The 109,256-nt window shown below is 64.9% G+C and carries 117 protein-coding genes, 1 tRNA gene and 2 pseudogenes (1 of these 120 cut by a window edge); 58 read left to right on the forward strand and 62 right to left on the reverse strand.

Annotated features, from left to right (window positions below; all coding sequences use genetic code 11):
* The 4 genes from sdhA to ACFPFW_RS17650 form a co-directional block, all read right to left on the reverse strand.
* On the reverse strand, positions 1 to 1,546 hold the 5' portion of the coding sequence (gene sdhA / locus ACFPFW_RS17635; protein ID WP_114957840.1) for a succinate dehydrogenase flavoprotein subunit. The gene continues 284 nt to the left of window position 1, outside the view; only the first 1,546 of its 1,830 coding nucleotides appear in the window; the start codon lies at positions 1,544 to 1,546; its stop codon lies off the left edge, out of view.
* A 4-nt stretch (positions 1,547 to 1,550) separates the two neighbouring features.
* On the reverse strand, positions 1,551 to 1,931 hold the full coding sequence (gene sdhD, locus ACFPFW_RS17640; protein WP_114957839.1) for a succinate dehydrogenase, hydrophobic membrane anchor protein: 381 nt from the start codon (positions 1,929 to 1,931) through the stop codon (positions 1,551 to 1,553).
* A gap of 1 nt (position 1,932) precedes the next feature.
* Complete coding sequence (sdhC, locus tag ACFPFW_RS17645; protein WP_114957838.1) at positions 1,933 to 2,340, reverse strand: succinate dehydrogenase, cytochrome b556 subunit; 408 nt, start codon at positions 2,338 to 2,340, stop codon at positions 1,933 to 1,935.
* 108 nt (positions 2,341 to 2,448) lie between these two features.
* A complete protein-coding gene (locus ACFPFW_RS17650; protein WP_114957837.1) occupies positions 2,449 to 3,357 on the reverse strand; it encodes an HpcH/HpaI aldolase/citrate lyase family protein in 909 nt (302 codons plus the stop codon).
* A 128-nt stretch (positions 3,358 to 3,485) separates the two neighbouring features.
* Between ACFPFW_RS17650 and ACFPFW_RS17655 the strand changes: the two genes are divergently transcribed.
* On the forward strand, positions 3,486 to 4,127 hold the full coding sequence (locus tag ACFPFW_RS17655) for a carbonic anhydrase (protein ID WP_114957836.1): 642 nt from the start codon (positions 3,486 to 3,488) through the stop codon (positions 4,125 to 4,127).
* A 7-nt stretch (positions 4,128 to 4,134) separates the two neighbouring features.
* Here ACFPFW_RS17655 and ACFPFW_RS17660 read toward each other — a convergent pair whose 3' ends face one another.
* Together ACFPFW_RS17660 and ACFPFW_RS17665 are read right to left on the reverse strand one after the other, a co-directional pair.
* Positions 4,135 to 4,350, reverse strand: coding sequence for a hypothetical protein (locus ACFPFW_RS17660; protein ID WP_114957835.1), 216 nt, complete (start codon positions 4,348 to 4,350; stop codon positions 4,135 to 4,137).
* Between the two features lie 60 nt (positions 4,351 to 4,410).
* Positions 4,411 to 5,436: an aspartate-semialdehyde dehydrogenase gene (locus tag ACFPFW_RS17665; protein ID WP_114957893.1), complete on the reverse strand. Its 1,026-nt coding sequence runs from the start codon at positions 5,434 to 5,436 to the stop codon at positions 4,411 to 4,413.
* A gap of 198 nt (positions 5,437 to 5,634) precedes the next feature.
* Here ACFPFW_RS17665 and ACFPFW_RS17670 point away from each other — a divergent pair, with 198 nt between their 5' ends.
* Positions 5,635 to 5,937 (forward strand): hypothetical protein, encoded by a 303-nt coding sequence (locus tag ACFPFW_RS17670; RefSeq protein WP_114957834.1) that lies wholly within the window; start codon positions 5,635 to 5,637, stop codon positions 5,935 to 5,937.
* A gap of 92 nt (positions 5,938 to 6,029) precedes the next feature.
* Here ACFPFW_RS17670 and leuB read toward each other — a convergent pair whose 3' ends face one another.
* Both leuB and ACFPFW_RS17680 read right to left on the reverse strand, forming a co-directional pair.
* On the reverse strand, positions 6,030 to 7,142 hold the full coding sequence (gene leuB, locus ACFPFW_RS17675) for a 3-isopropylmalate dehydrogenase (protein ID WP_114957833.1): 1,113 nt from the start codon (positions 7,140 to 7,142) through the stop codon (positions 6,030 to 6,032).
* Positions 7,143 to 7,239: 97 nt separating this feature from the next.
* Positions 7,240 to 7,626 (reverse strand): RidA family protein, encoded by a 387-nt coding sequence (locus ACFPFW_RS17680; protein ID WP_114957832.1) that lies wholly within the window; start codon positions 7,624 to 7,626, stop codon positions 7,240 to 7,242.
* A 34-nt stretch (positions 7,627 to 7,660) separates the two neighbouring features.
* On the opposite strand from ACFPFW_RS17680, the gene ACFPFW_RS17685 reads away from it, so the two are divergent.
* Positions 7,661 to 8,302 (forward strand): GNAT family N-acetyltransferase, encoded by a 642-nt coding sequence (locus ACFPFW_RS17685; RefSeq protein ID WP_114957831.1) that lies wholly within the window; start codon positions 7,661 to 7,663, stop codon positions 8,300 to 8,302.
* A 138-nt stretch (positions 8,303 to 8,440) separates the two neighbouring features.
* Here ACFPFW_RS17685 and leuD read toward each other — a convergent pair whose 3' ends face one another.
* Positions 8,441 to 9,046 carry a 3-isopropylmalate dehydratase small subunit gene (gene leuD, locus ACFPFW_RS17690; protein WP_114957892.1) on the reverse strand — a complete coding sequence of 202 codons (606 nt, stop codon included), beginning with the start codon at positions 9,044 to 9,046 and terminating at the stop codon, positions 8,441 to 8,443.
* A gap of 114 nt (positions 9,047 to 9,160) precedes the next feature.
* Positions 9,161 to 9,586, reverse strand: coding sequence for a metallopeptidase family protein (locus ACFPFW_RS17695; protein WP_114957891.1), 426 nt, complete (start codon positions 9,584 to 9,586; stop codon positions 9,161 to 9,163).
* 113 nt (positions 9,587 to 9,699) lie between these two features.
* On the opposite strand from ACFPFW_RS17695, the gene ACFPFW_RS17700 reads away from it, so the two are divergent.
* The gene (locus tag ACFPFW_RS17700; protein ID WP_162799738.1) at positions 9,700 to 9,981 is read left to right on the forward strand and encodes a hypothetical protein; all 282 of its coding nucleotides are present in this window, start codon (positions 9,700 to 9,702) and stop codon (positions 9,979 to 9,981) included.
* A gap of 60 nt (positions 9,982 to 10,041) precedes the next feature.
* Here the strand turns inward: ACFPFW_RS17700 and leuC are convergent, their stop codons facing one another.
* Entirely contained in the window at positions 10,042 to 11,463 is a 1,422-nt protein-coding gene (leuC, locus tag ACFPFW_RS17705) for a 3-isopropylmalate dehydratase large subunit (RefSeq protein ID WP_114957830.1), read from the reverse strand.
* 78 nt (positions 11,464 to 11,541) lie between these two features.
* Complete coding sequence (locus ACFPFW_RS17710; protein ID WP_162799737.1) at positions 11,542 to 11,712, reverse strand: hypothetical protein; 171 nt, start codon at positions 11,710 to 11,712, stop codon at positions 11,542 to 11,544.
* Positions 11,713 to 11,970: 258 nt separating this feature from the next.
* On the opposite strand from ACFPFW_RS17710, the gene ACFPFW_RS17715 reads away from it, so the two are divergent.
* On the forward strand, positions 11,971 to 12,285 hold the full coding sequence (locus ACFPFW_RS17715) for a hypothetical protein (RefSeq protein WP_114957829.1): 315 nt from the start codon (positions 11,971 to 11,973) through the stop codon (positions 12,283 to 12,285).
* A 216-nt stretch (positions 12,286 to 12,501) separates the two neighbouring features.
* On the opposite strand, the gene rplS is transcribed toward ACFPFW_RS17715, so the two are convergent.
* The 6 genes from rplS to ACFPFW_RS17745 form a co-directional block, all read right to left on the reverse strand.
* On the reverse strand, positions 12,502 to 12,903 hold the full coding sequence (rplS, locus tag ACFPFW_RS17720; RefSeq protein ID WP_114957828.1) for a 50S ribosomal protein L19: 402 nt from the start codon (positions 12,901 to 12,903) through the stop codon (positions 12,502 to 12,504).
* A 78-nt stretch (positions 12,904 to 12,981) separates the two neighbouring features.
* Entirely contained in the window at positions 12,982 to 13,701 is a 720-nt protein-coding gene (gene trmD / locus ACFPFW_RS17725) for a tRNA (guanosine(37)-N1)-methyltransferase TrmD (RefSeq protein ID WP_114957827.1), read from the reverse strand.
* Entirely contained in the window at positions 13,698 to 14,231 is a 534-nt protein-coding gene (gene rimM / locus ACFPFW_RS17730; protein WP_114957826.1) for a ribosome maturation factor RimM, read from the reverse strand. The genes trmD and rimM overlap by 4 nt, the downstream gene beginning before the upstream one ends.
* Before the next feature lie 137 nt (positions 14,232 to 14,368).
* Positions 14,369 to 14,824 carry a 30S ribosomal protein S16 gene (gene rpsP, locus ACFPFW_RS17735; protein WP_114957825.1) on the reverse strand — a complete coding sequence of 152 codons (456 nt, stop codon included), beginning with the start codon at positions 14,822 to 14,824 and terminating at the stop codon, positions 14,369 to 14,371.
* Positions 14,825 to 14,865: 41 nt separating this feature from the next.
* Complete coding sequence (ffh, locus tag ACFPFW_RS17740; protein ID WP_114957824.1) at positions 14,866 to 16,407, reverse strand: signal recognition particle protein; 1,542 nt, start codon at positions 16,405 to 16,407, stop codon at positions 14,866 to 14,868.
* A 5-nt stretch (positions 16,408 to 16,412) separates the two neighbouring features.
* Positions 16,413 to 16,613 (reverse strand): glutathione S-transferase, encoded by a 201-nt coding sequence (locus ACFPFW_RS17745; protein ID WP_114957823.1) that lies wholly within the window; start codon positions 16,611 to 16,613, stop codon positions 16,413 to 16,415.
* Positions 16,614 to 16,983: 370 nt separating this feature from the next.
* Between ACFPFW_RS17745 and ACFPFW_RS17750 the strand changes: the two genes are divergently transcribed.
* The 6 genes from ACFPFW_RS17750 to ACFPFW_RS17775 are packed head-to-tail and all read left to right on the forward strand — an operon-like array spanning position 16,984 to position 22,702.
* Entirely contained in the window at positions 16,984 to 17,697 is a 714-nt protein-coding gene (locus ACFPFW_RS17750) for an alpha/beta hydrolase (RefSeq protein WP_114957890.1), read from the forward strand.
* Positions 17,694 to 18,758: an MBL fold metallo-hydrolase gene (locus tag ACFPFW_RS17755; protein WP_114957822.1), complete on the forward strand. Its 1,065-nt coding sequence runs from the start codon at positions 17,694 to 17,696 to the stop codon at positions 18,756 to 18,758. Before ACFPFW_RS17750 ends, ACFPFW_RS17755 begins: the two co-directional genes overlap by 4 nt.
* A gap of 34 nt (positions 18,759 to 18,792) precedes the next feature.
* Positions 18,793 to 19,659, forward strand: coding sequence for a diaminopimelate epimerase (dapF, locus tag ACFPFW_RS17760; protein WP_114957821.1), 867 nt, complete (start codon positions 18,793 to 18,795; stop codon positions 19,657 to 19,659).
* Complete coding sequence (mtaB, locus tag ACFPFW_RS17765) at positions 19,656 to 20,903, forward strand: tRNA (N(6)-L-threonylcarbamoyladenosine(37)-C(2))-methylthiotransferase MtaB (protein ID WP_114957820.1); 1,248 nt, start codon at positions 19,656 to 19,658, stop codon at positions 20,901 to 20,903. Before dapF ends, mtaB begins: the two co-directional genes overlap by 4 nt.
* Entirely contained in the window at positions 20,903 to 22,105 is a 1,203-nt protein-coding gene (ftsY, locus tag ACFPFW_RS17770) for a signal recognition particle-docking protein FtsY (protein WP_114957819.1), read from the forward strand. Before mtaB ends, ftsY begins: the two co-directional genes overlap by 1 nt.
* Positions 22,106 to 22,108: 3 nt before the next feature.
* Positions 22,109 to 22,702 carry a septation protein A gene (locus ACFPFW_RS17775; protein ID WP_114957818.1) on the forward strand — a complete coding sequence of 198 codons (594 nt, stop codon included), beginning with the start codon at positions 22,109 to 22,111 and terminating at the stop codon, positions 22,700 to 22,702.
* A gap of 103 nt (positions 22,703 to 22,805) precedes the next feature.
* Here ACFPFW_RS17775 and ACFPFW_RS17780 read toward each other — a convergent pair whose 3' ends face one another.
* The 6 genes from ACFPFW_RS17780 to ccmA form a co-directional block, all read right to left on the reverse strand.
* Positions 22,806 to 23,513, reverse strand: a complete 708-nt coding sequence (locus ACFPFW_RS17780; RefSeq protein ID WP_114957817.1) for a cyclic nucleotide-binding domain-containing protein — start codon at positions 23,511 to 23,513, stop codon at positions 22,806 to 22,808.
* 33 nt (positions 23,514 to 23,546) lie between these two features.
* On the reverse strand, positions 23,547 to 24,158 hold the full coding sequence (locus ACFPFW_RS17785) for a DsbE family thiol:disulfide interchange protein (RefSeq protein WP_114957816.1): 612 nt from the start codon (positions 24,156 to 24,158) through the stop codon (positions 23,547 to 23,549).
* Entirely contained in the window at positions 24,155 to 24,325 is a 171-nt protein-coding gene (ccmD, locus tag ACFPFW_RS17790) for a heme exporter protein CcmD (protein ID WP_114957815.1), read from the reverse strand. The genes ACFPFW_RS17785 and ccmD overlap by 4 nt, the downstream gene beginning before the upstream one ends.
* A complete protein-coding gene (locus tag ACFPFW_RS17795; protein WP_114957814.1) occupies positions 24,322 to 25,047 on the reverse strand; it encodes a heme ABC transporter permease in 726 nt (241 codons plus the stop codon). The genes ccmD and ACFPFW_RS17795 overlap by 4 nt, the downstream gene beginning before the upstream one ends.
* Positions 25,048 to 25,094: 47 nt before the next feature.
* Positions 25,095 to 25,760, reverse strand: coding sequence for a heme exporter protein CcmB (gene ccmB / locus ACFPFW_RS17800; protein WP_114957813.1), 666 nt, complete (start codon positions 25,758 to 25,760; stop codon positions 25,095 to 25,097).
* A 142-nt stretch (positions 25,761 to 25,902) separates the two neighbouring features.
* Positions 25,903 to 26,502: a heme ABC exporter ATP-binding protein CcmA gene (gene ccmA, locus ACFPFW_RS17805; protein WP_379771741.1), complete on the reverse strand. Its 600-nt coding sequence runs from the start codon at positions 26,500 to 26,502 to the stop codon at positions 25,903 to 25,905.
* Between the two features lie 203 nt (positions 26,503 to 26,705).
* On the opposite strand from ccmA, the gene acnA reads away from it, so the two are divergent.
* From acnA to bla, 4 genes are all read left to right on the forward strand, one after another.
* A complete protein-coding gene (gene acnA / locus ACFPFW_RS17810; RefSeq protein WP_114957811.1) occupies positions 26,706 to 29,396 on the forward strand; it encodes an aconitate hydratase AcnA in 2,691 nt (896 codons plus the stop codon).
* A gap of 53 nt (positions 29,397 to 29,449) precedes the next feature.
* Positions 29,450 to 30,157: a DUF1223 domain-containing protein gene (locus tag ACFPFW_RS17815; protein ID WP_114957810.1), complete on the forward strand. Its 708-nt coding sequence runs from the start codon at positions 29,450 to 29,452 to the stop codon at positions 30,155 to 30,157.
* Positions 30,158 to 30,467: 310 nt separating this feature from the next.
* A complete protein-coding gene (locus ACFPFW_RS17820) occupies positions 30,468 to 30,845 on the forward strand; it encodes a DUF2794 domain-containing protein (protein ID WP_114957809.1) in 378 nt (125 codons plus the stop codon).
* Positions 30,846 to 30,856: 11 nt separating this feature from the next.
* Positions 30,857 to 31,726, forward strand: a complete 870-nt coding sequence (bla, locus tag ACFPFW_RS17825) for a class A beta-lactamase (RefSeq protein WP_114957808.1) — start codon at positions 30,857 to 30,859, stop codon at positions 31,724 to 31,726.
* Here bla and ACFPFW_RS17830 read toward each other — a convergent pair whose 3' ends face one another.
* The 4 genes from ACFPFW_RS17830 to ACFPFW_RS17845 all read right to left on the reverse strand — a co-directional run bounded on the left by ACFPFW_RS17830 (position 31,727) and on the right by ACFPFW_RS17845 (position 36,454).
* Positions 31,727 to 32,269 (reverse strand): GNAT family N-acetyltransferase, encoded by a 543-nt coding sequence (locus tag ACFPFW_RS17830; protein WP_114957807.1) that lies wholly within the window; start codon positions 32,267 to 32,269, stop codon positions 31,727 to 31,729.
* A 49-nt stretch (positions 32,270 to 32,318) separates the two neighbouring features.
* The gene (locus tag ACFPFW_RS17835; RefSeq protein ID WP_114957806.1) at positions 32,319 to 33,083 is read right to left on the reverse strand and encodes a Bax inhibitor-1/YccA family protein; all 765 of its coding nucleotides are present in this window, start codon (positions 33,081 to 33,083) and stop codon (positions 32,319 to 32,321) included.
* Between the two features lie 126 nt (positions 33,084 to 33,209).
* A complete protein-coding gene (locus ACFPFW_RS17840) occupies positions 33,210 to 35,774 on the reverse strand; it encodes an ABC transporter permease (protein WP_379771744.1) in 2,565 nt (854 codons plus the stop codon).
* Positions 35,771 to 36,454 carry an ABC transporter ATP-binding protein gene (locus ACFPFW_RS17845; RefSeq protein ID WP_114957804.1) on the reverse strand — a complete coding sequence of 228 codons (684 nt, stop codon included), beginning with the start codon at positions 36,452 to 36,454 and terminating at the stop codon, positions 35,771 to 35,773. Before ACFPFW_RS17845 ends, ACFPFW_RS17840 begins: the two co-directional genes overlap by 4 nt.
* A 25-nt stretch (positions 36,455 to 36,479) precedes the next feature.
* Here ACFPFW_RS17845 and ACFPFW_RS17850 point away from each other — a divergent pair, with 25 nt between their 5' ends.
* The 12 genes from ACFPFW_RS17850 to ACFPFW_RS17905 all read left to right on the forward strand — a co-directional run bounded on the left by ACFPFW_RS17850 (position 36,480) and on the right by ACFPFW_RS17905 (position 44,776).
* The gene (locus ACFPFW_RS17850; RefSeq protein ID WP_114957803.1) at positions 36,480 to 37,151 is read left to right on the forward strand and encodes an arylesterase; all 672 of its coding nucleotides are present in this window, start codon (positions 36,480 to 36,482) and stop codon (positions 37,149 to 37,151) included.
* Positions 37,152 to 37,166: 15 nt separating this feature from the next.
* Positions 37,167 to 37,739: an RNA 2',3'-cyclic phosphodiesterase gene (gene thpR / locus ACFPFW_RS17855; protein WP_114957802.1), complete on the forward strand. Its 573-nt coding sequence runs from the start codon at positions 37,167 to 37,169 to the stop codon at positions 37,737 to 37,739.
* Positions 37,720 to 38,010, forward strand: a complete 291-nt coding sequence (locus ACFPFW_RS17860) for a 4a-hydroxytetrahydrobiopterin dehydratase (RefSeq protein ID WP_114957801.1) — start codon at positions 37,720 to 37,722, stop codon at positions 38,008 to 38,010. The genes thpR and ACFPFW_RS17860 overlap by 20 nt, the downstream gene beginning before the upstream one ends.
* Positions 38,011 to 38,047: 37 nt before the next feature.
* Positions 38,048 to 38,416 (forward strand): YkvA family protein, encoded by a 369-nt coding sequence (locus ACFPFW_RS17865; RefSeq protein WP_114957800.1) that lies wholly within the window; start codon positions 38,048 to 38,050, stop codon positions 38,414 to 38,416.
* Between the two features lie 169 nt (positions 38,417 to 38,585).
* Positions 38,586 to 39,092, forward strand: a complete 507-nt coding sequence (locus ACFPFW_RS17870) for an invasion associated locus B family protein (RefSeq protein WP_114957799.1) — start codon at positions 38,586 to 38,588, stop codon at positions 39,090 to 39,092.
* 102 nt (positions 39,093 to 39,194) lie between these two features.
* Complete coding sequence (locus ACFPFW_RS17875; RefSeq protein WP_379771747.1) at positions 39,195 to 39,527, forward strand: hypothetical protein; 333 nt, start codon at positions 39,195 to 39,197, stop codon at positions 39,525 to 39,527.
* 104 nt (positions 39,528 to 39,631) lie between these two features.
* Positions 39,632 to 40,798 carry a dual-specificity RNA methyltransferase RlmN gene (gene rlmN / locus ACFPFW_RS17880; protein WP_379771749.1) on the forward strand — a complete coding sequence of 389 codons (1,167 nt, stop codon included), beginning with the start codon at positions 39,632 to 39,634 and terminating at the stop codon, positions 40,796 to 40,798.
* Positions 40,795 to 41,244 (forward strand): hypothetical protein, encoded by a 450-nt coding sequence (locus ACFPFW_RS17885; RefSeq protein WP_114957797.1) that lies wholly within the window; start codon positions 40,795 to 40,797, stop codon positions 41,242 to 41,244. The genes rlmN and ACFPFW_RS17885 overlap by 4 nt, the downstream gene beginning before the upstream one ends.
* 64 nt (positions 41,245 to 41,308) lie before the next feature.
* Positions 41,309 to 41,902 (forward strand): LemA family protein, encoded by a 594-nt coding sequence (locus ACFPFW_RS17890; protein ID WP_114957796.1) that lies wholly within the window; start codon positions 41,309 to 41,311, stop codon positions 41,900 to 41,902.
* 77 nt (positions 41,903 to 41,979) lie between these two features.
* The gene (locus tag ACFPFW_RS17895) at positions 41,980 to 42,777 is read left to right on the forward strand and encodes a TPM domain-containing protein (protein ID WP_114957795.1); all 798 of its coding nucleotides are present in this window, start codon (positions 41,980 to 41,982) and stop codon (positions 42,775 to 42,777) included.
* 4 nt (positions 42,778 to 42,781) lie between these two features.
* The gene (locus ACFPFW_RS17900; RefSeq protein ID WP_114957794.1) at positions 42,782 to 43,399 is read left to right on the forward strand and encodes a TPM domain-containing protein; all 618 of its coding nucleotides are present in this window, start codon (positions 42,782 to 42,784) and stop codon (positions 43,397 to 43,399) included.
* A gap of 15 nt (positions 43,400 to 43,414) precedes the next feature.
* Positions 43,415 to 44,776: an MFS transporter gene (locus ACFPFW_RS17905; RefSeq protein WP_114957793.1), complete on the forward strand. Its 1,362-nt coding sequence runs from the start codon at positions 43,415 to 43,417 to the stop codon at positions 44,774 to 44,776.
* A gap of 14 nt (positions 44,777 to 44,790) precedes the next feature.
* Here the strand turns inward: ACFPFW_RS17905 and ACFPFW_RS17910 are convergent, their stop codons facing one another.
* From ACFPFW_RS17910 to htpX, 5 genes are all read right to left on the reverse strand, one after another.
* Positions 44,791 to 44,988 (reverse strand): hypothetical protein, encoded by a 198-nt coding sequence (locus tag ACFPFW_RS17910; protein ID WP_114957792.1) that lies wholly within the window; start codon positions 44,986 to 44,988, stop codon positions 44,791 to 44,793.
* A gap of 108 nt (positions 44,989 to 45,096) precedes the next feature.
* Positions 45,097 to 46,683: a bifunctional phosphoribosylaminoimidazolecarboxamide formyltransferase/IMP cyclohydrolase gene (purH, locus tag ACFPFW_RS17915; protein WP_114957791.1), complete on the reverse strand. Its 1,587-nt coding sequence runs from the start codon at positions 46,681 to 46,683 to the stop codon at positions 45,097 to 45,099.
* A gap of 48 nt (positions 46,684 to 46,731) precedes the next feature.
* Positions 46,732 to 48,450, reverse strand: a complete 1,719-nt coding sequence (locus ACFPFW_RS17920) for a heparinase II/III family protein (protein WP_162799736.1) — start codon at positions 48,448 to 48,450, stop codon at positions 46,732 to 46,734.
* Between the two features lie 61 nt (positions 48,451 to 48,511).
* Positions 48,512 to 49,828 (reverse strand): 16S rRNA (cytosine(967)-C(5))-methyltransferase RsmB, encoded by a 1,317-nt coding sequence (rsmB, locus tag ACFPFW_RS17925; RefSeq protein ID WP_114957789.1) that lies wholly within the window; start codon positions 49,826 to 49,828, stop codon positions 48,512 to 48,514.
* Between the two features lie 31 nt (positions 49,829 to 49,859).
* Positions 49,860 to 50,795, reverse strand: a complete 936-nt coding sequence (gene htpX / locus ACFPFW_RS17930) for a zinc metalloprotease HtpX (RefSeq protein ID WP_114957788.1) — start codon at positions 50,793 to 50,795, stop codon at positions 49,860 to 49,862.
* A gap of 88 nt (positions 50,796 to 50,883) precedes the next feature.
* On the opposite strand from htpX, the gene ACFPFW_RS17935 reads away from it, so the two are divergent.
* From ACFPFW_RS17935 to ACFPFW_RS17945, 3 genes are all read left to right on the forward strand, one after another.
* The gene (locus ACFPFW_RS17935; protein ID WP_114957787.1) at positions 50,884 to 51,078 is read left to right on the forward strand and encodes a DUF1674 domain-containing protein; all 195 of its coding nucleotides are present in this window, start codon (positions 50,884 to 50,886) and stop codon (positions 51,076 to 51,078) included.
* Positions 51,079 to 51,322: 244 nt separating this feature from the next.
* Entirely contained in the window at positions 51,323 to 53,116 is a 1,794-nt protein-coding gene (locus ACFPFW_RS17940; protein WP_114957786.1) for an ABC transporter ATP-binding protein, read from the forward strand.
* Between the two features lie 37 nt (positions 53,117 to 53,153).
* The gene (locus ACFPFW_RS17945) at positions 53,154 to 53,885 is read left to right on the forward strand and encodes an extensin-like domain-containing protein (RefSeq protein WP_114957785.1); all 732 of its coding nucleotides are present in this window, start codon (positions 53,154 to 53,156) and stop codon (positions 53,883 to 53,885) included.
* Here the strand turns inward: ACFPFW_RS17945 and msrA are convergent, their stop codons facing one another.
* The 10 genes from msrA to tsaD all read right to left on the reverse strand — a co-directional run bounded on the left by msrA (position 53,886) and on the right by tsaD (position 63,068).
* On the reverse strand, positions 53,886 to 54,521 hold the full coding sequence (msrA, locus tag ACFPFW_RS17950; RefSeq protein WP_379771754.1) for a peptide-methionine (S)-S-oxide reductase MsrA: 636 nt from the start codon (positions 54,519 to 54,521) through the stop codon (positions 53,886 to 53,888).
* A gap of 99 nt (positions 54,522 to 54,620) precedes the next feature.
* The gene (locus ACFPFW_RS17955) at positions 54,621 to 55,001 is read right to left on the reverse strand and encodes a YkvA family protein (protein ID WP_114957784.1); all 381 of its coding nucleotides are present in this window, start codon (positions 54,999 to 55,001) and stop codon (positions 54,621 to 54,623) included.
* Positions 55,002 to 56,954 (reverse strand): acetate--CoA ligase, encoded by a 1,953-nt coding sequence (gene acs / locus ACFPFW_RS17960; protein WP_114957783.1) that lies wholly within the window; start codon positions 56,952 to 56,954, stop codon positions 55,002 to 55,004.
* Positions 56,955 to 57,119: 165 nt separating this feature from the next.
* The gene (locus ACFPFW_RS17965; protein WP_162799735.1) at positions 57,120 to 57,374 is read right to left on the reverse strand and encodes a hypothetical protein; all 255 of its coding nucleotides are present in this window, start codon (positions 57,372 to 57,374) and stop codon (positions 57,120 to 57,122) included.
* Positions 57,375 to 57,546: 172 nt separating this feature from the next.
* Positions 57,547 to 58,779: an HlyD family secretion protein gene (locus ACFPFW_RS17970; RefSeq protein ID WP_114957781.1), complete on the reverse strand. Its 1,233-nt coding sequence runs from the start codon at positions 58,777 to 58,779 to the stop codon at positions 57,547 to 57,549.
* Positions 58,780 to 58,782: 3 nt separating this feature from the next.
* The gene (locus ACFPFW_RS17975; RefSeq protein ID WP_379771757.1) at positions 58,783 to 59,235 is read right to left on the reverse strand and encodes a hypothetical protein; all 453 of its coding nucleotides are present in this window, start codon (positions 59,233 to 59,235) and stop codon (positions 58,783 to 58,785) included.
* Between the two features lie 826 nt (positions 59,236 to 60,061).
* Positions 60,062 to 60,298 carry an Lrp/AsnC ligand binding domain-containing protein gene (locus ACFPFW_RS17980; protein WP_114958527.1) on the reverse strand — a complete coding sequence of 79 codons (237 nt, stop codon included), beginning with the start codon at positions 60,296 to 60,298 and terminating at the stop codon, positions 60,062 to 60,064.
* Positions 60,299 to 60,616: 318 nt separating this feature from the next.
* On the reverse strand, positions 60,617 to 61,036 hold the full coding sequence (locus ACFPFW_RS17985; RefSeq protein WP_114958526.1) for an EVE domain-containing protein: 420 nt from the start codon (positions 61,034 to 61,036) through the stop codon (positions 60,617 to 60,619).
* A complete protein-coding gene (locus tag ACFPFW_RS17990) occupies positions 61,036 to 62,016 on the reverse strand; it encodes an NAD(P)H-dependent glycerol-3-phosphate dehydrogenase (protein ID WP_114958525.1) in 981 nt (326 codons plus the stop codon). Before ACFPFW_RS17990 ends, ACFPFW_RS17985 begins: the two co-directional genes overlap by 1 nt.
* On the reverse strand, positions 62,013 to 63,068 hold the full coding sequence (gene tsaD, locus ACFPFW_RS17995) for a tRNA (adenosine(37)-N6)-threonylcarbamoyltransferase complex transferase subunit TsaD (RefSeq protein WP_114958524.1): 1,056 nt from the start codon (positions 63,066 to 63,068) through the stop codon (positions 62,013 to 62,015). Before tsaD ends, ACFPFW_RS17990 begins: the two co-directional genes overlap by 4 nt.
* Before the next feature lie 91 nt (positions 63,069 to 63,159).
* Between tsaD and hemC the strand changes: the two genes are divergently transcribed.
* The 4 genes from hemC (at position 63,160) to ACFPFW_RS18015 (ending at position 67,952) form a co-directional block, all read left to right on the forward strand.
* Positions 63,160 to 64,092: a hydroxymethylbilane synthase gene (gene hemC / locus ACFPFW_RS18000; RefSeq protein WP_114958533.1), complete on the forward strand. Its 933-nt coding sequence runs from the start codon at positions 63,160 to 63,162 to the stop codon at positions 64,090 to 64,092.
* A gap of 2 nt (positions 64,093 to 64,094) precedes the next feature.
* A complete protein-coding gene (locus tag ACFPFW_RS18005) occupies positions 64,095 to 66,134 on the forward strand; it encodes a uroporphyrinogen-III synthase (protein WP_114958523.1) in 2,040 nt (679 codons plus the stop codon).
* A gap of 3 nt (positions 66,135 to 66,137) precedes the next feature.
* Complete coding sequence (locus ACFPFW_RS18010; RefSeq protein WP_114958522.1) at positions 66,138 to 67,745, forward strand: heme biosynthesis protein HemY; 1,608 nt, start codon at positions 66,138 to 66,140, stop codon at positions 67,743 to 67,745.
* Positions 67,746 to 67,876: 131 nt separating this feature from the next.
* Positions 67,877 to 67,952, forward strand: a tRNA-Thr gene (locus tag ACFPFW_RS18015).
* Between the two features lie 76 nt (positions 67,953 to 68,028).
* On the opposite strand, the gene ACFPFW_RS18020 is transcribed toward ACFPFW_RS18015, so the two are convergent.
* The 3 genes from ACFPFW_RS18020 to ACFPFW_RS18030 all read right to left on the reverse strand — a co-directional run bounded on the left by ACFPFW_RS18020 (position 68,029) and on the right by ACFPFW_RS18030 (position 70,309).
* Positions 68,029 to 68,727 carry an aspartate/glutamate racemase family protein gene (locus ACFPFW_RS18020; protein ID WP_162799792.1) on the reverse strand — a complete coding sequence of 233 codons (699 nt, stop codon included), beginning with the start codon at positions 68,725 to 68,727 and terminating at the stop codon, positions 68,029 to 68,031.
* Between the two features lie 5 nt (positions 68,728 to 68,732).
* Complete coding sequence (locus ACFPFW_RS18025) at positions 68,733 to 69,506, reverse strand: aspartate/glutamate racemase family protein (protein WP_114958520.1); 774 nt, start codon at positions 69,504 to 69,506, stop codon at positions 68,733 to 68,735.
* 80 nt (positions 69,507 to 69,586) lie between these two features.
* On the reverse strand, positions 69,587 to 70,309 hold the full coding sequence (locus ACFPFW_RS18030; RefSeq protein ID WP_379771761.1) for a GntR family transcriptional regulator: 723 nt from the start codon (positions 70,307 to 70,309) through the stop codon (positions 69,587 to 69,589).
* Between the two features lie 324 nt (positions 70,310 to 70,633).
* Between ACFPFW_RS18030 and ACFPFW_RS18035 the strand changes: the two genes are divergently transcribed.
* From ACFPFW_RS18035 to ACFPFW_RS18110, 16 genes and pseudogenes are all read left to right on the forward strand, one after another.
* Positions 70,634 to 71,686, forward strand: coding sequence for an ABC transporter substrate-binding protein (locus tag ACFPFW_RS18035; protein WP_114958519.1), 1,053 nt, complete (start codon positions 70,634 to 70,636; stop codon positions 71,684 to 71,686).
* 74 nt (positions 71,687 to 71,760) lie between these two features.
* The gene (locus ACFPFW_RS18040; protein ID WP_114958518.1) at positions 71,761 to 72,651 is read left to right on the forward strand and encodes an ABC transporter permease; all 891 of its coding nucleotides are present in this window, start codon (positions 71,761 to 71,763) and stop codon (positions 72,649 to 72,651) included.
* A complete protein-coding gene (locus ACFPFW_RS18045) occupies positions 72,651 to 73,439 on the forward strand; it encodes an ABC transporter ATP-binding protein (protein ID WP_114958517.1) in 789 nt (262 codons plus the stop codon). Before ACFPFW_RS18040 ends, ACFPFW_RS18045 begins: the two co-directional genes overlap by 1 nt.
* Before the next feature lie 2 nt (positions 73,440 to 73,441).
* A complete protein-coding gene (locus ACFPFW_RS18050; protein ID WP_162799791.1) occupies positions 73,442 to 74,284 on the forward strand; it encodes a carbon-nitrogen hydrolase family protein in 843 nt (280 codons plus the stop codon).
* A 17-nt stretch (positions 74,285 to 74,301) separates the two neighbouring features.
* Positions 74,302 to 75,843, forward strand: coding sequence for an amidohydrolase family protein (locus ACFPFW_RS18055; RefSeq protein ID WP_114958515.1), 1,542 nt, complete (start codon positions 74,302 to 74,304; stop codon positions 75,841 to 75,843).
* A gap of 29 nt (positions 75,844 to 75,872) precedes the next feature.
* On the forward strand, positions 75,873 to 76,250 hold the full coding sequence (locus tag ACFPFW_RS18060; protein ID WP_114958531.1) for a RidA family protein: 378 nt from the start codon (positions 75,873 to 75,875) through the stop codon (positions 76,248 to 76,250).
* Between the two features lie 7 nt (positions 76,251 to 76,257).
* Entirely contained in the window at positions 76,258 to 77,487 is a 1,230-nt protein-coding gene (locus ACFPFW_RS18065; protein WP_162799790.1) for a YlbE family protein, read from the forward strand.
* Positions 77,484 to 78,920 (forward strand): FAD/NAD(P)-binding protein, encoded by a 1,437-nt coding sequence (locus ACFPFW_RS18070; protein WP_162799789.1) that lies wholly within the window; start codon positions 77,484 to 77,486, stop codon positions 78,918 to 78,920. The genes ACFPFW_RS18065 and ACFPFW_RS18070 overlap by 4 nt, the downstream gene beginning before the upstream one ends.
* A gap of 2 nt (positions 78,921 to 78,922) precedes the next feature.
* Complete coding sequence (locus tag ACFPFW_RS18075; protein ID WP_114958512.1) at positions 78,923 to 79,324, forward strand: RidA family protein; 402 nt, start codon at positions 78,923 to 78,925, stop codon at positions 79,322 to 79,324.
* A 131-nt stretch (positions 79,325 to 79,455) separates the two neighbouring features.
* Positions 79,456 to 80,301, forward strand: coding sequence for a transporter substrate-binding domain-containing protein (locus tag ACFPFW_RS18080; RefSeq protein WP_114958511.1), 846 nt, complete (start codon positions 79,456 to 79,458; stop codon positions 80,299 to 80,301).
* A 49-nt stretch (positions 80,302 to 80,350) separates the two neighbouring features.
* Positions 80,351 to 80,998: an amino acid ABC transporter permease gene (locus ACFPFW_RS18085; protein ID WP_114958530.1), complete on the forward strand. Its 648-nt coding sequence runs from the start codon at positions 80,351 to 80,353 to the stop codon at positions 80,996 to 80,998.
* Positions 80,995 to 81,651, forward strand: coding sequence for an amino acid ABC transporter permease (locus ACFPFW_RS18090; RefSeq protein ID WP_114958510.1), 657 nt, complete (start codon positions 80,995 to 80,997; stop codon positions 81,649 to 81,651). The genes ACFPFW_RS18085 and ACFPFW_RS18090 overlap by 4 nt, the downstream gene beginning before the upstream one ends.
* Positions 81,651 to 82,439 carry an amino acid ABC transporter ATP-binding protein gene (locus tag ACFPFW_RS18095; protein ID WP_114958509.1) on the forward strand — a complete coding sequence of 263 codons (789 nt, stop codon included), beginning with the start codon at positions 81,651 to 81,653 and terminating at the stop codon, positions 82,437 to 82,439. The genes ACFPFW_RS18090 and ACFPFW_RS18095 overlap by 1 nt, the downstream gene beginning before the upstream one ends.
* A 27-nt stretch (positions 82,440 to 82,466) precedes the next feature.
* Positions 82,467 to 83,108 (forward strand): DUF1989 domain-containing protein, encoded by a 642-nt coding sequence (locus ACFPFW_RS18100; RefSeq protein WP_114958508.1) that lies wholly within the window; start codon positions 82,467 to 82,469, stop codon positions 83,106 to 83,108.
* A 407-nt stretch (positions 83,109 to 83,515) separates the two neighbouring features.
* Positions 83,516 to 84,137, forward strand: a pseudogene (locus ACFPFW_RS18105) (NAD(P)-dependent oxidoreductase).
* A 55-nt stretch (positions 84,138 to 84,192) separates the two neighbouring features.
* On the forward strand, positions 84,193 to 84,321 hold the full coding sequence (locus tag ACFPFW_RS18110; RefSeq protein WP_379771767.1) for a hypothetical protein: 129 nt from the start codon (positions 84,193 to 84,195) through the stop codon (positions 84,319 to 84,321).
* Between the two features lie 9 nt (positions 84,322 to 84,330).
* On the opposite strand, the gene ACFPFW_RS18115 is transcribed toward ACFPFW_RS18110, so the two are convergent.
* Positions 84,331 to 85,017 carry a GntR family transcriptional regulator gene (locus tag ACFPFW_RS18115; protein ID WP_114958506.1) on the reverse strand — a complete coding sequence of 229 codons (687 nt, stop codon included), beginning with the start codon at positions 85,015 to 85,017 and terminating at the stop codon, positions 84,331 to 84,333.
* A 319-nt stretch (positions 85,018 to 85,336) separates the two neighbouring features.
* Here ACFPFW_RS18115 and ACFPFW_RS18120 point away from each other — a divergent pair, with 319 nt between their 5' ends.
* The 3 genes from ACFPFW_RS18120 to ACFPFW_RS18130 are packed head-to-tail and all read left to right on the forward strand — an operon-like array spanning position 85,337 to position 88,279.
* The gene (locus tag ACFPFW_RS18120; RefSeq protein ID WP_114958505.1) at positions 85,337 to 86,062 is read left to right on the forward strand and encodes a maleate cis-trans isomerase family protein; all 726 of its coding nucleotides are present in this window, start codon (positions 85,337 to 85,339) and stop codon (positions 86,060 to 86,062) included.
* Positions 86,062 to 87,489, forward strand: a complete 1,428-nt coding sequence (gene hydA, locus ACFPFW_RS18125) for a dihydropyrimidinase (protein ID WP_114958504.1) — start codon at positions 86,062 to 86,064, stop codon at positions 87,487 to 87,489. The genes ACFPFW_RS18120 and hydA overlap by 1 nt, the downstream gene beginning before the upstream one ends.
* Before the next feature lie 40 nt (positions 87,490 to 87,529).
* Positions 87,530 to 88,279, forward strand: a complete 750-nt coding sequence (locus ACFPFW_RS18130) for an SDR family NAD(P)-dependent oxidoreductase (protein WP_162799788.1) — start codon at positions 87,530 to 87,532, stop codon at positions 88,277 to 88,279.
* A 38-nt stretch (positions 88,280 to 88,317) separates the two neighbouring features.
* On the opposite strand, the gene ACFPFW_RS18135 is transcribed toward ACFPFW_RS18130, so the two are convergent.
* Genes ACFPFW_RS18135 through ACFPFW_RS18165 form a run of 7 tightly spaced genes read right to left on the reverse strand, consistent with a single transcriptional unit; the run spans position 88,318 to position 94,801 of the window.
* A complete protein-coding gene (locus tag ACFPFW_RS18135; RefSeq protein ID WP_114958502.1) occupies positions 88,318 to 88,671 on the reverse strand; it encodes a cupin domain-containing protein in 354 nt (117 codons plus the stop codon).
* On the reverse strand, positions 88,668 to 89,351 hold the full coding sequence (locus tag ACFPFW_RS18140) for a cysteine hydrolase family protein (RefSeq protein ID WP_114958501.1): 684 nt from the start codon (positions 89,349 to 89,351) through the stop codon (positions 88,668 to 88,670). The genes ACFPFW_RS18135 and ACFPFW_RS18140 overlap by 4 nt, the downstream gene beginning before the upstream one ends.
* Positions 89,351 to 90,901 (reverse strand): ABC transporter ATP-binding protein, encoded by a 1,551-nt coding sequence (locus tag ACFPFW_RS18145; protein WP_114958500.1) that lies wholly within the window; start codon positions 90,899 to 90,901, stop codon positions 89,351 to 89,353. Before ACFPFW_RS18145 ends, ACFPFW_RS18140 begins: the two co-directional genes overlap by 1 nt.
* Positions 90,898 to 91,626, reverse strand: a complete 729-nt coding sequence (gene biuH, locus ACFPFW_RS18150) for a biuret amidohydrolase (RefSeq protein WP_114958529.1) — start codon at positions 91,624 to 91,626, stop codon at positions 90,898 to 90,900. The genes ACFPFW_RS18145 and biuH overlap by 4 nt, the downstream gene beginning before the upstream one ends.
* Positions 91,627 to 91,634: 8 nt before the next feature.
* Positions 91,635 to 92,549, reverse strand: a complete 915-nt coding sequence (locus ACFPFW_RS18155) for an ABC transporter permease (RefSeq protein ID WP_114958499.1) — start codon at positions 92,547 to 92,549, stop codon at positions 91,635 to 91,637.
* Positions 92,549 to 93,658: an ABC transporter permease gene (locus ACFPFW_RS18160; RefSeq protein WP_114958528.1), complete on the reverse strand. Its 1,110-nt coding sequence runs from the start codon at positions 93,656 to 93,658 to the stop codon at positions 92,549 to 92,551. Before ACFPFW_RS18160 ends, ACFPFW_RS18155 begins: the two co-directional genes overlap by 1 nt.
* 15 nt (positions 93,659 to 93,673) lie before the next feature.
* The gene (locus tag ACFPFW_RS18165) at positions 93,674 to 94,801 is read right to left on the reverse strand and encodes a BMP family ABC transporter substrate-binding protein (protein ID WP_114958498.1); all 1,128 of its coding nucleotides are present in this window, start codon (positions 94,799 to 94,801) and stop codon (positions 93,674 to 93,676) included.
* A 118-nt stretch (positions 94,802 to 94,919) separates the two neighbouring features.
* Between ACFPFW_RS18165 and ACFPFW_RS18170 the strand changes: the two genes are divergently transcribed.
* Positions 94,920 to 95,816 carry a LysR family transcriptional regulator gene (locus ACFPFW_RS18170; protein ID WP_114958497.1) on the forward strand — a complete coding sequence of 299 codons (897 nt, stop codon included), beginning with the start codon at positions 94,920 to 94,922 and terminating at the stop codon, positions 95,814 to 95,816.
* Here the strand turns inward: ACFPFW_RS18170 and ACFPFW_RS18175 are convergent.
* Positions 95,813 to 97,252 (reverse strand): FecR family protein, encoded by a 1,440-nt coding sequence (locus ACFPFW_RS18175; RefSeq protein WP_114958496.1) that lies wholly within the window; start codon positions 97,250 to 97,252, stop codon positions 95,813 to 95,815. The two genes, ACFPFW_RS18170 and ACFPFW_RS18175, sit on opposite strands and share 4 nt — an antisense overlap.
* Positions 97,253 to 97,261: 9 nt before the next feature.
* Positions 97,262 to 98,572, reverse strand: a complete 1,311-nt coding sequence (locus tag ACFPFW_RS18180; protein ID WP_162799787.1) for a tetratricopeptide repeat protein — start codon at positions 98,570 to 98,572, stop codon at positions 97,262 to 97,264.
* A gap of 209 nt (positions 98,573 to 98,781) precedes the next feature.
* Between ACFPFW_RS18180 and ACFPFW_RS18185 the strand changes: the two genes are divergently transcribed.
* Positions 98,782 to 100,047, forward strand: coding sequence for a Glu/Leu/Phe/Val family dehydrogenase (locus tag ACFPFW_RS18185; RefSeq protein ID WP_114958494.1), 1,266 nt, complete (start codon positions 98,782 to 98,784; stop codon positions 100,045 to 100,047).
* Between the two features lie 204 nt (positions 100,048 to 100,251).
* Here ACFPFW_RS18185 and ACFPFW_RS18190 read toward each other — a convergent pair whose 3' ends face one another.
* Both ACFPFW_RS18190 and ACFPFW_RS18195 read right to left on the reverse strand, forming a co-directional pair.
* Positions 100,252 to 100,827 carry an HPF/RaiA family ribosome-associated protein gene (locus ACFPFW_RS18190; protein ID WP_114958493.1) on the reverse strand — a complete coding sequence of 192 codons (576 nt, stop codon included), beginning with the start codon at positions 100,825 to 100,827 and terminating at the stop codon, positions 100,252 to 100,254.
* Between the two features lie 139 nt (positions 100,828 to 100,966).
* On the reverse strand, positions 100,967 to 102,427 hold the full coding sequence (locus ACFPFW_RS18195) for an OmpA family protein (RefSeq protein WP_114958492.1): 1,461 nt from the start codon (positions 102,425 to 102,427) through the stop codon (positions 100,967 to 100,969).
* 183 nt (positions 102,428 to 102,610) lie between these two features.
* On the opposite strand from ACFPFW_RS18195, the gene ACFPFW_RS18200 reads away from it, so the two are divergent.
* Positions 102,611 to 103,021: a hypothetical protein gene (locus ACFPFW_RS18200; RefSeq protein ID WP_114958491.1), complete on the forward strand. Its 411-nt coding sequence runs from the start codon at positions 102,611 to 102,613 to the stop codon at positions 103,019 to 103,021.
* Positions 103,022 to 103,270: 249 nt separating this feature from the next.
* On the opposite strand, the gene ACFPFW_RS18205 is transcribed toward ACFPFW_RS18200, so the two are convergent.
* The 4 genes from ACFPFW_RS18205 to gcl all read right to left on the reverse strand — a co-directional run bounded on the left by ACFPFW_RS18205 (position 103,271) and on the right by gcl (position 107,906).
* A complete protein-coding gene (locus ACFPFW_RS18205; protein ID WP_114958490.1) occupies positions 103,271 to 104,245 on the reverse strand; it encodes a 2-dehydropantoate 2-reductase in 975 nt (324 codons plus the stop codon).
* A 147-nt stretch (positions 104,246 to 104,392) separates the two neighbouring features.
* Positions 104,393 to 105,277 (reverse strand): 2-hydroxy-3-oxopropionate reductase, encoded by an 885-nt coding sequence (locus ACFPFW_RS18210; RefSeq protein ID WP_114958489.1) that lies wholly within the window; start codon positions 105,275 to 105,277, stop codon positions 104,393 to 104,395.
* A gap of 43 nt (positions 105,278 to 105,320) precedes the next feature.
* The gene (gene hyi / locus ACFPFW_RS18215; protein WP_114958488.1) at positions 105,321 to 106,088 is read right to left on the reverse strand and encodes a hydroxypyruvate isomerase; all 768 of its coding nucleotides are present in this window, start codon (positions 106,086 to 106,088) and stop codon (positions 105,321 to 105,323) included.
* A 48-nt stretch (positions 106,089 to 106,136) separates the two neighbouring features.
* Positions 106,137 to 107,906 (reverse strand): glyoxylate carboligase, encoded by a 1,770-nt coding sequence (gcl, locus tag ACFPFW_RS18220; protein ID WP_114958487.1) that lies wholly within the window; start codon positions 107,904 to 107,906, stop codon positions 106,137 to 106,139.
* 176 nt (positions 107,907 to 108,082) lie between these two features.
* Between gcl and ACFPFW_RS18225 the strand changes: the two genes are divergently transcribed.
* Entirely contained in the window at positions 108,083 to 108,907 is an 825-nt protein-coding gene (locus ACFPFW_RS18225) for an IclR family transcriptional regulator (RefSeq protein ID WP_379771778.1), read from the forward strand.
* Positions 108,908 to 109,076: 169 nt separating this feature from the next.
* A pseudogene (locus ACFPFW_RS18230) lies at positions 109,077 to 109,256 on the forward strand (hypothetical protein); the annotation flags it as partial.

Genomic DNA, 109,256 nt, shown 5'->3' on the forward strand with positions numbered 1-109,256 from the left:
CGGAGACGCCGATGTGGTCCATCGACTGCCAGACCTTATTGATCAGCTCCTTGCCCTCTTCCAGAATCTCGCCGGTGCGGAACACCGCGCAGTTCGACTGCATGGTGCGCTGCATCGCGAGGCGGATGTCGGCGGTCCGGGTGCCGCCGTCGGCGTAGCGGAAGCGGTCGAGGCGATCGAGCGCCTTTTCCGTCTGGCTGTCCGGGAGTACGGGCTGCGGCGCGCCGGGCTTCAGGATCTCGGCGCAGCGCTGGCCGGCGGCGCGTCCGAAGACGATGAGGTCGGTCAGCGAGTTCGAGCCGAGCCGGTTCGCGCCATGCACCGAGACGCAGGCGCCCTCGCCGAGCGCCATCAGGCCGGGCACCACATAGTCCGGGTCGCCGTGCTTCTTGGTCAGCACCTCGCCGTGATAGTTCGTCGGGATGCCGCCCATATTGTAGTGGACGGTCGGCAGCACCGGGATCGGCTCGCGGGTCACGTCGACGCCGGCGAAGATCTTGGCGCTCTCGGAAATGCCCGGCAGCCGCTCATGCAGGATGTCCGGGTCGAGATGTTCGAGATGCAGAAGGATGTGGTCCTTCAGCTTGCCGGTGCCGCGCCCCTCGCGGATTTCCATCGTCATCGCGCGTGAGACGACGTCGCGTGAGGCGAGGTCCTTGGCGTGCGGGGCATAGCGCTCCATGAAGCGCTCGTCCTGGGAATTGGTGAGGTAGCCGCCTTCGCCGCGCGCGCCCTCCGTGATGAGGCAGCCGGCGCCATAGATGCCCGACGGATGGAACTGCACGAACTCCATATCCTGCAGCGGCAGGCCGGCACGCAGCACCATGGCCGAGCCGTCGCCCGTACAGGTATGCGCCGAGGTGCAGGAGAAATAGGCGCGGCCGTAGCCGCCGGTCGCCAGCACCACCATCTGGGCGCGGAAGCGGTGGATCGAACCGTCGTCCATCTTCAGCGCGATGACGCCGCGGCAGCGGCCTTCGTCATCCATGATGAGGTCGAGCGCGAAATACTCGATGAAGAATTCGGATGCCGCCTTCACGCACTGGCCGTAGAGGGTGTGCAGGATCGCGTGGCCGGTGCGGTCGGCGGCGGCACAGGTGCGCTGGGCGGCTCCGCCCTCGCCGAACTCGGTCGTCATGCCGCCGAACGGCCGCTGGTAGATCAGGCCGGCCTCGGTGCGCGAGAACGGCACGCCCCAGTGCTCCAGCTCGTAAACGGCGGTCGGGGCGTTGCGGCAGAGATATTCGATCGCGTCCTGGTCGCCGAGCCAGTCCGAACCCTTCACGGTATCGAACATGTGCCAACGCCAGTCGTCGGCCGACATATTGCCGAGCGCGGCCGACATCCCGCCCTGTGCGGCGACCGTATGCGAGCGGGTGGGAAACACCTTCGTCAGGCAGGCGGTGCGGAGGCCGGCCTGGCTGGAGCCGAGCACCGCGCGAAGACCCGCGCCGCCCGCGCCGACGACCACGACGTCGTAGGTATGGTCCTGGATTTCATAGGCGCGGCCACCGGGGGCTGCCGCGCGCACGCCGAGATCGATCATCCGGTCAGACTCCGATGCTCAGCTTCAGCAGGGCGAAGGCCGCCGCCGCGGCGGTGGCATAGGAGAAGAAGATGTTTCCGGCCACGGCCGCCGTCTTCCAGAGCTTGGAATGCACGTAGTCCTCGATTATCTCGCTCATCCCCAGCCGCATATGGACGGCGTTGACGAACACGAAGAAGAACAGCGGCAGCGCCACGTAGGGCTGGCCGAGCGTCGCGGCGATGGTCGGATGCTCCTCGCCCGCCAATGCGACGACAAGGCCGATCAGGAACAGGGTCAGCGGCAGAAGCGCATAGGAGGTCAGCTTCATCCGCCAGTGTTCGGCGGCGCCCGAACGGGCGGAGCCGTGTCCGCGGACTTGGGCGAAGCGGGAACGGACGACCATCTCAGCTCCAGATCAGGACGGCGAGCCAGACGAGCGCGGTCAGGAGGACCGAGCCGGCGAGGGTGCCCTGGGCCCAGAGCGTGCGGGACCTTCTGTCCATCCCGATCGTCGCGTCCCACACCATGTGGCGCACGCCGCCGATCGAGTGATGGATCACGGCCCAGCTCACGCCGATCAGGACGATGATGCCGAACCAGGAGCCGTAGATGCCGGAGAGGGTGGCATAGGCTTCCGGGCCCTGGGCTGCCGCAAGAAGCCAGAGAACGAGAAGAGGCGCGGCGAAATAGGCCGCGGCACCGCTGACGCGGTGGGCGATCGACATCGCCATGGTCCAGGTGAAACGGTAGATTTGCAGGTGCGGCGAGAGCGGCCGCTCCGGCAACCGTCTCGCAAAGCGGGCGTCAGCCATTGGCTTGATCCACGAGGGGGTCCTGGAGCTTGGTTAGCCCATGCCTATCAATGTGGCAATGTCACGCAGCGCAGGTCCGACCCCCAGCCGGCGCCTAGGCAAAGCGCCTCATATTGGAGCAGGTTCCGGCGTCATGCTCTGTGCGCGTATCTGCCCTGCAATATCGAGGGTCCGTTTGGCCATTTCGATATGCATCCGCTCGATCATCCGGCCGTTCAGCGCCAGCACGCCCTTGTCGTGATTCTCTGGCTTCTCGAACGCCGCGATCACCGCCTTCGCGTCGGCGATCTCTTCCGGGCTCGGCCCGTAGAGACGGTTGGCGATCTCGACCTGACAGGGATGGATGACCGTCTTGCCGTCGATGCCGAACGCGCGCCCCTGGGCGCATTCCGCCTCGAAGCCCTCGAGATCGGTGAACTCGTTGTAGACGCCGTCGAGGATGAACAGACCCGAAGCGCGGGCCGCGAGCACGGCGCGGCTGACCCAGGCGAGGACCGGGAGCCGGTCCGGACCGGGCTTCACCCGCGTCTCGCGGATGATGTCGTTGGTGCCGAGAACGAGCCCGCGCAGGCGGTGGCCTTCCGGCTTCTTCACCGAGGCTGCGATCTCGTCGATGTCGATCAGCCCGCGCGCGGTCTCGACCATGGCCCAGAGCGAGATGCCCTGCGTCTCCGGCCGGCCGCGCAGATGGCGCTCGGCGGCGTAGATCTCGGCGGTTGATTCGACCTTGCTGAGCAGTACCGCGTCCGGGCGGGCGGCAACGGCGGCCGTCATGTCCTCCTCGAAGAAGGCGGTGCGCGCAGCATTCACCCGCATCACCACTTCGCGATGGCCGAAACCGCGTTTGCGAATCGTCTCCACCACCTGGTCCCGCGCCTTTTCCTTCACCTCGTCGGCGACGGAATCCTCGAGATCGAAGATCAGGGTGTCGACCGGGAGGGTCTTGCCCTTTTCGAGTGCCCTGCTGTTCGAACCGGGCATGTAGAGGGCGCTGCGGCGGGGACGGGTATCTTGCATGATGCCGCGGACCTAACCACGCTGTCTCAACCCTGCCAAGGGATGATTTGAATTCGATTTGCATTCACGCGGCCGGGTCTGGACCGCGCCGCATTCCTTGTTCTAGGACGGCGCAGGAGATTTTTCGGATGCTTCCAAGAACGCTTGCCGACGGCTACCGAATCTGGCGCGCCTCGGCCCTGCCCGAGACCCGTGGACGTCTTGCCCAGCTCGCCGCCCTAGGCCAGGCGCCGTCGGCGCTGATCGTCGGCTGCTGCGACAGCCGCGTGTCACCCGAGACGATCTTCTCGGCCGGCCTTGGCGAATTGTTCGTCGTCCGCAACGTCGCGAACGTTATTCCGCCGTTCCGGCCGGACGGCAAGCAACACGGCACGTCGGCGGCGATCGAATTCGCTCTGCACGGCCTGTCGGTGCCCCACATCGTCGTCATGGGCCATTCGCAGTGTGGCGGCGTGAAGGCCTATCTGAACGCCAGCGAGGGCTCGCGCGGCGAGTTCATCGGCCCCTGGATGGATCTGATCGAGGGAACCAAGGAAGACGCGCTCGCCCGCAATCCGGGCCTGACCGGCAGGGCACTCGAGCAGGCGGTCGAGGAGGCAGCGATCCGGATGTCGATCCGCAACCTGCGCACCTTCCCTGAAATCCAGCGGCGCGAGACGGAGGGAATGCTGTCGATCCACGGCGCGCATCTCGATATCTCGAACGGCAACCTGAATATCCTGGACGAAGAGACCGGGAGTTTCGGTCCGGCGCTGGCGGCGGCGGAGTGAGGCGCACTTATTTTCCGCGCAGGTCGTCCAAATCCGGATGCTCGGAATAGATCTTGCCGACAAGCAGGGCGTCGACACGGGCTATGAGGTCGCCCAAGGACCTTTTGATCGAGAGGACTTCGGCTGCTGAGCCGACTTCGCTCGCGACGGCTATCGCCGCTGACAATTGCTTGATCGCCTCGTCGAGATGCGCCTTGAGGCGCGAAGCCTCACTCGCGTCCATGGTGTCTCCGGAACAGGCAAATCCTCCCCCCAGTGAGCGGGGAGAGGATACGAGTGGCCCTTAAGCCGCCTTCTTCAGGAAGCCGCGATTGATCAGGCTTTCGGCGATCTGAACCGCATTCAGTGCCGCGCCCTTGCGGAGATTGTCCGAGACGACCCACAGCGACAGGCCATTCTCGACCGTGAAGTCCTCGCGGATGCGGGACACGAAGGTCGCGTAATCGCCGACGCACTCTATCGGCGTCACGTAACCGCCCGGCTCGCGCTTGTCGACGACGAGAATTCCCGGCGCCTCGCGGAGGATGTCACGCGCTTCGTCGGCGGAGATCGGACGCTCGAACTCGATGTTCACCGCTTCCGAATGGCCGACGAAGACCGGCACGCGCACGGCGGTGCAGGTCAGCTTGATCTTCGGATCGAGGATCTTCTTGGTCTCGACCATCACCTTCCACTCTTCCTTGGTGTAGCCGTCGTCCATGAAGACGTCGATGTGCGGAATGACGTTGAAGGCGATCTGCTTCGAGAACTTCTTCGCCTCGGCGGCGTCGTTCACGTAGATGCCCTTGGTCTGGTTCCACAGTTCGTCCATGCCTTCCTTGCCGGCGCCCGACACCGACTGGTAGGTCGAGACGACGACGCGAAGGATCTTGGCCGCGTCGTGCAGCGGCTTCAGCGCGACGACGAGCTGCGCGGTCGAGCAGTTCGGATTGGCGATGATGCCCTTCTTGGTGTAGCCGGAAATCGCGTCGGCGTTCACTTCAGGCACGATCAGCGGAACGTCCTGGTCGTAACGGAAGGCCGACGAATTATCGATGACGACCGCGCCCTGCGCGGCGATCCTCGGCGACCATTCCTTGGAGACGTCTCCGCCGGCCGACATCAGGCAGATGTCGGTCTTGGAGAAGTCGAACGTGTCGAGTGTCTGGCATTTGAGCGTCTTGTCGCCGAAGGACACCTCGGTGCCCTGCGACCGGCGCGAGGCGAGGGGGATCAACTCGTCGACCGGGAATTCCCGCTCGTCGAGGATGTTCAGCATTTCGCGGCCCACATTACCCGTGGCGCCGACGACGGCGACTCGATAACCCATGGTTTGCTCCAGAAAGCTCAGGCCGGCGTCATAGGCCGGTGGAAACGTCGACGGTCCCTGAGCGACCGTGACGGTCATTTAAGCGAATCTTCCGAAAACGCAATTCAGGAACTCTGTTGCAGTTTGGCTCTTGCGGAACCTTCTTGTCGGGTGGACATTGAAGGCCAAGAGAATCCGCTTCGTGCCGGAGGCACCCCAATGCGTTTGTTCATCCTCGCCGCCGTGGCCGCCGCCACGGTCGCAGCACCCGCCTTCGCTCAGGAAGATCCGAACCTGCCGGGCGTCCGCGTGACCATCACGCCGCGCTCCTATCTCGATCCGGGCAACAAGGTCCGTCCGCAGACGTTGCGCGATATGGCAGTGTCGCCGCTCAACACGACCTACGGCTCGCCGAACTATTCGGGCGTCGAAGGCTTCCAGACCTTCCCGCTGCCGGACCCGTTCTACCTGCCGGACAGCCGCGGCCAGTACGTTCTGCGCGCGCCCGACCGCATCAAGTAATCTCCGTTCCGGACTTCGGTCCGAAACCATCGAGACAATAAAAAAACCCGGATCGGCGTGGCCGTCCGGGTTTTTGTTTTATCGGCGAAGGCTCAGGCCAGTTCGCGGTCCAGCGCGGCGATGATCGCGTCGCCCATTTCGGTCGTGCTGATCGTCTTTTCGCCGAGCGCCGCGATGTCGGCCGTGCGGTGACCCTGCTGGAGGACGCGGGCGATCGAACGCTCAATCGCGTCGGCAACTTCGACCAGACCGAGCGAATAGCGCAGCGCCATCCCGAACGAGCCGATCTGCGCGATCGGATTGGCGAGGCCCTTGCCGGTGATGTCCGGGGCCGAGCCGTGGACCGGTTCGTACATCGCCTTGCGCTTGCCGGTAGCCCGGTCCTCGGCGCCGAGTGAGGCGGAGGGCAGCATTCCGAGCGAACCCGTCAGCATCGAGGCTGCGTCCGACAGGATGTCGCCGAAAAGATTGTCGGTGACGAGAACGTCGAACTGCTTCGGGTTACGGACGAGCTGCATCGCGCAGTTGTCGGCCAAGATGTGCTCGAGCTTCACGTCCGGGAACTTCGCGGCGTGGGTGCGGGTCACGACCTGATTCCACAGGAGTCCCGACTTCATCACGTTGCGCTTCTCGGCCGAGTGGACGAGGTTCTTACGGACGCGCGCCAGTTCGAAGGCGACGCTCGCGATGCGTTCGATTTCGCTCGTCGTATAGACCTGCGTGTCCACCGCGCGCTGCTGGCCGTTCTCCAGCGTCACGATTTCCTTGGGCTCGCCGAAATAGGTGCCGCCCGTCAGCTCGCGGACGATCAGGATGTCGAGACCTTCGACGATCTCACGCTTGAGCGAGGACGAGTCGGCCAGCGCTGGATAAACGATCGCCGGACGCAGATTGGCGAACAGATCGAGTTCCTTGCGCAGGCGCAACAGGCCGGCCTCGGGCCGCTGTTCATAGACGACATTGTCCCATTTCGGGCCGCCGACGGCGCCGAAGATGATCGCGTCTGCCGCGTTCGCGCGCGCCATCGCGGCGTCGGTGATCGACACTTTGTGCGCATCGTAGGCCGCACCGCCGACGAGGTCCTCTTCGAGGGCGAAGCTCGCAACGCCGCGCTTTTCGAGCCAGGCGATGAGCTTCTTCACTTCCTGCATGACTTCGACGCCGATGCCGTCGCCCGGCAAAAGGAGAAGCTTGTGCGTGGCCATATGTTCGTGTCCCCGGAAAGTGCTTGGGAAAAGAAGGAATTTCGCGTTCCCCGTAGCGAAACGGGGGGCGGTTTTCAAGGAATCCGTTTGACCTGGATCAGGCGCGCTTCAGCGCGGTCAGCTCGATCTCGATCTTCATCTCGGGACGATAAAGACCCGAGACGACATAGATGCCGGCGGCGGGGCGGATGTCGCCGAGGAATTCGCCGATCACCGGAAACGCCTTCTCGGCATCCTCGCGGCTCGTCACGAAATATTGGGTACGGACGGCGTCGGCGAGGCTCGACCCCGCCTCTCTCAGCGCCTTATCGATCGTCGCGAAGCAATTGCGGACCTGTTCCTCAACGCTCTCCGGCATCGCCTTGGTCACCGGGTCGTAACCGGTCGTGCCGGCGACGAACACCCAATCGCCCTGGACGACGGCGCGGGAATAGCCGGCGATCTTCTCGAAATCGGAACCGGAGGAGATGAGGCGGCGGGTCATTGCAAGCTCGCTGTCACGTTAAGTCGCGCGCACCATGCGCATTCCGGTCGCGGAGGCAAGCACTGTCCGCCGCCGCGTGACGGTGGTACGACGCCGCATGCCCGCGTCAGACCTGCCCGCCGCCGTCCCGCTCGAGGGACAGACGATCCGCCTTGAACCGCTGGACGACAGCCACATCCCCGGCCTCACCGAGGCCGCGAGCGATGAGCGCATCTGGGGTTATTCGGTGCGCGGCGACACCGCGACCTATTTGGATACCGCCCGGAAAGCAATGGCGGATGGCGAGGCCGTCTCGTTCGTCGTCATCGAGAAGGCGACCTGCCGCGTGCTCGGCATGTCCCGCCTGTTCGAGATCGACGCCACGCATAAGCGGCTTGAGCTCGGCTACACCTGGTACATCCCGGAGGTCTGGGGAACGCGGGTTAATCCGGAGGCGAAGCTGCTCCTCCTGACCCACGCCTTCGAGGACTGGGGCGCTCGCCGCGTCCAGTTCAAGATCCACCACGCGAATCTGCGCAGCCAGGCGGCGGTGAAGAAACTCGGCGCGGTGCAGGAAGGCGTGCTCCGCGCCCATATGATCCAGCCGGACGGGTCGCGCCGCGACTCCGTCGTGCTGTCGATCATCAGAGACGAATGGCCGGCCGTGAAGGCGCGGCTGGAGGAGAGACTCGGCTAATGCCTCCCCCATTCATGGGAGAGGCCGACTCGCGCAGCGAGCGGGTGAGGGCGTGAGGGCGACAACGAGCATCGTGCTTGCCCTCACCCCGGTTGCCTGACGGCAACTCGCCCCTCTCCCGCTTCGCAGGAGAGGGGATTACGCCCAGGGCCGCTCCGCGCCGACCTTCGTCTCGTAGCTCGAGATCGTCTCGCCCTTTTGCATGGTCAGGCCGATCGAATCGAGGCCGTTCAGCAGGCAGTGCTTGCGGAAGGGATCGAGGTCGAACTTGATCGAGCCGCCGTCCGGGCCGCGGATTTCCTGCGCTTCCAGATCGACGGTCAGAGTCGCGTTGGCGCCGCGCTCGGCGTCGTCCATGAGCTTCTCCAGCTCTTCGGGCGAGACCCTGATCGGCAGAATGCCGTTCTGGAAGCAATTATTGTAGAAAATGTCCGCGAAAGACGTGGAGATCACGCAGCGGATGCCGAAGTCGAGCAGCGCCCACGGAGCATGCTCGCGGGAAGAACCGCAGCCGAAGTTCTCGCCCGTCACCAGGATCTCGGCTTTGCGATAGGCTGGCTTGTTCAGCACGAAATCCGGGTTTTCATTGCCCTGCTGATCGAAGCGCATCTCGGCGAACAGGCCCTTGCCGAGGCCGGTCCGTTTGATCGTCTTCAGATATTCCTTCGGGATGATCATGTCGGTGTCGATATTGATCAGCGGCAGGGGCGCCGCGACACCGGTCAGGGTCTTGAAGGGTTCCATCTCGCTCTCTCCGTCGTCATCCGTCTCTATATATCCGTCATCCTCCGGCTTGACCGGAGGATCCATATCCGGGTCGCATGGGTCCTCCGGTCGAGCCGGAGGACGGCGGCCTTTTCATCCAGCCGCCGCTTCAATCTCTTCCATGTCCTCGTCGGACAATCCGAAATGATGACCAATCTCGTGCACCAGCACATGGGTGACGATCTGGCCGAGTGTCTCCTCGTGCTCCGCCCAATAATCCAGGATCGGGCGGCGGTAGAGGAAGACCATGTTCGGCATCCGCCCGGTCTGCGGCGCGGCGCTGTCATGCGCCAGCCCCACGCCCTGGAACAGGCCGAGCAGGTCGAACTCGCTCTCGATCTTCAACTCGTCGAGAACGTCCTGCGTCGCGAAGTCCTCGACGCGGATCACGACGCCCAGCGTCAGTCGGCGGAATTCGTCCGGCAACTCCGCATAGGCGCGGTTCGCGAGGTCCTCGATATCCGTCAGTGATGGCGCCAGCCGCTCATCCCATTCGGTGGCCCTCTTGGTGGACGTCATGGTCATTCTTTTGAAGTCATTCCACGGTCAGTCGATTTACAATCTGGAGCTCATCACGAAACCAGAAACGTATACGCACGTTGTTCAATCATGGATTTACCGGAGAGGGAACCATGACCAAATATCTCATAACCGCCGCCTTTGCGGGTCTTGTCGGTGTCGCCGCGTTTACTGGCCCTGCCGCCGCACAAGTTAGCTTCGGGATAGGTGTCGGGCCGGATTACCGGGATCGTTATTACGACGACCGTTACTATGGCGACCGGTATTATCGTCGTGGTCCCGGTGTCACCGTCTACTCGGGCCGCAGCGCCTATCGTGACGATTGCCGCACCCGCCGCACGACCCGTTGGGTGGACGGCCGCAGGGTCACCCGTACGGTTCGCGTCTGCGACTGATCGTAAACCGTCCCAGTCCGAAGCGGCCGCCCATCTGGGCGGCCGTTTCCGTTTGGACGGTCAGTGACCCCATTCGCGGATGTCGACGAAGCGCCCGGCAATCGCCGCGGCCGCTGCCATCTGCGGCGAGACGAGATGCGTGCGACCCTTATATCCCTGCCGCCCCTCGAAATTGCGGTTTGAGGTCGAGGCACAGCGCTCCTCGGGACGCAGCTTGTCGGGGTTCATCGCCAGGCACATCGAGCAGCCCGGCTCGCGCCAGTCGAAACCCGCCGCCTTGAAGATCTTGTCGAGACCTTCCGCCTCCGCCTGCATCTTCACCAGGCCGGAGCCTGGAACGATCATCGCGCTGAGATTGGCGTTGACCGTCTTGCCCTCGACCACCTTGGCGACCGCGCGCAGGTCCTCGATGCGGCCGTTCGTGCACGAGCCGATGAAGATGCGGTCGAGCGCGATGTCGGTGATCTTCGTGCCCGGGTTGAGGCCCATATACTTCAGCGCCCGCCACTTCGCAGCGCGCGTGTTCTCGTCCTCGATGTCATCGGGGTTCGGAACCACGCCCGCGATCGAAGCCACGTCCTCGGGGCTCGTGCCCCAGGAGACGATCGGCGGCAGCTTGGCGCCGTCGAGCCGGACCTCGCGGTCGAAATGGGCGCCCTCGTCGGAGACCAGGGTCTCCCAGTAGCGGCGAGCCGCATCCCATTCGGCACCCTTCGGCGCTCGCGGGCGGTCCTTCATATAGGCGAAGGTCGTCTCGTCCGGCGCGATCAGGCCGGCGCGCGCGCCGCCCTCGATCGACATGTTGCAGATCGTCATCCGGCCTTCCATCGAGAGCGCCCGGACGGCCTCGCCGGCATATTCGAGCACGGAACCCGTGCCGCCCGCGGTGCCGATCTCGCCGATAATGGCGAGGATGATGTCCTTCGCGGTCACGCCGTCCGGCAGCTTGCCGTCGACCGTCACGCGCATGTTCTTCGCCTTCTTCTGCAGGAGTGTCTGGGTCGCCAGCACGTGCTCGACCTCGGACGTGCCGATGCCGTGCGCCAGCGCGCCGAACGCGCCATGCGTCGAGGTGTGACTGTCGCCGCAGACGATCGTCGTGCCGGGCAGCGTGAAGCCCTGCTCGGGGCCGACGATGTGGACGATGCCCTGCCGCTTGTCGAACTCGTTGTAGTACTCGATGCCGAATTCGCGGGTGTTCTCCGCCAGAGCCGCGATCTGGATCGTGCTCTCCGGGTCCGGGTTCGGCAGGTTGCGGTCGGACGTCGGGACGTTGTGGTCGACGACGGCGAGCGTCTTGTGCGGCGCGCGGACCTTGCGGCCGGTCATGCGCAGGCCCTCGAAGGCCTGCGGGCTCGTCACCTCATGGACGAGGTGGCGGTCGATATACAGGAGGCATGTGCCGTCCTCCTGGCGTTCGACGATGTGGTCGTCGAAGATCTTGTCATACAGGGTTTTCGGCGGGTTCGAATGGGCAGTCATCGGTTCTCGTCCGGTCGTCAAATTCGCTGATGGAATCCGCGCGCAGGCGCGGCATGCACGGGCTCAGGCCCGAAAACGTCAGAGCGAACGAAGGTCCGCCGCGCGAGCGGCGATCAGCCGGCCGAAGAAGCGGGCTGGCATCCGGGTGTGATCGTGCAACCCGGCGAAATCCAGCGTCGAGCGGGCGTGCGGAACCGCGCCTTCGGGCGGCCTCACGCAGGTATCGTGCTCGCGGTTCGTCTGGACCATGACGCCTTATAACACTTCCAATGCGGCCGGACAAAGCCCTCGCCTCATGGTGAGCCGCGATGACGCTCGCGTGTCGAACCATGGCCGCACATTCAGACCGTGACCATCCTTCGACACGGGCATGCCGCCCGGCTCAGGATGAGGATCGCATATAGGTGCTCTTGCCCGCTCCGTAACCCCTGCTTGCGGACGGATTCCCGCTGTGGTCTGATTTCGCAAAACCGGCAAAGACCGGGTCTTAGGGAGAGGACGGGCCATATGCCCGCTCGTGCGTCCATTGCCTCAGTGGCGGCGGCGATCGTTTTTGCCGTGATCTTGCTGCGCATGCCCGACACCATGCCTGGACGGGCGATCGAAACGGCTGCCCTGACCCATCTCTCCTACGAAGAGATGGCGGTACGCGGCATGGCGCTGAGGGTCCAGACAGTTTCCGGCTCCGGCAACGACCTCATCCTCGATCTCCTGACTTCCTCGCCGATTCCGACGCTCGATCTCGACCCGCTCTGGTCGTTCCTCGGCTGGTGGCTGCAGGAGGCCTCGAAGGCGATCATGATCCGGTATTCGATCCAATAGGTTCTCTCTCCCCGACGAGGGAGCGGACTCGGCCGGGACGGCCGAGTCGAGTGAGGGGGACGCCGAAGGCGTTCCGAAACACGGCACAATCTGGCCGCGATGTCCCCCCATCCCGCTCGCTGCGGTACCGCAGCGAGTCGGCCTTCTCCCTCGTTGGGAGAAGGCAAAAAAAACGCGGCCGAAGCCGCGCTTTTCGAATTCCGAAGTCCGGGAGCCTCAGCGCGCCGCAGCAGTCGAGGACTGGCTTGCCGTGCCGGTGGTCTTCTCGGCGATACGGGCCTTCTTGCCGCGCAGTTCGCGCAGGTAATAGAGCTTGGCGCGACGGACCTTGCCGCGGCGCAGCACCTTCACCGAGTCGATGATCGGCGAATAGAACGGGAAGACGCGCTCGACGCCCTCGCCGTAGGAAATCTTGCGGACCGTGAAGGTCTCGTTGAGGCCGCCGCCGGACTTGGAGATCACGACGCCTTCGTAGGCCTGGACGCGGGTGCGCTCGCCTTCACGAACCTTGACGTTGACCTGGACGGTATCGCCGGGAGCGAAGTCCGGGATCGTGCGGACCGCCGCGACGATGTCCATCTGCTCGCGGTCGAGCTGCTCGATGATGTTAACGGCCATAATCTTGATCTCCGCGGCACCGCGCCCGAACGCTCGGGGGCGCCTTAAACCGTGCGAATAGCGATTGAGGGGCGGCTATTACTCGATCTTTGGCGGCTTGTCGACGCCCGATGACAGCTTCGCGACATATTTCGCCAGCAGGTCGGGCCGGCGGGCCCTCGTCGCCTTGATCGCCTCGAGTTTTCGCCAGCGCGCGACCGCCTTGTGATCGCCGGAGGTCAGCACCTCGGGAACACCCATTCCGCGCCATTCTGCCGGCTTGGTGAACTGCGGATATTCCAGGAGATCGGCTTCGAAGCTCTCGTCCGATCCGGACTGATCGTGCCCCATCACGCCGGGCAGGAGCCTGACGCAGGCATCGAGCAGAAGTAGTGCCGCGGGCTCTCCACCCGACAGCACCACATCGCCGACCGAGACCTCTTCAAGCCCGCATGCCGAGGTAAGGCGGTCATCGATACCCTCGAACCGGCCGCAGACGACGACCACGCCGGGTCCGGCGGCGAGCTCGCGCACCAGATCCTGCGTCACCGGTCGTCCGCGCGGCGTCATCAGCAGGCGTCGCCGCTCGCCCGCGCTCTCGATGGCGGCCGCCAGCACGTCCGGCCGCATCACCATGCCAGGTCCGCCACCGAAGGGCGTGTCGTCGACCGAACGGTGCTTGTCGGTCGCAAAATCGCGGGGATTGAGGGTGTCGAGCGTCCAGGTGCCGCTTTCCAGCGCCCGTCCCGCAAGGCTCACGCCCAGCGTGCCGGGAAACATCTCCGGAAACAGCGTGACGATCGTCGCCCGCCAGCTCACGGCTTCGGTTCCTCGCCGCCTTCGTCGTCGAAGATGCCGGCCGGGGGTTCGGCGACGACGCGGCCGGCCTTCACGTCTACGGTCGGCACGAAGGTGCGGGTGAAGGGAAGGTGGACCGAGGGCAGGTTGTCCCGGGATATCTCAAGCACGTCGCCCGCGCCGAAATCCTCGACCGCGATGATCTTGCCGAGCACGGTGCCCGAGGAATCCTCGACCCGGAGCCCGATCAGGTCGGACTGGTAGAATTCGTCCTCCTCCGTGTCCGGCAGCCGGTCGCGGGGAACGAAGAGGCGGGTATGGGTGAGGGAGGCCGCGACATCGCGGTCAGTGATGCCCTCGAACCGCGCGATCACCATGTCGCCCTGGAGCCGGGCGGCCGCGATCTTGAACACCCGCGATCCGTCCTCAGTCTCCAGCGGTCCGTAGTCCTTCATCGCGAGCGGGTCGTCGGTGAAGGGCTTCACGCGAAGCTCCCCCCGCACGCCATGAGGCGCGCCGATCACGCCAATCAGGATGCGGGCGGGAGGCATGGAGGTCTCGTATCCCGGACAAGCTCCGCTAAGCGGAGCGCCGATCCGGGATCCATAACCCCGGTATCGGCAAGAGAAGCAAGGCCGTGGTTATGGGTTCCGGACAGACGCTGCGCGTCTTCCGGAACACGCACAAATCACTCCTGCTCGGCGGGAGCGGCTTCCGCGGCGGCCGGCTCTTCAGCCGGAGCCTCTTCGACCGGAGCGTTCTTGGCGGCTTCTGCCTCGGCCTTCGCGGCGGCGGCAGCAGCGGCCTTGTCTTCCTCGGCAGCCTTGATGGCGTCGAGACGCTCCTGAGCCTTCTTGCCCGGCAGAGCCTTGGTCGGGTTGCTGCGGGCCGGACGGGTGGCAACGCCCTTGTCGGCGAGGAAGCGGAGCACGCGGTCGGTCGGGGTCGCGCCCTTCTTGATCCATTCCTGCGCCTTCTCGACGTCGAGCTCGACGCGCTCGGCATCCTTGCCCAGCATCGGGTTATAGGTGCCGATCTTGTCGATGAACCGGCCGTCGCGCGGGGAGCGCGAGTCGGCGATGACGATGCGGTAGAACGGACGCTTCTTGGCGCCGCCACGGGCGAGACGGATCTTCAGGGACATTCACTTCACTCCATTCGAATTGTTGGCCGCTTGGGCCGGGATCACTTCTTTTTTCCAAAACCGGGGAAGCCGCCGAGGCCCGGCAGCTTGGGTCCGAGGCCGGGAACTCCGCCGGGCGCACCCGGGAAATTCGGCGGCAGGCCGGGCATTCCACCCGGCGGCAATTGAGGCGGCGCGCCCTTGGCGAGCTGCTTCAGCGCATTGGGATCCATGCCCGGCGGCATCCCGCCAGGCGGCATTCCCATTCCGAGCTTGCTGGCGAGGCCGGCGAGACCGCCGCGTCCGCCCTTGCCCATCATCTTCATCATGTCGGCCATCTGCCGGTGCATCTTGAGCAGCCGGTTGATGTCCTCGACCTTCGTCCCGGAGCCTGCCGCGATGCGCTTCTTGCGGGAGTTCTTGAGGATGTCGGGGTTCTTGCGCTCGGCGGCGGTCATCGAGCCGATGATCGCGGTCTGGCGCTTGAGGATGCGGTCGTCGAGATTGGCGTTCTCGAGCTGGGCCTTCATCTTGCCCATGCCGGGCAGCAGGCCCATCACGCCGGACATTCCGCCCATGCGCTGCATCTGCTGGAGCTGGTCACGCAAATCGTTCAGGTCGAACTGACCCTTGCGCATCCGCTCGGCGGCCTTGGCGGCCTTTTCGGCGTCGATCTCGGCGGCGGCCTTCTCGACCAGAGAGACGATGTCGCCCATGCCGAGGATGCGGCCGGCGATGCGCTCGGGATCGAAATCCTCCAGCGCGTCCATCTTCTCACCGACGCCGATCAGCTTGATCGGCTTGCCGGTGACGGCGCGCATCGACAGCGCCGCGCCGCCACGGCCATCGCCGTCGACACGGGTCAGCACGATGCCGGTGATGCCGAGCGCGCCGTCGAAGGCGCGGGCGGTGTTGACCGCGTCCTGGCCGGTCAGCGCGTCGGCGACGAGAATGACCTCGTGCGGCTTGGCGACCCGCTTCACCTCGGCCGCTTCCGCCATCAGGCTCTCGTCGACCGTGGTGCGGCCGGCGGTGTCGAGCATCACGACATCGTAGCCGCCGAGACGGCCCGCCTGCATCGCGCGTTCGGCGATCTGCACCGCCGACTGGCCGGCGACGATCGGCAGCGTCGCGACGCCGACCTGCTGGCCCAGCACCGCGAGCTGTTCCATCGCGGCCGGGCGGCGGGTGTCGAGCGAGGCCATCAGGACCTTGCGCTTGTCGCGGTCCTGCAGGCGCTTGGCGATCTTCGCCGTCGAGGTCGTCTTGCCCGAGCCCTGCAGGCCGACCATCAGGATCGGCACCGGCGCGGCGGCGGCGAGCGAGATCGGCTGCGCATCGGAGCCAAGGGTCGCGACAAGTTCGTCATGGACGATCTTGATGACCATCTGACCCGGCTTGACCGTCTTCAGCAGTTCGGCGCCGACGGCGCGTTCGCGCACCCTGTCGGTGAAGCTGCGGACGACATCGAGCGCGACGTCCGCCTCCAGCAGCGCACGCCGCACTTCGCGCATGGCTTCGCCGACGTCGCTCTCAGAGAGGGCGCCGCGACCGCGAAGCTTGTCGAATATGCCGCCGAGGCGGTCCTGAAGCGTGTCGAACACTCGACCTAGCCTTTGTTTCTCTCTGCGAGAGCCGTCTCGAAATGCGAGACGGCGCTCTCAAACTTGTCGCGGCATCCTGTATTGCAGAAGCCGACGACCTCACCCTTGTAGACGGTCAGCGAGTCTTCCGAGATCGGCTTCCCCGACCACGGGCAGGTCTCGTTGACCGCGTCCTCGATCCTCAATCCGGCATTGGCTACGCTCATTGCTCGCCTCCGAAATCGGCATCTGACCATCCAACGCAAAACGCGCCCGAGGGCGCATCGCGCTGTCGGGCGTTGACCTCCAGCCTCATGGGCCGGTCGGTGGCTCAGGCGTTGGACGCGTGAGAACAGCGAGGCGAATACGCGCGCAGTGTGGCGGAGTCAAGGAAATGGGTGTTGGAGAGCGTTCCCCCGACCGCGCACGGCAAAGCCGTGTCGCGTGATCCGGGGCCCAGCGTATAGGCGCGCCGCAGGCGCTCTTTAGCTAAGGAGCTTCGCGAGTATGCGCTGGGTCCCGGTTCTCGGGATGCGCTTCGCGCACACGGACCGGGAGACGCTTGCCGCCTGCTCCTCGCGGTGCCAAAACCCCGCAATGTTCGATCCTTCCCTCGCCGGCCGCCTCACCTTCCAGCATCAGGCGCCGACCAAGCCGCCGCTTCCGCCGGGGCAGCACAATCTCGGCCTGTTCGAGCCGCGCGACTACGTCCTCGTCGTCCCGGAAGGGATCGACGCGACCGGGCCGACCCCGCTGATGATCATGTTCCACGGCGGCGGCGGCAGCGCCGAGAAGATCATGCCGGTCATGAAGACCCACGCGGAGAACAACAAGTTCCTCCTGCTCGTGCCGCAATCCTTCATGCCGACCTGGGACATCGTCATCGCCGGCAACGGCCCCGACCGCGAGCGCCTCGATATCGCGCTGAACGAAGTGGCGTCGCGCTTCGCGCTCGATCCGACCCATTTCGCCTTCGCCGGTCATTCCGACGGCGGCAGCTATTCGCTGTCGAACGGCCTCTGCAACGGCGATCTCGTCACCCACATCCTCGCCTTCTCGGCCGGGTTCATGACGCCGCTGCATCAGGAGGGCGCGCCGCACATCTTCATCGCGCACGGCTCGAAGGATGAGCAGACGCCGGTCGAGACGGCGGGCAGGGCGCATGCGACGCGCCTGAAAAATGCCGGTTATGACGTGACCTATATTGAGTATGATGGTCCCCATAAGTCCCAGCCGCACATCGTCGCCGTGGCCGTGAAGTACTTTCTGAACTATCCGCCCGCGAACCGGCAGCAGCCGGAAGCGTCGTGAATCGTCGCGCGGTGCTGACCCTTCTCGCCTCCCCCATCCTGGCCCTCACCGCCGGGACCGGCTGGGTTCGCGGGCAGTCCGGTCGCAATCCCTACTATTCCGGCCCGGTCAGCGATCATTTCGACGGGCAGAGATTCTTCAATCCGAACACAAACGTCGACAAGACCGCCTCGGAACTTGCTCGTTTCCTGCTCGGCACGCCGCGCGAGGACTGGCCCAAAGCCTGGCCAAGCCCGTTCCCGCAGGACAAGCCGCCGGCCGAAGTCCGTGACGGCGTCCGCGTCACCCTGATCGGCCATGCCAGCTATTTGATCCAGACCGGCGGCGTGAACATTCTGTGCGACCCGATCTTCTCCGAGCGCGCCTCGCCCTTCACCTTCGCCGGACCAAAGCGCGTCAACGCGCCGGGCATCGCCTTCGCCGACCTGCCGAAGATCCACGCGGTCCTGGTCAGCCATAACCATTACGATCACATGGACACCGCGACCCTCGCCCGGCTCGTGAGGCGCGACAATCCGCGGGTCATCGCGCCGCTTGGCAACGACACGATCCTGAAGGCTGCTATCCCGAACATCTCGGTCGAAGCCCATGATTGGGGCGACCGCGTCGAATTCGCGCCCGGCGTCGTGGTCACGCTCGTCGCCACCGCCCACTGGTCCGCCCGCGGTCTCGGCGACCGTCGCAAGGCGCTCTGGGCGAGCTTCGTCATCGAGACGCCGAAGGGCCGCATCTATCATGTCGGCGACACCGGCTATGCCGAGGATGCGAACTTCACCGCGCACGGCAAGACATATGGTCCGTTCCGCCTCGCGCTTCTGCCGATCGGCGCCTACGAGCCGCGCTGGTTCATGCAGACCAACCACATGAATCCCGAGGAAGCGGTGATGGCGTTCCAGCGCCTCGGCGCCGAACAGGCCATCGGCCACCATTGGGGCACCTTCCGCCTGACCGCCGAGGCGGTCGACGCGCCGGAGAAGGCCCTTGCCGATGCGCGCGCCAAATACGGTCTCGCGGAAACGCAATTCCAGGCCTTCCGCCCCGGTCAGGTGCTGGAAATCTAGCTTCCCTTCACCGGTTCGCCATATAAGCCTCCTGATGAGCGCGCTCGCGAACCATGCTTTTGTGAAGATGAACGGACTCGGCAACGAGATTCTGGTCGTCGATCTGCGCGACGGCGCGGCCGCTCCCACGGGCGAGGAAGCCCGCGCCATCCACGAATCCGGGCTCCGCTTCGACCAGTTGATGACGATCGAGCCCGCGCGCACCGCCGATATCGCGACGCGCATCTACAATAATGACGGCTCGCTCTCCTCGGCCTGCGGCAACGGCACCCGCTGCATCGCCTGGCTGGTCATGCAGGAGACGGGAAAGAACCGCCTCGTCATCAATTCCGACGCCGGCCCGCTGATCGCGACCGCCGGCGCCGCGCCACAGACGATCACCGTCGATATGGGCGTGCCGCGCTTCGGCTGGAACGAGATTCCGCTGGCTGAGGAGTTCCGCGACACCCGGGCGATCGAGCTCCAGATCGGCCCGATCGACGCGCCGGTCCTCCATTCGCCCTCGGTCGCCAATGTCGGCAACCCGCATGCGATCTTCTGGGTCGACGATGTCGAGGTCTACGATCTCGGCCGCTTCGGGCCGCTGCTCGAAAACCATCCGATCTTCCCCGAGCGCGCCAATATCTCGCTCGCCCATGTCACCGCGCCCGACGCGCTGACGCTGAAGGTGTGGGAGCGCGGCGCGGGCCTGACGCGCGCTTGCGGCACCGCCGCCTGCGCCGCCGCCGTTTCGGCTGCCCGCACCCGCCGCACCGATCGCTCCGTTACGGTCACGCTTCCCGGTGGTCCGCTGCACATCCTCTGGCGCGAGGAGGACGACCACATCCTGATGACCGGACCGGTCGAGACCGAATTCGAGGGGCGGTTCGATCCCGCGATCTTCGCCGGTAGCGCTGCGTGAGCGTCGAGGTCGTCACGTTCGGTTGCCGCCTCAACGCCAATGAGAGCGAGGCGATCCGCCTCGCCGCCATCGCCGCCGGTCGCGAGAATCTGATCGTCGTCAACACCTGCGCGGTGACGGCCGAGGCGACCGCCCAGGCCCGCCAGACCATCCGCAAGCTCCGCCGCCTCAACCCGCAATCCGACATCGTCGTCACCGGCTGCGCGGCGCAGGTAGAACCGGAAATGTTCGCCGCGATGGGCGAGGTCACGCAGGTCGTCGGCAACGGCGCCAAGACCCGCACCGAGACCTGGACCCCGAGCTTCGGGATGGAATCGAGCGAACGGGTCAAGGTCGACGACATCATGTCGGTGCGCGAGACCGCTCTGCATCTGATCGACGGCATGGAGGGCCTCGCGCGCGCCTTCGTGCAGGTCCAGAACGGCTGCGATCACCGCTGCACCTTCTGCATCATCCCATTCGGCCGCGGTCCCTCGCGCTCGGTGCCGATGGGCGCCGTGGTCGATCAGGTCAGGCGCCTCGTCGACAAGGGTTGCCGCGAGATCGTCCTCACCGGCGTCGACCTCACCAGCTACGGCCCCGATCTGCCGGGTGGACCGACGCTCGGCAAGCTCGTTCGCACCATCCTGAAAGCGGTCCCCGATCTGCCGCGCCTGCGCATCTCGTCCATCGACGCTGTCGAGGCCGACGACGACCTCCTGATCGCCATCGCCGAGGAAGAGCGGCTGATGCCGCACCTGCATATCTCGTTGCAAGCGGGCGACGATCTCATCCTCAAGCGCATGAAGCGCCGGCACCTGCGCGCCGATGCCATTCGTTTTTGTAATGACATTAGACACACCCGCCCCGATGTCGTCTTCGGCGCGGATTTCATCACCGGCTTCCCGACGGAAACCGAAACCCAGTTCCGAAATACCCAGACGCTCGTCGCCGAATGCGGGTTGACGCATCTCCACGTCTTCCCGTTCTCGCCGCGACCCGGAACGCCGGCCGCGCGCATGCCGCAGATCCCGCGAGAGATCGCCAAGGAGCGGGCAGCCCGCCTGCGCGCGACTGGACAGGACGCGCTGCACCGCCACCTTTCCGGAGAGATCGGCCGCCGCCGGTCGATCCTGGTCGAAAATCCTGCGACCGGCCGCACGGAGGGCTTCGCGCTGGTGAAGCTTGCACGCCCGGCCGAGACGGGCAGTGTGGTTCCGGTCACCATCGCCGGGCATGACGGCGCGAGACTGCTGGCAGCATAATGGCAGAAGAAAAGAAACCCGGCCTGTTCGGTCGTCTGTTCGGCAGCAAGCCCGCGCTCCAGCCCGAGCCGGATGTGCCTCGGCCTGAACCCGACATACCGGCACCCAGGCCCGATGAGCCGGAAATACCCGAGCCGGATTTTCCGACGCCGGATCCCGACATACCCGAACCCGGGCCGGAAGAGCCTGAACCCGAACCGGAGACGCCGGACGAGCCGCTGATCATGCGGCCTGCCATGGACGACGCTGATGCGCTTGCGCCAGAGGTCGAGGCGCCGCGCGACGGGCCGAGCTGGTTCACCCGTCTCCGCGAAGGCCTCGCGCGCACGTCCGGTCGCCTCGGCTCCGGCATCGCCGACCTGTTTACCAAAGCCAAGTTCGACGCCGCGACCCTCGATGAGCTCGAAGACCTGCTGATCCAGGCCGATCTCGGCGTCGACACCGCCCAGCGCATCACTCAGGAAGTCGGCCGCCAGCGCCACGAGCGCGGACTCGATGCGGCAGGCGTTCGTGGAGTGGTCGCGACCGAGGTCGAAAAGGCGCTCGCCGACGTCGCGAAGCCGCTCGTCGTCGACAATGCGCCGAAGCCCTTCGTCATCCTCATGGTCGGCGTCAACGGCTCTGGCAAGACGACGACCATCGGCAAGCTCGCCCAGAAATTCCGCTCCGAAGGAAAGTCCGTCTGGCTCGCCGCCGGCGATACCTTCCGCGCGGCGGCCGTCGAGCAATTGGCGGTCTGGGCCGGCCGCATCGGCGTGCCGATCGTCAAGAAGGACATCGGCGCGGACGCGTCGGGCCTCGCCTTCGAGGCGTTGGAAAAAGCCAAGGCCGCGAATGCCGACGTGCTGATGATCGACACCGCCGGCCGCCTGCAGAACCGCTCCGAACTGATGCAGGAGCTGGAGAAGATCGCCCGCGTCATCAAGAAGCTCGACGCGGACGCACCGCACGCGGTCCTGCTCGTCCTCGACGCGACCGTCGGCCAGAACGCGCTCGGCCAGGTCGAGGCGTTCCAGAAGACGGCGGGCGTCACCGGGCTCGTGATGACCAAGCTCGACGGCACGGCGCGTGGCGGCATCCTCGTCGCAGTGGCCGAGAAGTTCGGCCTGCCGATCCATTTCATCGGCGTCGGCGAAGGGGTCGTCGATCTCGAACCCTTCGACGCTCGCGATTTTGCCCGCGCACTCGTGGGCCTGGATTAGAAAATGACCATCAAGACCACAGCCGACGATACTTCGAAGAAACTCAATCCGCTGCTGAAGCTTGCATTGGAGCTCGGCCCGCTCGGCATCTTCTTCGTTTCGAATTCGAAAGCCGGCGTGTTCTGGGCGACCGGCCTGTTCATGGTCGCAACCGTTGTCTCGCTGGTCGCGTCATGGCTTCTGATCCGCCGCGTGCCGATCATGCCGCTCGTCACCGGCGTCGTCGTGCTGATCTTCGGTGGGCTGACGCTCTACCTGCAGGACGAGCACTTCATCAAGCTGAAGCCGACCATCGTGAACCTGCTCTTCGCCGGCACGCTGCTCGGTGGGCTGTTCTTCAGAAAGTCGTTTCTGGAGATCGTCTTCGATTCGGCGTTCGACCTGACCGATGAGGGATGGATGAAGCTCACCTTCCGCTGGGGCCTGTTCTTCCTGTTCCTCGCCGTCCTGAACGAGGTCGTCTGGCGAAATTTCTCGACCGACTTCTGGGTGGCATTCAAGGTCTGGGGCGTCTTCCCGCTGACCTTCCTGTTCGCGCTCTGCCAGTTCCCGCTGATCCAGCGCTACGACGCGGCAAAGGTCGACGCGGCCTCCTGAGCCGTCGTCCTCCGGCTCGACCGGAGGACCCATCGAGACTTCGCCGTATGGCATGGGATCTCCGGTCAAGCCGGAGGATGACGACCCGATCTAATTGCCCCCATCAGGAACGGTTTTCCGCCGCGACCAGCGCTTCGTTGGCGCTGGCCAGCTTCTGCCTCAGTCCCCAGCGGACGCTGCGATTCAGCGCCTGTTCGATATCGCGGTCGGATTCCATGATCTGGAGCAGCGAGCTCTTCTCGAAGGCGAGCGCGCGGATGCTGGTCTTCGCGGTCGCTGTCGCGGTGGCCGGCGTCTCGGTCATGATGCTGATCTCGCCGACGAGACTGCCGCGATCGCAGAACCCGACCGCCACGCCGTCGACCGTGATCTCGACCTCGCCGCTCGCCACGAAGAACATGTGGCTGACGAGATCGCCCTGCGTGACGAGCACCTTCTCCGGTGGCACATCGAGCCAGGCACCGGCACGGGTCAGCCGATGTGCCTGCTCCGGGCTTAGCCCGGGCACGACGTAATCGCGGAAGAGCTGCTCCTCGGCCGAGAAATGGAACGAGCGCGTCTTGTACGCCGCCAGCGCCATCTGGCCGACATTGACGGCGATCAGCGCTGCGAGCCAGGCGGCAGCGGCCTGGTTTCCGGTGCCGATCAGATGGCCGAAAATGCCGATCGCCGCCGCGGCGATGACCATCAGGCGCAACGGCACCATGCGCGTCGACAGCATGGACATGACGAGGAGCGCGTAAAAGGCGTGCTCCATCATCGTCATCGGGGCTGGCAGCGCGATTTCCTGCATGGCGCGCACACTGCCCATAGTGGGCGCGCGGGCGCAAGCCGGGAGAGTGCGCTAAAGGCCGGCCGAAGCGGTGCCGCGTTCGGCCTTGTCGATCTCGGGCAGGATGATGTCAGTGATCGCCGCTTCGGTCAGAGGGCCGATATGCTTGTAGGCGATGGTGCCGTCCTTGCCGACGATGAAGGTCTCCGGAACGCCATAGACGCCCCAGTCGATCGCCGCGCGACCCTTCTCGTCCACGCCGATCGCCGCGAAGGGATTGCCGAGGTCGCCGAGGAATTTCAGCGAGTTCGCCGGTTCGTCCTTGTAGGCGATGCCGACGAGCCGGGCCCGGCCGAGCTGCGACAGACGCAACAGCAGCGGGTGTTCGTCGCGGCACGGCGCGCACCACGACGCCCAGACATTGACGATCGTGACATGGCCCTGGGTGAGATCGGCCTTGGACAGGCCAGGCACCGGCGAGCCGTCGGCCGTCTTCAACCCGTCGAGCGGCGGCAGCGTGAACTCCGGTGCCGGCCGGCCGATCAGGGCTGAGGGGATCGTAGACGGATCGCCGGAATAGAGGCGGAAATAGAACAGCGCGACGAGCGCCGCGAACAGGACGAGGGGGATCACGACGGCCCAGCGGGCCGATCTCCTTGCGGGCTGCGACACGGGATCGGTCACTTTTTGCCTCGGTTCGGCTTGGCCGCTTCGGGTCCGAGACGCGCTTCGAGATCGGCAAGGGCCCGCCGCTGCGCCCGGTGGTCAAGCAGGCTCCAGACGATCAGGCTGATCACGGTGACGGCCGCGAACGCATAGGCCGCAATAATATAGCCGGTGTGAGGGGTCACGCGCCGCTCTCCGCCGCGCGCAGGCGCAGGCCGCGCAACCGCCGCCGCATCAGTTCCGTCCGCATCAGCAGAAGATGCAGCGTCAGGAACAAGAGCGTGAACGCGAGCGCGTTGATCAGCAGCGGAACGAGGATCGCCGGGTGGATCGTCGGTCCGTCGACACGGAACACCGAAGCGCCCTGATGCAGCGTGTTCCACCAGTCGACCGAGAACTTCACGATCGGGATGTTGACGAAGCCGACCAGCGTAAGGATCGCCACGAGCTTCGCCGCGCGGCTCGGCTCGTCGAGCGCGGCGCGCAGCGCCATGACGCCGAGATACATCAGGAAGAGGACGAGGACCGAGGTCAGCCGCGCGTCCCAGACCCACCACGTACCCCACATCGGCCGACCCCAGAGCGAGCCGGTCACGAGCGCGATCAGGGTGAACGCCGCGCCCAAAGGAGCCGCGGCCTGCGCCGCCACGTCGGCGAGCGGGTGACGCCAGACGAGGACGCCGAGGCTCGCGATCGACATCATCGTCCAGCCGAACATCGACAACCAGGCCGACGGGACGTGGATGAACATGATCCGCACCGTCTCGCCCTGCTGGTAGTCGGCGGGCGCAACGAAGAAGCCTTGCCAGAGACCGATGGCAAAGAGCACGGCCGTTGCCCCGGCGAGCCAGGGCAGGATCTTTTCCGCGATCGCGGAAAAGCGGGCGGGGTTCGCGAGAGCGATCATCGGGCGCGATGTAGACCCGCCGTCCACGGGAGGCAATGCGGCACGGTTCACGCCTGCGATGCCTTCAATGCGGCCGCGGCGGCCAGCGGGCCAAGGACGAGGCTGCCGAGCATCACCGCCAGCAGCAGCGTGAACGAAGGTCCGAACCCGCCGCCGCCCGCAATGCCCGCGGTCGCGCCGACGCCGAAGATCAGCACCGGGACGGTGAGCGGCAGGACGAGGACCGGCAGCAGTAGTCCGCCACGCTTCAGTCCCACCGTCAGCGCCGCACCGACGGCGCCAAGCAATGTCAGGGTCGGTGTGCCGACGAGGAGCGTCAGCGCGACCGTGCCGAGCGTTTCAGGGGGCAGATTGAGCATCAGGCCCAGCAGGGGCGCCGCGACCGCAAGCGGAAGTCCGGTCGCGATCCAGTGCGCGGCGGCCTTTGCCAATACGATCAGCGCGAGCGGCGACGGCGTGGTCAGCAGAAGATCGAGGCTTCCGTCCTCGGCATCCTGTCCGAACAGGCGGTCGAGGCCGATCAGCGTCGATAACAGCGCCGCGATCCAGAGCAGCGCAGGGCCGATACGCGATAGCAATACCAGGTCCGGGCCGATCGCGAACGGCGCGACCGCGATCACGCTGACGAAGAAGACGAGCGGCAGTCCGAACCCGCCGCCGGCCCGGATCGCAAGGGTGAAGTCGCGCCGCATCACGGCGATAAGCGTGCCCATCAGTGATGACGCCTGTCTCCCTCTCCCCGGTGGGGAGAGGGTCGGGGTGAGGGGAGCCTGTCGTTGCAACGACCCTCACCCGCTCGCCTGCGGCGAGTCGACTTCTCCCCGATGGGGAGAGGAAAACGCGGCGCCGTCCGCCTCATACCGCGCGCCCCAGCACCATGCGCTTCAGCTTCGGCCAGCCGAGATCGGCATGGGTCGCCGCCACGACGATGCCGCCTGCCTTCCTGTGATCGCGGACGAGATCGCCGAGCCGCGCCACGCCGTCGGTGTCGAGAGCCGTCGCCGGTTCGTCGAGTAGCCAGATCGGCCGGCCGACGCTGACCAGCCGCGCCATCGCAAGGCGCCGCCGCTGGCCGGCTGACAGGATCGAGGCGGGGAGGTCCGCGGTATGTGCGAGCCCGACAGCTTCGAGCGCATCGCCGATGGTCGCGGCCGTCCCGCCGAGCGCCTGTGTCCAGAACGAGAGGTTCTCGAGGACGGTCAAGGACCCCTTGGTTCCCTCCGAATGCCCAAGCAGGTGCACTTGCTCGGAAAGCTGGGCTTCGGGATTGCCGCCCTTGAGTTCTATCGTTCCACTCGCCGCTGGAAGCAATCCCGCCAAAGTCCGCAGCAGTGTCGACTTGCCGGCGCCGTTCGGGCCGGTGACCACAAGCGCGTCACCTGCCGACAGATTGAGCGAAATCCCAGTCAGGATAATGCGTTCGCCGCGCTCGACGACTAGGCCGGACGCGCTCAAACTGAATGCAGTTGACGATTTTTCTGCCTGTTTTGCGGTCGCCAACGCGTCCCCACTCTGGAAGGATTCGAAAGGGCTCATTATAGTCCGGTCAGGCTCGACGAATCCCGATCAAGGGGCGACCTGGTGTGTGTCATCCTCTGGCACCATCGTCGTGGAGTGCACACGCTCCCGCCGAGTGTCTGGTAAAAGGATCAGCACTCGTGTCCAAGTCATCCCTCGACAGCTTCAAATGCCGCACAACTCTGTCCGCTGGCGGCAAGACCTACACCTATTACAGCCTCGCCGCCGCTGAGAAAAATGGTCTCGACGGCATCTCGGCGCTGCCCTTCTCGATGAAGGTGCTGCTTGAGAACCTCCTGCGCATGGAAGACGGCCGCTCCGTCTCCAAGTCCGACATCGTCTCGATCAAGGACTGGCTGGTGAACCGCGGCAAGGAAGAGCGCGAGATCGCCTATCGTCCCGCGCGCGTCCTGATGCAGGACTTCACCGGCGTCCCGGCCGTCGTCGACCTCGCTGCCATGCGCGATGCGATGGTCAATCTCGGCGGCGATCCGAAGCGCATCAACCCGCTGGTGCCGGTCGATCTCGTCATCGATCATTCGGTCATCGTCAACTTCTTCGGCAACAATGCGGCCTTCGGCAAGAACGTTGAGGAGGAGTACAAGCAGAACCAGGAGCGCTACCGCTTCCTGAAATGGGGCCAGAACGCGTTCGACAATTTCCGCGTCGTCCCTCCGGGCACCGGTATCTGCCACCAGGTAAACCTCGAATATCTCTCGCAGACGGTCTGGACCAGGACGGAAGGCGGCGAGACGATCGCCTATCCCGACACATGCGTCGGCACCGACAGCCACACGACCATGGTCAACGGCCTCGGCGTGCTGGCCTGGGGCGTCGGCGGCATCGAGGCGGAGGCGGCAATGCTCGGCCAGCCGGTTTCGATGCTCATCCCCGAAGTCATCGGCTTCAAGCTGACCGGCAAGATGAACGAGGGCATCACCGCGACTGACCTCGTGCTCACGGTCACGCAGATGCTCCGCAAGAAGGGCGTCGTCGGCAAGTTCGTCGAGTTCTTCGGCCCCGGCCTCGACCATCTCTCGCTCGCCGACCGCGCGACCATCGGCAACATGGCGCCGGAATACGGCGCCACCTGCGGCTTCTTCCCGGTCGATTCCGAGACCATCGCCTATCTCGACGAGACCGGCCGTACGCCGGATCGCATCGCGCTGGTCGAGGAATACTCGAAGGCGCAGGGCATGTGGCGTCATGCCGGCACTGCCGATCCGGTGTTCACCGACGTGCTCGAACTTGACATCAGCACGGTCCTGCCGTCGCTGGCAGGCCCGAAGCGCCCGCAGGATCGTGTTCTGCTTTCCGACACCAAGTCCGGCTTCCTCACCGCGCTGGAAGGCGAGTTCAAGAAGCCGGGCGAAGCCAGGAAGCGCGTTCCGGTCGAGAACTCCTCCTTCGATCTCGGCCACGGCGACGTCACCATCGCCGCCATCACCTCGTGCACCAATACCTCAAATCCGAGCGTGCTGATCGCGGCGGGCCTGCTCGCCCGCAATGCGGTGAAGAAGGGCTTGACCTCGAAGCCGTGGGTGAAGACCTCGCTCGCGCCGGGATCGCAGGTGGTCGAAGGCTATCTCAAGGCCGCCGATCTGCAGAAGGACCTCGACGCGCTCGGCTTCAATCTCGTCGGCTTCGGCTGCACGACCTGCATCGGCAATTCCGGTCCGCTGCAGGAAGACATCTCCGAGGCGATCAACAAGAACGACCTCGTCGCGGGCGCCGTCATTTCCGGCAACCGCAACTTCGAGGGTCGCGTGAACCCGGACGTCAAGGCGAACTACCTCGCTTCGCCTCCGCTCGTCGTCGCCTATGCGATCGCCGGCTCGCTGCAGATCGACCTGACCACCGAGCCGCTCGGCACGGGATCCGATGGCCGGCCGGTCTATCTCAAGGACATCTGGCCGTCGAACCAGGAGATCGCGACCTTCATTCGCGAGAACGTCACCAAGAAGATGTTCCAGGAGAAATACGCCGACGTCTTCAAGGGTGACGAGAACTGGCAGAAGATCGCGGTGCCGGCCGGCGAGACCTATGCCTGGGACGACCGGTCGACCTACGTCCAGAACCCGCCTTACTTCGTCGGCATGGAGCGCGAGCCCTCGCCGATCACCGACATCGAGAAGGCGCGTATCCTCGGCCTCTTCCTCGATTCGATCACGACGGACCACATCTCGCCCGCCGGTTCCATCAAGGAAGCGAGCCCGGCCGGTTTCTATCTGCGCGACCATCAGGTCCGCCCGGCCGACTTCAACCAGTACGGCACGCGTCGCGGCAATCACCAGGTCATGATGCGCGGCACCTTCGCCAATATCCGCATCAAGAACCAGATGATTCCGGGCATCGAGGGCGGCGTGACGATCCACGAGCCATCGGGCGAGCAGATGCCGATGTACGACGCGGCCATGCGCTACAAGGACGAAGGGGTCCCGCTCGTCGTCTTCGCCGGCAAGGAATACGGCACCGGCTCTTCGCGCGACTGGGCGGCGAAGGGCACCGCGCTGCTCGGCATCCGCGCCGTCATCGCCGAGAGCTTCGAGCGCATCCATCGCTCGAACCTGGTCGGCATGGGCGTCGTCCCGCTCGTCTTCGGCGAAGGCGTATCGTGGAAATCGCTAGGCCTGACCGGCAAGGAGATCGTGACGATTCAGGGTCTCGCCGAGGGGCTCCAGCCGCGTCAGATCCTGACAGCCGAGATCACATGTGCGAACGGCGACGTTACCGAAGTACCGCTCGTGTGCCGCATCGATACGTTGGAAGAATTGGAATACTTCCGAAACGGCGGCATCCTTCAGTACGTGCTCAGGGGCTTGGCGGCCTGACGGTCGCGTGCTCGTGACTGGCCCGCTTCGGCGGGCCAGTTCAGAAAGATGGAATGGTACGCATCCTTGCTTGTGCCGCGACCTTTCTGCTCTTCCTGATCGCGCCGGCCAGTTCACAACCCAGGGCAGTTCTTGAACTCTTTACGAGCCAGGGCTGCCCGTCCTCGCCGAAGGCGGACGATCTCGCCAAGCGGCTCGTGCAGGACCCAAACGTTCTGGTCCTGACCTACTCGCTCGACTACTGGGATTATCTCGGCTGGAAGGACACGCTCGCTTTGCCGGGCAACAGCGCGCGCTGGCGGGCCTATGGTTTGGCGCGCGGCGACAGGCAGGTCTTCACCCCGCAGATGATCGTCAACGGCACGACGTCCACGATGGGCAGCGACAAGGCGGGGATCGAATCCGCCGTGCTCGAGGCCGAAGACCATCCGGATATGCCGATAGACATCAGGGAGCAGTCCGCGCGCATCGAGGTCAAGTTAAGCGCGCCGCCGCGTGCGGCCGAAGTCTGGATTATTGCCTATTCCTCGCAGCGGACCGTGGAGATCGCCAAGGGCGACAATGCGGGCCGCACGATCACCTATAACAATGTCGTGCGTCGCATGACGCGGCTGGGTGCGGTCAACGGCAAGCCGGCGCGCTTCCTGATCACGCGGGGCGAGGCCGTGCCCGCGGATGCCGACCGCTATCTGGTCATGGTTCAGGCGGGAACGAGCGGCATGCCGGGGCCGATCCTCGCCGCCCAGGTCGCCAGTCGCTGAATTAAGATATTGCAAAAAAGAAGGGCCGGCGAACCGGCCCTTTCAAGATCCGCATCGGATAACATCCGAGCGTTACGGTCGACCCGGTCGTCTCCGCCCCGTGGGGCTGGGGGGCTGGAAAGGGGCTTTGACGACCGGGCCCCGAGGCAACAGTGGAATCCTCTCTCCGGCGTTAGGCGCTCGCACGGCTGGAACTGGGCGAAACTGTGAAATCGAGGGGTGATTTCATGATCGCTCAAATTGTCGATTCCTCGCTCTTGCGCCCGGTGCCGGGCAGCGCAATCATATTGTCACACAGTAAGAGGTGCTGATGGGTGAAGTGATCGAACCCTCGCGTCCATTCCGGACCGCCGGAGCCCCCGTTCCGGATGTCCGGCCTTCCCACGGTTCATTCATCTCCTTCGACCGGTCCGAACTCCGCGAGATCCTGAACGTCTACGGCCGTATGGTCGCCGCCGGCGAATGGCGGGACTACGCGATCGACCAGCTGAAGGAGAAGGCGGTTTTCTCGATCTTCCGCCATATGGGCGAGGTGCCGCTGTATCGGGTGGAGAAAGACCCGAAACTCCGTACCCGCCAGGGCGCCTACTCCGTCGTCACGGCGACCGGGCTCATTCTCAAACGCGGTCATGATCTTGCTCGGGTTCTGGCGGTACTGGACAGGCGTCTGAAGCTCGTCCGGAACTAAAGGGGCCTCCAATGTCTCGCCTCTTGACACGCCGCCAGGCTCTGGCTGGCGCGCTCAGCCTGCCGTTCGTCTCCAGGGCTCTCGCAGCCGCTCCATCTCCGGAAGCCGAACTCGCCGATCTCGAAAGGCGATCAGGTGGACGCCTCGGCGTGTCCGTGCTCGATCTCGGCTCGATACGCAGGTTCGGCTACCGCCCCGATGAGCGCTTTGCGATGTGCAGCACGTTCAAGCTGCTGGCCGCCGGCTACGTGCTCGCGCGGGTTGATCGCGGCGAGGAAAGGCTGGATCGCCGCATCGTCGTCCGAGAGAGCGATCTCGTCCCTTATGCACCGGCTGTCGAGAAGCGGCTGGGCGGCGACGGCATGACGATGTCCGAGCTCTGCGACGCGGCGATCACCCTCAGCGACAATGCCGCGGCCAATCTGATTCTCGCTTCCTATGGCGGCCCGGCCGGGCTGACGGCCTATCTCCGCTCGATCGGCGACGACGTCACCCGGCTCGACCGCAATGAGCCGACGCTCAACGAGGCCACGCCCGGCGATCCCCGCGACACAACTTCACCCGCCGCCATCCTCGATACGACCCGGAAACTGGTGCTCGGCGACGCCCTATCCGCCTCATCGCGCGAGCAGCTCAAGGCCTGGCTGATCGCCAACACGACCGGCGGCGCGCGCATCCGGGCGGGCGTTCCGAAGGACTGGATCGTCGGCGACAAGACCGGGACGGGCGACAAGGCCACGTCGAACGACGTCGCCGTACTCTGGCCGCCGGGTCGCGAGCCCGTCCTGCTCACGGTCTATTTCACCGGCTCGGCGCTTTCTCGCGACACGCAGAGCAAGGTCATCGCCGACGCAGCATCGATCGTCGTGCGCGGCCTTTGATCACGTGCCCGGCTCGCGTGCCGGCGGCTCGCCGTCACCCGACCCGAGCGCGCGCTGCATCAGGACCGTATCGAGCCAGCGGCCGTGCTTGCGGCCGACCGAGCGGAACGTGCCGGTCATCTCGAACCCGGCTGCCGCGTGGACCTTGATCGACGGCGTGTTATCGCTGTCGCCGATCACCGCGATCATCTGACGGAAGCCCTTCGCCTCGGCGTCGGCGATGAGCGCGTCGAGCAAAGCGCGACCGAGGCCGCGCCCGCGAAACGGGGCGTTCAGGTAGATCGAGTTTTCGACCGTGTATCCGTAGGCCGGGCGCGGCCGATACGGGCCGGCATAGGCATAGCCGGCCACGACGCCTTCTTCTTCAGCGACGATGTAGGGAAAGCCCCCGCCGGCAATGATGTCGAAGCGACGCCTCATTTCGTCGAGGCTCGGCGGTTCGAGTTCGAAGCTTGCCGTGCCGGTGCGGACGGCCTCGGCGTAGATTTCGGTGATGGCGGGGAGGTCGTCGGGGCGGGCGTCTCGGATCATGCGCGGCACCATACAAAAAGCCCCGGACAATGCCGGGGCTTTCGTTGTTCTTTGCGTCAGATCAACGGCGGTCGCCGAAGAACTGCAGCAGCATGGTGAACAGGTTGATGAAGTCGAGGTAGAGCGACAGAGCGCCCGAAATCGCCTTCTTGCCCATCACAGTGCCGTCGTCGCCGACGAAGTACATTTCCTTGATGCGCTGCGTGTCATACGCCGTCAGGCCCGAGAAGATCAGGACGCCGACCGACGAGATGACGAACTGCATCATCGAGCTCGCCAGGAAAATGTTGACGAGCGACGCGATGATGAGGCCGATCAGGCCCATCACAAGGAACGTGCCCATCGGTCCGAGGTCACGCTTCGTGGTGTAGCCGTAGAGGCTCAGCGCGCCGAAGGCCGCGGCCGTGATGAAGAACACCCGCGCGACCGACGTCCCCGTGTAGACGAGGAAGATCGTCGAGAGCGAGAGGCCCATCAGGGCCGAGAACACCCAGAACGCGATCTGCGCACCGGACATCGACATCGAATTCAGGCGCGCACTCAGATAGAATACGGCGCCCAGCGGAGCCAGCATGACCACCCACTTCAGCGGGCTCTGGTAGAGAGCGCGGCCGAGGTCGGTGAGCGCCAGCGCGCCACCGGCATCCTGCGTCACGGCGAGCTTGAACGCTCCGATCGCCACAAGGCCGGTGATGGCCAGGCCGATCGCCATGTAGTTGTAGACGGACAGCATGTAGGACCGGAGGCCCTGGTCAATCACTCCGGCCTCGGCCCGGGCCGTACCGGCACCATACCGGGCCGTACCGTAGCGGTCGAAGTCAGCCATTGCTTTAATCCCTCATAATATCCCGCATTCTCGGCGCGGGACCTCGACGGAGAATATGGGAGGGAGAGCCGTCACAGGCAAGCGTAAGTCTACAGTATTACAGAGAGTTCATCATCCGCGTGCGGCTCAGAGCTCGCGCAGCACCGAGGCGGGCTTCAGCCCGACGAGCCGCCACGTCCCGATCAAGCCCAGGACGATCGTCAGCCCCAGAGCGAAAAGAGCCGCCGAGGCAGCGCCCGGACCGTCGAAGCTGAAGGGGACGTCCATCACCTGCACGACGACGACCCAGGCGGAGATCGTTCCGGCGATGAGGCCGAAAACGGCGGTCGCTAACCCTATGAGGAGATATTCGAGCGCGAAGGCTCCGACGATCCGCCTGCGGGTCGCGCCTAGCGTCTTCAAGATCATCGCATCGTAAACGCGGTAGCGATGGCCGGCCGCGAGCGCACCCGCGAGGACGAGCACGCTCGCGACGAGGGTGATGCCGCTGGCGACCCGGATCGCCAGCGAAAGCTTGCCGACAAGATCGCCGATCGTCTCCAGAGCGTCCTTCACCCGCACCGCGCTGACCGACGGGAAGCGGCCGGCGGAAGCCTTCAGGAGGTTCGTTTCGGTCTCCGCGCCGGTATCGTCCGGCAGGGTCAAAGTCGCGAGGAACTGATAGGGCGCTCCCGCGAATGTGTTCGGCGAGAACACCATCACGAAATTGATGCCGAGGTTTTCCCACTCGACCGTGCGGAAGTTGGCGATCTTGGCGTTGATCTGCCTGCCGAGCACGTTGACCGAGATCATGTCGCCGACCTTGAGGTCGAGTTCCGCGCCGAGCTTGTTCTCGAACGAGACGAGGTTCTCGCCCGTGTAGTCGGCCGGCCACCAGGTTCCGCCGGTAATCACGGAGTCCTTCGGCAGGGTCGCCGAAAAGGTCAGCCCCCGGTCCCCGCGCAGCACCCAGGCGGCGTCGCCTGCCGGATAGTTTTCGGTTGATTGCCCCTTCAGCCCGGTAACCCGGCCTCGCAGCATCGGCACCTGCTCGATCGTGGCGCCAGGCGCGTTCATCTGCAGGAAGGCGTTGAAGTCCTGCGCTTCCGAATTCGGGATATCGATGAAGAAGAAGGTCGGCGCTCTCTCGGGCAGATTGGCCGTCAGCTGATTGCGGATCGAGGAATCGATCAATGTCAGCGCGACGAGAAGCGCCAATCCGAGGCCGAGCGACAGCACGACCGACGGCGTCAGAGCGCCGGGGCGATGGATGTTCGCCAGCGCAAGACGCAGTTCCGCCGAGCGCGGGCGCGGCAGCCGCCGGGCGATCGCCATGATGCCGGTCGCCACGACGCGCAAAAGGGCGAAGATTGCCACCGCCGCCCCAAGGAAGATCAGCGCCACCTTCTTGTCCGCGGCCGTCACGACCATGACCGCGACGAGCGCGCCGAGCGCCAGTGCGATGAGGACCAGATAGCCGATGCGCGGCCATGACGGCTTTTCCGACAAATGATCGCGGAAAAGCGCCGTGACCGGCATGTCGTGCGCGCGGGCGAGCGGCCATAGCGCGAAGACGAAGGCGATCAGCATGCCGAACAGCGCCGCCATCGCCAGCTGTTGCGGCTGCAATTGTGCCTCGAACGGCAGCGGCAGGATCGCCCCGGCCAGCCACTGGACGAGGAACGGCATCGCGGCGCCCAGCAGCAGGCCGGCTGCCACGCCCAATCCGGCGATCATCAGGATCTGCGCGAGATAGATCTGGAAGATACGGCTGCCGGGTGCCCCAAGCGCTTTGAGGACGGCGATCGACTCCCGCCGCTTCTCGACATAGGCCGCGACCGAGTTCGCCACACCGACACCACCGACGAGGAGTGCGGTCAGGCCGACCAGCGTGAGGAACTGCGTGAAGCGGCCGATATTCTGCTCGAGCCGGTCGCTCGCCTTGTCGCGCGTCTGGATACGCCAGCCAGCGTCCGGGAACGCAGTCTTGGCATCCTCGGTGAGCTTGATCACGTCCGCATTCGAAGCGCCGTTCGGAAGCGCCACGCGATAGCTCCAGCGCACCAGGCTGCCGGGCTGGATCAGTCCGCTTGCCATCAGCGCCTCGCGGGAAACAATCAGGCGCGGCCCGAGACCGATCCCGTCGGAGAGTGCGTCCGGCTCGGTGACGAGCGCCGCGCGGACCTCGATCGTCGCCGTGCCGAGCTGCAGCCGTCCACCTGTGGTAATGCCGAGGCGGCCGAGAAGCGTGGGATCGGCGACGGCGCCGAACGCACCGTCTCGACTGGCGAGAAGCCCGCTCAGGTCTCCGCCCGGATCGGTGACGAGCTTGCCCGCAAGCGGGTATGCGCCATCGACCGCCTTCAATTCGCTCAACGCCGCGGTGCCTTCCGCGGTCCGCGCCATCGCCCGCAGCGTGGCGACCGTCGACACGGTTCCCCGGGATGCAAGCAATCCGTACTCGTCCGGGCTCGCCTCGCGGTGGACCAGCGAAAACGCCGCGTCACCGCCCAGAATGGCGCGCCCCTCACGCTCCAGCCCGTCCTGCAGTCCCTGAGCGATCGAACCGACGCCGGCGATCGAGGCGACGCCGAGTGCGAGGCACGCCACGAAGATGCGAAAGCCCGAAAGCCCATTGCGCAGCTCGCGGAGTGCGAGCTTCAGCGAAAGCAGCAGCCCCGGCGCGCGCGGGGCATCGACGAAGGCGCTCACGCGTACAAGGTCTCCTGCGCATGCTGGATTTCGCCGGACCGCATTGCGATCACCCGGTCGCATCGTTTCGCGAGCACGGGATCGTGGGTCACCAGGACGAGCGTCATGCCGCGCTCGCGCGCCTTGCGGAATATGAGGTCGGAGACGGAGGAGCCGGTCGCTCCGTCGAGATTGCCGGTCGGCTCGTCGGCGAACAGGACTTTCGGATCGGTCGACAGTGCGCGTGCGAGCGCCACGCGCTGCTGTTCGCCGCCGGAAAGCTCGGCCGGATAATGCCCTTCGCGGGCGGCGAGCCCGACATCCGCCAGTTCGGCCCGTGCCCGGTCGAAGGCGTCGGGGCGCCCCGCGAGTTCGAGCGGCACCGCTACGTTCTCGAGCGCGGTCATGGTCGGAATCAGGTGGAAGCTCTGGAAGACGACACCGATATTCCGGCCGCGAAAGCGCGCCAGCGCGTCCTCGTCGAGTGTCGTGATATCCTGCCCGAGAATGGATACTTTCCCTCGGTCCGGGCGTTCCAGACCTGCCATGACCATCAGCAGCGACGATTTCCCCGAGCCGGAAGGCCCGGTCAGCGACACCTGTTCGCCGGATTCGATCAGGAGGGATATGGTCTTGAGAATGTGGACCCGGGCAGCGCCCCGTCCGAGGCTAAGGTCAATGTCCGTCAGTCTGATCGTCATGCCATCCGCTCCGAGAGCCAAGCATATGGAGGTCCAGAAGGTGCCGCGCCAGTCGTACCGTTCCCGCGCCGTTGCGGCATTTTTGAGCGTTATCCTGCTCGCGACAGGTTTTGCCGCGCCCGCTTCCGCGAAGACGATCAAGCTCGTGGCCCTCGGAGACAGCCTGACGGCGGGCTATCAATTGCCGCCGAACGACGCATTCCCGGTGGTGCTCGAAGCCGCCCTGAAGGCGAAGGGTTGGGATGTCTCGATCGCTAATGCCGGCGTTTCCGGAGACACCGCTGCCGCCGGCGCCGCCCGCGTCGATTGGTCGATTCCGGACGACACGCAGGGCGTCATCCTCGAACTGGGCGCCAACGACGCCCTGCGGGGCCTCGATCCGGAAACGACCCGCGCCGCACTCGACGGCATCCTCGCGCGGCTGAAGGAGCGCAAGATCCCGGTCCTGCTCGCGGGGATGTATGCGCCGCGCAATATGGGCGCCGCCTATTACGAAAAGTTCGATGCGCTCTATCCAGCGCTTGCCGAGAAATACGGGCTCATGCTCTATCCGTTCTTCCTCGACGGCGTCGCCGGTCAGACCTCCCTCAATCTCGGAGATGGAATGCACCCGACGCCGGAAGGCGTGCGGGTGATCGTCGAGAAGATGCTGCCCGTCGCCGAAGATTTCCTCCGCCGGATCCAAGCCGGCACCTAACCCGAGCCCTGTCCGATGCCGCGTCTTTTCACAGCGCTCGAAGTTCCGCCCGACATCGGCGAGAGGCTCTCGTTCCTGCGCGGCGGATTGCCCGGCGCGCGCTGGATCGATGTCGAGAACTATCACATCACCTTGCGCTTTCTCGGCGACGTCGACGACCGCACGGCGCGCGATGCCGCCCAGCTCCTCGGCGGCGTGCAGCGTGATCCGATCAGCGTCACGCTCGGCGATCTCGATGCGTTCGGCGGCTCGCGTCCGCGCGCCATCATCGTCAAGGCACAGGCGACGACCGCGCTGATCGAGCTTCAGGCCGAGCACGAACGTCTCCTGCGCCGCGTCGGTCTGGCCCCGGAAAGCCGGAAATATACCCCGCACGTCACCTTGGCGCGCCTGCGCGACGTCTCGCCGCGGGCGACGGCCGACTGGCTGGCGACGCGTGGCGGCGCGCCCCGCCTGCATTTCGAGGCGAGCCGTTTCGTCCTGTTCTCCTCGCGCGCCTCGACCGGCGGCGGTCCCTATATCGTCGAGGAGAGCTATCCGCTCGGTGAAGTCGTGGAGGAGGACGAGGATGGCGATTCTCGCTGGTGACGAGCGCCGCGAGGCGCTGAGCAAGCTGCCCGACTGGAAGCCCGTCGACGGCCGGGATGCTATCGAGCGTTCGTTCCAGTTCAAGAACTTCTCGCAGGCCTTCGGCTTCATGACCCGCGTCGCGCTGGCGGCCGAGAAGATGGACCATCATCCGGAATGGTCGAACGTCTACAACAAGGTCGACATCCTGCTGACGAGCCACGATGTGAAGGGCCTGAGCGAGCGGGACATCAAGCTCGCTGGCATTATCGATCGCCTGGCCGGGACCTAAATCCCGGGTCGGCGTTTAGGGAGACACGGAGGCGCGCATGGCTCGGAAGAGGAAGGACGACGAACTGACGCGGATCGAGCAGGAGCGGGAAGTCCGCGAGGGCTTCTGGCCCAAGCTGCAGAAGTTCGCCGCGAATTTGCCCTTCGCCGAGCAGGCGCTGTCCGCCTATTACTGCGCTTTCGACCGCGAGACGCCCAACAGCGTCCGCTTCACGCTGATTGGCGCGCTCGCCTATTTCGTCCTGCCGATGGACGCCATTCCGGACATCTTGCCGCTGCTCGGATTCGCCGACGATGCCGGCGTCCTGTCGGCCGCCCTGGTCGCCGTCGGCTCGAACATCAAGGAAAGCCACCGGGTCGCCGCGAGGGCGTCGCTTGAGCGCCTTCGCACAGGGGAAACGGCGTAGCCGGAAGCTCCTGGGGACACGTCCAAAGGTTAGCAACCGGTTTCCAAATTCCGCCAATTTTTACCATTTCTTCGTAATTGCGGTCGCATGCTCGCGCCGCGGGGCACTGATTCCTCCGCCGCTTTTCACGCCTGCCGGCTCCGGCCGGCCTGATTGGATATTGCGACCCATGATCGCTCGCCGCCTGTTCCTTTCGCTGTTCCTCACGGCGCTCGCCCCCGACGTGTCGGGCGCGCAGGGAGCGCAACAACTGCTCGGCCAGTTCACCGACTGGGCCGCCTATTCGGCCACCGCCGGCAACGGCAAGGTCTGCTTCGTCATCTCGCAGCCCAAGAGCCGCGCGCCGGAAGGCCTGAACCGCGACCCGGCCTATTTCTTCATTTCGCACCGCCCCGCCGAACGCGTCCGTAACGAAGTCAGCGTCCAGATCGGCTTTCCGCTTCGCGCCGGTTCGACAATGGACCTCACGGTTGGTTCCGACACGTTCTCTCTTGTGACCCAGGACCAGCGCGGCTGGTCCAACGGCCAGGACGATTCCCGCATCGTCGAGGCGATGCGCGGCGGTTCGGACATGACCGTGAAAGGCACGTCGGGACGCGGCAATGTCACGACCGACACCTATTCCCTCAGGGGAATCTCGGCCGCGATGGACCGCATCAACTCAGAGTGCCGCTGAGCCTTCCACCGAGGAGTAAAGTCCTAGATTTTTAGGGGCTTTTCGGAACCTCGATTAGTGTGACGGGTTCTCCCGAGGGTTGGAAGACCAGGGAGAGTCTCGATGACAAACAAGATTTTCGCGACAACTTTTGCTGCCGCTATGCTGCTCGGATCGGCAGCGTTCGCCCAGACGAATAATCAGAACATCGATCCAGCGAACCCGCGGGCCAATATACCGGAAACCGATTGCCCGGCCGGCACGAACTGCCGCAACGCCTCTCCGGAGATGAAGGGATCCAGCGATGCGCCGGGTGAGCAGGGTCGCAGCTCGACGACCGGTACGCCAGGCACAGGCACCGGCACGGGCGCGGGCGCAGGCGCCGGTGGCGGAGCAGGTGCCGGGGCCGGCGGTGGCGCTGGTGGTTCCGGCGGAGCCGGTGGCGGAAACAACTAATTTCTGACGCGCCATTTCGGGGCCGTTGCCTGTCCGGGCGGCGGCCTCGTGCTTTTTGGGCCGCGATGGGCTATATGACGCCCATGCTTGCCGTCGCAGAACCCATGCCCGCAATTGCGGAGAAGCCCTCGCTTGTCGGGCTGAGCCGTTTGGAACTTTCCGAAGCCCTCGGTCTCGCCGGAGTGCCCGAGCGCGAACGACGCATGCGCACGACCCAGATCTGGCACTGGATCTACCATCGCGGCGCCAGCGATTTCTCGGCGATGACGAACATGTCGAAGGCGCTGCGCACGGCGCTGGAAGAGGTCTTCACGCTGACCCGTCCGGAAGTCGTTTCGGAGCAGATTTCCGTCGACGGCACTCGCAAATGGCTGATCCTCCTGCCGGCTCGTCCGGACGACCGCCGTCCGCATGAGGTCGAGGCCGTCTACATTCCCGAGGCCGACCGCGGCACGCTCTGCGTCTCCAGCCAGGTCGGCTGCACGCTCGCCTGCACCTTCTGCCATACCGGCACGCAAACGCTCGTCCGTAACCTGACCGCCGCCGAGATCGTCGCGCAGCTCATCGTTGCCCGCGACCGCATCGGCGACTGGCCGGGACAGACGCGCGCGACGGACGGCCTGATCCCGGATGCCGAGCGCGCGGTGACGAACATCGTCTTCATGGGCATGGGCGAGCCGCTCTACAATTTCGACGCCGTGAAGCAGGCGATCGAGGTGATGTCGGACGGCGAGGGACTCAGCCTGTCGCGCCGCCGGATCACGGTGTCGACCTCCGGCGTTGTGCCGATGATCGAGAAGCTCGGCGCCGAAAGCGGCCCGATGCTGGCGATTTCACTGCACGCGACGAACGACCCGCTCCGCAACGAGCTTGTTCCACTGAACAAGAAATATCCGATCGCCGAACTGCTTGAGGCCTGCCGGACCTATCCCGGCGTCTCCAACGCCCGCCGCATCACCTTTGAATACGTGATGCTGAAGGGCATCAACGACTCTGACGCCGAGGCTCGCAAGCTCGTCTCGCTGCTGAAGGGCATTCCGGCGAAGATCAACCTGATCCCGTTCAATCCCTGGCCCGGCACGCGCTATGAATGCTCGGACTGGGAGCGGATCGAGGCCTTCTCGGAGATCGTCTTCCGCGCGGGCTATGCCTCGCCGGTCCGCACGCCGCGTGGCCGCGACATCCTCGCCGCTTGCGGCCAGCTGAAATCGGCCACGGAACGGCTCCGGGCAAAGGATCGCATGGCGGCGGCTGCGGTCGCGGCCGAGTGACCATCCTTCTCCGCCTGTTTCTGATCCCCGTCGGCTATTTCGGGGCGGTGTTCATGTCCGCGTCGCTTATCGCGGCCATCGAGTGGATTCGCGCCTACGGTCCGGTGGCCGACGACGCGGCGGCCCTGGCGGCGACTACGATCGTCGTCGTCACCGACTGGATATTCCTCTTCGCGATCATCGGGTATGCGGCGGCGCTGCCGAGCCTCGTCGTCGTGGCTCTCGCCGAGATCACCGCGCAGCGCAGCGCTCTGTTCTTCTGCGGCGCGGGTCTCGCCGTCGCATTTGCCGTGAGTCGCATCATGGATGTGGGCGGCGACAATCCAGCCGTTCCGCACGAGCCCTCGATCATCGCCGCTGCCGGTCTCGCGGGCGGGCTGGCCTATTGGGTTTCCTCGGGACGCTGGTCCGGGTTTCGCCGTCCGGTGGAACCGGTCAAAGGCTGATCTCGTTTTCAGCGTCATGCTTCCGGTGTAGAGGAAGCGTTGGATTACCTCGGGAGGGTTCACGATGGCCTTGTCATTCGCTCGTCTGCGCGCGCTCGCCGCCGCGGTCATCCTCGGTGGCATGGTCGCCGGCTGCGGCGTCAACACCATCCCGACGCTCGAAGAGCAGGCCAAGGCCCAGTGGAGCGAGGTTCAGAATCAGTACCAGCGTCGCGCCGAATTGATCCCGAACCTCGTCGAGACGGTTAAGGGCTTCGCCGCCCAGGAGCGCGAGACGCTGACGGCCGTCATCGAGGCGCGCGCGAAGGCGACCCAGATCACCGTGAATACCGATCAGTTGACCGACCCGGCCGCCCTCCAGCGCTTCCAGGATGCGCAGGCCCAGCTCTCGGGGGCGCTCGGTCGCCTGCTCGCCGTCAGCGAGAACTATCCCGAGCTCAAGTCGAACCAGAACTTTCTCGCTTTGCAGTCGCAGCTCGAAGGCACCGAGAACCGCATCGCCGTCTCCCGCCGCGACTACATCCAGGCGGTCCAGGCCTACAACACCGAGGTCCGCACCTTCCCCGGCCGCCTCTGGGCGCTCGTCTACAGCGCGCAGCCGATGGCGACGTTCGCGACAAGTGAGCAGAACCAGACCGCGCCGACGGTGAAGTTTTAATGATCCGGCCGTCGTCCTCCGGCTTGACCGGAGGACCCAAGCAGCGCTTCGGGTGGATCCTCCGGTCAAGCCGGAGGATGGCGGCCTCGATTATTCTCGCCTTTGTCGTTCTGGGTGGCTCACCTCTCCAGGCCGCCGAGCCGACCTTTCCCGCCCTGACCAGTCGCGTTGTCGACGACGCCGGCATCCTCGACATCCAGACCGAGGCCGAGCTCGACACCAAGCTCGCCGAGCTCGAGAAGAAGACGACGATCCAGCTCGTCGTCGCGACCCTCAAATCCCTGCAGGACTACGACATCGCCGATTATGGCTATCGTCTCGGTCGTGCCTGGGGCGTCGGCCAGAAGAAGGACAACAGCGGCGCGATCCTGATCGTCGCGCCGAACGAGCGGAAGGTCCGCATCGAAGTCGGCTACGGCCTCGAAGGCATTCTGACCGATGCGATGACTAAGCTCGTCATTGAGAACGCCATCCTGCCCCGCTTCCGCGCCAACGACTTCGCGGGTGGCGTCACGCGTGGCGTGGACGATCTCGTCCAGGTTCTGGAGGGCGATCCTGACTATGCCCGCCGCGCCGAGGAGGTGAAGGAGGGCGAGCGCGCCACCGACGATGCCGATTTCGGCTTCAACATCTTCATGGCGCTGCTGATCTGCTTCTTCGTCTTCCAGCTTCTGTATGGCAGCCGCCGCAGGCGGCGCCGTCGCGGTTCGCTGCCCTGGATCATCGGCGGCGGCAGCGGCTCGTCAGGAGGCTGGTCGTCTGGAGGCGGCTGGTCCTCCGGCGGCTTTGGTGGCGGAGGCTTCGGTGGCGGCGGTGGTGGTTTCAGCGGTGGCGGCGGCTCGTTCGGCGGAGGCGGCTCCTCGGGGAGCTGGTGATCAGATGACGCCGAGCCTCAACGCGGAAGAAGCGGGCCGCATCTCGCAGGCCATCGAACAGGCCGAGACCAACACATCCGGCGAGCTCTTCGTCGTCGTTGCGCGGCAGGCCGACGATTATCGCCTGGTGCCTGTCCTATGGGCGGCGCTGGCTGCCCTGATCGTCGCCTGGCCGCTCCATCTGTTCACGACTTGGGGCATGGGCCTGATCCTGACCATCCAGGGGTTCGTCTTCGTCCTTCTGGCCGCTGCTCTCTATCCCCTGAAAGCCAGATTGCGTGTCATCCCGCCGGCCTTGGCCGAGGATGAGGTCGAGCGCGCAGCCTATGAGCAATTCCTGTCCCACGGGATCCATCTCACCGAAGCCCGAACCGGCGTCCTGATCTACGTCGCTCTCGCCGAACACCGCGTCGAGATCGTCGCCGACACCGGCATTGCCGCGAAGGTCGAGCAGCCCGAATGGGACGCGATCGCCGCCGAGATCGTGACGGCCGCGAAATCGCGCGACCTCGCCTCCGGTCTGGTGCAGGCCGTAAAGCATTCCGGCGAACTCCTCGCCCGCCATTTCCCGCCCTCGGCTGGCGACCGCAACGAGCTTCCGAATAAGCTCGTCCAGATCTGAGTCGGAGTGGGTTTGATGAGAGCAGGGCGCGCGGGGATCCTTGGCTGGATCCTGTTCGATTTCGCCGCCCAGCCTGTCTTCACCCTGATCACCACCTTCATCTTCGCGCCGTTCTTCGCCTCGCGCGTGGCCGCCAATGCGGTCGAAGGGCAGGCGCTCTGGGGCTGGGCGACGGCCGTGGCGGGCCTGATCATTGCGGTCCTGTCGCCCGTGCTCGGCGCGGTGGCGGACGCGGCTGGGCATCGCAAGCCCTGGATATTCATTTTCTCCGTCCTGCTCTTCGTTGGTGCGTTCACGCTTTGGTGGGCGGAACCCGGCATGCCCTATGCGGTGCCGCTCGCGATGTTCGCCTTCGCGCTGACGACGATCGGCGCTGAATTCGCGACCGTTTTCACCAATGCGATGATGCCGAGCCTCGTGCCGCAGCAGGAACTCGGCCGCCTGTCCGGCACCGGCTGGGCAATGGGCTATGTCGGCGGCTTGCTCAGTCTGGTATTAATGCTGGCGCTGATCGTCGGAAGCCCCGAGACCGGCAGGACACTCGCCGGGCTGATGCCGCTCTTCGGCCTCGACCCGCAGACGGGCGAGGGTGATCGCGCTTCCGGCCCGCTGTCCGCCCTCTGGTATCTGATCTTCGTCCTGCCGCTCTTCCTGTTCACGCCGGACCTGCCGAAAGGCCTGCCGATCTCGACGGCGGTCCATGCCGGTCTAGCCAATCTTCGCGCCACGATCCTCGCCGTCCGGGAGCACCGGAACACGCTGATCTATCTAATCGCCCACATGATCTATGCCGATGGGCTGGTCGGCCTGTTCGCCTTCGGCGGCATCTATGCGTCGGGCATTTTCGGCTGGGCGACGACCGAGATCGGCGCGTTCGGCATTCTCCTGACCATCACTGGAGCAATCGGCGCGTTCACCGGTGGCAGGCTCGACGACCGCTTCGGACCGCGCCCCGTGGTGCTCTGTTCGCTCGCGGTTCTGATGGTCGCCAGTCTCGGCATCCTCTCGACGACATCAAGCAGCGTGCTCTTCGGCATACCGGTTGCGCCGCCCGTAGCCGGTGACGGATTGTTCGCATCCGCGGCGGAGCGGTTCTATCTGTTCTGTGGCGTGCTGATCGGCATGGTCGCGGGCCCGTTGCAGGCGGCGTCGCGCACGCTTCTCGTCCGCGTGTCCCCGCCGGACAACATCACCCAGTTCTTCGGGCTTTATGCCCTGGCAGGCAGGGTGACGAGCTTCCTCTGTCCGGCTCTCGTCGGTACGGTCACCGCGCTCGCGGCAAGCCAGCGCGCCGGTGTCAGCGTCATTATGCTGTTCTTTGCAGTGGGAGCTTTGGTGCTGACCGCCGTGAAAGTGCCCGGCGCGAAGCGGGCCTGATCAGCAGATCGTGATTAGCGGAAGTCTTTGACGACGACAACGACGGAATCGACCGGAGCGGTCTTGGTCAGGTCGTGAGCGGTGTCGATGCGATGGGGAATACGGGGTTCAGCGACCACCGAACCGGTGTCGGGCGAAAGCGGCGCCAGAGCGGCTCCGAGAAGCAGCGCGAATACAAAGCCGCGCGTCATACGCACCGGAACGATTCGCATTCGACCCCCTCTTCACGTCCCATCCCCAGATGGGAAGCCCCCAAGCCCGGCGAACTTTGTAGACAGGCAGTCCCAGCCTGTCACCCCCGTAAATTCACTTGTTCACTTCTAGTGACGAAAATGACGCACCCCCATGAGAATCATGGCGATTCCGTGTTCGTCGGCCACATTTACCACTTCATTATCGCGCACTGAACCGCCCGGTTGTATGGCGGCTGTCGCACCCGCCTGGATGGCCGTCAGCAGCCCGTCGGCGAACGGAAAGAACGCGTCGGAAGCGACCACGCTTCCCTTGGTCGGTGAATCCGTCCGGCCGGCCTCGCGGGCGATTTCTTCCGCCTTGGTGACAGCGATCCGCGCCGAGTCGACGCGGCTCATCTGTCCAGCGCCGATGCCGACCGTCGCGCCCCCCTTGGCATAGACGATGGCATTCGACTTCACGTGCTTGACGACGCGCATCGCGAACAGGAGATCGGCGAGTTCCGCACTGGTCGGCGTGCGTTTGGTGACGACCTTCAGTTCCAGATCGTCGACAACCACATTGTCCCGGCTCTGCATCAAGAGGCCGCCGGCGACCGATTTCACGATCAGTCCGCCCGCGCGGGTGTCCGGCAGCCCGCCGGTCAGCAGCAGGCGCAGGTTCTTCTTCGCGCCGATGATCTGGATCGCCTCGTCGCTCGCATCGGGCGCGATGATGACCTCGGTGAAGATTTTCACCATCTCGGCGGCGGCTTCGGCATCGAGCGTGCGGTTGACCGCGACGATGCCGCCGAAGGCCGAGACCGGGTCCGCCGCGAGCGCACGTCGATAGGCCTCCGCGACATCGCCCGCTTCCGCAACGCCGCAGGGATTGGCGTGCTTGATGATCGCGCATGCGGCCGTGTTGGCCGGATCGAACTCGGCGACGAGCTCGAACGCGGCGTCGGTGTCGTTGATATTGTTGTAGGAGAGCTCTTTGCCCTGCACCTGCCGGGCGGTGGCGACGCCGGGGCGCTGGTCCTGCGTCAGCCAGAGGCTTCCGGTCTGGTGCGGGTTTTCGCCGTAGCGCAGCGTCTGGCCGAGGCTCGCCGACATCGCGCCGAACGACATTGCGCTCTCGCCGATATGCCGGGAGAGATAGCTCGCGATCGCCGCGTCATAGGCCGAAGCCCGCGCGAACGCCTTCGCCGCCAGCGCCTCGCGGAACTTCTGGGTGGTCGCGCCGCCGTTCGCGTCCATAGCGCCCAGCACCGCCGCGTAATCCTTAGTATCGACGACGACCGTCACATCGGCATGGTTCTTCGCAGCACCGCGGATCATCGCCGGGCCGCCGACATCGATGTTCTCGATCATGTCGTCATGCGGCGCGTTCTTCTTCAGCGTCTCCTCGAACGGGTAGAGATTGACGACGAGAAGATCGATCGGCGCGATGCCGTGGTCGGCGGCCGACTTCTCGTGCTCCTCATTGCCGCGGATCATCAGGAGGCCGCCATGCACCGACGGGTGCAGCGTCTTCACGCGGCCGTCCATCATCTCCGGGAAGCCGGTCACATCCGAGACGTCCGAAACGGCGAGGCCTGCATCCTTCAGCGCCTTCGCGGTGCCGCCGGTCGAGATCAGGGCCACGCCGCGTTCACTGAGCGCCCTCGCGAAGTCGACCAGACCTGTCTTGTCGGAAACGGAGAGAAGCGCGCGGCGGATCGGGCGGTCGGTCATGGCAAGGTCCGGTGAGGGCAGGGCGGCGCGATAGCACGCCAGGGCACGCTAGAACAGAGCCGGTGCCCCAGGTCCGGCTCCATTGCCGGTATGGGTCAGGCTCCAGGCGACGCGTGTCCCGGCCTTGCGACCGAGTCGAACCACGATCTGCTCGGCCCGGCGCGGGCCGCTGTCGCCGGCGAAGAACACGCTCTCCTCGACATGGGCCTCCTGCTGGTCCACGGCGAACGTCCAGCAATCGCCGGAGGGGAGCGTCAGCAGGACGCTGTTGCCGCGTCCGAGCCGCGCGGCACGGACACCGGGATGCAGATGGAAGCGCAGCACGGTGTCGGCGGTCGTGCGCTGACGCACGGGGCGGATGACGTCCATGCCCTCGACCCGGTTCCCGTCGGCGTGGACGCGAAACGTCCGCTCGTGGACGAGGCCGAGCGGCTTGGCATAGCCGTCATGGATCGCGCGGAGCACCGTCCCGCCGCGTCCGTCGTCGCGCTTCACGTCGACTTCGTTCGGCCCCTCGCGGACCAGGCGTCCGACAAGCGCGGTGACGAGACGGCCGCGCACGAAACGGCAGGACGAGCGGTCGTCGAGCGTCACGGTGGAGTGCGCCGCGGTCTTCCGCGCTGCATCCCGCCAAGGCGCGTGCGAGGGGCCGGGCGCGCCGCAATTGACCACGAGGCGCTCGGCGCCGACAGACATTTCGAACGACAGCGTCCCGGCATGGGCGGTTTCGCTCAGGCCGAGCGGCGGCGGACGGCCGGTGTCGGCGACGAGGACGGTACGGCCTGCCTCGATGCGCTGATAGCCGGAATAGCCGGCATTCATCACCGGCCGGCCCTGGGTGTCGTCGATCGTCAGGATGCTGTCGAGCAACAGGCGATCGGTCGGCCCCGCGCCGTTGAAGAGTGCGAGATTGCCGTCCGCATGCCGGAAGAAGCGCAGCATCGGCAGCATACGGTCGAGCAACTGCATCATGCCCTTCGGCGGTTCCATCGAGCGGCGCGCGAAATTCTCCTTCAGCATCAGGAGATCGACGGTCATCGCCAGCAGGTCGTCGGGATTGCGCGTCGCTGGCCCGCCGTCGAGCAGGACCAGCGCCTTGAGATCCGAGGCAAGAAAGTCGCTGCCCATTCGCAGCGCGCGCGTCGCATCAGGAAGGCAAAGCCCGGCCTGGGTCAGTGCCACGGCGGCGGTCAGTCGCGGCATTCCCGGAGAAAGGCTGCGGAGATCGCGCTTCAGCCGCTGCTCGTGCCGGACAAGGGAACGAAAGAAGTTCTTGCGGAAACCGGCGTCCGCCCCGTTCAGCAGGAATGGCGCATGTGTCAGCCAGGAGATCAGCCTGCGCGCTGTGATCGAAGGTCCGCGTCCCGCCTTTCCCAACCTTTTGGTCGAGATCCATTCGTCGAGCGAAGTGCGCGCGAAGGCGCGTGTCAGTGCCGTGTCGGCGGCGGCAAGATCGGCGAGCCAGCCGAAGCAATGGAGCGCTTTCGCCCATTCTTCGGAGGGGGGCGCGATACCGAAAACCGGATTTCCCTTCGTCTCGACCGAATGGCCGGCAAATGCGAAACGGCCGCCATAGAGTTCGGCGCCGCGCCGGGCGTCTCCCAGAGCAACCGGCAGAGGCGATAGCAGAAGGTGGTCCGGTTCGGAAAAGGGCGGGCTGAAGCGGAGCAGCCTCTGGGGCTTCAGCCGCGCGAATGCGCCTCCCGCGAGCAGCGCCGCGAGGCGTGCATTGCTTCTGGTTCGGTCCGCTATCGCCTCAACCGACACGCGTAGCCCTCTGGCCGATTCGCGAAGAGTAGATGACATCTGCGGCGGAGGTTAGACGAATCTAGCGGCGCACGAGCCGCGCGGCGAAGAATCCGTCGAGCCCGGCGAGACGGGGTTCTGGATTGGGTAGGTGCGAGGGCAAAGTACGCAATTCGCCCTTGTCGTTGATCGCACTTTCGAGCCCCGGCACCTCCTCCGGACGAACCGCGTCGCGCTCCAGATCCGGATTGCGGGTCAGCAGGGCCTCGATCTGATTCTCGCCTTCTTCCGGCTCCAGCGAACAGGTCGAATAGACCAATATGCCGCCGGGTTTCAGCAGACGTACCGCGCCGTCCAGAAGGCGTGTCTGCAGGTCGGCCAACGAAGCGATGTCCTTTTCCGATTTGAGCCAGGCGACGTCCGGATGGCGGCGGATCGTGCCGGTCGCCGAGCAGGGCGCGTCGAGCAGGATGGCGTCGAACGGGGCCGTATGGAGGGCGGCGGCGTCCGCCGCGATGGTCTGTGCCTCCAGTCCGAGCCGCTTGAGATTCTCGGTCAGGCGCCGCAAGCGAGGCGCCGAGCGATCCACGGCGGTTACGTCGGCTCCGGCTGCCGCAAGCTGGGCGGTCTTTCCGCCCGGCGCGGCGCAGAGATCGGCGATCCGCATGCCGGGTTTTGCGTGAAGCAGTTGCGCCGGCAAAGCGGCGGCGGCGTCCTGTACCCACCATTCGCCGTCGGAAAATCCGGGAAGCTCCATCACCGGGCCGTGCGGGACGAGCCGGACCGTTCCGGTCGGCAGCGCCCTGCCGCCGAATTTCTCGGCCCAGCCGGCAGGATCGGTCTTCACGGTGATGTCGAGCGGCGGTTCGTTGCGCTCGCCTTCCGCGATCGCCTTCGCGCCCTCGGCGCCCCACGCCTTCACGCGACGAGCCTGAAGCCATTCGGGAACGTCCCGGGACGTGTCGGCGATGAAGGTCGAAAGCTCCTCCCGCTCACGGGCGATGTTCCGCAGCACCGCGTTCACCAGTCCCGCGAACGGCCGCGCCTGCCGGTCGGCATTGGCCTGGTCGACCGCGACGCCGACGGCGGCGTGGTCCGGAACGTCCATCAGAAGGAGTTGCGCCGCGCCGGTCAGGAGAATGCTTTCGAGGCTGCCGCGCGGATCGAGCGGCTTCCTGAGATAGCGCGCGACGACCGCGCGCAGATTGCCGAGCCGCCGGAGCGTCGTTCCCGCGATGGCGCGAGCCAACGCGCGGTCGCGCTGGTCGAGCGCGGCGAACGGGCTTTTCGGATCGTCGAGAGCTTCGTCGAGAGGGCGGCCACGCTGCAGGACGCCATGGACCAGCTGCGTGGCGGCGCGCCGGGCGGCGAAGCCCGGCGCGTTCATGTTTTCGTTCATCGGGGCCTTATGCCCGCTTTTGCGCGATCAATCAGCCCCAGGGGCCGCGCCGTCCCGTATTCCAGGGACTGGCGGGTGCCGCCTGCGGCGCCTGCGCGAAGCCGCCGCGACCGGTCGCGCCCATGCGCGCGGCCAGATCCTGAAGCGCGGCAATGCGGTTGCCGGTGTCGGGATGGGTCGAGAACAGATTGTCCATCCGCTGGCCGGACAACGGGTTGATGATGAACATGTGCGCGGTCGCGGGATTGCGCTCCGCCTCCATGTTCGGGACCTGATGGGCATAGTTCGAGATCTTCGCCAGCGCGGAGGCCAGCGAAAGCGGTTGACCGCAGATCTCGGCGCCCATTCGGTCGGCTTCATATTCGCGCGACCGCGAGATCGCCATCTGCACGATCATCGCCGCGATCGGCGCGAGGATCATGATCGCGATCGAACCGATGATGCCGATACCGCCATTGTTGGAGTCGCGGTTGCCCGAGAACATGAAGGCGAAGTTCGCCAGCATGCCGATCGCGCCAGCAAGCGTCGCGGTCACCGTCATGGTCAGCGTGTCGTAGTTCTTCACATGCGCGAGTTCGTGCGCCATCACGCCCGCCACCTCGTCGCGGCTGAGCGCGTTGAGCAGTCCGGTCGAGGCCGCGACCGCCGCGTGTTCCGGGTTGCGGCCGGTGGCGAACGCGTTCGGCTGCGCGCTTTCGATGATGTAGACCTTCGGCATCGGCAGCCCGGCGCGCTGCGCCAGTTCCTGGACGAGGCCGTAATATTCGGGGGCGCTGCGGGCATCGACCTCCTTGGCGCCGTACATGTGCAGCACCATCGAGCCCGAATTCCAGTAGCTGAAGGCGTTCATGGCCAGCGCGACCATGAAGGCAATCATCATGCCGCCGCCACCACCGATGAGGTAGCCGACACCCATGAAGAGGGCCGTCATGCCGGCAAGCAGGATGGCGGTCCGTGCGTAGTTCATCAATTCCTCCAGGCAGCGTTTCCAGACGCCGCGTCGGGACTATATGTTGGCCCGGCGAAACTTGCTGCAAGAACGGGACACTACGGTAATGGCGGACCGGAAAGACAATCTCGCGAACGAGCGCTCGCTCAGCGATGCAGCAAAGCGCGCGCTCGCCGAGGCCGAGCAGCGCCGCGCCGCCGCCGCGCCGGCGGACAAGCCCGTTGAACATCGCGGCCCGAAAGGGCCGGAGCCCATCCGCTACGGCGATTGGGAGATCAAGGGCATCGCGAGCGACTTCTAGCGTAGGCCTGCTATTGCCCAAGGCTGCCGGCGCGGATAACCTCCCCGCCGTCTTCGTGCCAACAACAAGGGAGGGAGCGCATGGCATCATCGTTCGCAGTTCTCATCCCCGGCACGGTCCTCGGCTAGGTCCGAACCCGACCGCTTCGGTCGTCTTTTTCGACATTTTCGATCATTTGGCGCTGCATTCCCGACGGATTCGCGCGCCTGAGCACAGGCCGGCATTCGCGTGCCGGAAGCATGTCATGACCGCTCGTCAGAAAGGCCAGCGGACGGACGCAATCCGTTCCGTCCTCGGCTTTACGTTCCGCCATTGGCGGCATCAACCGGGCCAGCTCGCGCTGATCGCCTCGACGATCATGCTCGCGACTCTTGCCGATATCCTGCTGCCGCTTTTCGCCGGCCGTCTCATCGACGCGCTGTCGGACACCGCGCGCCCGCGTGAGGCCGCGCTCGTCGATGCCCTGTGGGCGTTCGGCGCCATGGCCGTTCTCGGAATTGTGCTGATAGTGTTCCGCCACATCGCGTGGAGCGGCATCATCCCGTTCACGCTGAAGATCATGTCGGCGGTCGCGCAGGATGCGTTCCACCGCGTCCAGCGCTTCTCGTCGGACTGGCATGCCAACACCTTCGCCGGGTCGACGGTGCGGCAGGTCACGCGCGGCATGTGGGCACTCGACACGCTGCACGACACGCTTCTGCTCGCGCTCTGGCCCTCGCTCGTCGTGCTGGTCGGGACGATGCTCCTCCTTGGCTTCCACTGGCCGGTGATGGGGATCGTCATGGCCGTCGGCAGCATTGGCTATGTCGCGCTGACGGTGCTGCTCGCGACCCGCTACATCGCTCCGGCGTCCCGCCTGTCGAATGCCTGGGACACCCGCATCGGCGGCACTCTGGCCGACGCCATGAGCTGCAACGCCGTGGTGAAGAGCTTCGGCGCGGAAGCGCGCGAGGATCAGCGCCTTGGCGGCGTCATCGCCAAATGGACGCGCCGTACCGCGCGGACCTGGACACGCCATACCCGCAGCTCAACCTGGCAGATCATGGTTCTGCAGACCCTCCGGCTCGGCGTGATCGCGCTCGCGATCTGGCTCTGGTGGCAGGGCCGCGCGACGCCGGGCGAGGTCGTCTACGTCATGACCACCTATTTCGTGGTCAACGGCTATCTCCGCGAGATCGGCCAGCACGTGAACCATCTCCAGCGTTCTGTGAACGACATGGAGGAACTGGTCGGCCTGCACGACACCGCGCTGGGCGTCGAGGACGTGCCGGACGCGAAGCCGATCCGCATCTCGGGCGGGTTGATCCGCTTCGAGGACGTGTCGTTCCACTATGCGGGTCACGCCACCCCGCTCTACGAGCACCTCGACGTCACGATCCGCGCGGGTGAGCGCGTCGGCCTGGTCGGCCATTCCGGCTCGGGCAAGACGACCTTCGTCAAGCTGATCCAGCGGCTCTACGACGTCACCGGCGGCCAGGTGCTGATCGATGGGCAGGACGTCTCGCAGGCAACCCAGAGTTCGCTCCGCGCGCAGATCGCCATCGTCCAGCAGGAGCCGGTCCTGTTCCACCGCACGCTGGCGGAGAACATCGCCTATGCGCGTCCGGGGGCATCCATGGCCGAGATCGAGGAGGCGGCACGGCTCGCCAATGCCGACGGCTTCATCGAGCGGCTGCCGAAGGGCTACCAGACTTTGGTTGGCGAGCGCGGCGTCAAGCTGTCTGGCGGCGAGCGCCAGCGCGTCGCCCTCGCGCGAGCTTTCCTCGCCAATGCGCCGATCCTGATCCTCGACGAGGCAACGTCGAGCCTCGACTCGGAATCGGAGGCCTTGATCCAGCAGGCGATGAACCGGCTGATGCGCGGCCGTACCGCGATCGTCATCGCCCACCGTCTGTCGACGGTGCGCACGCTCGACCGAATCCTCGTCTTCGAGCAAGGCAGGATCGTCGAGCAGGGCAAGCACGATACGCTTCGCGCCATGCCAGGCGGCCACTATCGCCGTCTGTTCGAGACGCAGGTCGAGGCGGCTTTGGTGTGACGGATCGCGGCGCGCGCTTCCGGCGTTATGGGTCGCGATGAGCGACCAGGCCAAGCCAACAATACAGAGACCGCCTCCGAAACGGTGGCGGTCTCCCAATCCGGGCTCGATCGTCCTCCGCCTCCTGACAGCATTGTTCCTCATAGTGGTTGTCGGCTTCGTCTATATCGACCGCCACGCGCCGCTGAACCCCTCCGCGCCGCCGAACATCGTCACCGGGCTCCAGCTCCAATTGATGCGCGCCTTTCCCGAGCGCTGCGTGGCCGCGCTCGCCCGCGCCGACAATCTTTCTTTCGCCCTCTCGCCGCGTCCGATCGACAACGGCTGCGGCTATCCCGACGGCATATCCATTTCCCGCTCCGGCGTGTCCTATGGCGGGGCCGTCGTGCTGCGCTGTCCGGCAGCGGTCGCGCTCGTGATGTGGGAGCGGCACGTCCTGCAACCGGAAGCGCAGCGCGTCTTCGGCAAGCGCGTCGCCTCGGTCGAGACCTACGGCACCTATTCCTGCCGCAACGTCTACAATCGCGAGGACGCCCGCCGCAGCCAGCACGCGACGGCCAACGCCATCGACGTCGCGGGGATCACGCTGCAGGGAGGTCCGGCGATTACCGTCAGGCGCGGCTGGGAGTCAGGCGAGCAGGGGCGCTTTCTCAGGGCGATACGCGATGGCGCCTGCGGCTTGTTCCGCGTGGTTCTCTCGCCCGATTACAACAGGGCGCACGCCGATCATTTGCATCTCGACATGGGGCGCTGGATGGCCTGCCGCTGATCAGAGCCCGGCATGGGCCTTCTCGCCCCAGACCGCGCGAAGCCGCGCCTCGCGCTGGCAGCCGATCAGATAGGCTTGGTAATGGCCGGGATTGGTCTTGGCGAAATCCTGATGTTCCGGGCCGGCGGGCGTGAAGAGGCTCGCCGGGCGGATTTCGGTCGTCACCGTCTGGTTCAGGTCCTTGCCGACTTCGATCTTCGACGTTTCCGCCAATCGCTTCTGCGCGTCGCCCTCGACGAACACCGCCGTGCGGTACTGGTCGCCGAAATCGCAGAACTGCCCGTAATCATTGGTCGGGTCGATGTCGTGCCAATAGATGTCGAGCAGCTTGTCGTACGTGATCTTCTTCGGGTCGTATGTCACCTGCACGGCTTCGAGATGGCCCGTCTTGCCGCGCACGACCTCGTTGTAGGTCGGGTTCTCGGTCTTCCCGCCCATGAAGCCCGACACCGCCGAAATGACGCCCGGCTGTCCGTCGAACGCTTTCTCGATTGACCAGAAGCAGCCACCCGCGAAGGTGGCGACCGCTGGTCGTCCGTCATCGTCGGGGTCTTCCGCGCGAGCCTGGAACAGGCTCGCCCCTCCTGCGATTGAAAGTGCACTCAGGACGGCGCCGACGATCAAGTGGATGTGCATGGGCATCACTCCGGACGCGATGTGCGCGGGACGCATGAGATACGCCTGATTATGGCGTTTGGACGCCGGAACCCTCCAGCGCGCGTCAACTCGGCGTGATCAATTTTGAAATGCTTTCCAGAGCATAGCGCTTAGTGCGACGGCCACCAGCGTCCAGATGCCGGCGATCATGGCTGCCCCGGCGAAGCTGACGGGCCGGGTCGCGAGCGTCTCGGCGGTCGCGCGATGCTCGGCCATGATCGCGGGATCGATCAGCCGCGACAGACCGGCAATCGCGATCGGCAGTAGGATAACCTCGTCGAGATAGCCGAGGACCGGGATGAAGTCGGGGATCAGGTCGATCGGCGACAGCGCATAGGCGGCGACCAGTGCCGCCAGTGCCTTCACCGAGAACGGCACGCGAGGATCGCGCGCCGCGAGCCAGAGCGCCGTCGCATCGCGGCGGAGAAGACGCGCCCAGTTCTTGAGGCGCGCCCACATTTATTCCGCCGCCTGTTTCTTGTTCTGGCGGTTGTCGACGAGGTCGGTCACCACGGCGGGATCGGCGAGCGTCGAGGTGTCGCCGAGATTGGTGAAGTCGTCCTCGGCGATCTTCCTCAGGATGCGGCGCATGATCTTGCCCGATCGCGTCTTCGGCAGGCCGGGAGCGAACTGGATCACGTCGGGCGAGGCGATCGGGCCGATCTCCTTCCTCACCCACAGGATCAGTTCCTTGCGGAGTTCCTCCGAGGCGACCTCACCGCTCATCAGGGTCACATAGGCGTAGATGCCCTGGCCCTTCATCGCGTGCGGATAGCCGACGACGGCCGATTCCGAGACCTTGGGGTGGGCGACCAGCGCGCTCTCGACTTCGGCGGTGCCGAGGCGGTGGCCGGAGACGTTCAGCACGTCGTCGACGCGGCCGGTGATCCAGTAATAGCCGTCCTCGTCGCGGCGGCAGCCGTCGCCGGTGAAGTACTTGCCCTTGTAGGTCGAGAAATAGGTTTCCTCGAACCGCTTGTGGTCTCCGTAGACGGTGCGCATCTGACCGGGCCAGCTGTCGGTGATGACGAGATTTCCGGAGGCCGCGCCCTCGAGAACCTTGCCGTCGGAATCGACCAGTTCCGGCTTCACGCCGAAGAACGGTTGCGTCGCCGAGCCCGGCTTCAGCGGCGTCGCGCCGGGGAGCGGCGTGATCATGTGGCCGCCGGTCTCGGTCTGCCACCAGGTGTCGATCACCGGGCAACGACTGTCGCCGACAACGCGGTAGTACCATTCCCAGGCTTCCGGATTGATCGGCTCGCCGACGGTCGCGAGCAATTTCAGGCTTGCCCGCGAGGTCTTCTTCACCGGCTCGTCGCCCGCGCCCATCAGCGCCCGGATCGCAGTCGGTGCGGTATAGAAGATGTTGACCTTGTGCTTGTCGACGACTTCCCAGCAGCGCGACACGCTCGGCCAGTTCGGCACGCCCTCGAACATCAGGGTCGTCGCGCCGTTCGCCAACGGGCCGTAGAGCACGTAGGAATGGCCGGTCACCCAGCCGACATCGGCCGTGCACCAGTAGATGTCACCGTCATGGTAATCGAACGACATCTGGTGGGTGTAGCTGGCATAGACGAGATAGCCGCCCGTCGTGTGCAGCACGCCCTTCGGCTTCCCGGTCGAGCCCGACGTGTAGAGGATGAACAGCGGATCTTCCGCGCCCATCTCCTCGACCGGGCAGTCCGTCGAGACGCCCTTGGCCGTCTCGTCGAACCAGACGTCGCGGCCGGGCTTCATCGGCACGTCGGCGCCGGTCCGCTTCACGACCACGACCGATTTCACGCCAGAGCATTTCTCGAGCGCGGCATCGATATTCGCCTTCAGCGGGATCTTGCGTCCGCCGCGCACGCCCTCATCGGCGGTGATGACATATTCCGACGTGCAGTCGGTGATGCGCCCGGCGATCGAATCCGGCGAGAAGCCGCCGAAGACCACCGAATGCACCGCGCCGATGCGCGCGCAGGCCAGCATCGCATAGCCCGCTTCCGGGATCATGGGCATGTAGATCGTGACGCGGTCGCCGCGCTTGACGCCCTGCGCCTTCAGCACGTTTGCGAAGCGGCAGACCTCGGTGTGAAGCTCGCGATAGGTGATATGGCGTGACGGTTCGTTCGGATCGTCTGCCTCGAAGATGATGGCGGTCTGGTCGCCGCGCTTGGCGAGGTGGCGGTCGACGCAGTTCGCGGCGACGTTCAGCGTGCCGTCCTCGTACCATTTGATCGAGACATTGCCCGGCGCGAACGAGGTGTTTTTCACCTTGGTGAACGGCTTGATCCAGTCGAGCCTCTTGCCCGTCTCGCCCCAGAAGCCGTCTGGATCCGAGACCGAGCGCGCATAGAGCGCCTTGTATTCGGCATCATCGACCCAGGCGCGCTCCGCCCAGTCCTTGGTGACCGGATGGATCTCGGACATGCAACTTCCTCCACACGAGCCCGGTCCGTCCGGGTCTTCTTCATCAGTCAAATTATGAGATTGGCCGGGGGGTAAGCAAGCTCGACGGCTTGTTCGTCATATGCGTGAAGGAGGTTTCGCGATGCAAACTCTCAAGATCACCACGCTCGGCAATTCTGCGGCGGTCTATTGCTGAAAGCCGTTCTCGAACATCTCCGCGCGTCCAAGGGGGACCGCCTGTTCCTGACGGAGACGAAGGACGGCTATCTCATCACGGCCTATGATGAAGAAGTCGCCAGGCAGCTCGAAGCGGCTGAAGAAGTCATGCGAGAGGACCGGGATGTGCTCCGTGCTCTCGCGAAATGACGGATGAGCAGGAGCCTCCATGGCTTCATCCGGCGATGATCCGGGCCGTTCACGAAACGCCAGATCGCCGAGCATGGGTGGTGGCTCGACGGGTCTCAGGGACGAGGGAGCTCTTGAATCCGCTCTCGCCCGGCCGCGAATGAAATGGACCTACGGTGAGCGCCACATGCCCGTCCTTGCCGGGGCCTACGCTTTCGGTATCGCCACGCGGACTGGCTTCGAAATCGCGCCAGCCCCGGCGGCCCGATCAGTGGCCGCTGAAGACCAGCGTCTGAATCGGCAGTATCAGCGCCTGCAGGCGAAGGATTATGGCATGGACGATGCCCACCGCGTCCACCGCGTGAAGAACCAGTCCACGAAACGCGCCGGTATCCTCGGAGGCGATCAGGTCATGATTGCTGGTATAGGCGTTGGCGATGCAGCTGCTGCCGGGCGTCACGCCCTCAAGCCCGCCCTCATAGAGCGGTTCGAGGAACACCAGGATTGTTCCCGGCCGCACCACCTGCTGCGGATCGACCAATTGCTCGCCGCCGCGGAACTGACCGGCGGCGATGAAGTCCTGCACCTGCGTCACGACCATCGGGATGACCGTCCACGGCTTTGAGATGCAGGTGACCTCGGCCACCATGCCGACCTTCATCACCTGCGCCTCGATCTGCCCGAAGCCCGCCGTTATCGCTCTTCGGCCCGCTCCCTCCGGGATCAGAACGCCGGCGGGACGCATGAACGGATTGACCACGTCGCCGACACGCAGGGTGAATTGCTCGACCCGTCCGTTCACGCCGGCTCGGACGACGGTCTTCTTCAGTTCCACCTCGGCCTGGGCCAGCGCGGCTTCGGCGCTGGCCTTCTCCGCTGGTAACAGAGTGGAAATCCGTGCCTCGGCGGATTCTTTTGCGGCCGTCGCGGAGGAGATGGCGGCCTTCCGGCCATCCACCGTGTTCTGGAGTTTTTCGATCTCGCGCGCCGCGACGATGGAGGCGTTCCGCCGGTTCAGCTCCTGCTTCGTTTCGAGCTCGTCCAATGCCTGCCGGTGAGCGCTCATAGCCTCCTGGATCTTTCCTTCCGCTGCGGCGATGTCGGATCGGGCCACCACCAAAGCAGCATCCACTTCGGCGATCTTGCGGCGTGCGGCCTCCGCCGCGGCTTCCTGGGTCGTGCTGTCCAATCTGAAGATCGGGTCGCCCTGTTTGATGTCGCCGCTCAATTCCACGTAGACCTCGGCGACGCGCCCGTTCGCTTCGGGAACGATGGGCACCGTCCGGTAGAACAGGGTCGCGCTGGTGGTGGAGGGATGATTGTAGAAGATCACCGTGATCAGCCCGACCGTCAGTATCAGGCAGGCGGTGATGCCCCATCTGAGCTCAAAGAACACCGAATAGAGAGTGATCTCCCGGCCGATCCGCTTACCCTGTACATAGCGGCGGTAGACATAGTCTGGGAGGATCGTCAGCAGCGAGCAGAGGAGAAGCTCAAGCATGGCTCACCTCTCGGCTACGGCCTTAGCAAGCTGCGGCGTCAGGGTCGGCTCGCGCTCTTCGGGAGTCGGCGCGGCCGGATCGTCGGGCACGTCGTCGGCGCCCTTGCCCGGCGCAACTCCGGCGATCTTCTCCAGCGATCCCGCCATCCTGCCGAGCGGCCCGCCGAAATCGGGGAGGTCGATCAGCGCGAGCAGCAGGCCGGCTACCCAGAAGATATGCATGTGTGTGAACAAAGCGAGGAGGCCGAGCACCGCGACGATCTCGAACTGCAGTTTCTTGGATTTGTGAGCGATGCGCTCGGGCAATGTGTGCAGTCGCAGGAACAGAACGCCGACAGCCATCACGGCAATCAAGAGGAGGGTCGCGGCGACGACCATGAGGACATCTGTCCCGCCCGGCTCGGTGATAAAGGCCGGCAGATGATGGGGTGCTGCGGGATTGAGCGACACGGCCATGTTCAGCCTCTCGTTCGGGCTTTTTCTTGCGATGACTATAGCACCGGGTGTCGCGCCTGCCAGCGCTGAACGACGGCGGGTAGGGCTTCCGCCCATTCAGAAGGAGGGCCGCACACTCCGAGCCCGTGACCATCCTCCGACACGGCCACTGCGTGCCCGGCTCAGGATGAGGAGGAAATATATTGACTTTATTCCTATACTGTGGTTGTCTTCCCGCACTTCCGGTCACGGAGGGCGTCATCGCGAGGCGTCGTTGTGGCGGATCGGGAGTGCGGTGGCCGGGTCGAGGTTCGCGACCGTGATCCGGAGGCCCAAGGCATGTGGTCCCGGCGGGTTAGACTCCCGTCACTAGGGTGTCCATCGGCCTCTCCCGTTCCGGCGGAAACCGACCGCCCAGGGAGAGCGGGCACCCGCCAGCGGAGGCTAGAAAGCTAAGCCTCCGGGGGCGATGTGCAGCAAGCCAAGCACACCGCGCGCGGGACGTCGCGAGAGCGTCTTCCCGAGGTGAGCAAAACAACTGGTTTGGCCCTTCAATTCATCAGGCCAGACCGCCCCGGGAGAGGTCGATCTCCCGACGTCCCGCGCATCCCTCCAATGAGGACGCGACGAGGATTTTGGCCGCGAAGGAAGCGGGCCAGCGCGAAGATACTTCGAGCCACGGAGCGCTGACGTGTGTCCGGACTTATGCCTCTCCCGTTTACGGGAGAGACCGACTCGCGAAGCGAGCGGGTGAGGGCATGTGAGCAGTCGCGAGCATCGTGCTTGCCCTCACCCCGGTCGCGTGACCGCGACTCGACGCTCTCCCGCTTCGCAGGAGAAGGAAGCCTCAAAACGCCTTGAACGTGATGATCGTCCGCGTGTCCTGGATACCGGGCACCTTCTGGACCTTCTCGTTCACGAAATGACCGACATCGGTGTCGGCCGGCACGTAGAACTTCACGAGGAGGTCGTAGTCGCCCGCGGTCGAATAGATCTCGGACGCGATCTCGGCGTCGGCCAGTTCGCCCGCAACCTCGTAGCTCTTGCCGAGCTGGCATTTGATCTGGACGAAGAACGCGATCACGGGAGACCTCCAACAGCGGCGCCAAACTGGCGAAAAGCACCGGTCGTTGCAAGCTGGGGTCTGAACAAGCTGGGGCCAGAAAATGAAATGCCCAGGCTCCGGCGATCGGGCGCGCGCTCCTTCGAGCACACACTCACGACCAACTACGGGCCTGGGCAAATCCTTGCCAATCAGTAGGCCGTTCCTAGGCACGGCCGGAGTGGACCGGAGGAGTACATCCGTCCGTCCGGTCGCATCGCCTTATCATCGGTCTTTCGACCGGCGGCGACGCCTCGCTGTCTGATTGGTCCGGCTAAGATGGGTGGGCGAACCCGGGTTTCAAGGGGTGACGCCGCCCATTTCGCAAACGATCTTCCATTCGTCCTCGGTCACGGGCTGGACCGAGAGCCGCATCGAGGTGACGAGCGCCATCTTGGCGAGCGAGGGCGTCGCCTTCACCGTCGCGAGCGTGACCGGCTTCGGCACCGGCTTCACCGCGCGGATGTCGACGCATTCCCACTGGCCGCTGTCGTCGGTCGAATCCGGATGCGCCAGCTTGCAGACCTCGACGATCCCTACGACATCCTTGGTCGCGTTCGAATGGTAGAAGAAGCCGAGGTCGCCGAGCTCCATCGCCCGCATATTGTTGCGGGCAAGATAATTGCGGACCCCGTCCCATTCCTGTCCGGCCTTGCCCTTTGCCTTCAGCATCTCGAACGAAAAAACGTCCGGCTCGGACTTGAACAGCCAGTAACGCATCAAACCTCCGCCTTCAGTGGACGCGCCAACAATTCCTCGACCGCCTCGCCGACCGAGATCGCCCGCTCCAGCACATCGCGGACAGCCTTCGCGATCGGCAGTTCGACATCGTGCTTCTCGCCGAGAGCGACCAGAGCCTGCGCGGTGAACGCGCCCTCGGCCAGCTTGTCGGGCGGTGTCTCACCCCGGCCGATCGCCTGGCCATATGAGAAATTGCGCGACTGCGTGGTCGTGGCAGTCAGGACGAGATCGCCGAGACCGGACAACCCCATCAGCGTCTCCGGCTTCGCGCCGAGCGCGCTGCCGAGACGGCGCAGCTCCGCGAAGCCGCGAGCAATCAGGGCAGCGCCCGCACTGGCTCCCAGCCCGCGCCCCGCCGCGATGCCGGCGCCGATGGCCAGAACATTCTTCGCCGCGCCGCCGATCTCGACGCCGAGCACGTCGTCCGAGTGGTAGAGCCGCAGGCCCGGCGAGGCGAGGCTGGCGGCGAGGTCCGCCGCCAGCCATTCGTCGTCGGCCGCGATCGTCACTGCCGTCGGCAGTCCGCGCGCGACATCCGCCGCGAAGCTCGGACCGGACAGCACGGCCGCCGGATTGTCCGGCAGCACGGCGCGCAGGATCTGCGACATGAATTGCAGGCTGCCGCGTTCGATCCCCTTGGCGCAGGAAATAACCGGCGCGCCCGGACGCAGATGGATCGCGGCATTCTCCGCGGCGGCGCTCATCGCCTGCGCCGGCACGACCATCAGGACGGCGTCCGCATCGACGATGTCCGCAATTGCGGCGATAGGTCGGACAGCAGGCTCGAGATCGACACCCGGCAGATAAGCGGCATTGGTGCGCGTCTCGGAGAGTGTCGCGATATGGCCCGCATCGATATCCCAGAGCACGACCTCGCGCCCGGCACGCGCTGCCGCATTGGCGAGCGCGGTTCCCCAAGCGCCCGCTCCGAGGACGCCGATCGTCGAGAACGTCGTCATGCGCGGGCTCCCGGCAAAGCGGACTTCTCGTCGAGCGGCCAGCGAGCACGTGGCGCGGTGTCGAGCGGGTCGGTCAGTCCCAGCGCCAGACGCTCGGCGCCGGCCCAGGCGATCATCGCGCCATTGTCACCGCAGAGATCGAGCGGCGGCGCGACCAGTTTCACGCGGAAATGCTCCGACATGCGCTCAAGCCCGCCGCGCAGCGCGGCGTTCGCCGCCACGCCGCCTGCGACGACAAGCGCGGACGGATGGCCGAACTGCGCCTTGAACATCTGCAGCGCGACCCGGACCCGGTCGAGCACCATGTCGATCACCGCCGCCTGGAAACTGGCGCAGAGATCGGCGATGTCGCGATCGGACAAGGGGGCGATCTTCTCGGCTTCGATCCGAACGGCCGTCTTGAGACCCGCCAGTGAGAAATTTGGTTCTGCGCGGCCGATCATCGGCCGCGGGAAGTTGAAGCGGCTGGAATCGCCGCTCTCGGCGGCCTTCTCCACCTGCGGTCCTCCCGGATAGCCGAGCCCGAGCAGCTTGGCGACCTTGTCGAACGCCTCGCCGATGGCGTCGTCGATGGTCGTGCCGAGGCGACGATATTTCCCGACGCCCTCGACAGCGAGCAATTGCGAATGGCCGCCGGAAACGAGGAGCAGCAGATAGGGAAACTCGACCCCGTCGGTCAGTCGCGCCGTGAGCGCATGACCCTCGAGATGGTTCACCGCGAGGAACGGCTTTCCGGCCGCGAATGCCAATGCCTTCGCGGTGGTCAGTCCGACGATCACCCCGCCGATCAGCCCCGGTCCCGCGGCTGCCGAGACGCCGTCGATGTCCGAGATATCGGTCTCGGCGTCAGTCAAGGCCTGCGCGACGACTCGGTCGATCGCATCGATATGGGCTCGGGAGGCGATCTCAGGCACGACCCCGCCATAGGCCGCGTGCTTCTTCACCTGCGACAGAACGACGTTCGAAAGAATGCGCGCGGAGCCGTCCTCGCCCCGTTCCACCACGGAGGCGGCAGTCTCGTCGCAAGTGGTCTCGATGCCGAGAACGCGCATTGGATGTCCGCTTAGTGCATCTGCGAGGTTTCGAGATGGCGTGTCACCCTATAATCTCGCCGAACCTCAAACCACAATGTTCCCAGATCAGATGTCGTCCGCTTTCCTTAGAATCGGTACGCGCGGCAGTCCGCTCGCGCTCTGGCAGGCCCACGCCACGCAGCAGGCGCTCGCCGCCGCGCACCACGTCCTGCTCGACGAAATCGAGATCGTCGTCATCAAGACGACCGGCGACCAGGTCCGTGACCGGCCGCTCGCCGATGTCGGCGGTAAAGGCCTGTTCACCAAGGAAATCGAGGAAGCGCTGCTCGATCGCCGGATCGATCTCGCGGTTCATTCGGCGAAGGACGTTCCGACATTCCTGCCGCAAGGGCTCAGGCTCGCGGCCTGCCTGCCGCGCGCGGACGTTCGTGACGCGCTGGTGGCGCCCGGTTACCGCACGCTCGATTCGCTTCCCTATGGCGCGGTGGTCGGCACTGCTTCGGTTCGCCGCGCCGCTCTGCTCAAACATCTTCGGCCCGACCTCAAAACCGTCCTTTTGCGCGGCAATGTCGAGACGCGATTGCGCCGCGTGGAGGCAGGGGAAATGCATGCGACTTTGCTTGCTCTGGCGGGGCTGACACGGCTCGGACTGCAGAATCACGCCACTGAAGTGCTGGATCCCGGTATTTTCCTCCCGGCGATCGGGCAGGGGGCCGTGGCTATTGAAATCCGGACGGATGACACCCGGACCGCCGAGGCGGTAGCCGCCATCGATCACGGTCCAACATCGACCGCGCTCGCGGCCGAGCGGGCAATGCTTGCCGTCCTCGACGGCTCGTGCCGTACGCCGATCGCCGGTCTCACCGTTATGGATGGCGACGTGCTTCATCTCCGGGGGTTGGTCGTCGAGCCGGAAGGCAAGGCGATCTGGCGCGCCGAAGCGCGCGGTCCGGTATCGGATGCAGAGAAAATTGGCCGCCTGGTCGGCGAGGACCTGCTCGCGCAGGTTCCTCCGGGCATCATCGCAGTCGGGGCCGTCTGAATATGCGGGTCCTCGTCACCCGCCCAGTGCATCCCGCCGAACGGACGGCGGCGAGGCTGCGCGCGCTCGGGCATGAGCCGTCGGTCGATCCGGTCCTGACGCTCGACTTCTTCCCCCCGGCCAGGCTCGTCGGCGGCCAATTGGACGGCGTGATTTTCACCAGCTCCAATGCGGTCCGGGCGATCCGCGACCATGCCGACCTTCCCAAGCTTCTGGCGCTGCCGATATGGACGGTCGGTTCGCGGACGACCGCGTCCGCGCGAGCCATGGGGTTTGGGGTTCCGAGGATCGAATGCCCTGACGTCGCGGGTCTCGTCTCGGTTCTGGGCGACGAGAAGACGCCATTGAGGCTGCTTCATATCGCCGGCGAGGATCGCTCCGCCGACATCGAGACCGAGATCGCGCCGTCGGGACACAGCGTCGAAACACTCGTGGTCTATCGTGCCACGGCGAGCGACTCGTTATCCAAGGAGACGAGAACCGCGTTGAAGAATGGTTCGATCGGAGCCGTGCTTCACTATTCGAGGCGCTCGGCCGGGACGTTCCTGATTCTGGCGGAAAAGGCCGGTCTTCAGACCGAGGCCGTTGCGCCGATCCATGTCTGCCTCTCGGCCGAGGTCGCGGAACCGCTCCGGGCGGTCAACGCGGCATTCATCCGGATCGCCGATGGTCCGAACGAGGATGCGCTTCTCGTCGCTCTCGGGCAGGGAGAAGGGTCGTCTCGTCAAGCTGACGGGGCGGCAGTAGAAAAGAACGGGTTAGAGGAAGAGAGGACTGGTATGGCCGAGCCGGACGAGCCGGAGAAGATCCCCGAGAAGCCGAAACGGTCGGGGAAGCCGAAGCCCCAGGTCCTCGATCTCGAGGCCACGGAAATCGCTCCTCCGCAATCGGAGCCGACTGTCGAGGCGCCTGTGGAGCCTCCGCAGGACATTGCCGACGATTCCGCGTCTGTCGAACAGGCCGGTGCGCCGTCCCCGGACGAACCCCTCACGCCATCGAACGACCTCGCGGGAGACGTCGAGCCGCGAAGCGGGCTTCTGACGCTCGTCGCCGCCGGCCTTATCGGCGCGGTGCTCGCGATCCTTGGCTTCGTGGTCCTTCTCAGCGCCGATCTTCTGGGTCTCAACGACGGTGATGACCCTGCGATCGGGTCGCGGCTCACCGCGATCGAATCGAAGCTCCAGTCGATCGATCAGGCTCCGGCACCTGTGGCCGATCCCGCCCTCGCCGCCAAGGTCGACGACCTGTCGAAAACAGTGACCGACCTGTCCAACCGCCCGGCAGCTCCCGCCCCGTCGGACGGTTCGGCTCCCGCGCCGGCCGATACCTCTCGTCTCGATGCGCTCGATGCCCGGATCGCGGCGATCGACACCAAGCTCGGTGAACTGAGCCAGGTACAGTCCGGGCCGTCGCAGGACGCGTTCAACCAATTGTCGGCCCGTGTCGATCAGATCGCGGCGGCGCTCGCCCAGACGAAAGAGCCGGATCCGGCGATTGCAGAGGCGCTTGCTTCAGCAAGGCGTGCCTCCGCTGTTGCCACGGTCGCCTCGCTGGAGGCTGCGGTCGAGCGCGGCATTCCTTATGCGAGCCTGCTCGGTTCCGTCCGTTCGCAGGTTCAGGGCGTAGACCTCGCCCCCTTGGAGACAGGTGCCGAGCACGGACTGCCGGCGCTGCCGGTTCTTGGCGCGCGTCTCGAAAAGGCGCTCGATGCCGCTCCCTCGCCGACGCCCGCCCCCTCCGCGGGCGTGATCGACAGGCTGGTGTCCGGCGCGCGCGGCCTCGTCAAGGTCAAGCCGGCTGGCGACACCAAGGCGGACGAGCCGGTGGGCGACGACGCCTGGACGATCCGCAACCGGATGTCGCTCCGACTGCAGCGCGGCGCCTACGACGAGGCGCTCAGTGAATGGGATTCGCTCGACGCCCGGACCAAGCAGGCGACGCAGCAAGAGGCCGACGCCTTGCGCGCCCGACTTGCGGCGGAACGCGCGCTCGATACTCTTCGCGAGAAGGCACTGGCCGCCGCTGGCGGGGAGACGCAGTAAATCATGATCCGCATCCTCGCTTTCCTGGCGATCATCGCCCTTGCCGCCTTCGGGGTCGGCTGGCTGATCGACCGCCCCGGCTCGCTGGTTCTGGTCTGGCAGGGCTGGCAGATCGAGACCAGCGTCCCGGTGGCGCTGCTCGGCGTTGTCGTTCTGACCACGCTCGTCGTCCTATTCTGGTCGCTTGTCCGCTTCATCTTCAATTCGCCGGACGCGGTGTCTGATTTCCTGCGCGGCCGCCGCCGCAAGCGCGGCCTCAATGCAGTGGCGCACGGCCTGATGGCGATCGGCATCGGCGACGGCAAGAGCGCGCGCCGCTCGGCCGGCGAAGCCCGACGCCTGATCGGCGACGAGCCACTCACTCTCCTCCTCCGCGCCCAGGCGGCCCAGCTGAACGGCGATCGCCCGGAAGCCGAAGCCGCGTTCAAGGCGATGCTCGAACAGCCGGAAACCCGGCCGCTCGGCTATCGCGGTCTGTTCGTCGAGGCGAAACGTCGGGGCGATGACCGCGAGGCGCTGAAGCTTGCTGACCGGGCGCTCGAGGCGAACCCGGACGTGCCGTGGGCGGGCCCCGCTTTGCTCGACCTCCAGAGCCGCACCGGCGATTGGGACGGCGCGCTCAAGACTGTCCAGCGCAATGTCTCGAACCATGTAACCACCCGCGCCCATGCCAAGCGCGAGCGGGCTGTCTTGCTGACCGCGAAGGCTCTCGCCCTCGCCGAGGACAAGCCTCAGGACGCGCGCGCGGTCGCGGTCGAGGCCGCGAACCTCGCCCCAAGCCTCGTTCCGGCAGTCGCGCTCGCCGGACGGCTCCTCGCCGAGCAGGGCGATCTCACCAAGGCGAAGAAGCTCCTCGAAAAGGGCTGGAAGGCGCAGCCGCATCCAAACATCGCCGAGGTCTATCTCTACCTCCGCTCCGGCGACGCCGCGGCCGATCGCCTGAAGCGCGGCCGCATCCTGGCTGAGAAAGCCGGGCGTGATCCGGAAGGCGCGCTGGCCCTTGCCCGCGCGGCGCTCGATGCGCGCGAATTTACAGTGGCACGCAAGGCTCTCGCGCCACTGGTCGAGCGCGGGCCGACGCGACGGACCTGCCTGCTGATGGCCGAGATCGAGAACGCCGAATTTGGCGACCGCGGCCGGGCGCGGGCATGGCTCGCGCGCGCCGTCGCGGCCAAGCGCGATCCGGCCTGGGTCGCCGACGGCATCATTTCGGATTCCTGGCAGCCCTTCTCGCCCGCGACCGGCAGGCTCGACGCCTTCGAATGGACGGTTCCGGTCGAAAGTCTGGCCGCACCGGACAGTGCCTTGATCGATGCGGAAGTCGTGGCGAGCGAGGCGCCGATCGTCGAGCACGAGCCGGTGGTCACGCCCGTCGTCCAGCCGGAGCCGGTTGCTCAGCCCGTCGTGGTCGATGCCGTTCTCGAACCTGAGCCGGTGGAACCCAAACCGGCTGCGCCGGAACCGAAACCTGCTCCAAGGCCCGGGTTGGCGCGCGAGCGCAAGCGGCCCGTCGACGTCGTCCTGCCGCCCATTCCGTCTCCGGACGATCCCGGCCCGGACGACCAGGACGAGGTGACGATTCGCGCCGCCGGTCGCAACGTTAGCGCCTGATCAATAAAAGGCCGCCATTATCTGGCGGCCTTCTCATTCGGGCCGGATTGCCCGGCGCTGCGGCTTGCCATTCGGCGCCGTATCGTCTAGCACCCCTCTCGCCGAGAAGGCGCGCTTCGGCGCACGACGGCGCCGCTTTAGCTCAGCTGGTAGAGCACCTCATTCGTAATGAGGGGGTCGGGGGTTCGAATCCCTCAAGCGGCACCATTAATTTCAATAGCTTATCTTTGATTCTCCCGCCGAGCGTCGACTCAAGCGAGCCGGTGCCCAGCAGTGGTTCTCGTCACATTCTCGGACAGGGTTGCATGGCCTGCCCGTCGGACCACTGGTAGATCAACTTTTTTACCGCCGCGGAAACGGGATCGATCGCGGGCACTCCCAACTCGAGTTCAATGTCTTTCGCAAATCTCGCAAGCGGTCCTCCGCCGATCACAATGGTCTGGGCGCCGTCCAGGGACACGGCTTGCCTGGCGGCAAGCAAAAGCTCGGCGAAAAGACGTTCGGGCTTTCCGATAAGTTGTGACGGGTGACTTGGCGTTTGGCGAACGGACCGAAGCTGGTCCGCCAAGCCGAGGTTATCGGCCATTTTCTCTATGCGACTGCCCAATCCCGCAGTCGAGGTCACAATGGAGAACGGCCGACCGCCGAAGGCACCCGCAAGCAGGCCAGCCTCACCTATGCCCACCACAGGTCCCGCGAACGAGCGGCGGGCGTCCTCCAGCCCAGGGTCGCCGAACGCGGCCACGATAAGTCCGGTTTCGCGGGGTCGTTCGGCCGCGATTTGCGCCGCCATTTCCGACACCGCTGTCGCGGACGTCTCCAATTCCTGCTGATCAATGATGAAGCTTGACCCGAATGGAGCCGTCCGGCCGTCGACTTCAAAATTGGCGCCACAGGCCTGGCGTGCGAGGGCGACCATCGCGGCGGTGGTTGAGGCGTTGGTGTTCGGGTTGAGTACGACGATACGGCGGCGCGAAGCCATCTTTGTCACGGCTCGACTTTGGCTGCGGCGTCGACGGCGCGATGCTCGATCCAGTCCGCAAGGGCCGGCATCAGTCCCGCTGTCCGCTTTGGACCGGGACGTGCAAAGCGACCTGCGGTGGCTGCGCGCGGTCTCATCCGGGCAAGCGTCTGGGCCTGTCCGATGGCTGCCGATAATGGATCGATCAGCGGCACCGAAACGCGATCGGCGATGCGAAAGGCAAGGCCGGACAGTGGCGCGCCCGCGAGGATGATGGCGTCCGCGCCGTCTTCGCGGATCGTGCGGTCCGCCAGCGCGACGAAGTCTTCCTCGAGTTCCTCCCGGACCGAGTCCACCGACTTGAAGCCGGATGTCGGAACGCGGACGCCGGCGCAGCGACCCGAAAGCCCGGTCGAGATCACCGCGTCCTCGTACCACGGCAACAGGGTGGGCGAGAAAGTCAGGATGGCGAAACGCCCGCCCGCCATGCAGGCGGTCAGCATCGCGGCTTCCGCCATGCCCGTGACCGGCACGTCGAACAATTCCCGGATGGCGATCAAGCCAGGGTCGCCGAAAGCGGCGATGATGATTGCGTCTGCGCCTCGCTTGTGCTCGGCCACCATTTCCAACGCGATGGCGCCCGCGATCAAGGCCTCGGCACGACCGGCGATATACGGAAAGCCGCGCGTCGCGGTTATGCCGACGAGTTCGGTGTCGGGCGCCAGCGAGGGAGCGGCTGTCGCGACCATCCGATCCGTCATGCCGGTCGATGTATTGGGATTCAGAAGAAGGATTTTCATGGACGCATCGCTCCTGATGCTGCCCAATCAAATTGCATGCCATCTAAAAAATGAACGCAATATCCGGTTTCTAGTTGCACTTAGTCGGCGGCGTCGCCGGCGATCTGCCCCGTCAGCACGCCGTAGACGGTCTCGCCCGTCCTGAGCAGGTGACGCTTCCAGACGGAGCGGGCCTTTTCCGGGTCCTTCGCGCGGAAGGCCTCCATGACCGCCGCATGCTCGCCGACTGACTCTTTCCAGCGGAAGGGATCGATGATGGCCATGTAGCGTCCACGGCGTGCGCGGAGCATGAGATTGCCGTGTGTGGCGATCAGCACCGGATTGGCGGACGCCTTCACGATCGTGTCGTGGATTGCGCTGTTGAGCGCAAAATAGGCATCCTTCTCCCGCTTTTCATAATGCCCGCACATGCGTTCATGCATGTCTTCCAGACCGGCGAGATCATTCTCTGAGAGCCGGGCCACGGCGAGTTCCGCAGCCATGCTTTCAAGCCCGGCGATGACCTCGAACAAATTGCTCGCCTCCGTCGGGGTGAACGACATGATGCGGGCGCCCTTGTTCTGGGAGATCTCGACAAGTCCCTCGGCCTCCAGCAGTTTGAGCGCCTCGCGCAGCGGCGTCCGGGATACCGACAATTGTTCGCAGACCGCGCGTTCGATGATGCGCCCTCCTGGCGGCAGGTCACCCTTGACGATCAAATCCCGGAGCCGGTCGGCGACCTGCTGGGCGAATGGAATTCGTCGCGACATCGAGGTCGCGCCTGCCGTGCGCCGCGCTCGCGAATTCAGTCCCGGTTGGTCCATGCCTGACATACCCCGTTCAGCCCTGACCGGCTCCAACGCAAAAACCTCGCCAGCCGACAGAACGCGCAAATTGAATGCAATCTGACTGTTAAAATTGCATTCCATCCGATTTCGCCCAGTGAAAATAAGCAGCACGCCGATTTGCGGTTGGCACGCTTGTTGCTGCTAGACGGCAAGCGCAGAGCTTTGCTCTTTCGGGTTGGCGTGCCCATCGTCGGGATCCCGGAAGGTCGACGCGGCAGCCGCCGTCGTCATCTCGCTGGCTCAACGGTGAGGATCATCCCCAACGGGGTCCACTCGGTCTCGAAGAGGCTGGAGGGGATAATGTGCGATCGTGATGGCAGCTTTTACCGCAATTTTTCGCGGCGTGATTTTCTCAAGTCCTCCGTGGTCGCCACTGCGGCGACCGTAGCCCTGCCGCCGTCGCTCGCGGCACTCCTCACGCCGACGTCCGCGCTTGCCGCGACCACGATCAAGGCGACCCACGGCTCGGGCTTCTGCAATATGGGCATCTTCCTCGCCAAGGAGCGGGGACTGGCCAAGGCCGATGGCGTCGACCTCGAATTCGTCGTCACTCCGTCGAACACCGAGATCACGACCATGTTCGGCGCGGGCCTCGTCGATATCTCGATGATCCCGTACTCGAACTTCATGACGCTCTACGACGCGGGCGCGCCGGTGAAGATCATCGCCGGTGGCGGCGTGCAGGGGTGCATCATCGTCGCCAAGGACGGCATCAAGTCCGCGGCCGACCTGAAGGGCAAGAGCTTCGGCACCTTCCAGGCCGACACGCTCGAAGTGCTGCCCTACGACTATCTGAAGAAGGCTGGCCTCACCTTCGACGACGTGCAGATCAAGTACATGAACACCTCGCCGGAGCTCGCCCAGGCGTTCATCGCCGGCGCGGTCGACGCGATCTGCCACATCGAGCCCTATGCGACGCAGTGCGTCACCAGCGTGCCGGGCGCCAAGGTCCTCAGCGACGGCATCGATCTCTACGGCGCCGGCTACTCCGACTGCGTGCTCGCGGCCCGCACTCCGCTGCTTGAGGAAAACCCGAAGGCGGTGAAGGCAATCATCAAGGCGCTCATGGTCGCCCAGTCACAGGCCGAGAAGGACAAGGACACCGCCCTGAAGGACACGGTCGGCACCTACTACAAGACCACGATGGAGGCAGCGATCAACGCTTCCAACAAGCAGCCGATCGTCGTCGACCAGCGCAATCAGACGCAGTTCATCATCGACCGTGGCCAGTCGATGAAGGAACTCGGCTACGTCAAGAAGATGCCCGACAAGGCAGCCTTCGACTGGAGCTTCCTCGAGCAGGTGATCGCCGACAACAAGGATCTCTACGACAGCCTCAAGCTCAAGTCCTGAGTTCTTCGCCTCCAGCCGCGCCGCATGTCGGCGGCGCGGCCACCAGTCCCTAAAAGTTGGAGACGGACGTGACGATGAGTATTCCTGTCGGCTCTCAAGACGACAAACCGGCTGCAAGAGTTCCGACCCTGTCGCCGGGCACGCGCCGCATGCTGGCGTCCATCGGCTGGAGCCTGGTGTCCCTCGGCCTCTTCGCCGGGATGTGGGAGGCCCTCTGGGCGATTGGAGCCATCAATCCGTTGCTCCTGCCGCCGCCCCATATGTTCTTCTCGGACATCGCCCGCACGCTCACCTTCTTCGATCACAAGGCCCGGATGATCGGTAGCCAGGGTGGTGGAAGCGCCATCATGGGGCTTCTCACGACGATCGGCTGGACGACGTTCCGCGTGGTCGCGGGGCTGTCGATCGGCTTCGCACTCGGCGTGCTCTGCGGGGCGCTCATTCACTACGTCAGGATGTTCCGGAATCTGGTCCAGCCGCTCATCCTGATGCTAGCGCCGATCTCGCCTGTCGCATGGCTTCCGGTGGCGATCTTCGTCTTTGGCGTCGGTGACGTTCCGGCCATCTTCCTCGTCTTCGTCACCGTCTTCTTCATGATCGTGCTGGCGACTGTCGCCCAGATCGCGAGCGTTCCGAAAAATTATCTGCACGTCGCCCGCATCATGGGCGCGAACGAGCGTCAAACCTTCTGGCGCGTCATCCTCCCGGCCATTCTCCCGAGCCTCTTCATGACGCTGCGGCTCAATCTCTTCGCGGCCTGGATGGTCGTGCTGATCGCCGAGAGCGTCGGCGTCGGGATCGGCCTCGGCCAGATAACCGGCATGGCGCGCGCGACCTTCAACGCGAAGCTCGTCTTCTTCACGATGGTCATCATCGGCGTACTCGGATTCACCTTCGATTGGGCGCTGCGCAAGATCCAGCAGAAGATGCTGTGGTGGGTGCCTCCTGGACAGGGAGCGATGTGATGGCCCGTCCGGCACTCTCGCTCCGCAATGTCTCCAAGACCTGGATGCCTGAAGGGCGCAGCCCGGTAATCGCCCTCCGCGATTTCGATCTCGATGTCGCCCCGGGCGAGTTCGTCGTTTTCCTCGGGCCATCCGGCTGTGGAAAATCGACCCTTCTCTACATGATCGCCGGTCTCGAGGAGACGACTGGCGGCGTCATCGAGCAGAACGGCAGGGTCGTCACCGAACCGTCCGCCGAGCGTGGCCTGATCTTCCAGGAAGCCTCGCTTTTTCCCTGGCTGACGATCGCGGACAATGTCGCATTCGGCCTGTCTATCCAGGGCGTGCTGCCGCAAAAGCGCAAGGAGATGGCAGCCGACATCCTGCGTTCCGTCGGTCTCGGCGACATGCTCGACAAGAAGCCGGACGAGCTTTCGGGCGGCATGCGCCAGCGCGCGGCCTGTGCCCGGGCGCTGGCGATGCGCCCAAGCGTCCTGATGATGGACGAGCCCTTCGCCGCGCTCGACGTACAGACGCGCGCCAAGATGCAGGACTTCCTTCTGCAGATCTGGCGTGACAGCAAGGCCTCGATCATCCTTGTCACGCATTCGATCGACGAGGCGGTTTCGCTGGCTGATCGTGTCGTGGTGTTCACGTCACGTCCCGGCCGCGTGAAGACGATCGTGCCGATCGATCTTCCGAGGCCGCGCCCGACGCGTGATCCGCGCTACCACGAATACCGCGACATGTTCGCCGAGCTTCTGGCCGACGAGGTGGACCGCGCCTTTGCCGAGCAGGAAACGAGGTAGCTGTGTCCACGTATGTACGTGTTGCAGCAGCCTCGACGGGGCCGGCTAGTGATGACCTGTCGGCTGCTCTCGCTGAAGCGAAGCAGGCGATCGCTCGCCTGGCCGAGCTGGGAGCGGAACTCGTCGTTCTGCCGGAGCTGTTCGCCTGCCCGTATGTGGCGAGCGACGATCCGGCCAATTGGGGGCATCTCGCCGAACCCATCGACGGCCCGACCGCGCGCTGGGCCTCCGGACAGGCGGTCAGGAACGGCGTCGACATCGTCTTCGGCATGGCATTGGCGGACGCAGATGCGAAGCCATTCAACGCGGCGCTTCTCGCTCGGCGCGATGGCAGCATCGCGGAGGTGGCGACGAAGCTGAACCTGCCGCCGCCCGGACCCGGCGAACGCTTCGGCGAGGCAGACCATTTCCGGCCCGGTGTCGGCGATGTCGCGTGCTTCGAACTCGGCGGCGTGCAGGTCGCGGTGCTGATCTGTTTCGACCGGCGTTTCCCGGAGTGCTGGCAGGCGGCCGTGCGGTCGGGCGCTGAATTGGTCGTCGTCCTCGTCGGCGGTCCGGCACCTCAGGATCCCGACGGCTTCTATCTCGCCGAGATACAGGGTCATGCCCGGGCGAACGCCGTCTATGCGCTCGCCGCCGCGCGAGCGGGCGTCGAAACCGTGCTCGGGCGCAATGTCCGCCATGACGGCCTGACGTTGGCGATCAATCCGTTCGGAACCGTGCTCGCGGCAGGCGAGGGGACCGCGAGCGACGTCGCGATTATCGACGTCGATCCTGTCGTCATCGCCGCCGCCCGGTCGGGCCGCGGGAGGAACGACATGCACGCATCAACATCAATCATCTGAGAGAGCAGGGACCCAAAATGGCAGAACTCATTGTGCAAGCACGTTGGCTGGTGACCGGTGTCCAGGACCGCCACACACCGATCGGGATCGACGACGGCGCGGTGCTCTCGCGCGACGGCACGATCGTGGCGACCGGCTTGCTCGACGAGATGAAGAGACTGGCGCCCACCGCGACCGTGAAAACCTATCCCGACCACGTCATGCTGCCGGGCTTTGTCAACAGCCATCACCATGTCGGCATGACGCCGCTGCAGCTCGGTTCGCCGGACTATGCGCTCGAGCTCTGGTTCGCCGGACGCATGCCGGCCCGCCGGATCGACCTCTATCTCGACACGTTGTATTCGGCGTTCGAGATGATCGCCTCTGGCGTGACGACGGTGCAGCACATCCATGGCTGGATGCCCGGCGGTTACGACGCGATCCATGGTGCGGCGACGAAAGTTCTCGACGCCTATCGCTCGATCGGCATGCGCGCGTCCTACTGCTATGCGGTTCGCGAGCAGAACCGGCTTGTCTACGAAGACGACGAGACGTTCTGCGCCAAACTGCCATCGCCGCTCGGCGAGGAGCTGAGCGCCTACCTCAAGGCGCAGGCCATGCCGTTCTCCGATTTCCTGAAGCTTTTCGACCAGCTGACGGCGGAGAACCAGGGTCAGCGCCTGACGCGCATCCAGCTCGCGCCGGCGAACCTGCACTGGTGCAGCGATGAGAGCCTTGTCGCCCTGCACGAGAAGGCGACGGCCGCCAATGTGCCGATGCACATGCATCTCCTGGAGACCGCCTATCAGAAGGAATATGCGCGCCGTAGGACCGGCAAGACGGCGGTTCGGCATCTCCATGATCTCGGGGTACTCAGTCCGCGCATGACGCTCGGCCACAGTGTGTGGATGACCCAGGAGGACGTCGATATCGCCGCACAGACCGGTACCTGCATCTGCCACAACTGCTCGTCGAATTTCCGCCTGCGCTCCGGCATCGCGCCGCTGAATGCGTTCGAGAAGAAGGGCATGACGGTCGGCATGGGCCTCGACGAGGCTGGCATCAACGACGACCGCGACATGCTGCAGGAGCTTCGTCTCGTCCTGCGCGCCCACCGCGTGCCGGGCATGGACGACGACGATGTGCCGTCGTGCCCGCAGGTGCTGAAAATGGCGACCGAGTCCGGTGCCAAGACCACGGCATTCGGCGAGACGATCGGCAAGCTCGAGGCCGGTCGCGGCTTCGATGCCGTACTACTGAACTGGAAGACCGCGACCTACCCCTTCCAGGACCCGGACATTCCGATGCTCGACGCAGTCATGCAGCGCGCCAAGACCAATGCCGTGGACGCGGTCTTCATCGATGGCGAGGTCGTCTACGCCGACGGACGCTTCACCAACATCGACCGCGATGCCGTGTTGAACGAGATCGCCGATGTCCTGGCGAAGCCGCGCACTCCGGATGAAATATCGCGCCGCAACCTCGGCCGCGCGGTCTTCCCCCACGTAAAGGCTTTCTACGACGGATATATCGGAGACGGACCGGTCCAGCCGTTCTACCGTCAGTCGTCGAGCGTTTGAGAGTCGAGGACGGAATGACCGAATTCTTCATGGTCCACGGAGCGCCAAACCCTGTGGCGCCATTCAGTCACGCGGTGGAGACGGATGGCTGGGTGTTCATCACCGGGCAGATGCCGACCTGGCCCGACGATGATAGCCGGCCGCTTCCCGAAGGCGTCGAGGCGCAGACCCGGCGGGTGATGGACAATCTCATCATTGTGCTGAACGGGGTCGGCCTCGATCTGTCGCATGTTGTCCAGGCAAGGGTCTATCTGACCGATTTCTCCCACGACTACGCGACAATGAACACGATCTATGCCTCGTACTTCCCGGTCGACCGGCGTCCGGCGCGGACCTGCGTCGGCGTCACCGGTCTGGCACGAGATGCGCTTGTCGAGATCGACCTCATAGCGCGCCGGCCATCCTGAAATGAATGTGAATGACAACGTGACCGCCGCGAACCGGCGGGCAGTCGAAAAGATCGTAGCGACGATTCCGGTCGTCCGCGAACTGGTAACCGCGCGTGAGGCGCTCGACCTTGCCGAGGGTGAACTAGGCCATGCCGGTCCGCCATTCGCGGAAGGTGAAATTCCTCCGGTCGTCGTGCTGAATGCGCTCGCGGCCGCTTCGGTGCATGAGGGATGGGCCGGCGATATGGGCCAGGGTCGCCGGATGGTGCTGTCGGGCGAGGTGAAGCTACGGTCGAACCACTCGCTAGGAACGGTGTCGCCGATGGCTGGAATCGTCCGGCCGAGCCAACGGCTGTTCCGGATCGAGGATCGCAAGACGGGGTCGAACACGTTCGCGACCCTCGCCGAGAAAGGGCGGTATGTCCTGCGGTTCGGCTATTACAGCGAGGAAGTCGCGGCGGGCCTGCGCTATGTCGAGACCGAGGTCGCCGAGGCGCTCGCCAGGGCAATGCCGAAAGGCGGCCTCGAAATCCTCCCGCTAGTTGCTCGGGGCGTGGAGCTCGGCGACGACGTCCATCAGCGCAATATCGGCGGCATGCTGTCGTTCCTGGCAGCACTGCCGGATTTGCCCGGCCCGATCCGGACATGGTTGAGTGACCATCCGCAGCATTTCCTGAACTATGCGATGGCGTCGGCGAAACTGTGCCTCGATCAGGCGCGCGGCATCGAGGGCTCGAGCGTCGTGACCGCGATCAGCCGCAACGGCCTTGTCTGCGGCATCCAACTCTCCGGCACCGGCGACCGCTGGTTCAACGCCTCGGCGGATCTACCGGAAGGCGGCTTTTTCCCGCCATTCACGATCGACGATGCCCATCGCGACCTGGGCGATAGCGCGATCATGGAGAGCTACGGCCTCGGCGGCTGCATCGCCCACGCATCTCCGCAGATCGCCCAGAGCATGCAGCGGCCCTGGTCGGAAGCCGTCGCCGGAGGCGAGAGAATGCGTTCGCTGTTCCTCGCGAAGAATCCGTTGATCACGCCCGCTTTGGCAGGATTGGACGCCGCAGGTATTGCCCTTGATGCACGGCGCGTTGTTCAACTCGGTGAAGGGGTGCGCATCCACACCGGCATCGCCCATAAGGATGGTGTCGCCGGCTGGATCGGGATCGGCGTCGCCAAGGCGCCACTCGAATGCTTCGTGTCCGCTGCCGCTGCGCTCGATGCGCTTCCCAGCAAGGTTGGCGCGCCGGCATGAACGTTCGCATCGGAATCGTCGGCGGTGGCTTCACCGGGGCGGTGTTCGCGGTCCATCTCGCCAATGCCTCTTCGGTACCGCTCGACATCGAGATCATCGAACCGCGCGAGAAGGTCGGCGCCGGGTTGGCCTATGGCTCGGCGAGCGCTGAGCACCGCATCAACGTCCCGAGCGACCGGCTGACGGTGTTTAGGGAAGAGCCGTTGCATTTCACCCAATGGCTCAAGGCAAGGGGTGAGTGGAACGCGGATCCCGACGGGCTCACGGGGCCGGAGGACCATTATTCGACCCGCCACGCCTTTGGCGCCTACGTCGCGGACCTCGTCCGAAAAAGCTCAGAGAACAATACGTCGGGCTCGATCATCCTTCACCGGCGCAACATGGCCACGGCGCTGGAGCGCACCGCCGAACGATGGCGGGTGACCTTCGACAGCGGTGAGTCCGCTACCTACGACGAGGTCGTCGTCTGCACGACCTATGGGGCTCCGGCCTTTCGATGGACGCTTGCCGAGGGTGCGGAGGAACTGCCCCATCTTGTCAGAAATCCGTGGGACTGGGACGCCATCCGCGCTATCCCGGCAGACGGTGATGTCGTCATCATCGGCACTGGCCTGACCATGTGCGACGCAGTCGTCACCCTGCGGGTAAATGGCCATCGCGGCCGCATCCGCGCAATCTCGCGTCGCGCTCTCACTCCACGAGAGCATGGAGAGTTCGACAGTTCCTTCGACCTCTTCGAGGACCGTGAGCCTCCCCTGACCGCGATCGGTCTTCTGCGTCTCGTCAGGACTCGTATTGGGGACGCCGCGTCCGAGGGACGCGCCTGGCATCCCGTCGTGGACGCGGTGAGGCGCAATCTCGCGACCTATTGGCGGACGCTCCCGATCGCCGAGCGGGGCAAGATCGCCCGGCATCTGCGCGCCTATTGGGATGTTCACCGGTTCCGGATGGCACCGCAGGTTGCCAGTCTTCTGGCCGAAGGAAAGGCCGACGAGTGGTTCACGCTATCGGCCGGGCGCATTGACCGGATCGGCCGCACAGGCTCACGTTTCCGGATCGACTGGACGCCGAAGGGCGGTAGTCCGGGTGGAACCGAAGCGGATGCGATCATCAACTGCACGGGCCCCGACAGCGATCTTCGCCGGACCCGAAATCCCTTCGTTCAGGCGGCAATGAAAAGTGGCCTTCTCCGGCCGGACGCGCTGCGCATCGGTTTCGACGTCGATGCCGATGGACGGCTCCTGGACAGCGGCGGCGAGGTAAGTCCCGGCCTTTGGGCAGCGGGTCCCTTGGCGCGGGCGATCGTCGGGGAGGCGACGGGGGTGCCCGAAGCATCGGCGCATGCGCGTCACGTTGCGGAGGCCTTGGCTGCCAGCCTCGATCGCGCCGTGCTGATAGCGCGCGAGGTACCTTTGGCCGTGCGGGAGATCTGAGAATGCCGCGTTACATCAAGGTGGCGGGGGCGGCCCCATCTCCAAAGACCGTCCGCTATTCGCATGCCGTCGAGGCCGGAGGCCTGCTTCACGTCACCGGCCAATTGCCGATCGATCCCGACAATCCCGATGCGCCGCTGCCGACGTCGATCGAGGAGCAGACGGAACTGGCATTCCGCAATCTCGATCTGATCGTGGAGGCGGCGGGCTACAGCCTCTCAAACACCGCTTTCGTCCGCATCTTCCTGACGGAATTCGATCGCGACTTCGCGGGGATGAACTCGGTCTATCACCGCTATTTCAACGACGATGCCAGAATGCCCGGTCGGACGACCGTCGGAGTCGCGAAGCTCGGCCGCAATGCTTTGGTCGAGATCGATCTGGTGGTTGAGCGGCAGGCCTAACGCTGCGCTTCTGGCAGCCGAAATTTGATACCGTCGGGACATTCTGTCGACCGGGCACGGATATTGCATTCACTCGAGAGGCTGCAGACCACGGCGGTTTTCGTGCGGGGAATGTCTGCAACGGGAGTCAAATGATGAATGCAATCAACCAGTTAATGCGTCGCGCGCTGCTTGCCGTGGGGTTTGTCGCCGTTGCCGGTGTGTCGCTGTCGAGCACGGTCGCTCACTCCGCAACGCTCGCTGAGATCAAGGCGCGCGGCTACATGATCGTCGCGACGGAAGACGATTATAAGCCGTTTGAATTCATGGAGGACGGTAAGCCGACCGGCTTCGACAACGAGCTTCTCGCCGAATTCCGCAAGACCGTGCCGTTCGAGATCCGCCAGGAGGTTATTCCGTGGACCGGACTTCTCGCGGGTGTGAGCACCGGCAAGTACGACGTTGCGGTCACCGCCGCGATGATCACCAAGGAGCGTGTGAAGTCGCTCGACTTCAGCATGCCGATCGCCGACTCGACCCACTACTATGCCAAGCGCAAGGGCGACGACAGCATCAAGGAGATCAAGGATCTCGCGGGCAAGACGGTCGGCGTCCAAGCCGGCAGCGCGCAGCTCGAAAAGCTGCCCGAGCTCGAGGCGATGCTCGCCAAGACGGGCGGCAAGCTCGGCAAGGTCGTCCAGTACACGTCCTATCCGGAAGCCTACCAGGATCTCGCGCTGAAGCGCGTGGACTTCGTGGTCAACACGATCATCAACCTGCGCTCGCTCACGAAGGACAAGCCGGACACGTTCGAAATTGGCCAGGCCGTCTCGGGACAGACCGTTCCGGCATGGGCGGTTGCCAAGGGCAATACCGAACTCCTGGCGCTGATCAACAGCTTCATGGCCGAGCAGCGGAAGAGCGGAAACATCCTCAAGCTGCAGGAGAAGTGGCTGGGCCAGGCGTTCCCGGATCTTCCAGAGACCTATCAGCCCTGATCCCAGCCAAGGCCGGCCGCCCATCGGGGCGGTCGGCGGACATTTGATCGTGACCACAGCAGCCTTCCTCTCGCTTCTGCAAGGCGCCGGTGTGACCCTGGTGCTATCCGGCGCCGGTATCGCCCTTGGTGTGCCGTTGGGACTGCTGCTCGGGTTGATCCGGTGGGGCAGGGTGCCGGTGCTGTCCCCTATCGTCATGGTCTATGTAAGCCTGCTGCGGTCGACGCCGGCCGTGACTTTGTGCCTGCTGATCTTCTTCGCGATCCCGACTATGGGCATCGATATCGGGCCGTGGACCGCGTCCGTGCTGACGCTTGGATTGAACACGGCTGCGTTCAATTGCGAGATCTGGCGCTCGGGACTGAACAACTTTTCTCCCGATCAACTGGAAGCCGCTCGCTCGTTCGGCATGACGCCGGCTCTACGTTTCCGGCGCATCATTTTCCCTCAGCTGTGGCGTGCCTGCCTGCCGGGCCTCGTCAACGAGATGACGCTTTTGATCAAGTCGAGCCCGGCGATCGCCGTCGTGGGCGTTGTAGAGATCACGCGAGCGGCGACACGTATCGGCGCCCAGACTTATGATCCGTTGCCTCCCATGCTCGTTGCGACGGGAATCTACATCGTTCTCATCGTCGTCTTCGTCGGCCTCCAGCGGCTGACCGAGCGACTGTACGGCCAGGCCGGGGCCGCTGCATGACCCGCGATTTCGGAGTCGTCTGGGAGCATGCGGATCGCTTGGTCGAGGGTCTGCTCAACACGATCATCCTGACGCTCGTGGGTGCGTCGCTCGCTCTCCTGATCGGCAGCCTCGTCGCAATTCTTCTGATGTCTTCCAGCCGTCCCGTGCGGCTGATCAGCCAGGGCATCGTTGATCTGATGCGCTGCATTCCGTTCCTGATGCTGGCCTATCTCGCCTATTACGGCTTGCCGAGTCTGGGACTGAACCTGGACAACTGGACCGCCGGGCTCTTCGCGATCGTCGTTTACAATACGGCCTACATGGCCGAGATCATGCGCAGCATCTGGATCGGGCTCGGTCGGGAGAGCATCGAGGCGGCGACCGCCTTCGGTTTCCGTGGACCCCGGCTCTACACCCGGATCATCTTCCCGCAGATCTTTCTGGCCGCCAGCCCGATGATCGGCAATCAGCTCATCCAGATCATCAAGGACACGGCGTTCCTGACGATCATCGCCGTCCCGGAGCTGACGCATGCGGCGAGCAGCATCCAGTCGCAATATTTCGTTCCGTTCGCGGCGTTCATCGCCGCCGTCCTGATCTATTGGGCGCTCTGCATGCTGGTCGAGGCCGGAGTTTTCGTGGTTGAGCGGCTCGCGGAGGTGCGGCGCTGATGGTTGAACATGTGGGCAGCACCAATCCGGAATGCGTTCTGGACATCCGCGGGCTGACGAAAAGCTTCGGGACCAACGTCGTTCTCGATGGTGTTTCACTGACCGTCGAGCGGGGAAAGACGGTATGTCTCCTCGGGCCGAGCGGCTCCGGAAAATCGACGCTTCTGAGATGCGTGAACTTCCTTGAAAAGCCCGATCAGGGATCGATCTACCTCTCGGGTCGCAGGATCGGAATGCGCGAGGGCGGCGTCATTCCGATGTCGACCTCGGAGCTTGCCCAGGCGCGGGCGCGCATCGGCATGGTGTTCCAGCATTTCAATCTGTGGCCCCATCTGACCGTGCTGCAGAACCTCATCGAGGCGCCCATCCATGTGCAGCGCCGATCGCGCGACGAAGTGGTCGCGGAGGCGGAAATGCTGCTGGAGCGCGTCGGCCTGACGGACAAGAAGGACGTCTTTCCGAACCGCCTTTCCGGCGGACAGAAGCAGCGCGTGGGCATCGCCCGCGCTCTCGCCATGAAGCCCGAACTCCTGCTGTTCGACGAGCCGACATCGGCGCTAGATCCCGAGCTTGTGGGCGAGGTCGTCGCTGTCATGAAGACCTTGGCTGAAGGCGGCAGCACGATGCTGGTGGTGACCCACGAGATGGGCTTCGCCCGCGAGACCGCGAATGAGGTCGTGCTGATGGACGGCGGCCGGGTCGTCGAGAAGGGGCAACCCTCCGAATTCTTCACAAACCCAAAGACGGACCGCGCGCGGCAGTTCCTGCAGCGCTACGTCAGCGCCTGAGCGCGCCTCATCAGACAGGAGAGTACAATGAGCGGAGTTCTCGACGCGCAGGCCGCGGCCGATCTCGACGGCGTGATCTACGACTTCATCGTTCCGGCCAAGGAGCCGTGGAGCCGCGTGATCAAGGCGGGCGAGATCTTGCGGATCATCGATCTGGAAGGCCAGCAGGCCGTCGACTTCCTGTGCTTCAACGCGGCCGACCCCGGCGACCGCTACAGCTCGATGAACACGATCAAGGTGCAGGGCAACACGTACGTTGCCAAGGGAACGGTGCTCTACAGCGACAGCGGCGCGAAGCTCTTCACCGTAATCGAGGACACTTTGGGCCAGCACGACACGGTCTATGGCTGCTGCAGCAACCCGAACAACTTCCTTCGCTACGGCGTACACACGACCGAGAGCTGCTATTCGAACTTCCTGAAGGAGCTGTCTAAGCATGGCCTCGATCGCAGCGCGATTGTCGGCAATGTGAATTTCTTCATGCAGGTGCCGATCATGGCCGATGGCGGAGCCGGAATCGCGGCCGATATCTCGGCGCCCGGCGGCTATGTCGATCTCCGGGCCGAAACCGACGTGCTCGCTGTGCTGTCGAACTGCCCGCAGATGCACAATCCCTGCAACGCCTACAATCCGACGCCCATCCGCGTGATCGTCCGCAACGTGGCCTGACCGCACGGCATCAATCAGACTTCAAAGGAGCCCGCGAGGACATCGTGGCAGCAAAGATACGCGTCCATATTCAGGAAAATGACGGCCCCAACGCGATCTATCGGATCGACGCCGAGAAGTATCGGCGGGAGAGTGCGGCCTACCAACAGATCGCCGACCGGCTTGAGGTCTCGTTCGGTGCGACAGACGAGGAAGCGGATGCCGGACTTGAGGCGGCTGAGGTGGTCCTGTGCGGCTATTTCAACAACAAGGGACTCGCCGAGCGCGCGCCGCACCTGCGCTGGGTCCAATCGATCTTCGCCGGCGTCGACAAGCTCATCCCGGCCATTCCGCCGGGCGTGACGCTGACCAATTCGAGCGGCATCCACGCCCAGAAAGCGGGTGAATACGCGATGGGCGCGATCCTGATGCTGAACAGCGCCCTTCCACAGTTCGTGGAAGCGCAGCGGCAGACGAAATGGGAGCAGATATTCACGCCCTCGGTGAGCCGGCGGACGGTGCTGATCCTGGGGGCAGGGCGGTTGGCGAGCGCTGTCGCGCGTCATGCCAGTCACTTCGGCATGAGGGTAATCGGTGTTGCCCGCTCGGGTGGCGCTCGCCCCGATTTCCCGGAATGCTATCCGGTGGATCAATTGCCGGAACTCCTGCCGCAAGCCGATTTCCTGGTGTTGATGGTGCCCAACACAGCGGAGACGAACGGGTTGATCGGCCGTCGTGAGCTCGATCTCCTGCCTTCGCATGCCGGTGTCATCAGCCTTGGGCGATCGCAGGTGATGGACCACGGCGCGCTTATCGAGAAGCTCGAAAGGGGAACTCGGGGGCGCCTTCCTCGACGTCTTCGACAAGGAGCCGCTTCCTGCGAATTCTCCGCTCTGGAAGACGCCCCGCCTCTTCATCAGTCCGCATTGCGCGCTCGATGACGGACCGGACTACGTCAGGCTCAGCCTCGACATGTTCTTCGACAACATGCGCCGTTACCTGGACGGCGAGCCGCTGCGGAACGTGGTCGATACGGGGCGGGGTTACTGATGACCGAGGTCTACAGCATCCCGCAAGTTCTCCGGCGCATCCGTACCGAAGCGCCGTGCCTGACATTGCCGCTGATGAAGGGCGCGACGGGTCTTCCGATCGTTTGCAACTGGTGGCCGACGGCTATCAGGATCTCAAGCTGCTATCGATAGCGACCATGCTCGAAAAGACCGGCACGGCCTGATCCCGCCGTTCAGGCGTCAAGCTTCGCCAGAATGGCCTGGGCGGTGCGGGTGTTATGTTCCTTCAGCCGCCTGGACAGTTCGGCACCGTCCCGCTGGCGAAGCGCATCCATGATCCAGGCGTGCTCCTTCGCGGATTCGCTCCACCGGTTCTGGTCGTCGTTCACCATGTAACGAGCCCTCTGCAGCTTGGCGAAGAGCTGGTTGTAGGTGTTCAGCAGGACCGCGTTTCCACTGAGCCCGATCATCGACTGGTGGAAAGAGATGTTCAGCTCGAAATAGCTGTTCCGGTCGGCGGCATCGCGCTTGCTGCTCATCTCGGTCGTGATCTGATCGAGACGGGCAATATCTACGTTCGATACTCGATCGCAGATGAGGGGACCGGCGAGTTCTTCCAGCGCGCCGAGGACGTCGAAGGTCTGTGCGATCTCCTTGGGAGAGATCCTGGCGACGGTGCTGCCGCGGTGCGGCCGCATCTCTACCAGCCCTTCGGATGCCAGTATCTTCAGCGCTTCGCGCAAAGGAGTACGGGAGACGCCAAAGACTTCGACCAGTTCATGTTCTGTGAAACGCGCGCCTGGCTCCAGTTCACAGCGTATGATCATCTGCCGAAGTCGGCTGACAATGTCGTCGTGAAGGGAAGACGATGAAGAAGGGCCGAGGCTGTCCAGTTCTTTGCGATTAAGTTGGGTATTCATCAGCCGGTCGCTCTAGAAAAATGGAAGGCGCGCCTGAATCTTCAGCGGCGGGAATCACGTTAGCACTGCCATTGCGGAGCCCACCACTTATTCTCGGCATTCCCGTGCTCTTGCGCACACCTCAAATGCGTATAATCCAATCTGATGCAAATGAATGCATCAATGTAATTTTGTATGCAATAATTGACGAGGCATGTAGGGGCTCGGTATTTTGCGATGCAAGCACCGGCCCTTCTCTCTGAAGCGGGATTGGGGCGCTGTCTTCCTGGCTCGGATTAGCGAGATCATCGTGACGTCATCCAAAGCCGTTCGTCTTGGCATGCTCACGCCATCGTCCAACACGGTGCTCGAACCGCTCACGTTCGCGATGGCGTCGTCCGCACCCGAGGTGACCGCGCATTTCTCCCGCTTTCGGGTCACGCAGATCGGATTGTCCGCGGCAGCGCTCGACCAGTTCGAGGCCGGCGGAATTCTCGCGGCTGCCGATCTGCTCGCGGACGCGAATGTGGACGTCATCGCCTGGAACGGAACGTCGGCGGCATGGCTGGGTTTCGATCGCGACGAGGCCCTCTGTGACATGATCACCCAGCGCACCGGCATTGCCGCGTGCACGGCGGTGCTCGCGTTTCGCGAATTGTTCGACGCCCATGGTTTGAAGCGGATAGGCCTGGTGACGCCCTACACCAGGGATGTTCAGCAGAAGATCATGGCGAACTGGGATGAGGCGGGCTTTTCGTGTACCGCCGAGCGTCACCTCGACCTCAGCGAGAACTTCTCATTCGCCGAGGTCGGCGAGGATCAGATCGCTGACATGGTGCGCGATGTTACGCGCGAGGGATGCGACGCAGTGGCGATCGTCTGCACGAACCTGAACGGCGCGGCTCTTGCTCCCCGGCTGGAGCGAGAGCTCGGGATACCCGTCCTGGATTCGATTTCGGTCACGTTCTGGAAGTGCATGGCGCTCGCCGGCCGGCGCCCGGCGGACCTGTCGGATTGGGGCGGTCCGTTCAGCCTTGCGGGGGAATTGGGCCGGGAGGAGGCTTGATGGCGGAATTCGATCTCATCCTGCGCGGCGGCACGGTCGTCACCGAGGCGGATACGACGCGGTGCGATGTCGGCATCAGGAACGGCAAGATCGTCGCGCTGGCCGATGATCTCGGCACAGCGGCGGCCGAGGTGATCGACGCGACGGGAAAGTGGATCCTGCCGGGCGGCATCGACAGTCATGTCCATCTCTCGCAACCGTCCGGCCCCGGCATCAAGATGGCGGACGATTTCGAGACCGGCACCCGGTCCGCGGCCTTCGGCGGCAATACGATGGTGCTGCCGTTCTGCCTACAGCAGAAGGGGCAATCCCTTCGCGAAGCGCTGAAGCACTATCACGCCGAAGCGGACGGGCGCTGCTACACCGACGTCTCGTTCCACCTCATCATCAGCGACCCCAGCGAGCAATTGCTCGGTCAGGAATTGCCGGCTCTGGTGCAGGACGGGTACACCTCGTTCAAGGTTTTCATGACCTACGAGGACCTGCGGCTCTCTGACCTCGAATTGCTTCAGGTCATGGATGTCGGACGCTCGACCGGCGCGCTGGTCATGGTTCATGCGGAGAACCACGACGCCATACGCTTCCTGACCGAGCGTCTGGAGCGAGAAGGCCGCACCGCGCCCCGTCATCATGCCACGTCGCGGCCGATCGCCGTCGAACGCGAGGCGACCCATCGCGCGATCTCGCTGGCGGAGATCGTCGACGTGCCGGTGATGATCGTCCACGTCTCGAATCGAGAGGCGATCGAGGAGATCCGCCGCGGCCGCCAGAAAGGGCTGAAGATCTTTGGCGAAACCTGCCCGCAATATCTGGTGCTCACGGAAAGCGACCTCGATGGCCTGAACATGGAGGGAGCGAAATATGTCTGCTCGCCTCCGCCGCGCGACCAGGAGAGTCAGGATGCCTGCTGGCAGGGGATCGAGGACGGGACATTCGATGTCTATTCGTCCGATCACTGCCCGTTCCGCTATGAGGACGCGGCGGGCAAGCTGGCGCCCAACGGACGAACGAGCTTCCGCTGGATACCCAACGGCATCCCCGGAATAGCGACCCGGTTGCCGATCCTGTTTTCGGAAGGCGTGGTGAAGGGGCGGATATCACCCCAACGGTTCGTCGCCCTGACCTCGACCAACCACGCACGCGCCTACGGTCTTTATCCCCGCAAGGGCACGATCGCGATCGGCGCAGACGCGGACATCGCGATCTGGGACCCCGCCAGGACCGTGACCATTACGCACGATCTCCTTCACGACGGCTGCGACTACACCCCCTATGAGGGGATGGAGATCACCGGCTGGCCAATCACCACCATCGTGCGTGGCGTAACGGTGGTCCTCGACGGAGAGCTCGTCTCGAACAAACCCCAGGGGACGTACATCCCCCGGGAACTGTCCGAATTCGTCAGTCGGCCGGTCATGCTCTCCTGATCGCGAGATACCAAAATCTGCAGAGACGGAGGGACCTGACTTGGGAAGGTTGGAAGGGAAACTGGCGCTCGTCACCGGCGCGGCTCGTCGCGACAGCATCGGCCGGGCAATCGCACTGTGTCTCGCGGAGGAGGGGGCTGACGTCGTCGTCGCCGATTTCAACCGAGCGGAGGAAGCCGAGGAAATCGTGCGCGAGATCGAAGTGCTCGGCCGCCGCGCGTTCGCAGTCGCAGGAAACGTTTCGCTCGTCGCGGACTGCCGAAGGCTTGTGCCGGAGGCCGTGGCCCTGCTGGGTGGCCTCGATATCCTGGTCAATAATGCCGGCTACTCGCATCACCAACCGGTGCTCGACATCACCGAGGCCGATTATGACGAGATGCTGGACCTCAATCTCAAGGGCCCTTTCTTTTTGGCCCAGGCAGCCATCCCGCATCTGATGAAGCGCGCCGGCGGGCGGATCATCAACATATCGTCCGAACAGGCCTACATCGGCGATCGTGGCCTGCCGCATTACAGCGCCGCCAAGGCCGGGATGATGGCGATGTCCAGATCCCTCGCCCTCGCGCTGGCTCCGAACATAGCCGTGAACTGCGTCGCGCCCGGTCCAACGGCCACCGGCCGCTTTCGCGCCGGTCCCGAATACACCGACGAAATCCGTGACCGGATACCCCTGAAGCGCTGGGGCGAGCCGCGAGACGTCGGCCGCTCCGTCGTCTTTCTCGCGTCATCCGACGGCGACGCCTTCACCGGGCAGGTGCTGGATCCGAATTGCGGAACCGTGATGCCCTGACCCAGGGCGGGCCTGGATCGCCGAGCAGGAATGCCTGCTTACAGCGGCCCGCTCGCGATGATCCTGACCGGCCGCTCCCAGATCAGCAGGGCAACGCAGCCCTCGTCGCTCCAGACGTCGTGCGAAGTTCCGGGCGGGTTGATCGTCAGCGAGCCCTTGTCGTAGCGGCCGCGCTCGTCGGATTGCGAGCCGTCGAGGATCAGGACGTGCTCGAAGCCGGTGTGCTCATGATAGGGCACGCGGGCGTTTTCCTCGTAGCGCAGGATCGCCGCCGCCGGGCCGTCGCCCGAGCCGTAGAGCGGGTGGATGGTGACGCCGGGGTGAAAGGGCTGGAAATCGAGCTTTTTCCAACCGCCGTCGATGAGATCGCCGAGGAGGAGCGGGTCGATCATTCTGCTGCGTCCGCGAGAGTGAGTGCGCTGGCGGCCTCGGCCGCCGTCGCGGTCCAGCCGACGATCGCGCCCTGGGCGCGGATCATGTCGATGGTCGCCGCCTTGAACTCCGGGAAATAGCTTTCGGTCGCGTCCTCGACGAGGAGGCACGAATAGCCGCGGTCGTTCGCTTCACGCATGGTCGTCTGCACGCACACTTCGGTCGTGACGCCTCCGAACAGCAGATGCGTCGTGCCCCAGGATTTCAGGATGTCGCCGAGCGGGGTTGCGTAGAACGCGCCCTTGCCCGGTTTGTCGAGCACGGTCTCCCCCGGCAGCGCCGCGAGTTCGCCGATGATCTCGACGCCCGGCTCGCCCGAGATCAGGACCCGGCCCATCGGCCCGTCGTCGCCGATGCGGAGCGAGGGTTCACCGCGCTCGCGCTTGGCGGGCGGGCAGTCGGACAGGTCCGGCCGGTGGCATTCCCGGGTGTGGACGATCGGGATGCCGTGCGCGCGCGCGGTGTCGAGCAACAGCTTCGCGCCTGGGATGATGGCGCGCAGCAGAGACACGTCGTTGCCGAGCGTCTCGCCGAAGCCGCCGGGCTCCATGAAGTCGCGCTGCATGTCGATCATGATCAGAGCCGTCTTTCCCGGCGGGAAGGAATAGGCAAACGGCTGCGCGGAAGAGATCGTGGCCATCAGCCGTGCCCCACCATGTGACGGCCGATATCGAGCGCGTCGGCGCCTGGTCCCGGCGTTTCGTGGACGATCTCGCCGTGATGCATGACGACGATGCGGTCGGAAAGCTCCATCACCTCGTCGAGGTCTTCGGAAAGGAGCAGGACCGCCGTCCCGGCATTTCGCGCGGCAACAATGCGGGCGCGGACTTCGGCGACGGCCTTCACGTCCAGGCCGAAGCAAGGGTTCGAGATGACCAGGAGGTCGACCTCGCCGTCGAACTCGCGGGCGAGGGTGGCGCGCTGGACATTGCCACCGGACAGCGCGGCGATCGGCGCTTCGGGCGAGGGTGTGCGGACGCCATAGGACTGGATCATGCCGAGCGCGCGCTCGTTCATGCCCTTGAGGTCGAGCCAGCGGCGCGGACCCTTCTCGTCGTGGTCGAAGCGGCGCAGATTCATGTTCGCCACCACGCTCATCTTCGGCACGCTGGCATTCCTCAGGGGCTCCTCCGGGAGGACGCGGACGCCCAGTCTGCGCGCCTCGTCCCGGCCACCGTGATAGGGCGCGCCGGAGACGAGGACGTCTCCGCTTGCAGGAGAACGCTGACCGCCGAGCACTTCGACGAGGTCTTTCTGGCCATTGCCCGACACGCCCGCGACTCCGACGATTTCGCGTGGGCGGACGACGAGCTTGTCGATCGAAAGGCCGAAGCGGCCAAGTTCGCCTTCCGTTTTCAGATTGCGGATGGCGAGACGCTCCTCTGCGTCCGGGCCTCCCAGGCGCTCGACCGGCTTTGGCGCGTGCGGCTCGCCGATCATCATCGCCGTCAGTTCTTCAGGCCCCAGTTCCTTGGCACTGCCGGAACCGGCGAACTTGCCCTTGCGGAGCACGGTGACGTCGTCGGCATAGGCCGCGACCTCCTTCAGCTTGTGGGTGATGATCACGACGGTGATGTCGCCCATCTCGACCAGCGAGCGGACAAGCCCCAGCACTTCGGCCGCTTCCTGCGGGGTGAGGGTCGAGGTCGGTTCGTCGAGCACGATCAGGCGACGGTTGAGATAGAGCTGCTTGAGGATCTCGGTCTTCTGCCGCTCGCCCGCCGCGAGTTCGCCGACGGGAACGTCCATCGGGACGAGGAAGGGCATGTTCTTCAGGAAGTTGAAGAGCTGCCTGCGCTCCGCCTTCCAGTCGATGATGCCCGGGACATTCGAGCGCGACATCACCAGGTTCTCTGAGGCCGTCATCGATGGGACGAGCGTGAAGTGCTGGTAGACCATGCCCATGCCGAGCGCGTCCGCGTCGGCGGGCCGGGCGATGGTCGCCTCGCGGCCCTCGACGACGAAATCGCCCTCGTCGGACTTGTAATAACCGAGCAGGCATTTGACGAAGGTGGACTTCCCGGCTCCGTTCTCGCCGAGCAGCGCATGGACGGTGCCGCGGCGGATCTTGAGCGAGACATTGTCGAGCGCGACGAACGGGCCGAAGCGCTTGGTGACGCCGATCGCCTCGACCTCAAGCGCGCGGTGGGCGGGCTTGTCGTGGAAGACCGGGTCGAGCGCGGCGCTCATGGCAGCGCCTCGATCAAGTCATCCGAGGTCGCGACCGCGCCGAATACGCCACCCTGCATCTTGATCATGTCGATCGCGGCGAGGTGGTTCTCGGTCTTGGTCGCGCCGGTGCAGTCCGACAGCAGCAGGCACTCGTAGCCAATGTCGTTGGCGTCGCGCATCGTGGTGTGGACGCAGACATCGGTCGTGACGCCGGTCAGCACGATATTGCGGATGCCGCGCGTCTTCAGCACGAGTTCGAGATCGGTCGCGACGAACGAACCCTTGCCCGGCTTGTCGATGATGACCTCGCCAGGCTCCGGCTGAAGCTCGGGGATGATCTCCCAGCCCGGCTCGCCGCGCACGAGGATGCGGCCGCAGGGGCCCTGGTCGCCGATGCCGGCGCCGATGCGCTGCGAGCGCCAGCGCTTGTTGGCGGGAAGGTCGGCCAAGTCCGGGCGATGGCCCTCGCGGGTGTGGATGATGTGATAGCCCTTGCTCCGCATCACCGAGAGCAGGCGGCGTATAGGCTCGATGGGCGCACGCGTGTTCGAGATGTCGTAGCCCATCACGTCGACGTAGCCGCCGGGGGCGCAGAAATCGACCTGCATGTCGATGACGATCAGCGCCGTGTTCTCGGGGCGGAGATCGCCGTCGAACGGCCAGGGATAGGGATCGGACTTGATGGTCCGTCCGTTCGGCACGAAGGCGGCGGCGATGCGTTCGTCGTCGAGCGTATCCGTCATCATTGGCCTCAGCGGGTCAGCGACAGCTCCCCCGGCATGCCGCGCAGGACGCGGCCGGGAGCGACGGTCAGGATCATGATCAGAAGGGTCAGCGCGTAGGGCGCGGCATAGAACAGGTAATAGCCTTGGGTGATGCCGACGGTTTGGAGTGACGGGCCGAGTGCGCCGGCCGCGCCGAACAGGAGCGCCGCCGCCGCGCAGGCGAGCGGGTTCCAGCGGGCGAAGACGACGAGCGCGACCGCGACGAGCCCTTGGCCGGAGGAGAGGCCCTCGTTCCAGCTGCCCGGATAGGACAGCGACAGGAACGAGCCGCCGACGCCCGCGAGCGCGCTGCCGATCGTCGTCGCGATCACGCGCACCCGGTCGATGGGCAGGCCCATCGCCTTCGCGGCATCGGAGGAATCCCCGACGATGCGGACGACGAGGCCAGTACGTGTGTTCTTGAACGCCCAGGTCATCACGAAGGCTACGAGAAGGCCGATGAAGAAGAGCGGGCTGACGTCGAGCGCGCTGCGGATCTGCGGCGCGTCGGACCAGAAGCCGAGCGGGATGACGGGAAGTTGCGGCGCCGAAGGCTGTATGTACGGCTTGCCGAAGAAGAAGGCGATGCCCGTGCCGGCCAGCATGACGGCGATGCCCATGGCCACGTCGTTGACGCGGGCGAGGCTGCAGACGAGACCGTGCAGGAGGCCGAGGCCGCCGCCCGCGACGAGCGCGGCGAGAACGCCGATCCAGGCGCTGCCGGTTTCATAGGATGCTGCGTAGCCGGTCATGGCGCCGAGGACGAGCGCGCCCTCATTGCCGAGATTGATGCGCCCCGATTTCTCAGTGAGGCACTCGCCGAGGCTGACGAACAGGAACGGCGTCGAGACGCGGAGAGCGCCCGCGATCAGCGCGACGAGGACCATGCCGACATTGTCCATCAGGCGGTCCCCCTCGGCTGGAACCAGCGGAAGCGGCCATAGATCGTCTCGCTGGCGAGGATCGAGACGAAGATGAAGCCCTGCAGCACCAGCACGGTCGCGTCCGGAAGTCCGAGGCGGCGCTGGACGAGTCCGCCGGCCGCCGAGATGCCGCCGAGCAGGATCGCCATCGGGATCGCGCCGAGCGGAGACTGGCGCGCGAGAAAGGCGATGAGGATGCCGGCATAACCGTATCCTGCCGCGAGCGAGGCATTCGCGGAGCCGTGCACGGCCGCGACCTCGATCATGCCGGCAAGACCGGCGCACGCTCCGCCGAGCGCGCAGGCGATGACGATCAGGCGGTTGGCGGGCAGGCCCTGCAGCAGTGCGGTGCGCAGGTTTCCGCCAGTGACGCGCCAAGCGAAGCCGAAGCTCGTGCGCTGGATGACGATCCAGAACCCAATACAGGCGACGAGTCCAAGGACGAGGCCCGGATGAATATTCATGCCCGGAAGAGAGCCGAGCATGTTGGCCTCGCCGATCGGCAGGGTCGACGGCTTGTTGAGACTGGCGGGGTCGCGCAGCGGGCCTTCGACGAGATGGTTGAAAACGGCCAGCGCGATATAGGCGAGCAGGAGAGAGGCGATGGTCTCGTTGATGCCGCGATAGGCGCGGAGCCAGCCGGTCAGGCCGATCCAGAACGCGCCGACGAGCGCTCCGGACACGGCCATTGCGAGGATGACGAGCGGCGGGAACAGAGCAGACAGGGAAGCTCCGATCACCGCCGCCGCCAGCCCCCCAAGCACGACCGCGCCTTCGCCCCCGATGACCACGAGGCCGAGTTGTGCAGGCAGGGCGACGCAGAGAGCGGTGAGGAGAAGCGGCGCGGCGCGCTGCAGGGTGTTCTGGAACGAGAACCAGCTACCGAAAGCGCCGCGCCAGACAAGGCTCGCGAAGTCGAGCGGCGAGGTGCCGAGGAAGACGAGGAAGATCGCGAAGCCTGTGGCGGCGATGAGAAGTGCCGCGACGGGAACGAGCAATTGCTCGAGAAGCCGCCGGAACGGATAGCCCCAGTCGCCGGCGGGCTGTTTCGGTTGGGCGGTCGCCTTTGATGCCGCCTCGCTCGACATCGCGATCGTCATGGCTCAGCCGATCGCGCCGATGATGCCTTCGACGAGGTAGTCCGTGCTCTCGAGCTCGATTGCCGTCTCGGGATAGGACTTGCCGGCCGGGATGACCTCCTTGCCGATATTGGACTTCAGCGGTCCCTTGAACACCGCATAGTCCGGGCTCTTGATCATCTCGGCCTTGACCGAGTCCGCCTGCTTGCGAGCCTCTTCCGAGACGGCGGGACCGTATGCGGACGTCTTGACGAACCCGTCGGACAGTCCGCCACGAACGAAGTTCGGCAATGGCTTGCCGGCCTGTGCCTCGGTGACGAATGCTTCGTAGACCTTCGACCAGTTCCACTCCGCGCCGGTGAGATAGCCCTTCGGCGCGAGCTTGGACTGGTCGGCGTGATAACCGGTGCAGAAGATGCCACGGCGCTCCGCGGTCTCCATGATGACCTTCGGGCCGTCTACATGGCAGGTGATGACGTCGACGCCCTGGTCGGCGAGGCTGTTGGTGGCCTCCGCCTCCTTGACGGGGAGGGACCAGTCGCCGGTGAAGATGACTTGGGTCGTGATGGTCGGGTCGACCGACTTCGCGCCGAGCGCGAACGAATTCACGTTGATTAAAACCTGCGGGATCGGCTTCGCGGCGATGAAGCCGAGCTTCTTCGTCTTCGATGTGTGCGCGGCGACGATGCCGGAGAGGTACTGCGCGCGGCCGATATAGCCGAAATAGGAACCGGTGTTCTTCGGATGCTTGCCCTCGGTCCAGAGGCCGCCGCAATGACGGAACTGCACGTCCGGATATTTCGCCGCGACCTTCAGCATATGCGGGTCGAAATAGCCGAAGCTGGTCGGGAAGATGAGCGACGCGCCATCGAGCTCGATCATCGATTCCATGGTCTTCTGGACGTCGAGCGTCTCGGGGACCTTCTCCTCTTCCAGTACGGTGACGCCGGGGATCTTCTTGATGATCGTGGCGCCCTCGGCATGGGCTTGGTTGTAGCCGTAGTCGTCTTTCGGCCCGACATAGATGAAGCCGACGACCAGATCCTTGGCGAAAGCCGGCCGCGATGTCCCCAGGCCGGTCGTGGCCACGGCCGTTCCGGCGGCCATACCCTGCAGAAGCGTACGACGGGAGACAAGGTGCTGGTCACGCATCGGCTGCAACTCCGGTCCAGGCGGCATCAGGTGACGGAGACGCTAACGGCGTTCGTGCTGCAATCCAGTGCTTCTTTTCGAGCGCGGTGTTGCCTAAACTGCAACAGGGTTCGGTTCGATGAAGCATCTCAGGACGCTCGAATACATTCTTGGCGTGGCGCGCTCCGGCTCGATCCGCAAGGCTGCCGAGCAGCTCAACATCACGCCGTCCGCGTTGACGCGGCAAGTGCAGGATTTCGAGCTTGAGCTCGGCGGGCCCATCTTCGAGCGGCTGCCGCAGGGCATGCGGCTGAACGCGGCTGGCGAACTGCTGGTCCGGCACATCCAGACGCAGGTGTCGGATTTCGAGCGTTTCCGCTCGCAGATGGCCGACCTTTCCGGCGTGCGGCGCGGTCACGTCACCGTCGCTTGCAGCCAGGCCTTTGTCGATCATGTGCTGCCGCAGGAGATCGATGCCTATCGGACGCAATTCCCGCTCGTCTCGTTCTATGTGCAAGTGCGCGACCACGCCCAGGGCGTCGGCGCGCTGACGAGCTTCGAGGCCGACTTGGCATTGCTGCTGGAGCCGCCGCCCTCGCCGGACATGGACGTGCTGTTCAGCGCCCACCAGCCGCTTTGCGCGCTGATGCGAAGCAATCATCCTTTGGCCGCGCAGGGCCCGGTCCGCCTGCGCGATTGCCTGAACCATCCGCTCGGCATGCCCGACCGCTCGCTCGCCGTCCGTCACAGCCTGGATGCCGCGTTCGCCCGGATGCGGCTGACACCGAACATCGCGCTGGAATCGAGCTCGCTCGAACTGCTGCGCATCTACACGCTGCAGGAGCACATCGTCTCCTTCCAGGTCTCGATCGGCATCCCGGCCGGTATTCCGGATCTAGTGCTTCGCCCGATCGACGAAAGGGACATCGCGCCGATCCAGGTCATCCTCGCGCAATTGCGCGGACGGACATTGCCGATCGCCTCCGCGAAGTTCGCCGACCAGCTTTCGCGAAGTCTGGCTGGCTTCGAAGGCTAGTGGCCGGCGACGCCCGTTCCAAGTAGCGCGCCCGTGCCTGTTCCTATCTGGAGAGAATGCGTCGCCCCGGTGATGAGATTTGCGGGGTTGCCGATGAGATCCGCCGCAGCGCGGCAATCAGCGGCGAGGCATCCCGTGGACGAGGTTGAGCCACCGCCATTGCCCTGGAAAGTGAAAAAGCCCGGATTGGTCGTTGGAGAGAGTCTGTCGGTAAAGGAGATTGAATCACCGTTCAGGGAACGGCTCGCCGCATTGATGTTGTCGAACGTTACATCGACCTGCGGTCCGGAAAGGTCCGGCGTCACAGTCAGCCGAAAATCATAGCTACCCATCTGGTTCCGACCTTCCGCGCCGTACACGTTGATCGACTGATTTGCGCCAAACCGGTCTCGCGTCCCCGCATCATAGAGAACGGCTCCGGTCTGGCTGAAGGTGACCGTGTCTCCCAGATGGGCGGCCATCTCATAGGTGCCGATTTCCAGGCCGATATTGTTGGTCACGCCCGATCCTTGGAGTAGCGGAGGCGGCTCGGCGACTTCCTGATCGACCTGGCTCTGGTCCTGGATCGCCGTCGTCTTCAGTTTCGACAGATTTTCGGACGAGAGCGCCGCCGATTTTCCCTCGACGTCGCTTTGGCCGCTCGCATCCGCGGCCCTCTGGCCGATGCGGGTCGAATTTTGCGAGCCCGAGGCCGTGCTGTGCCCCTGGATGTTCTGGTTGAAGAGGCGTTCCACCTCCGGACTGATCCGCATCGGCTGCAGCGGCTGCGCGTTCTGGCTCGGGACGAACGTCACGAAGCCGTTCCGGGAGATCGTCACCGAGCCTTGGCCGTTGCCGACCTGCATGCCGCCTTCGCGGTCGATCGTGTTGCGGTCGTTGCCCGGACCGCGCAGCAGGATGAAGGTGGCGGTGTCAGGATCGGCCTTCGAGACGTCATAGCCCTGAGCCTTCGCCAATTGAATCGCGGCCAGGCCTACGAGGACGTCCGCCGTCGTGCCGCGGATGCCGATGGTCGAGGAGGGGGTCTTCAGGTTGATGTTCTGCGGCTGGTTCTTTGCCGCGAAGCCGGAGACGTAACGCAACGCGCCCTTGGTCACGGTCGCCGCGAGGGCTCCGGTGCCGGCGTTGGGGTCGTAGACGAAGTTGTCGAGCGTGATCTGGCAGTCGGCGCCGATGGTGAAGGTGGTCTCGTCGCGCAGCAGGACCTGCATGCCGGAATTGGCCTGGCTGCTAACCCTGTCGCCCGTGAACATCGTATCCCCGGCCCGGGCGTCGTAGGTGCGCGCCGAACTCTGCACGCCGACCCTGCCGCGCACGGCGGCGGAGACGCCGATCTCGGGAGCGGCCGTCGCCGTCGCTCCACCTGTGAAGACGGCTGCGCCTGCGACGAGAGAGGTGAGCAGGAAGCGGACCGGGAAGATACGTTGCTGGATCACGTCGCGCTCCTAGAAGGCAAACCGCTGGACGAGAAGAATCTCGCCGCCGATGTTTTCGTATTCGAAATTCGGGATGTTCGAGTCCTGCAAGACGTATTCGACGGAAGGCTGGAACACGACCCGGCCCACGAAGGGTTGCAGATCCACGCCGGCCCATCCCGCCAGGGTTCCGAGCGGCACGCCATATGTGGCCTTGGCCGCGAGGTAATCGTCCTCACGGGTGATGGTTGGCGAGTACACCGGGTCGGGGGCGTCGAATTGGAAGTTGGCGTAGATCACGCGCCCGGCGACGAACTGGCCCTTCGGCAGGAGATATTGGGCGCGGGCCTCCAGCTCTAGCCCGTCATAGGCGTACTGCTCGACCTCCGCCGCCTTGTCCATGAAGCGGGCGGCGAAGAGCGTCTGGAACCTGTCGCTGCCGTCGAAGATGAAGCCGCCGCCGAACTTCAGCCGTTCGCCTGTCCGCATCTCCGATCCGGGGCTTAGTTCCGTCTCGTCGTACCATTGCATGACGCCGTCGAAGTCCGAGAACACCTTCAGCCGGTCGCTGACGCCGGTCAGGACGCGGATATTGCCGCCGGCCTCGCGCTGGAACATGTCGTGCTCCTGGGCATAGCCGCCTACGCGCGCCGTCGTCTGGATGTTGAAACGGCCGAGAACGACATCGAAGCCGGTCTGGATGCGCGCGTAGGAGAGGGTGTACTCGGTCAGGTCGGCCTGCTCGATCGTCCCGAGATCGGCGCTGAAATAGATCCGCCGGAATGTCTGGCTGTCGAGATCGTGCTCTCCGTAAACGCTCGCGCTGACCACGCCCGCCGCATCCGGCTCCGGATCGCCCGGCATGTCGACTGGAACGCCGAACAGAAGGCCGTCCGAGGAAGCGGGATCGAAATTCCGGTTGGAATCGTAACGTCCGCCGACCGCGATCGTGGCGCCGAACCGCGTGGGATCCATGCGCTGCCCGACGGCTTCGTCGTAGCTCGCGAGTTCGTCGAGGAGACCTTCCGGAAGGTTTCGCCGTTTGAGGACCTCGACCTCCCGTTTCGCGCCGACCATATCGTCGAGCCTGAAGAGCACCGCGACATAGAGGAGCCGAACCTGGTCGGCTTCGGGCTGAACGAGCAGGACACGCTCCAGTTGTGCCGCGGCAGAGTTGAGGCGGCCGGCGCGGATCAGATGGTCGACATAGAGGATCGTCAGATTGAGGTCGTTTGGGGAACGAAGGACGTCCGCATAGGTTGGCGGGCTCGCCGGCTGCTGGGCCGAGGCGAACGAGACTGACGCCAGCAAAACGCAACAGATGACTGGCACAGTCCGCATCGCGCCCCCCACGAGCAGATACCGCATCTCAGGGTAGTGGGTATTAACGACTTGTCAATAATGCCGGTTTGTGCATTCCGCAGGCCTGATTCGTGGCTCGTATCGGCGCCGTTCGGTCGTCCCTACAAATTGGTGCGCCGGCAGGCCGCGATCCTTTCGCCACCATCTCCGCGGCGCTAGCATCCCGGACCTGTGGGAGAGGGTTTCCAATGGCGCATCAGTCCATTTTCGGCGGGCCGGTTTTCGATATGGCACGTCAGCAGTTCGAGAGCGTGGCAGACATCCTCGAAATCCCAGATCATGAGCGAGGGCGGCTGCTCTATCCCAAGCGCGCGATGGTGGTCACTTGCCCGATCATCCGAGATGACGGGCAGGTCGCGGTCTTCGAGGGCTATCGCGTCCAGCACCATCTGACGCTCGGCCCGACCAAGGGCGGGACGCGGTTCGCGCCGAACGTGGATATCGGCGAGGTCGCGGCGCTGGCAGTCTGGATGAGCTGGAAATGCGCTTTGGCGGGGCTCCCTTATGGCGGCGCCAAGGGCGGCATTGCAGTCGATCCTCGACTGCTCTCTCGCCGCGAGCTCGAAATCCTGTCACGCCGCTACATGCAGGAGATGATCCCCTTTGTCGGCCCGCATACCGACGTGATGGCGCCGGATCTCGGCACCAACGAGCAGGTGATGGCGTGGTTCATGGACACCTATTCCATGTATCAGGGCCGCACGGTCACCGAGATCGTGACCGGCAAGCCGGTGTCGACCGGCGGCACGCTCGGCCGGCGCGACGCGACCGGTAACGGCGTGGCGCATCTGATCGGCCGGGCCATGCTCGAGATGGGGATGGACCCTCGCCATGCGACCGCGATCATTCAGGGCTTTGGCAATGTCGGTTCGGTCAGCGCCACGACGCTCGACCGGCAAGGGGTGACGATCACCGGCATCAGCGATCGCACGATAGCGCTCTACGATCCGAAGGGCTTCGATGTCGAGAAGGCGGCTGAATATGTCGCCGAGCACGGCGTGCTCAAGGGCTTCGCCGACCAGGCGGAGATCTCACCGGACGATCTCTTGATCCAGCCCTGCGATATCCTGGTCCCGGCAGCGGTTGAGCAGGTGATCACCGGCAAGAATGCGGGTCTCATCAAGTGCCGGATCCTGGCCGAGGCCGCCAACGGCCCGACGACGCCGGAGGCGGATGCGATCCTCGCGCAGCGGCCGGACGTTTTCGTCATCCCAGACATTCTCTGCAATGCCGGCGGCGTCATCGTCTCCTACTTCGAATGGGTGCAGGACCTGCAGCAGTTGTTCTGGAACGAGGACGAGGTATTGGAGCGGCTCTACCAGATCATGGACCGTGGCTTCGACGAGGTGAGGCGGCTCGCGGCGCGGAAGGGGATTTCGAACCGCAACGCGGCCTTGTCGGTCGGCGTCGAACGAGTGCGCAACGCCAAGAATACGCGCGGCCTTTTCCCGTAGCCGCAACTCGCCTTGCAATTTGCGACGCATTTCGCGGGAACGTCATCTGCATGCCACCAGATGTGCGCCGCTCTCGGCTGCGGCCACGAGATATCGCGCCGCTCCGTCTGGCAAAGCCCTTGCTGTACTGGGCACGCCCGGCAGTCAGGTATTGCGTCGCCGGAGAAATTTCAGCGGGAGAGCCAAGGCTCTCCCGCTTTCATTTCAGGCCATGGCCTTGACGCGAACCTTGACCGCGATTGGTCCGGTATCGCCGACATCCTCGACGTAATGGACCTGATCGCCGCGCTTCAGCCGGTCGAAATCGCCGGCGAGCAGGCTGTTGCGGTGGAAGTAGAGCATGCCGCCCTCCTTCGTCAGCAGAAAGCCGAAATCGCCCGCCGGGTCCATTTCCGCGATCTGGCCGAGGAATTGGTTGGCGATGTCGCGCTGCGGCGCCTTGGTGCGGCCCTTGAGCTGTTCCTTGAAATCGAGGAGCTGGCGCTCGGCGATACGGAACGCCTCGTTGATGGCAACGCGAATATCAGGCGTCTGGAACTTCTGCTGGAGATGTTCAGGCTCATGGCTGACCACGATATCCTTGTGGCCGGGCACGCCGATCTCGATACGGATGACCGGGGGTACCGAGAGCGCGTTCTTGGCACGCTGGTCGACGCGGACCCGACAGGTGACGATACGATCGAAAATGGTTTCGAGCTTGGCCACCCGTTCGCGGATGGCTTCTTCGGCCCATTGGCTGCTCTGGATGTTGTGGAAAGCGATCTCGACCGGCACCTGCATAGGCATCCCTCCCGACGCTGTCTGACACACAGCTTTTCATCCAAATGTCATTTGGGCAACGTCCGGCGCGAAGAGTTGTTCGAACGAAAAAGGCCCGCCGGGACGAACCAGGCGGGCCTTTCTCAAATCGATCGGACGCTTATTGCGGCTGCTGCTGTTGCTGTTGCTCGGCATTCAGCAGCGGCGTGATGTTGCGCAGCGTCACGCGGCGGTTCTCCGCGCTCGGACCTTCGGTATCGACGCGCAGATATTGCTCGCCGTAGCCTTGGGTCACGAGATTCTCGGCCGGGATCTGGTAGGTCTCGCTCAGGATTGCGGCGATCTCTTCAGCGCGGCGGTCCGACAGCGACAGATTGTCGATGTCCGAGCCAACGGCGTCGGTATGGCCCTCGATGAGGAACACCTCGTTCGGGTTCTTCTCGATGACCGCACCGAGGGCCTGCGCCAGTTCCTGCAGCTTCTGCACCTGATCCGGCGGTACGGTGAATTCGCCGAACTCGAAGTTGATCGTGTTGACGTCGACCGAGCGAACGCGGTCGCGCAGCCGGACGTTCTGACGAACCTCTTCGAGGGTGTAGGGCCGGTCGATCGCCTCCACGGGAGGCGCCTCGAACGCTTCGTAGTAATCGTCGTAACCGGCACGATCGGCCTCGACGATGTACTCCTCGCGCGGAATGCCGACGCGAACCGGCGGCAGGTCGAGATAGATGCTCAGCCCCGGACGGCGCGGCCGGTTGTCGATGAGCACATAATCGCGACCGCCCTGGCGGCGGATGCGGCGAAGCAGGCGGCCGTTATCGTCCTGGATCGTGACGATCTCGACGCCACCGGGACGCCGGATGACCGTTTCGATCTCGTTGCCGCGGCGGTCGACACGCACGTCCTCGGCGCGACGGCGCAGACGCTCCGTCTCGTCGTGGCGGATGATGGTGCGGCCGTTTTCGCGGATGATCGTGCGGTCGTCGCCTTCACGGATAATCAGGCGATCGCCCTGCCGCTCCTCGCGGCGGCCGAACTCCTGGTCGAAGCGGCGGTCGCGGCGATCGTCGTCACGACTCTCGCGGCGCTCGGGATCGAAGCGACGGAACTCGCCTCCGCCCTGGCGCTCGGCGCCTCCGCGGAACTCCTGGCCGGGCTCGCGCACCGGACCGGGAGTGTCCGGACCGAGCCGCGGGTCCGGGCCACGACGGCCATCCGCACCCGAACGATCGTCCGGTATCGGGCGTCCGTCGGGACCGAGGCGGCCGTCTGGTGCCGGACGTCCATCGGGGATCGGACGTCCATTGGGACCGGGCTGGGCGTCGGGGCCGAAGCGGCTGTCCGGACCGGGGCCGCCACGGCCGTCGGGGCCGGGACGCCCATCAGGTGCTGGGCGTCCGTCCGGACCCCGACGACCTTCACCCTGACGACCTTCGGGACGGCGATTGTCACGCTGACCGGGTGTCTGGATGCCGGGCGGGATCGGAGGCTCACCGGGCGATACCCCGGTCGACGGCGCGGGAGGCGCGTCAGGGCGCTGGACGCGCGGCTGTTGCTGTTGCGGCGTAGGCGGCACTGACGCGGGCGGAGTCGCGGCCGGAGGCGTGGCCTGCGGCGGCACGGGCGGAACCGGCGGCTCCGGGCCACGCTGAGGCTGGTCGGGACGGCCCTGGCCGCGCGGCTGCTGGCCCTCTTCGCGGCGCGGACGATCGGGGCGCTGCCGGGGCTGCTGGTCGGGCGCCTGCTGAATCTGCGGCGCGCGCGGAGTTGGAGGAGCTTCCTGGACCTGCGGCGCACGCGGAGCTTGCGGCGGCGCTTCCGGAGCCTGCTGCTGCGGCTCACGCTGGCGGCGCTGGTTGCCATCCGGTTGACCCTGCTCGCCGCCACCTTGACGGCGTTCGGGGCGCTGCTGCTGTTCGCCGCCACCCTGCCGTTCGGGGCGCTGGCGCTGCTGCTCTCTTCCGCCTTCATTGCTGGGGGCGCGACGCTGGCCACCTTCGCTGCCGTCGCGCTGCTTTTGCTGCTGCTGGCCCTCGCCCCGAGGGCGCCGCTGCGGGGGCTGCTCGTCGGCGGGGGCGCCGGCTTCGGGCGGCGGCGGGGCCTGCGCGAGAAGAACCGGCGCATTCGCTGCATCGAGCGCCCATGCCGCAACGGGCAGGGCGCTAGAAATCACGGTGCCAGCAAGAAGTACAATTCGGATCGGTTTCATCCCTAGACCTATTTCAAGTTGTCCGGATCATAAGATGGCGTCAGTTCTTATCCGCTTTGTGTCGTTTTAAGGACATGAATACAAATAGTTTTCTGAACATCTGTTCAGAAAGCGGGCATACTAAGTATTTGGCAGTTCGTGGAAGAAAGAGCGGCTCCGGCAGCTTGCGTTCAGGCCGTTAATGCCGCGATGGGGGGATGGTTCCAAATAAAAATGGGGCGCATGGCGCCCCATTATTGTCAGTCGAATATCTGGTCAGTTCAGGCCGGCCATCTTGGCGCGCTGCTTCACGAGAGCGAGCACGACGTCGAGAGTCGGGGTCGCCACATCGAGCATGCGGCCCATTTCCTGGACCACCGTGACGAGCGGCTCGATCTCCATCGGGCGGCTGCGCTCCAGATCCTGCAGCATCGAGGTCTTGTGGGCGCCGACCGCGCCCGCGCCATTGATGCGACGCTCGACATCGACGCGGAAGCTGACGCCCTGCTTGGTCGCGATGTCCTGGGCTTCGAGCATCATCGCCTTGGCGACGGCGCGAGTGGCCGGATCGGACGCGATGATGTCGAGCGTCGCATGGGTCAGTGCGCTGATCGGGTTGAAGCAGAGGTTGCCCCACAGCTTCAGCCACAGCTCGTCGCGGATGTTCGGCATCACCGGAGCGCGCAGGCCACCAGCATTCATGACTTCCGCGAGGCGCTCGATGCGCGGCGTGGTCTCACCGGAAGGCTCGCCGATCGGGAATTTGTCACCGTAGACGTGCTGGATGACGCCCGGCTCGACGACTTCCGTCGCCGGATAGACGATGCAGCCGATCGCGCGCTCGGGACGCAGTGCCTGCCACTGCTTGGCGCCCGGATCGATCGACTCGAGCGTACGGCCTTCGAGATTGCCGCCGAACTTGTAGAAGTACCAGTAGGGCACGCCATTGACGGCCGTGACGACCGAGGTGTCGTTACCGAGAAGGGGCTGCATCGAGTCGACCACGCTCGGCACCGAATGGGCCTTGAGCGCGATGATGACGTAATCCTGCGGGCCGAGTTCCGACGGATCGTCGGTGCAGTTGAGGTGTTGGACGCGTTCCTCGCCGTCGATGAGCAGCTTCAGGCCGTTCTTCTTCATCGCTTCGAGATGGGCGCCGCGTGCGACGAGGCTGACTTCAGCGCCGGCCTGAGCGAGCTGAACGCCCATATAGCCGCCGATTGCGCCCGCGCCGTAGATGCAGATCTTCATTGTCCCCTCCTCGTCGGGCCGGCCTCCTGCGGAACACGCATCATGACCGGCGCCAATTTCAACCGGGGAGAGCGCCGTGGCGCTCTCCAAACTTTTGGTGTCGTGGGCATGATGCTCGGAACTGCCCGCGATGCAAAGCCTTGGCCTTCAGCCGATCTCGTGACCCGACAGAAGCTCGATCGCCTTGATGAGCGCCGAGTGGTCGAGGGCAGCACCGCCATTGGCGGCAAGACCGTTCATTAACTGCGCGGCATTGGCCGTGTTCGGAAGCGCGACGCCGAGGCTGCGCGCACCGTTCAGGGCGAGCGACAGGTCCTTCTGGTGCAGCTCGATCCGGAAGCCCGGATTGAACGTGCGCTTCACCATGCGCTCGCCATGCACTTCGAGGATGCGCGAATTGGCGAAGCCGCCCATCAGCGCCTCCCGGACCTTGGCCGGGTTGGCGCCGGCCTTCGAGGCGAAGACGAGGGCTTCGGCCACGGCCTGGATGTTGAGCGCGACGATGATCTGGTTGGCGACCTTCGTGGTCTGGCCATCACCATTGCCGCCGACGAGCGTGATGTTCTTGCCCATCTTCTCGAAGAGCGGCTTCACTTCGTCGAAGATGGCCTGGTCGCCGCCGCACATGATCGTCAGCGAGGCGGCCTTGGCGCCTACCTCACCACCCGAAACCGGGGCGTCGATGTACTTGCCGCCGAGCTCTTCGATCTTCTTGGCGAACTTCTTCGTCTCGATCGGCGAGATCGAGGACATGTCGACGACGATCTTGCCGGCCGAGAAGCCCTCGGCCACGCCCTTGTCCCCAAACAGGACCGCCTCGACGTGCGGGGTATCTGGCACCATGGTGAAGATGATGTCGGCGGCTTGGGCGACCTCGGCCGCGCTGCCGGCCTTCTTGCCGCCCGCCGCGACGAGATCTTCCGGCACGCCTTCGATCGTGTAGAGGTGGACAGTGTGCCCGGCAGCGATGAGGTGGCCGGCCATGGGCTTGCCCATGATGCCGAGACCGATAAAGCCGAGTGTCTTAGCCATTACGAACTCCCTGGATTGTCGTTTCGAAGCGGGTGCGAGCGACTTACTTCGGCAGCCAGCCGAGGCCCGCGACCGTATCGGTCTTCGGTTTGTACTCAGCGCCGATCCAGCCCTGATAGCCGATCCGGTCGATGAAGTCGTAGAGGAAAGGATAGTTGATCTCGCCGGTGCCCGGTTCGTTGCGGCCGGGATTGTCGGCCAGCTGGATGTGGGCGATCTTGGCGAGGTTCGCCTCGATCGTGCGGGCGAGGTCACCCTCCATGATCTGCATGTGGTAGATGTCGTACTGGACGAAGACGTTGTCGGAACCGACTTCCTCGATGATCGCGAGCGCCTGCTTGGTCGAGGTCAGGAAGAAGCCCGGGATATCGCGGGTGTTGATCGCCTCGATCAGGAGCTTGATGCCGGCGGCCTTCAGCTTTGGAGCGGCGTATTTCAGGTTCGCGACGACCGTCTTGTGGGCGGTCGCGGCGTCGATCCCCTTCGGGATGCCAACGAGGCAGTTGACCTGCTTGCAGCCGAGCGTGTTGGCATAGGCGATCGCCTTGTCGACGCCAGCCTTGAACTCTTCCACTCGGTCCGGGAACACGGCGATGCCGCGCTCGCCGCCGGCCCAGTCGCCGGCCGGCAGGTTGTGCAGGACTTGGGTGAGGCCGTAGGCTTTCAGTTTCGCGGCAAGCTCGTCAGCCGGGAAATCATAGGGGAAGAGATATTCGACGCCCTTGAAGCCCGCCTTGGCCGCCGCCTCGAAACGGTCGAGGAAGCCGACTTCGTTGAAGAGCATGGTGAGATTAGCCGCGAATTTCGGCACAGACGTCCTCCGTCAATGATGGTCTGAAGAGCGGATAGCTCCGGCCGATTACTCGGCCGGAACGCTCTCGACGTCGAGGATTTCCTCGAACTCGTTGATCTTGTCGATTTCGACGCCCATCGCGATGTTGGTGACGCGCTCGAGGATGAACTCGATCACGACCGGCACCTGATGCTCGTCCATCAACTCTTTCGCACGAGCGAAGGCGTCCTGGAACTCGTTCGGCGACTTCACGCGGACCGCCTTGCAGCCGAGGCCTTCGGCAACCGCCACGTGGTCGACGCCGTAGCCGGCCTGGCCGCCGTCCGCCTCGTCGAAGTTGATGTTCTCAAAGGCGAGTGACACTTCGAAGTCCATCTCGAAGCCGCGCTGCGCCTGACGGATGAGGCCGAGATAGGAGTTGTTCACGACGACATGCAGATACGGCAGCTTGTGCTGCGCGCCGACCGCGAGCTCCTCGATCATGAACTGGAAGTCGTAGTCGCCCGACAGCGCGACGATGTTGGCTTCCGGGCGGGCGGCGCGGACGCCGAGAGCCGCCGGGAGCGTCCAGCCGAGCGGGCCGGCCTGGCCGCAATTGATCCAGTTGCGCGGATTGTAGACGCGGAGGAACTGGGCGCCGGCGATCTGCGAAAGGCCGATCGTCGTGACATAGGTCGTGTCGCGGCCGAACGCCTCGTTCATTTCCTCGTAAACGCGCTGCGGCTTCAGCGGCACGTTGTCGAAGTGCGTCTTGCGCTGCATGCGGCGCTTGCGGTCGAGGCACTCCGCGGCCCAGGCGCTGCGGTCCTTCAGCTTGCCGGCGGCCTTCAATTCCTTGGCGGCCACGACGAGCAGTTCGAGCGCGGCCTTTGCGTCGGAGACGATGCCGAGATCCGGGCCGAACACGCGGCCGATCTGGGTCGGCTCGATGTCGATGTGAACGAACTTTCGGCCCTTGGTGTAAACTTCTACCGAACCGGTGTGGCGGTTGGCCCAGCGATTACCGATGCCGAACACGAAGTCGGAGGCCAACATCGTCGCATTGCCATAGCGGTGCGACGTCTGCAGGCCGCACATGCCGGCCATCAGCTTGTGGTCGTCCGGGATCGTGCCCCAGCCCATCAGGGTCGGGATGACCGGGATACCGGTGATCTCGGCGAACTCGGTGAGGAGGTCGGACGCACCGGCATTGATGACGCCGCCGCCGGAGACGATCAGCGGCTTCTCGGATGTGTTCAGAAGCGCCAGCGCCTTGTCGATCTGGTTGCGCGAGGCCGTCGGCTTATAGACGGCCAGCGGCTCGTAGGCATCCTCGTCGAACTCGATCTCGGCGGTCTGCACGTCGACGGGAAGGTCGATCAGGACCGGACCCGGGCGGCCCGAGCGCATCAGGTGGAAGGCCTGCTGGAAGACCATCGGAACGAGCGCCGGCTCGCGGACGGTGACGGCCCATTTGGTGACAGGCTTGGCGATCGATTCGATGTCGACGGCCTGGAAGTCTTCCTTGTAGAGACGTGCGCGCGGCGCCTGGCCGGTGATGCAGAGGATCGGGATCGAGTCCGCCTGAGCCGAATAAAGGCCGGTAATCATATCGGTGCCGGCCGGGCCGGACGTTCCGATGCAGACGCCGATATTGCCATGCACGGCGCGGGTATAGCCCTCCGCCATGTGCGAGGCGCCCTCGACGTGGCGGGCGAGCACGTGGCGGATCGAGCCGCGCGCTTTCATCGCCGAATAGAGAGGGTTGATGGCCGCGCCCGGAACGCCGAAGGCGCAATTGACGCCTTCCTTCTCCAGGACCCGAACAGCCGCATCGACGGCACGCATCTTGGCCATGGCATTCTCCTTGAACAGGCTCGCCAATCGGGGCGAACGAGATTATCAAATGATTTTGGGAAATGATCCCATTCGTGGCGTTCCGTGCCATAACTGGCACGCCGCCGCAATATGAAAAGAGGCTTGGGGCTTCAAACTAATCGGTCGATAAGGCCGCACCCGGGCGAAATGAGGACATGATGGGTTCAGCAGATGTTCCGGCCAGGAAACGCGGCCGACCGCCGACCGCAGGCTCCGAGCCCGGCGGTGAAGTGCAATCGCTCGACCGGGCGATCTCGATCCTCGACGTGCTGGCCAGCGCCGACGGTTTGCCGCTGAGTGAGGTAGGGCGCCGTCTTTCGCTGCCCACCTCCACGCTGCATCGTCTGGTGACGACGCTGGAGAAGCGGGAGCTCGTGAAGCACGACGCCCAGAGCGGTCTTTGGTCGGTCGGCGTCGGCCTGTTCCGGATGGGCTCGTCCTATCTGAGGACGCGAAAGCTCCCCGAGATCGGCCTTCCGATCCTGCGCCAGCTCAATGCCAGCCTGAACGAGACGGTCAATCTGTCACTACTGGAGGGCCGCGAAGTCGTCTGCGTCGCCCAGGTCGAGAGCCACGAACCGGTCCGGGCCTTCTTCCGGCTCGGCGCGCGGATGCCGGTCCACGCTTCGGGCGCTGGCAAAGCGCTACTTGCCGCATCAGCCGAGCGCAAGCAGGACGAATGGCTCGAGAGTCTGGACCTCAAGCGGTTCACCGACCGGACCTACACTAAGATGGCGGGGCTTCGCGCCGATCTGCAGCGGACCGCCCAGCGCGGCTTCGCCGTCGACGACGAGGAGCACGCTGTCGGCATGCGCTGCGCGGCGGCAGTGATCTTCAATGAATACGCCAATCCGGTCGGCGCGGTGTCGATCTCGGCTCCGACCATCCGCCTTCCGCTCGAAAGATTGGACGATCTCGGCGAGCGCGTGAGGGAGGCGGCGGCGCAATTGACTGCCCTTTATACAGGGGTGAAGCCGTAAATGACTGTTAACGCTCAGTAAAAACTTTCTTAATCAGAAGCATTGCAAGCGTCTTGTAGAACGTATACTGGATACCAATGGACCGCCGCTCGATCGGCCGGCTATTTCTCATGATCCGTCGCGCATAGACGCACCAACAAGACGGACGTGGATGAGGGGAGAAACGAAGATGGATTCCATTCACGGGCGTATTGCGGGCCGCGTCGGCTTCGCCGCTGTCGTTGCCGCCGGTCTTGGTCTCGGCACGACGGCCGCATTGGCCTGGGAGCCGACGAAGACGGTTGAGTTTATAGTACCGGCTGGGACGGGCGGCGGCGCGGACCAGATGGCGCGGATGCTTCAGGGCGTG

This window comes from Flaviflagellibacter deserti, from assembly GCF_042652085.1.
GTDB classification, from domain to species: Bacteria; Pseudomonadota; Alphaproteobacteria; order Rhizobiales; family Methylopilaceae; genus Flaviflagellibacter; species Flaviflagellibacter deserti.

Bases quoted from the DNA above. Each gene is read 5' to 3' on its own strand.
- sdhD (WP_114957839.1), bottom strand. From the start codon at position 1,931: ATGGTCGTCCGTTCCCGCTTCGCCCAAGTCCGCGGACACGGCTCCGCC.
- sdhC (WP_114957838.1), bottom strand. From the start codon at position 2,340: ATGGCTGACGCCCGCTTTGCGAGACGGTTGCCGGAGCGGCCGCTCTCG.
- ACFPFW_RS17650 (WP_114957837.1), bottom strand. From the start codon at position 3,357: ATGCAAGATACCCGTCCCCGCCGCAGCGCCCTCTACATGCCCGGTTCG.
- ACFPFW_RS17655 (WP_114957836.1), top strand. From the start codon at position 3,486: ATGCTTCCAAGAACGCTTGCCGACGGCTACCGAATCTGGCGCGCCTCG.
- ACFPFW_RS17660 (WP_114957835.1), bottom strand. From the start codon at position 4,350: ATGGACGCGAGTGAGGCTTCGCGCCTCAAGGCGCATCTCGACGAGGCG.
- ACFPFW_RS17665 (WP_114957893.1), bottom strand. From the start codon at position 5,436: ATGGGTTATCGAGTCGCCGTCGTCGGCGCCACGGGTAATGTGGGCCGC.
- ACFPFW_RS17670 (WP_114957834.1), top strand. From the start codon at position 5,635: ATGCGTTTGTTCATCCTCGCCGCCGTGGCCGCCGCCACGGTCGCAGCA.
- leuB (WP_114957833.1), bottom strand. From the start codon at position 7,142: ATGGCCACGCACAAGCTTCTCCTTTTGCCGGGCGACGGCATCGGCGTC.
- ACFPFW_RS17680 (WP_114957832.1), bottom strand. From the start codon at position 7,626: ATGACCCGCCGCCTCATCTCCTCCGGTTCCGATTTCGAGAAGATCGCC.
- ACFPFW_RS17685 (WP_114957831.1), top strand. From the start codon at position 7,661: ATGCGCATTCCGGTCGCGGAGGCAAGCACTGTCCGCCGCCGCGTGACG.
- leuD (WP_114957892.1), bottom strand. From the start codon at position 9,046: ATGGAACCCTTCAAGACCCTGACCGGTGTCGCGGCGCCCCTGCCGCTG.
- ACFPFW_RS17695 (WP_114957891.1), bottom strand. From the start codon at position 9,586: ATGACGTCCACCAAGAGGGCCACCGAATGGGATGAGCGGCTGGCGCCA.
- ACFPFW_RS17700 (WP_162799738.1), top strand. From the start codon at position 9,700: ATGACCAAATATCTCATAACCGCCGCCTTTGCGGGTCTTGTCGGTGTC.
- leuC (WP_114957830.1), bottom strand. From the start codon at position 11,463: ATGACTGCCCATTCGAACCCGCCGAAAACCCTGTATGACAAGATCTTC.
- ACFPFW_RS17710 (WP_162799737.1), bottom strand. From the start codon at position 11,712: ATGGTCCAGACGAACCGCGAGCACGATACCTGCGTGAGGCCGCCCGAA.
- ACFPFW_RS17715 (WP_114957829.1), top strand. From the start codon at position 11,971: ATGCCCGCTCGTGCGTCCATTGCCTCAGTGGCGGCGGCGATCGTTTTT.
- rplS (WP_114957828.1), bottom strand. From the start codon at position 12,903: ATGGCCGTTAACATCATCGAGCAGCTCGACCGCGAGCAGATGGACATC.
- rimM (WP_114957826.1), bottom strand. From the start codon at position 14,231: ATGCCTCCCGCCCGCATCCTGATTGGCGTGATCGGCGCGCCTCATGGC.
- rpsP (WP_114957825.1), bottom strand. From the start codon at position 14,824: ATGTCCCTGAAGATCCGTCTCGCCCGTGGCGGCGCCAAGAAGCGTCCG.
- ACFPFW_RS17745 (WP_114957823.1), bottom strand. From the start codon at position 16,613: ATGAGCGTAGCCAATGCCGGATTGAGGATCGAGGACGCGGTCAACGAG.
- ACFPFW_RS17750 (WP_114957890.1), top strand. From the start codon at position 16,984: ATGTTCGATCCTTCCCTCGCCGGCCGCCTCACCTTCCAGCATCAGGCG.
- dapF (WP_114957821.1), top strand. From the start codon at position 18,793: ATGAGCGCGCTCGCGAACCATGCTTTTGTGAAGATGAACGGACTCGGC.
- ftsY (WP_114957819.1), top strand. From the start codon at position 20,903: ATGGCAGAAGAAAAGAAACCCGGCCTGTTCGGTCGTCTGTTCGGCAGC.
- ACFPFW_RS17775 (WP_114957818.1), top strand. From the start codon at position 22,109: ATGACCATCAAGACCACAGCCGACGATACTTCGAAGAAACTCAATCCG.
- ACFPFW_RS17780 (WP_114957817.1), bottom strand. From the start codon at position 23,513: ATGGGCAGTGTGCGCGCCATGCAGGAAATCGCGCTGCCAGCCCCGATG.
- ACFPFW_RS17795 (WP_114957814.1), bottom strand. From the start codon at position 25,047: ATGATCGCTCTCGCGAACCCCGCCCGCTTTTCCGCGATCGCGGAAAAG.
- ccmB (WP_114957813.1), bottom strand. From the start codon at position 25,760: ATGGGCACGCTTATCGCCGTGATGCGGCGCGACTTCACCCTTGCGATC.
- ACFPFW_RS17815 (WP_114957810.1), top strand. From the start codon at position 29,450: ATGGTACGCATCCTTGCTTGTGCCGCGACCTTTCTGCTCTTCCTGATC.
- ACFPFW_RS17820 (WP_114957809.1), top strand. From the start codon at position 30,468: ATGGGTGAAGTGATCGAACCCTCGCGTCCATTCCGGACCGCCGGAGCC.
- bla (WP_114957808.1), top strand. From the start codon at position 30,857: ATGTCTCGCCTCTTGACACGCCGCCAGGCTCTGGCTGGCGCGCTCAGC.
- ACFPFW_RS17830 (WP_114957807.1), bottom strand. From the start codon at position 32,269: ATGGTGCCGCGCATGATCCGAGACGCCCGCCCCGACGACCTCCCCGCC.
- ACFPFW_RS17835 (WP_114957806.1), bottom strand. From the start codon at position 33,083: ATGGCTGACTTCGACCGCTACGGTACGGCCCGGTATGGTGCCGGTACG.
- ACFPFW_RS17845 (WP_114957804.1), bottom strand. From the start codon at position 36,454: ATGACGATCAGACTGACGGACATTGACCTTAGCCTCGGACGGGGCGCT.
- ACFPFW_RS17850 (WP_114957803.1), top strand. From the start codon at position 36,480: ATGGAGGTCCAGAAGGTGCCGCGCCAGTCGTACCGTTCCCGCGCCGTT.
- thpR (WP_114957802.1), top strand. From the start codon at position 37,167: ATGCCGCGTCTTTTCACAGCGCTCGAAGTTCCGCCCGACATCGGCGAG.
- ACFPFW_RS17860 (WP_114957801.1), top strand. From the start codon at position 37,720: ATGGCGATTCTCGCTGGTGACGAGCGCCGCGAGGCGCTGAGCAAGCTG.
- ACFPFW_RS17865 (WP_114957800.1), top strand. From the start codon at position 38,048: ATGGCTCGGAAGAGGAAGGACGACGAACTGACGCGGATCGAGCAGGAG.
- ACFPFW_RS17870 (WP_114957799.1), top strand. From the start codon at position 38,586: ATGATCGCTCGCCGCCTGTTCCTTTCGCTGTTCCTCACGGCGCTCGCC.
- ACFPFW_RS17875 (WP_379771747.1), top strand. From the start codon at position 39,195: ATGACAAACAAGATTTTCGCGACAACTTTTGCTGCCGCTATGCTGCTC.
- rlmN (WP_379771749.1), top strand. From the start codon at position 39,632: ATGCCCGCAATTGCGGAGAAGCCCTCGCTTGTCGGGCTGAGCCGTTTG.
- ACFPFW_RS17890 (WP_114957796.1), top strand. From the start codon at position 41,309: ATGGCCTTGTCATTCGCTCGTCTGCGCGCGCTCGCCGCCGCGGTCATC.
- ACFPFW_RS17895 (WP_114957795.1), top strand. From the start codon at position 41,980: ATGGCGGCCTCGATTATTCTCGCCTTTGTCGTTCTGGGTGGCTCACCT.
- ACFPFW_RS17900 (WP_114957794.1), top strand. From the start codon at position 42,782: ATGACGCCGAGCCTCAACGCGGAAGAAGCGGGCCGCATCTCGCAGGCC.
- ACFPFW_RS17905 (WP_114957793.1), top strand. From the start codon at position 43,415: ATGAGAGCAGGGCGCGCGGGGATCCTTGGCTGGATCCTGTTCGATTTC.
- ACFPFW_RS17910 (WP_114957792.1), bottom strand. From the start codon at position 44,988: ATGCGAATCGTTCCGGTGCGTATGACGCGCGGCTTTGTATTCGCGCTG.
- purH (WP_114957791.1), bottom strand. From the start codon at position 46,683: ATGACCGACCGCCCGATCCGCCGCGCGCTTCTCTCCGTTTCCGACAAG.
- rsmB (WP_114957789.1), bottom strand. From the start codon at position 49,828: ATGAACGAAAACATGAACGCGCCGGGCTTCGCCGCCCGGCGCGCCGCC.
- htpX (WP_114957788.1), bottom strand. From the start codon at position 50,795: ATGAACTACGCACGGACCGCCATCCTGCTTGCCGGCATGACGGCCCTC.
- ACFPFW_RS17935 (WP_114957787.1), top strand. From the start codon at position 50,884: ATGGCGGACCGGAAAGACAATCTCGCGAACGAGCGCTCGCTCAGCGAT.
- ACFPFW_RS17940 (WP_114957786.1), top strand. From the start codon at position 51,323: ATGACCGCTCGTCAGAAAGGCCAGCGGACGGACGCAATCCGTTCCGTC.
- ACFPFW_RS17945 (WP_114957785.1), top strand. From the start codon at position 53,154: ATGAGCGACCAGGCCAAGCCAACAATACAGAGACCGCCTCCGAAACGG.
- msrA (WP_379771754.1), bottom strand. From the start codon at position 54,521: ATGCACATCCACTTGATCGTCGGCGCCGTCCTGAGTGCACTTTCAATC.
- ACFPFW_RS17955 (WP_114957784.1), bottom strand. From the start codon at position 55,001: ATGTGGGCGCGCCTCAAGAACTGGGCGCGTCTTCTCCGCCGCGATGCG.
- acs (WP_114957783.1), bottom strand. From the start codon at position 56,954: ATGTCCGAGATCCATCCGGTCACCAAGGACTGGGCGGAGCGCGCCTGG.
- ACFPFW_RS17965 (WP_162799735.1), bottom strand. From the start codon at position 57,374: ATGCTCGGCGATCTGGCGTTTCGTGAACGGCCCGGATCATCGCCGGAT.
- ACFPFW_RS17970 (WP_114957781.1), bottom strand. From the start codon at position 58,779: ATGCTTGAGCTTCTCCTCTGCTCGCTGCTGACGATCCTCCCAGACTAT.
- ACFPFW_RS17975 (WP_379771757.1), bottom strand. From the start codon at position 59,235: ATGGCCGTGTCGCTCAATCCCGCAGCACCCCATCATCTGCCGGCCTTT.
- ACFPFW_RS17985 (WP_114958526.1), bottom strand. From the start codon at position 61,036: ATGCGTTACTGGCTGTTCAAGTCCGAGCCGGACGTTTTTTCGTTCGAG.
- ACFPFW_RS17990 (WP_114958525.1), bottom strand. From the start codon at position 62,016: ATGACGACGTTCTCGACGATCGGCGTCCTCGGAGCGGGCGCTTGGGGA.
- tsaD (WP_114958524.1), bottom strand. From the start codon at position 63,068: ATGCGCGTTCTCGGCATCGAGACCACTTGCGACGAGACTGCCGCCTCC.
- hemC (WP_114958533.1), top strand. From the start codon at position 63,160: ATGTCGTCCGCTTTCCTTAGAATCGGTACGCGCGGCAGTCCGCTCGCG.
- ACFPFW_RS18005 (WP_114958523.1), top strand. From the start codon at position 64,095: ATGCGGGTCCTCGTCACCCGCCCAGTGCATCCCGCCGAACGGACGGCG.
- ACFPFW_RS18010 (WP_114958522.1), top strand. From the start codon at position 66,138: ATGATCCGCATCCTCGCTTTCCTGGCGATCATCGCCCTTGCCGCCTTC.
- ACFPFW_RS18020 (WP_162799792.1), bottom strand. From the start codon at position 68,727: ATGGCTTCGCGCCGCCGTATCGTCGTACTCAACCCGAACACCAACGCC.
- ACFPFW_RS18025 (WP_114958520.1), bottom strand. From the start codon at position 69,506: ATGAAAATCCTTCTTCTGAATCCCAATACATCGACCGGCATGACGGAT.
- ACFPFW_RS18030 (WP_379771761.1), bottom strand. From the start codon at position 70,309: ATGGACCAACCGGGACTGAATTCGCGAGCGCGGCGCACGGCAGGCGCG.
- ACFPFW_RS18035 (WP_114958519.1), top strand. From the start codon at position 70,634: ATGTGCGATCGTGATGGCAGCTTTTACCGCAATTTTTCGCGGCGTGAT.
- ACFPFW_RS18040 (WP_114958518.1), top strand. From the start codon at position 71,761: ATGAGTATTCCTGTCGGCTCTCAAGACGACAAACCGGCTGCAAGAGTT.
- ACFPFW_RS18045 (WP_114958517.1), top strand. From the start codon at position 72,651: ATGGCCCGTCCGGCACTCTCGCTCCGCAATGTCTCCAAGACCTGGATG.
- ACFPFW_RS18055 (WP_114958515.1), top strand. From the start codon at position 74,302: ATGGCAGAACTCATTGTGCAAGCACGTTGGCTGGTGACCGGTGTCCAG.
- ACFPFW_RS18060 (WP_114958531.1), top strand. From the start codon at position 75,873: ATGGTCCACGGAGCGCCAAACCCTGTGGCGCCATTCAGTCACGCGGTG.
- ACFPFW_RS18070 (WP_162799789.1), top strand. From the start codon at position 77,484: ATGAACGTTCGCATCGGAATCGTCGGCGGTGGCTTCACCGGGGCGGTG.
- ACFPFW_RS18075 (WP_114958512.1), top strand. From the start codon at position 78,923: ATGCCGCGTTACATCAAGGTGGCGGGGGCGGCCCCATCTCCAAAGACC.
- ACFPFW_RS18080 (WP_114958511.1), top strand. From the start codon at position 79,456: ATGATGAATGCAATCAACCAGTTAATGCGTCGCGCGCTGCTTGCCGTG.
- ACFPFW_RS18090 (WP_114958510.1), top strand. From the start codon at position 80,995: ATGACCCGCGATTTCGGAGTCGTCTGGGAGCATGCGGATCGCTTGGTC.
- ACFPFW_RS18095 (WP_114958509.1), top strand. From the start codon at position 81,651: ATGGTTGAACATGTGGGCAGCACCAATCCGGAATGCGTTCTGGACATC.
- ACFPFW_RS18100 (WP_114958508.1), top strand. From the start codon at position 82,467: ATGAGCGGAGTTCTCGACGCGCAGGCCGCGGCCGATCTCGACGGCGTG.
- ACFPFW_RS18115 (WP_114958506.1), bottom strand. From the start codon at position 85,017: ATGAATACCCAACTTAATCGCAAAGAACTGGACAGCCTCGGCCCTTCT.
- ACFPFW_RS18120 (WP_114958505.1), top strand. From the start codon at position 85,337: ATGCTCACGCCATCGTCCAACACGGTGCTCGAACCGCTCACGTTCGCG.
- hydA (WP_114958504.1), top strand. From the start codon at position 86,062: ATGGCGGAATTCGATCTCATCCTGCGCGGCGGCACGGTCGTCACCGAG.
- ACFPFW_RS18135 (WP_114958502.1), bottom strand. From the start codon at position 88,671: ATGATCGACCCGCTCCTCCTCGGCGATCTCATCGACGGCGGTTGGAAA.
- ACFPFW_RS18140 (WP_114958501.1), bottom strand. From the start codon at position 89,351: ATGGCCACGATCTCTTCCGCGCAGCCGTTTGCCTATTCCTTCCCGCCG.
- ACFPFW_RS18145 (WP_114958500.1), bottom strand. From the start codon at position 90,901: ATGAGCGCCGCGCTCGACCCGGTCTTCCACGACAAGCCCGCCCACCGC.
- biuH (WP_114958529.1), bottom strand. From the start codon at position 91,626: ATGACGGATACGCTCGACGACGAACGCATCGCCGCCGCCTTCGTGCCG.
- ACFPFW_RS18155 (WP_114958499.1), bottom strand. From the start codon at position 92,549: ATGGACAATGTCGGCATGGTCCTCGTCGCGCTGATCGCGGGCGCTCTC.
- ACFPFW_RS18160 (WP_114958528.1), bottom strand. From the start codon at position 93,658: ATGTCGAGCGAGGCGGCATCAAAGGCGACCGCCCAACCGAAACAGCCC.
- ACFPFW_RS18165 (WP_114958498.1), bottom strand. From the start codon at position 94,801: ATGCGTGACCAGCACCTTGTCTCCCGTCGTACGCTTCTGCAGGGTATG.
- ACFPFW_RS18170 (WP_114958497.1), top strand. From the start codon at position 94,920: ATGAAGCATCTCAGGACGCTCGAATACATTCTTGGCGTGGCGCGCTCC.
- ACFPFW_RS18180 (WP_162799787.1), bottom strand. From the start codon at position 98,572: ATGCGGACTGTGCCAGTCATCTGTTGCGTTTTGCTGGCGTCAGTCTCG.
- ACFPFW_RS18185 (WP_114958494.1), top strand. From the start codon at position 98,782: ATGGCGCATCAGTCCATTTTCGGCGGGCCGGTTTTCGATATGGCACGT.
- ACFPFW_RS18190 (WP_114958493.1), bottom strand. From the start codon at position 100,827: ATGCAGGTGCCGGTCGAGATCGCTTTCCACAACATCCAGAGCAGCCAA.
- ACFPFW_RS18205 (WP_114958490.1), bottom strand. From the start codon at position 104,245: ATGAAGATCTGCATCTACGGCGCGGGCGCAATCGGCGGCTATATGGGC.
- ACFPFW_RS18210 (WP_114958489.1), bottom strand. From the start codon at position 105,277: ATGGCTAAGACACTCGGCTTTATCGGTCTCGGCATCATGGGCAAGCCC.
- gcl (WP_114958487.1), bottom strand. From the start codon at position 107,906: ATGGCCAAGATGCGTGCCGTCGATGCGGCTGTTCGGGTCCTGGAGAAG.
- ACFPFW_RS18225 (WP_379771778.1), top strand. From the start codon at position 108,083: ATGATGGGTTCAGCAGATGTTCCGGCCAGGAAACGCGGCCGACCGCCG.